Genomic DNA, 115343 nt, shown 5'->3' on the forward strand with positions numbered 1-115343 from the left:
CTTCTGAGTCTGCAAAGAGTCGGAAACTTTCCTGTTTCCAGATATTCTTTGAAGCCTTTTATGCATATCGGAGTTATTTGCGGACAGTATGTGAGAAAGTTCATGAAATCGACGACCCTGTCGGCGATGCTCTCCTCGAGGTTGAAAAAGATCTCCCAGGCACCTTTTTCTGCCTCTTCTTCGTTGAGGAAGAGGATCTTCTTCAGAAATTCTTTCAGGTTGTTGAATCGCTCCATTTCTTTTTGAGCGAGCTCCATTCCCTTTTTCGTCAAAGAGATAGGGCCTCTTCTCACGTAATTTATGAACTTTTTGGTTGCGAGGTCCTCCAGAATCTGCTTTGCGGAGGGCATTTTCACTTTCAGGAAGTCCGATACTTTCTTCAGTCTCGTGCTTCCCTCTTCAGTTGTTAAAAGAACAGCGAGGAGATACCTTTTTTCGGTTGGTGACAACATATTTCTACCTCCCTTTAAGGTTATTCTAACACAGATTTTAAAGTGGTAGAATATTCTCGAGTTCGGATGAGGGAGGGATAGACTTGAGATTCTTCGGAATGGTTCTGATACTTCTCGGTGTGCTCATCCTTCTTTCCGTCTTCAACGTGTTCGATGTCTCGTTCGGAAAGTTTCTTGGAATCGCCTTCGCTGCTCTCTTCGGGTACGCGGGGGTCAATGCGCTCGTGAAAAAAGGCTTTCCAAACGGCCTCGTCTCCTGTGCCATAGCTACCGTTCTGTTTCTTCACGTCTTCAACGTGCACAGGTTCACCTTCTGGGAAGGTTTCGTCGTTTTCTTCTCCGTTCTTCTCATAGAGTGGGGCTTTTTCGCTATCCTGTCTCACAGGGATTGAATCTTCATTCCGAGGGCTCTCATGTACCCCATCGAGGTGGCGTACTGGATCGATCTGGTCCATCCGGAACAGTCTCCCACCACGTGTAGTCCTTCCACGATGTCGTTCAGGAACTTGTTCGTGTAGAACTTCACCTCGACGGCGTAGAGCAGGTTGTCGAAGTAGGAAGCCCCCGGTATGACCTTCTCTAAGTTCTCAATGAAATCCACAAGGGATTCTCTGATCTTCGATGGAAAGACGAGGTTCGCGTCTCCCAAAATGTAACTTTCGGGATCCAGAGTGGGATGAACCCTTCCGAGCCTCTTCGTCCTTCTGAACTCTTTGAAATCCCCGTACGTCTGCAGAATCACCTTCTCTCTGTCGCCGGCTAAGATGTTCGCGAGTTTTGCGAGGTTAACACCGTATCCCGTGGGATCCCTGAACGGCTCTGTGAAACGTGTCGTGACGAGAATGGCGAAGTTCGTGTTCTCCGTTTTGTGAAGGCTGTCAGAATAGCCGTTCACCGTGGTGAAGTCTTCGTACTTCTCCAAGGTCACCTTCCCCGCTGGATTCTGGCAGAAGATCCTGCAGATGTAACCTGTTTTGGTCCTGTATCTAACCTTCACTTCGTACATATCGGAGAACGGATCCATCACGTGGTTTGGAAGCTCGTATCTGATCCCAATGTCGACGAACTGGTTCGGTCTGACAAGCTGTGGATACTTCTCTTTAAGGCACTCCATGAGTCTGTGTCCACTTCTTCCAACGGCGATCACGATCTCGTCGAACTTGAATTCTCCGCTGTTTGCCCGTACCCGGTGGGGAGGGCCGAACTCCACATCCTCCACGGTAGTTCCGAAGAGAAACTCTATGTTCTCGAAGGAAGAGAAGTACTCGTATATGTTTTTGTTGGTCTCCTTCAGGATGTCCGTTCCCAGATGGAAGAAATAAGACTTCACCGGCTCGAAACCGTGGTGATAGAAGAGCTTGTAGGTCTCCTCGTTCGAGAAGGACTCTCCGAACTCTATCTTTCTGCCGTCCCTTTCGAAAGATTTCAGGTAGTTCACGATGCCCCCTCTTTTATCGGCAGTGGGAGTGTAGCCGGAGAACTTCAGGTAGAACTCCACCGTCTTCGCCTGTATCTCAAGGGGAATGTAGATCTCTCCTCCCATGCCGTGGGAGATGAAGATCTTCCCGTCCATTCTCACACCGGAGATGGTGTTGTGGGAGTAGTCTTTTCCCCTTTCCAGAACGATGATCTTGTAGTCTTTCACCCTTCCACTCTCTATGAGTCCGTTGATGAACCCGATGGCACTCGCTCCAAAGCCGACTATTCCAAGCCTCTTCAACATCCATCACTCCTCGAGCAGTTTCCTTCTCAATTCTTCGAGTGTGACAACCTCCCCTTTTATCTTCTCCAGATAGATCTTCCTGTACTCCTCGTCACCACCCGGGACGATGTATATCTTGCCCTTGAAATTCTCAATGGCCTCGATCTCTTTGTCCGAAAGCTTCTTTGCAAAGCTCAATCCACCTTCTTTGGGAGTTGAGACGATGAGGATGTCCACACCCTCCAGGTCTTTCAGCATCACTTTCGGGTACTTCACGTTGTATCCTCTCTTTTCCAGTTCTCCCGCGAGCGCTTTGAGTTCCTCCAGATAGTCGTTCTCGTGAAGGGTGTCGATCATGATCACACCCTTCAGCTTTTCTTTCACGAAGAAAACGCTCGACTGAACGAGTTTCCCGTCCACAAGGAAAGAAACACGATGGTAGCCTTTCTCCAGCGATCCTGTGGGAACGACGAATCTCTTCACCTGGTACGGTGAGAACTTCAGCTCTACCTCTCTCAACGAATTCCCATCGAGAAGAACGGAAAGCTTCACATTCTGGTCTTCACCGGTCACGTTGTAGATCTCGAAGTAGACCTTCGCCGATTCACCGTCGTGTATCTCTTCTGGAGAGATCCTCACACTGTTCACGTAGACAGAAGAAGGAATCTGAAACCAGATCGGTGAGGTGACTATCTCGTCACCGTCGAACTGTTTCATGTAAACGAAGTACCACTCGTATCCATCGGGAGGTATGACTGAGAGAGTCAGATTCAATCTCTCTGTGTTCGGTCTGAGTTCCAAAACGGTCCCGCTCTGAGAGATGACGGCAAGGTAGAGGAGTTTTTCTGTGTCTTCGTACTCGAGGTTGATCTTCTGGGGAGAGAGATCTTCCACAAAAACGATGTCTCCCATCAGATGGGTATCGCTCTTCAAAAGAACTTTGACGTTCTTGTCTTCGCTTCCGAAGGTGTGCCTCTTCCAGAGGGCGTCCATTATGTCGTCGTAGGTCAGAGCGTCCGCCACGATGCCGGTTCTTCCCTCGTTCGCGCTTCCCCAGTTGGGCTTGTGGTTGTCCTGTCCCACGGTGGCACCGAGGTGCCATCCTTTGTTCAGCGCGAGGATGTAGTTTCCGAACATCTCCTCGTTTATCACGTCTCCTGAGGCCCAGTTCCCGTTTCCTACCTCGATCAGGTTCACGTACTGGTCCGCTTCCGGGAAGTACCGGAACGAATCGAAGGTCCCAAAGGTGCTTATGGGATGGTTGAACTGGGCGAGCTTTTTGTGTTCGGCGAGCCACCTGTAGAAACCTTCGAGGGAACTTTCCTGGTTTCTGTCGATCCACTCGAGAGACTCGTACACGTTTATGTGTCCCACTCCCGCGGTCCACTCGAAACCCTGAAGTGCGACGAACTCACCGTCTTTTGTGTGCCTCTCCGCGGCAAGCTTCGTCAGATAAGGCTTCGTATTTCCATCGATCTTCTGGGTGAAGTAGTAGGCGTGGTCCGTTATTGCGAGAACGTCGAGATAACTCTTCGCATACTCGTAGGCCTGGTCTGGTGTTCCAGAACCATCTGAATAGGAGGTGTGTGAGTGAAGGTTTCCATAGTATATCCCTCCAAAGACCACACAGGAGAGAACGAGCAACAAGAGAACGAGCTTTTTCATGCTATCACCTCTTTCATTTCAATCCGGTCCTCGCGATTCCCTGGATGAAGTACTTCTGGGTGAAGATGAAGAGTATCACCACGGGAAGAATCGAGAACGTAGCGGCCGCCATGAGCAGGTTGTACTGTGTTCCAACATCGGAACTGAACGCCTGAAGTCCCACGGGCAGTGTTCTGTACTTTTCGCTGTTTGTGACGATGAGGACCCACAGGAACGCGTTCCAGCTTCCGACGAATTTGAGAAGTGCAGAGGTGATGACGGCAGGCCTGCTGAGAGGCACCACCATCTGCCAGAGAAACCTCCAGTGAGAACATCCGTCTATCTTTGCAGCATCGAAGAGTTCCCTTGGTATGGTCAGAAAGTGCTGCCTCAGAAGGAATATCGCGAAGACACTGACGATCCAAGGAATTATGAGGGCGTAGTAGGTGTCAATCCAGCCGAGTTTCGAGATCGTGATGAAGTTGGGAACGAGGAGCACCTCTCCCGGGATCATCATGGTCGCAAGGAAGAGACCGAAGATGAAGTCTCTTCCGGGAAAGACCATCCAGGAGAAGGCGTACGCGGCGAGAGATGCGGTAACCACCTCGAGCAGAGTGGTTATCGTCGCCACAAAAAACGTGTTGAAGTAGTACCTTGGGAAGGGTGCTGCGTTCCAGGCATCGACGTAATTCTGGAAGATGTTAGCCAGCACTTCGGAGAACGAAAATCTGAGTTTCACAGAGTCGATGGGTTCATCACTCAGGAAAACGGAAGGGACACCCTCCAGAAGGATTTCTATCACTTCGCCACCCTTCACACGGACTTCCTTCACAAAATCAGGAGCGTCCACAATCTTCCAGGAGCTCATCGCGTCTTCGTAGGCTTTTCTGAGGATCGCAACGCTTTTGAGATAACTGGCCACTTCGTTGAGAAGGTTTTCATCCAGATCGAGTTGAGAGAGTTTCGACTTCAACACTCTGTAGGTGCTGCTTTCAGCGAGTTTGATGTCCATCTCAGCGACCATTTGAGAGAAATTTTCTGTTTCGATCCCGTTTTCCTGTGCGAGAGAGATCAGAGAAGAGACAACCGGCTTCGTCGAAGCGATGGTGAGGAGATCCACTTGGTACTTCTCCGAGAGCTCTTTCTCCTTCAAAGAGACATAGCTTTCAACGGGATTTTTTGACTCTCTCAGTAGTCTTTTTACAAGCTCTCTGTCAGGGAAGTCTTCGATCTTTTTCAAAAAGAGCGCTTCTCTTTCATCCTTTTTCATCGAGCGGGCGACGATGTCTTTTTCCACGGTGAGGTTCTGAACACTCTGGAAGAAGTCGCTGACCTCGAGATAGTAAGAAACGTTTCTCTTCACCTCTTCGAAAGGAGAGACTACGTTCTTTCTGTAGACAGGAACGAGCGGATTGTCTCCAGAGTATTCGAGCCGTAAACCATCGAGAAGCTCATAGAGTTTCTCCACTTCTTCGTCGGAGAGAACGAGAGTGGTACCCGATTTCATGCTGAGCACTTCATTCTGGAAAGAAGAAAGATCTCCACTCACGGTCTCGAGAAACGAGAGATATCTTTTCCTTTCTTCCTCATCTTTTATCCTGACGTCCGCAAATCGATTCATCTGAGAGATGGTCCGCAGAGCACCCTCTACTGAACTCAGAATTTCGTTCACCAGTTTTGCACGTTGAAGGTACGGATCCGCACCGCTCTTGTAGTAGATGAAGAACTGTTCGAAAAACTCTTCCGGTGTTTTCCAGGAGAATTCCACCGGGGATTTCGAGGAGAGTTCTTTGACTTTTTCAACATCTACCCCCGTTGTGTATCTTGCCCCTTTGAGAGGGATCACCATCGTTCCTCTTTGGAACGGGTCGTCGTTCACCGTGATGGTGAGCAGATTTTTTTCGGCCGTTTTCAAAGCGTACGCTTCTCTCAGGCTGACTCCCTTTGCGACCCTCTGAACACCAGGTTTCAGGATCGTTTTCACGTCGCGCGAAAAAGCGAAGTTCTTCGTGTAGAAGCTCGGGGGCCACTGCTGAACCTCCGAAGGTGCTTTAAAGGAGGTGAGCAGCATCCAGATGAAAGGTCCCAGCATGACAACGGCACCGAATACGAGGAGAATGTATATGACCAGCTTCTTCACACTATCACCTCACGAAACATATTCGACCGCTCTTTTTCCAACCCTGTACTGGATGAAGGTGAAGATCAGAATGATCGCAAAAAGAATATAGGCTGCCGCCGAAGCAATTCCCATTCTCTGTTGTCTGTAGAACAGATCGAACACGTAGTAAACGAGCGTCATTCCGCTGTTGTTGTACGGTCCCGGAAGCCCATCGTAGAGAACGTAGACTTCCGCGAAGACCTTGAAGGCTCCTATCAATGAGACGATGAGCAGAAAGAAGGTCGTCGGTGACAAAAGCGGCCAGGTGATGTAGAAGAACTTCTGCAGGGAATTTGCACCATCCACCTCAGCCGCTTCGTAGTAAGACCTGTCTATGTTCTGGAGCCCCGCGAGGAAGATCACCGCATCGTACCCTACGGTCTTCCAGACGGAGACGATGGCTATCGTGGGAATAGTCCATCTTTCGTCTTTCAACCAGGAGATGGGCTCCATGTTGAACAGAGAGAGGATGTAGTTCAAGAGACCGAATTCGTCGTTGAAGATCCACTTCCAGACAAGAGAGATTGCAACAACTGATGTGACGAAGGGTATGAAGTAGGCGGTCCTGAAGAACACCCTGAACTTCACGTTGCTGTTCAGAAGAAGGGCGATCACGAGAGAAAGGAAAATCTGCGAAGGAACGCTCAGTATCACGTAGTACAGTGTGTTGGTGAGCGACTTCAGGAAGAGATTCTTGTCCTTCGCGTCGAGCAGGAAGTTCACCAGCCCAGGAAGAGACGAGCTCAGCTCCACGAAAACGAAGACCGCAAGAAACAGAATGAACCAAAGCCAGGTGTTCTTGAGTTCCACCCGTTTGAAGTCGTACAACAGCCAGCTCCAGGAGATAGCCGCAGCCAGAAAAGAGAGGATGGGATTTTCCGCGTTGAAGAGGTTCAAAACGATGTAAATCAATACAATGAGAGTGTTGGAAACGATGCCTGAGAGGGTTCTTTTCCTGATCAGATGGACGATCAGCATCACAATCGCACCGGCAACCGCGAGATGAAAGAAGGTGTTCAGAACGGTGAAAACGAAAGAGTACTTCGGTGGATAGTCGAACTTGAAGATCTCGATGTAGTTATCAAGTCCCGTGAAGTATGGATTCTTCATGTTTCTGAAATCCCACTTGAAGAAACTCAGAACAAAAGAGAATCCAACTGGCCAGAAAACGAACATCCCAAGAACCACAAGGGACGGAAGAAGAAAGAGGTACGCAAGAACTGCTTCTCTCAGCTTCTTCGATGGTTTCATACTCAGACCTCTCTTTCCTTGAGTTTCTTCACATTCAAATTATAACCTATGCGGTATAATTCAAGGGGAAATCATTGAGAAAGGAGGGATTCCTGTGAAGAAATTTCTCGTTGCTCTCATGGTGGTTCTCAGTGTTTTTGCCCTCGCGAAGGTGAAAGTCACGTTCTGGCACGCCATGGGCGGGGGACACGGCAAAACTCTCCAAGAGATAGTGAACACCTTCAACGAACTTCACCCGGATATCGAGGTCGAAGCGGTCTACGTTGGAAACTACGGTGCACTCTCTCAGAAGCTCCTCGCAGCAGCGCAGGCAGGAGAACTTCCCACGATCGCACAGTCTTATTCCAACTGGACGGCAAAACTCATCCAGAGCGGTGTCGTGCAGCCTCTGAACGAGTTCGTGAACGATCCGAAGATAGGCCTCACGAAGGAAGAGTGGGAAGACATCTTCAAGCCTTTGAGAGACAACTGTATGTGGGGAGACACCGTCTACGCGGTCCCGTTCAACAAGAGTCTCTACATACTCTACTACAACGCGGACGCCTTTGCAATGTACGGTGTGGATGTGCCCAAAACGATCGATGAACTCTACGAGGCGGCTCGAATCATGACTGAAGACCTCGACGGAGATGGGAAGATCGACCAGTACGGTTTTGGCTTCAGGACGACCGTTGACTTCTTCCAGATACTCCTCACCCTCCGCGGTGGTTCCATCCTGAAACAGGTCGACGGAAAGTGGGTCTCAAACATCGACAGCCAGGAAACAAGAGAGGTCCTTGCCTTCGTGAAGAAGATGGTGGACGATGGTATCGCGTACTTCCAAGGTGGATACCTCAACGATATCTTCGGTCAGCAGAAGATCATGATGTACATCGACACAATAGCGGGAAGGCCCTACGTGGAAAGCTCCACAAAGGGTAAGTTCACCTGGAGCTGGGCGCCCGTTCCCACCTGGGTGACGAACAAGGTGCCGTTCGCCGGAACGGACATCATCATGTTCAACACGGCGAGTGAAGAGGAGAAGAAAGCAGCCTGGGAGTTCATGAAGTACCTCATCTCTCCTGAGGTGACCGCCTACTGGGCGATCAACACAGGGTACATACCTGTGAGAAGAAGCGCCCTCGAAACGTCGATCTGGAAGGAAGCGGCAAAATCCGATCCTCTGATCGAAATACCGTTGAAACAGATAGACAACGCCGTGTTCGATCCGCAGATCGGTGTATGGTACGAGATCAGAACGGTGGTTGGAAACATGTTCTCTGATTTCATCAACGGAAAGGTGGATATGGAAACGGCGATAAAGACGGCGGATCAGAAGATAAGGGAGTATCTAATGGAAGAGTACGGCGAATGAGCGGGAGGCTGTTCCTCCCGCTTTTCTTTTGTTTAAAACTCCTTTAAAGAAAACATGAGAAAATCAAAACAAAGTACGGGATCCAACGATCCCCTTAAATTTTTTATATCGGAGGTGAGCTGTGTGTTCCGTCTCAAAGAGAACGGGACGAACGTGAAAACGGAGATTTTCGCGGGTATCGCAACTTTCCTCACCATGGCCTACATAGTTTTTGTGAATCCTTCCATCCTCGTTCAGGCGGTCGGTGTGGACGCGAGCAGTCCCCTGTACCAACAGTTCTTCGGCGCCTTCATGGTCGCGACGATACTGGGATCCGCCACAGCCACTCTCGTCATGGCCTTCTTTGCGAACTATCCTTTCGCACTCGCACCCGGCATGGGATTGAACGCGTACTTCACCTACACCGTGTGTCTCGGCATGGGAATAGATTGGAAAGTAGCCCTCGCTGCCGTGTTCGTTGAAGGTCTGATCTTCATAGGACTGACACTCGTTGGATTCAGAAAGTTCGTCGCCGGGATCATACCCGAGTCCATAAAAGTGGCCATCTCTGCGGGTATTGGTTTCTTCATCGCGTTCATAGGGCTGAGGAGCGCGGGAATCGTCGTGTCCAATCCCGCCACTTCCGTTGCCCTCGGCGATCTCACGAATCCCGGTGTGCTCGTGACGGTCGTGGGGCTCCTCGTGATCGTGGCGTTCTACCACAGGAAGATCCCGGGAGCGGTGATGATAGGGATTCTCGTGGCCACACTCGTGGGTGCCATCCCCGGCATAGGAGTCACGAAGTACCAGGGAATCGTCGGTCCCGTTCCGGATATATCTCCGACGTTCATGAAGCTCGACTTTTCTGGATTTTTGAACCTTGACTTCTGGATCGTTGTTCTTACCTTCTTCTTCGTTGACTTCTTCGACACACTCGGTACCATCACAGGACTCGCTCAAAGTGCTGGTTTTGCGAAGAACGGAGAGCTTCCGAGGGCAAACAGGGCGTTCCTCGCAGATGCGATAGGAACCTCTGTAGGAGCGCTCTTCGGAACTTCGACGGTGACCACGTACATTGAAAGCGGTGCTGGAATTGCGGAAGGAGGAAGAACTGGACTCACGGCCCTCGTCGTTGCCCTCTGTATGCTCGCCATGCTCTTCTTCGCCCCTCTTGCCCAGACGGTTCCTGGATACGCGACCGCTCCCGCTCTGATCTTCGTTGGAGCGCTCATGATCGGAAACCTTGGAAGAGTGAAATGGGACGACATCACAGAAGCGCTCCCTGCGTTCATCACCGTCATAACTATGCCACTCACATACTCCATAGCCAACGGAATAGCACTCGGTATCATTTCCTATGCACTGGTGAAGTTCTTCTCTGGAAAATCAAAAGAAGTACACTGGTTCACCTGGATCCTTGCTCTTGCTTTCGCCCTGTGGCTGCTCTTCATAAAGCATTGATATGCAGAACTGTGTTATAATAAATCGGAGGTGATAATATGAAAAAATTACTCGTGGTTTCGATTCTTCTGGTTTCGATCGTGATCTTTTCTGGAGTCATCGACGAGATCAAGAGCAGAGGATATCTGCTCGTTGGACTCTCCGCGGATTTTCCTCCGTTCGAATTCGTTGATGAAAGCGGCAACATCGCGGGTTTCGACGTCGATCTTGCAAAGGAAATCGCGAGAAGACTCGGCGTCGAACTGAAGATCGTCGATATGACCTTCGACGGACTCATTCCGAGCCTGCTCACAAAGAAGATCGACGTGATCATCTCCGGTATGACGATCACAGAGGAGAGAAAGAAGGTCGTGGCCTTCTCCGATCCGTACTTCGACGCGGGACAAGTCATCGTGGTGAGAAAGGACAGCGACTTCCGACCGAAGACCTACGAAGACCTCATAGGGAAAACCGTGGCCGTTCAGATCGGTACCACCGGAGACATAGAGGTTTCAAAGTACGAAGGCATCAAGGTCGTCAGGTTCGATAAATTCACGGACGCGTTCCTCGAACTGAAGAGAAACCGAGCAGACGCGGTGGTGCTGGACTCTGCCACGGCAAGGGCCTTTGTGGCGAAGAATCCGGATCTTGTTATCTCGAGTGGGGTGCTCTCCAGCGAGCAGTACGGCATCGCCGTGAGGAAAGAGGACACGGATCTTCTCGAGTTCATCAACGGCGTGTTGAGAGAACTCAAAAAGAGCCCGTACGACGTGCTCATAGAAAAATGGTTCTCAGAGTGATGGAGGAATGAAGGATGCCAGAATGGTTGAGAGTGATTGTGGATAATCTGCCGCTCCTTCTGAAGGGTGCCCTGCGCACCCTTCAGCTCACTTCTCTGGCCGTCCTCATGGGACTAGCCATAGGGATCTTCGTCGGCATGGGAAGACTCTCGAAGTACCGGATCATTAGGTATCCGTCTTCTGTCTACGTGGAGTTTCTCAGGGGAACACCCCTGATGGTCCAGCTGTTTCTCGTGTACTTTGGACTTCCCGAGCTGGGACTCGAGTTCGACAGGTTCACAGCCGCTGTCGTTGCGCTCGGAATAAACAGCGGTGCGTACGTCGCCGAGATCGTGAGGGCGGGGATACAATCCGTTCCAAAAGGACAGTACGAGGCGGCGAGATCTCTCGGTATGTCACACGCACAGGCGATGATCTATGTGATCCTTCCCCAGGCCTTCAGGCACATACTTCCGGCCCTCGGAAACGAGTTCATCGCCCTCGCAAAGGACAGTTCCCTCGCCATGGTGATAGGAACCGTGGAACTCATGAGAAGCGCTCAATACATCGTGAGCAGAACCTTTATGAGCTTTCCCATATACGGCGGTGTGGCGCTGATCTACTTCGCCATCACCTTCTCCGTTTCCAGACTGGTGAAGTTCGTGGAAGGAAGGTTGAAAGTATGACCGTTTTAAAAGTCGAAGGTCTTCACAAGTACTTCGGAAAACTCTACGTGCTCAAGGGAATAGATCTCGAGGTGAAAAAGGGTGAAGTGATCTCCATCATCGGCCCGAGCGGCAGCGGAAAGAGCACCCTTCTTCGCTGTATAAACCTGCTCGAGGAGTATCAACAGGGGAAGATCTATTTCAAAGGTGAACTCATCACCCACAGGAACATAAACAGGATAAGGAGTTCCATAGGTATGGTCTTTCAGCAGTTCAACCTGTTTCCGCACCTTTCCGTCCTGAACAACCTCATACTCGCTCCGATGAAGGTGAAGAACATGCCGAAAGATGAAGCTGTAGAAAAAGCGAGAAAGCTCCTGGAAAGGGTGGGTCTCATCGAAAAGATAAACGAAAAGCCCGGAAACCTCTCCGGTGGACAGCAACAGAGGGTGGCCATAGCGAGGGCCCTCATGATGGACCCGGAGCTCATGCTCTTCGACGAACCCACCTCCGCTCTCGATCCTGAGCTCGTGAAAGAGGTGCTCGACGTCATAAAGGACCTGGCCCAATCGGGTATGACCATGCTGATCGTGACACACGAAATGAGGTTCGCCCATGACGTCTCCGACAGGGTGGTTTTCATGGACAATGGAAAAATCGTTGAGATGGGGCCTCCCGAGAAGATTTTCTCTAATCCCGAGAACGAGAGGACGCGGGAGTTTCTTGAGCACTTTCTTTCAGTTTGAAGTATTCTTCCAGAACCTCTCTTGCTATCTGGGCCGCTACACCGGAACCGTATCCCCCGTGCTCTACCATAGTCACGATCGCAACTTCCGGATTTTCCGCGGGAGCAAAACCTATGAACCACGAGTGAGGAGCACCACTCCCGGTCTCTGCGGTACCCGTTTTCCCAGCCACTCTGTACGGAAAGTCTCCGAACACGTGGTACGCAGTTCCGGGGTCTTCCTTTTCGTTTCCTTTGAAGGACGTCACGTCGACCATGGCATCCTTGATAAAGGTCCATATCTTCTCATCGATCTGAACTTGCGTTTCTATCTCCGGTTTCACCGCTTTCGATCCGATTTTTTTCACCACGTGTGGTCTGTAGAATATTCCTTCGTTCGCCACAAGTGAAACAAGCTTCAAAAGCTCCATAGGAGTCGCTGTGAGATACCCTTGTCCAATGGACATCAGGATGGTATCACCAGGATACCAGGGTTCTCCTATCTTGGACATCTTCCACTCGGGGGTTGGAAGTGTGCCGTTCTTCTCGCCTGGAAGGTCTATTCCTGTCTTTTCGAAGATACCTAGCTTCTTCGCAACTTCGACCATTTTGTCCACACCGATCTTCAGTCCCAGCTGATAGAAGTAGACGTTGCAGGAGACCCTGATCGCCTTTCTAAGATCGGTGAGGCCGTGACCTTCCTCTTTCCAGTCCTTGTATCTTGCCACCACTTCTCCCTTGCTGTTTCTGTAATCGAACACTCCACGGCAGTTGATCTTCTCTTCTGGATCGACTCCGTTCAGCAAAGCAGCTATGGCCCAAAGGACCTTTATGGAAGATCCCGGGCTGTACGCGGACGATATCGCTCTGTTGACCAGAGGAGAAGGTGAATTTCTGGCGAGCCTTTCCCACTCTCTTTTTGTGAAGCCCTCGTAAAAATCCTGGGGATTGTATCCTGGAAACGATGCGAGAACGAGGATTTCTCCTGTTCTGACATCAGAGAGGATCACAGAGCCCGGATTTCCAGTTTTTTCAAGAGATTCTTCGGCGACTTTCTGTATCCTGGAATCGATCGTGAGTGTTACGTCTTCGCCGGGTTTCGGAGGACTTCGAAGGACTTCGGAAGATATCGCGCCAGACGGCTCCACGAAGACCATCTTCATGCCGTCCGTTCCCGTCAGCAATTCGTCGTACACACTCTCCACACCGTACACTCCCGTCCTGTCGGCGTTCACGTAGCCAACCACATGTGGTGCGAGTGGTTCGTACTTTCTCCTGTAATCCATGACAACTCGCACCCCAGCCTTCGAAAGCACATCCGCTCTCGCTTTGTCGATGACTATGGATTCGCCTTTGACGAGTGAAAGAATCTCCTCGGAAGTGAAGAGCTCTGTCTTTTTCAATTCATCTATGCTGTTCAGCCACGGATCGAGAACGTACACCACTTCATCCTTCGCAAGTACTTTTCCATCACTGGAGATGATCCTTCCCCGTGGAGCTGGGATCTTCACGAGCCTTGTCTGGAGAAGGTCTATGTATTTTTTGTGTTTCTCGTGTTCGAGGATCTGCACCTGAAAGGCTTTCATGATGATCAAAACAAACGATAGGGCCATCAGGATCAGAATCAACCTGTTCTTCACCGCTTAGATCCTCCCAGAATGAACACAATGCCAGCAGTGGTGGAGAGCAAAATCGGCAGTATCTGGATCTCACCGACAAGACAGCCGACGGCCACGAGAACAACAGCGGGGAGCATCACCGAAGAGAAATGTTCTCTCAGGGCGTCAAAGATCAAAAATACGATCAAAACAAAGATATACCAGTATCCTGGAAGCGCAAAGAGCCTGATCAAAAGCACAAGAAACAAAAGGGGAATGTTTCTCCTGTAGAAGGCAAGCCCCAGAAAGGCGGGAAAGAAACTCAAAACGTCCTGAAAGACGTAGTCCCAGAAGACGCTGAGAAAGGCAAGAGCGTAAATCATTCTACCACCCCGATGACGATCACCCTGTCCGGAATGTCCCGTGTCACGTTCAACAGAAAGTACTCCTCACCCCGTCCCGCCACGGTTCCTATGAACAGGTACTCTTTGAAGGCCACGTTCCATTTTTCGCTTTCGAAGTACACCTTCCAGCCCGTCACATCAATATCTTCAATGATGGAAAGTCTGGGAACGTGTCCCCCCTTGACAACCCCCACAACAGACTCGCGATCGTTTACCACCCTCACCTTCTCCACGAATTCGTCAGAAAACACCCTCATAACCTTTGAAATAGGGCCTTTTTCCACAACTATCCCAAGGAACCTCTTCTCCAGCGGGTCAAGAACAATGGCACCTTCTTTCGCTTCACCCAGAATGTAGAAATAATCCTCTCCTTCTCCGGTCACGAAGAAGAGGTTTCCCACAGTACTGTATCCCAGATAAACATCACCCGGATAAACTCTGTTTTGAAGCCTCAAAATCACCTCCTGAGCTGTGGCTCTCAGCTTCAGGAAGGGAAAAGTTATTCTGTAAAAAAGGGGCTGTAATTTTTCAGACACGTTGAAAGTCTCGTTCAGAAAGAAAACGGTGAGGAAGAGAAGAAAAAGAATCAGTCTTTTCATCACCCAGCACCCTGAAGTTTTTTTAGAATATTCACTTTATCCAGAACCATTCCTGCCCCTTTGGCTACAGCGGTGAGTGGTTCTTCGGCCCTGATGACACTGATTCCCGTTTCCTTCTGAAGCAGAGTGTCGAGTCCCCTCAGGAGAGATCCTCCACCGGTGAGAAAGATTCCGCGCTCTATGATGTCGGAAACGAGCTCTGGAGGAGTTTTTTCCAGAGTGGTTCTCACACTCTCCACTATAGCCACCACCACACTTCTGAGAGCTTCCCTCACCTCTCCTCCTTTCAGAGTAAGTTTCCTGGGCAGTCCGGTGGAAAGGTCTATCCCGGAAACCGTTGTTTCGAGCTCGTCGTTTTCTTTGGAAGGAAAGACGTTTCCTATCTCTATTTTCACCCGTTCGGCCGTTCTCTCACCGATCGCCACCCGGTAGGTCTCTCTCACGTACTGAACTATGGCTTCGTCCATCTCGTCTCCCGCGATACGTATCGATTCCCATGTGACAATACTTCCAAGTGAGATGACAGCGACCTCCGTTGTTCCTCCACCGATGTCCACCACCATGTTCCCGGAAGGTTCTTCAACGTTGAGATTTGAACCTATCGCAGCCGCCATGGGCTCTTCTATGAGAAAGACCTTACTGGCACCCGCCTCGAGACCTGCGTCGAGAATGGCCCTTCTCTCAACATCCGTTATTCCTATGGGAACTCCTATAACCACACGGGGTTTGAACAGGTTCACGCCGCCCTTGGCTTTGTTTATGAAATATCTGAGCATGACAAGAGCCACGGTGTAATCTGCTATTACACCATCCTTCATGGGTCTTATGGCCTTGATCGTGGCGGGGGTTTTTCCTATCATGTTCTTCGCCTCGAGACCGACTTTCAGTATCTCACCTGTGCTCGAATCTATCGCTATCACAGAAGGCTCGTTCACCACGATGCCTTTCCCTCTGAGAAAAACGAGCGTGTTCGCCGTACCGAGATCTATTCCTATGTCTTTTCTCAACACCGTATTCCTCCTCCCATGGTCACGTTCTCGATAAGGATTATATCATCTGATAGAATCTTTTTAGTAGTGGAGGTGAAAGCATTGGAAAGAGTGTACGTGATAGGCCACAAAAACCCGGATACCGATAGCGTGTGCTCTGCAATAGGGTACGCACACTTCAAAAACAATGTGGAAAAGGGAAAAACATTCATTCCAGCTCGGAGCGGCGATCTCACGAACGAGTCCCTCTTCGTGCTCAAATATTTCGGAATGAATCCACCCCTCCTCATTGAAACGCTCGAACCTACCGTTGAAGATCTCGAGCTGAAAAATCCCATTTTCGTCCCTCCGGACACTTCCGTCTACGACGTGGCCATGCTCATGGAAAGCAAAGGAATAAAGAACGTCCCGGTGGTTTCAGAAGAGAAAATGATAGGGGTGGTCACCGAGAGTAACCTCGCCAGGGTTTATGTGAGGAGGTTGAAAATCGAACCACTGGTTATTCATCCTGTTCCATTCGATCAGCTCGTCAGGGTGTTGAAAGCAGAGGTCGTGTGTGACCACATGAAAGAAAAAATCGTGGCTGGAAAGGTTCACATAGCGGTGGATGCTCTCCACGTGCTCCTGGGAAAGATAGAGATAGGTGACGTGGTGATCGTGGGAGACAACGAACCGGCCCAGATCGCTCTTCTGGAAAAAGGAGCGAAGCTCATGATAGTTGTGAACAACGCTCCAGTATCAAACAGGGTGCTTGAAATAGCAAAGGAAAAGAACGCTGCCATTGTGAGAGTAAAATTCGACGCGTTCGGCGCCGCAAAGCTCATAAACCTCTCACTCCCCGTGACCCTCGTGATGAGCAAGAAATTCCCCACGGTGACGAAGAAGGACACACTCGAAGAAGTAAAAGAGATCGTCTTCACCTCGAAGATAAGAGCAGCGTTCGTAGAAGACGAGAAAGGGCGGCTTTGTGGTGTTATAACTAGGACGGACCTGCTCAAAGATGTGAGGAAAAAGGTGATCCTTGTGGATCACAACGAGATCACCCAGGCACCGGAAGGAGTCGAGAAAGCGGAAATCCTCGAGATCATAGACCATCACAGGCTCGGTGGACTGAGCACTCTGAATCCCGTTTTCTTCTACAACGAACCTGTCGGAAGCACCTCAACAATCGTGGCAGAGTTCTTCTTGAAAAACGGTGTGAAGATGGAAAGGGAGATAGCCGGAATTCTGCTTTCAGGCATAGTCTCCGATACGCTCTTCTTCAAACTTTCCACGACTACAGAGAAAGACAAGAAGATGGCGAATTTCTTAGCTGACGTTGCCAAGCTCGATCTGGAAAAATTCGCGAAGAAATTACTGAAAGAAGGGATGAAAATACCGGAAGACGTCGACCCTGTTGAACTCTTGAAACGCGATGTGAAAGTTTACGAGATAGGCGAAGAATCCTTCGCCGTTTCTCAGATAATGACGTCGGACTTTTCAACACTTTTGAAAGAAAAGGAACGTTTCATGAACACACTGAAGACCCTCAAGGGAGAATTCGGTGTTAATCACTTCTTTGTGCTCTTCACGAATCCAGTGGAAGAAACAAGCCTTGTTATGGTGGAGGGAGATCAAAAACTCGTGGAAAAAGCCTTCAACGTGGAAAGAAAAGACGACCTCTTTCTTTTGAAGGGGGTTATGTCCAGAAAGAAGGACTTCGTTCCCAAGATCGGTGAGGTGCTGAGAAGGGAGAGATGATTTTGGAAAGGTTCTTCGCGTGGCTCGTGGTGGTGTTCTGGGGGATCTCTTTTCTTGCCACCAAAGTGGTAGTTCAGGTTCTGGATCCGTTCTTTGCGGGTTTTCTGAGATTCATCTTCGCTTTCTTTTTTCTTTTTTTCGTATCCGGTGGAAGACCAAAGCTTTTCAATAGAAATATCGTAATGGCTGGCTTTTGGGGAGTGTTCAGCTACTTCGCGTTCGAGAATTCCGCCCTCATGTTCACAGAGCCCACCAACGCAGCGATCATAGTGTCTTCAGCTCCTGTATTCTTTCTCCTTTTCTCGCATCTCGTTCAGAAAAAGAAAACCACTCCGAAGATGTACCTGGGTGTGATCCTGTCCTTTCTCGGGGTGGCCCTCGTCGTTTTGAACGGCAGGTTCGTTCTGAAACTGAATCCCCTCGGAGACCTTCTCGCCTTCGGCGCGGCTCTGTCGTGGGTCTTTTACACTCACCACATAGAAAGTCTCGGGAGTCTCTCCTTCAGGGAAAACGCGGGGATCATGTTCTGGGGCGTTGTGTTCTTCCTTCCTTTCTCAGCCGGAAAGTTCCAGCAGATAAGCGAGATGAGCCCTCTTGTCGTGATTTCGCTTCTCTATCTGGGACTCGTCTGCTCGGGTCTTGCCTACTTTCTCTGGAACAGAGCCATAGAGAGACTGGGAAGCAGAACGACAACGAACATGATATACTACATACCAGTTGTAACGGCTGTGGCGGAACACCTGCTGAAACTGAAACTTCCCTCCGTTCTTCTTGTGGGAGGAGTTGTGCTTGTGGTGATTGGTCTTTTGATCTTCGAAAGGGAGGTTCATTATGAAACTGAGGATAGCACTCGTGGGATGCGGAAGGATCGGGCAGAGGAAACACGTTCCAGCGCTGATTGAAACACGTGATTTGTTCGAAACGGTGGCGGTGTGTGATCTCGTGGAAGAAAGGGCAAACCGCGCCGCCGAACAGTTCGAAAAGTCGGGCTTGAGAAGACCCGAGACAATGACGAACTACAAAGAGCTCCTCAAAAGAGAAGACGTAGACGTGATCTCCATAGCCACCGAGAGCGGAAAACACTACCAGATCACCATGGAGGCGCTCGAAACCGGAAAACACGTCCTTGTGGAAAAACCCATGGCACTTTCGACGAAGCACATGAACGAGATGATAGAACTCTCGAAACGAAAGAATCTAAAACTCGGTGTTTTCTTCCAGAACAGATTCAATCCACCTGTTCAGGAAGTGAGGAAAAAACTCGATTCGGGGGCGTTTGGAAAGATCTTCTACGCGTCTGTCGCCGTGAGGTGGAACAGAAACGAGGATTACTACAAACAGGCGAGCTGGAGAGGTACCTGGGAGATGGACGGCGGGGTCCTGATGAACCAGTCCACGCACGCCATAGATCTTCTTCAGTGGTTCCTCGGAGGAGAGATAGAGGAGATCTACGGGCACATAGCGAACACGAATCACCCGTACATAGAGGCGGAAGATGAAGGCTTCGCCATTGTGAAGTTCAAAGGCGGGAAGACGGGCCTGATAGAAGCAACGAGCAACGTGTTTCCGAGAAACCTAGAAGAGACACTCGCTATCTTCGGTGAGAAAGGAACGGTGGTCATCGGTGGACTCGCCGTCAACAGGATCCTCACCTGGAGGTTCGAGGGGGAAGAGGGTCATCCGTTCATGAATCTACCGGATCCGGACACGGTGTACGGAGACAGTCACAAGTACGTGTACAGAGATTTTTACGAGGCCGTGACGAACGACAGGAAGCCTTACATCTCCGGAGAAGATGGCAAAAAGGCAGTGGAGATAGTCCTTGGAATATACAGGTCTTTCCTGGAAGGAAAACCGGTGAAGTATCCCTTCGACTTCTCCACAGAAGAGATGAAAGGAGTAAAGCTTTGATGAGAAAAAAAGCTGTTTATTTCATTCTACTCTTCAACGCGTTCGTATTCGTGATGATGACTTTCTCTGGTGTTTTCTCAAACAGGGATCCTATCCTTCAGATGCTTCTTCTGTTGAGATACGGGGCCCAGTACGGTCCCAGAGTCGATGCGGGAGACTGGTTCAGGTTGATCACCGCCCTGTTCGTTCACGGGGGAATACTCCACATACTGTTCAATTCCTACGCACTTTACTACTTTGGCCTGATCGTGGAGGATATATACGGAACGGAGAAGTTCCTGATCGGCTACTTTTTCACCGGAATCGTGGGTAATCTGGCGACGCACGTGTTCTACCACGACACGATCTCCGTTGGGGCGAGTGGTGCGATCTTTGGCCTCATCGGAATACTCTTCGCGGCGGGTTTTCGAAAAGACACTCCCTTCTTCATGAAACCGGTGACCGGCGTGTCGCTTCTTCCCATCATTCTGATCAACGTCGTGTACGGATTCCTCCCGGGCACGAACATCAACAACGCGGCTCACCTTGGCGGTTTCCTGTCTGGAATGCTTCTTGGATACACAATGAAACCCTTCTCGTGGAAAAGGAGGACCCTCTGGAGGGTCCTCACGATAATCGTCGTTTCGCTCGTCGTTCTCTCTTACGTCTTCCTGATAAGACAGATCCCGGAGATCGACGAAGCGATCAGAAGGTTCAAAGCAGGATGATCTTGTCTCTGTTTTCCTTCACGTCTTTTGTGATGTTCTTGGTGTCGAATACCACGGGCGCGTTCTTCACCACGAAGTCGTAATCCACTCCGTTCTTGTGGGCGGTCGTGATCACCACGATGTCCACGCCCTTCAGGTATTCTTCCGTGAGCTCGACCCGTTTGTGAATTCTGTCTCCTCTCTTCACTTCCGGAACGTAAGGATCGAAGAATTCGACTATCGCTTTCTTCTTTTCGAGACGGTCCCAGACCTTCAGTGCGGGTGACTCCCTTGTGTCGTCTATGTCACCCTTGTACGCAACTCCAAGAAGGAGCACGCGCGAGCCGTTCAACGGCTTCTTTCTCTCGTTCAGAATATCCTGAACCCTCATCACCACGTACTCAGGCATGAAGTCGTTTATCTCACCGGCCATCTCCACAAGATCGAGCCTCACGTCGTACTCTTTGGCTTTGTAAGCGAGGTAGAAGGGATCTATTGGAATGCAGTGTCCCCCCGCACCGGGCCCGGGGTAGAAAGGCATGAATCCAAATGGTTTTGTAGCGGCTGCGTCTATCACTTCCCAGATGTTGATTCCCATTCTTCGCGCGACGATGGCCACTTCGTTTATGAGGGAGATGTTGACCAGCCTGAAGGTGTTCTCGAGCACCTTCGCCATTTCCGCTGCTCTCGGTGAAGAGACGGTGTGAACGGGTGCCTCGAGTACGTTTTCATAGAGGATCTTCGCGAGCTCCGTGCATTTTTCCGTTACACCACCGACCACCTTCGGTGTGTTCTTCGTTTTGTAAATTTTGTTTCCGGGATCCACCCTTTCAGGACTGAAGGCGAGATAGAAATCTTTCCCGACTTTCAGCCCGGTGGATTCCAGTATGGGCAAGACGACTTCTTCGGTGGTTCCCGGGTAGGTGGTGCTCTCCAGAACGACCAGCATTTCTCTGTGGAGGTACCTTGCGATCTCTTTTGTGGTGTTTATGACGTAGGTGAGGTCGGGCTCCTTGTACTTCCCGAGGGGCGTTGGAACACATATCGTGACAACATCGCAGTTCTTCATCTCGGAAAAATCCGTGGTGGCTCTGATCATGCCCTTTTCCACGAGTTCTTTGAGGTCCTCATCGACCACGTCTCCTATGTAGTTCTCCCCACGGTTCACCATGTCGACCCTCTTCTTCTGTATGTCGAATCCAAGCACTCTGTACCCCGCTTTTGCCTTTTCAACGGCGAGCGGGAGACCCACGTACCCAAGCCCGATCACACCGAGAAGAGCCGTTTTGTTCAGAAGCTTCTCCTTCAACACAGTCTTTTCCTCCCTTCTTCGTAAATCAACTTACCAAGTGACTTTTTATCTGATTTTTCAAAGAATCTCAGCCAGCTTTCTATCTCTTCCTTTCTGGCGTGTGCGATCGTGTACTGAATCACAGATTCTCTGATGCTCTCAAAGTCGACTCTGAAGTTCTTGAGCAGGTTCTTCAGAATTTTTTCTTTTTCTCTCAGAACATCGACCGGTTCCATTTTTCTTTTTTCGAATTCCGTTCCCGGCTTTGGAATGAGTGGATTGAAACTCATGTGGACCTCTCTGTACCCGAGCCGAACCGCGAGATCTCCGAGTTTCTTGAAGGCTTCAAGATCGTCCTCCGTCTCTTCTTCGAGTCCGTAGATGAAGTACATCTTCACCCTGTCGAACCCCAGTTCCTTTGCCAGTTTCAGGGCGTCCTCTATCTGTCCATCGGTGATGTCCTTTTGCAGAATATCCCTGATTCGCTGCGATCCCGCCTCTGGAGCGATCGTGAAAGATCTCTGACCGGAGTCTTTGAGAACCCTGAGCAATCTTCCCGAAAGACGGTCGAGTCTCAGGGAAGAAACCGAGATCTTCAGTTGATATTTCTCCACTGTATCGAGGAGATCCTCGAGCCAGGGGTAATCGGTTATGGTGGCGCTTATGAGACCGTACTCACTGTACGGGGTGTTTTTCACCAGCTCTTCGAATCTTTCAGGTTTCACGAACCTTGCTGGCTTCAGATTCTTTCCAAATATGCAGAAAGCACAGCGCCTTATACATCCCCTTCCCACCTCGACCAGAAGTTTTCCAGGGAAAACTCCCCGCGATGGAACAACGCTGGAGTGAGGCAAAAAATCGTTCAGATCAACTCCTGTTGCTATTTCGCTGTGTTCTTTCAGAGAGGGAACCTCCACAGCGGGAATCCTGGAAAGAGAACTCAAGATTTCCTGCTTCGTTTCTCCTGTGAGGGCTTCCGTGAACAGATCCAGGTATTTTTCCAGCTCACCGTAGTAGACGGCATCCGCCACCGGAATGAGGAATTCCTCGTTCAAATAGGTGACCGCCCCGCCAATTATTATGAGAGGGTGATAATCTTCTCTTTCTTTCCAGGAAAGAGGAACGTCTTTTTTCTTCAGAATATCGAGGAGGTTTGAAAAGTCGTTTTCGAAGCTCACGGAGAAAAGCCATATGTAGAACTCATCTATCGGAGTTTGCGTTTCGAGAGAGTAGAACTTCTTGAAAGCCTCGTCGTAGAAGAATCTCTCACACCTGATCCTTGGATGGGAGTTGAGGAGTTTCTGGATGTAGTGGAAAGCGAGTCCAGAGGTCGCTACTTCGTAGCTGGAGGGAACAACAAGGGCGACTCGAATGTCGCCCTTTGTCTCTGTTTCCTCAATTTGTCTCTCACTTTCTCTGAATTTCAACACTTTCTCATATTCCAAAAAATCTTGTGGTCTTCTCGGTCTTCTCAAGGACTAACCTCCTGAGCTTTTCCCTGGGAATTATCGCTCTGACGAATTCGGCCTCCAGTATCTTTTCGTCACCGCTCATCACAATTCCTCTGAATTTCACCCTGTTTCCGACAACTCCTATCACCCTTACACCGACAGCGACTCTCGTTCCCGTTGGAACGGCCTTCACATGTCTTGCCAGACTCTCCACAACAACCGCCGTGTAATCGTCGGGAAGATACCTGCTCAACAGCTCGTACGACACCTTGTGAACCACACCTATCAGGGCTGAAGTTGCAACAAGGTGGAGATCGAGCATCTCGACATCTTCGTTCCACACCATAGTTTCGTCGAGAGCCACGTCTTCTGTGATCCTTTTCCCCTCAAGGAAATCAAAATCCATCATTCCACCACCTTTTCAAACTCTTCCGACAGAATGCTCCTCAACTCGTCTCCCTCTATCGTTTCTTTCTCCAGTAGTATTTCTACGATGCTGTCCAGTTGCTTTCTGTATTTCCTTATTATCTCTTTCGCCCTTTCGTAGCAATTCGTCACTATTTTTTTCACTTCTTCGTCGATTTTGTTTGCCACCTCTTCGCTGTAATTTCTGAGTCGGGTGATCTCTTTTCCAAGGAAGACTTCCTGCTCTTCCTTTCCCCAGGCGAGAGGTCCAAGCTCCTCGCTCATTCCCAGCTGACACACCATGTTCCTCGCGATTTCCGTGGCCCTCTCTATGTCGTTGGCTGCTCCACTCGTCACATCGCCAAAGACCACCTCTTCCGCTGCCCTGCCTCCAAGCAACGCCGTGAGTTTGTCGAGAAGTTCACTCTTCGTGACAAGGTACTTATCCTCCTCAGGGAGATGAAGTGTGTATCCGAGTGCTCTGTATCCCCTGGGGATTATGGAAATTCTGTGGACTGGCTCTCCGTTTGGAACCACGGTGGATACCACGGCGTGTCCCGCTTCGTGATACGCTATGATACGCTTTTCCTTCGGGCTGATCAGCTTCGACTTTCTTGCAGGACCGGCTATCACCCTGTCTATGGCTTCCTCGAAATCCTTCATTGTTATCTTGTCTCTACCCTCTCTCGCTGCGAGAAGGGCCGCTTCGTTGACGAGATTCTCCAGATCCGCTCCGACGAAACCAGGCGTTCTCTTTGCTATGATCTCCAGGTTCACATCTTCCGCGAGTGGCTTGTTTCTTGTGTGGATCTCAAGGATCTTCTTTCTTCCGAGCATGTCCGGTGGATCGACCACGATCTTCTTGTCGAACCTTCCGGGTCTCAAAAGAGCTGGGTCCAGTATATCGGGTCTGTTCGTGGCAGCCATGACTATGATACCCTCTTTTGAATCGAATCCATCCATCTCCACGAGGAGCTGGTTCAGGGTCTGTTCCCTCTCATCGTGTCCTCCTCCGAGCCCCGCTCCTCTGTGTCTTCCCACAGCATCGATCTCATCGATGAAGACGATACAGGGAGCGTGAGCCTTCGCTTGGGCGAAGAGATCCCTCACCCTCGCGGCACCGACTCCCACGAAGAGTTCCACAAAGTCAGAACCGCTGATGTGGAAGAATGGAACGTTCGCTTCACCCGCGACTGCCCTCGCAAGGAGCGTTTTACCGGTACCCGGAGGCCCTACAAGGAGAATACCCTTGGGCATTCTTGCACCGATTCGGTTGAATTTGGAAGGATCTTTCAGAAACTCAACTACCTCTCTGAGTTCCTCTATAGCTTCTTCCGCTCCTCCAACGTCCCTGAAAGTGATTCTCTTGTTCCCAGAGGGTTTGTACATCGTTGCCCTGCTCTTTGTGAACGTGAACGCCTGGTTGTTCCTTCCGGAGAGGCTCCTCATGATGAAGAGCCACACGACTATGAAGAGTATCGTCGGTATGAGGGTGCCGAGGACGTTTATCCAGAAAGAACTGCTTCCGCTTCTCTCTCCCGAGACTTTTATTCCCTTCGAGACCAGTTTTTCTATGAGTTGCGAATCGTTCACGACCCACGGGGCGTCCACTTCGTAAACTCTGCCGTCTTTGGTGTAAACTCTCAGCACCCCGTCGTCTCTGATCACAACTTCTGAAACCACGCTTTTTTCGTCCTCGACCATTTGAGCAAAACTCGTGTAACTCAGTTTGGACACAGGTGAGCTTTCGACGTAGAAAAATCTGGCGAGCCAGAAGAGTGTTACTATTATGAGAATCGTGAACAGTAGATTCCAGATGTTAGACCTGTTCAAAATACGTACCTCCTTTCACATAACCGACAGGGTATTCCAGGAGTTCCACAACCACATCTTCTGGCAAAAAGTCTGATCGGGCGATTCCCGGGACCCAGAGAATCCGATCTCTTTCATCGACGAGGAGAGGAACCCTGTCTCTGTAGAAAGTTGGGACTTTCTTCTCGATGAAAACATCTTTCAATTTTCTCTCTCTGCCGTTGACTATTATTCTATCACCTTCTTTTCTGTTTCTGACCCAAAATTTCATAGTGTCTCTGTTCTTCACCACTCTTATTTTAAACCCTTCTATCTCCAGCGATTCATCTTTCACCTCAACCCGGTATTTTTTCCTGAAAACGGTCTTCCCTACGGCCGTATAACCGAAAGATCGCTCGACGAAAGTCCCGCTCCAGAGATCCACTCTCTTCGATTTCAAAGTTTCGATCAGCTTTTCATATTCCGGAATTCTTCCGTACATCTCTTTCAACACCCATCTTGTGACTTCGAGGAAGAGAAAAGGATCTTCCGGTTCATTGAATACAGCGTAATCTTCGTAGAAACAGACATTTTTTTCGACAAAATCCTGCACGGTTCTTTCAACGAAATTTCTCAGCAAATGGGTGACAGAAACCAGTCTATAGACAGCATCCTCCACGGTGGGGTTCAATTCTTTCATGAGGGGAATTATTCTGTGCCTGATGAAGTTTCTCGTGTATTTGACATCGTAGTTGGTTTCGTCAACGACGTATGGAACACCGTTCTTCCTGGCGTACTCTTCTATTTCAGACCTCTTGAAGACAAGAAGAGGTCTGATGAACTCTTCTCTTTTTGGAGAAATGCAGGCAAGACCGAGAGGGCCTGTTCCTCTTACCAGCCTGTGGACGACCGTTTCCAGAAGATCGTTCTTGTGATGTGCGAGGGCGATCTTCGTGGCACCGACTTTCTCTGCTGTTTTCTTCAGAAAATCATATCTTATCTCTCTTGCGATCTCTTCCAGTGTCTTACCCGAATCTCTCCAGAGGGAAGGAACATCCACCTCTGCTATTTCTACAGGAACGTTCCACTGGCGACAGATCTTTTCCACAAACTCCCTGTCCCTTTTGGAAGACTCTCTTATCCTGTGATCGAGGTGAGCCGCTGTGACCGTTATTTTCAAAGGGAGGGAGAATTTTTTCAGAACGTACAGGAGGGTCATCGAATCTATTCCGCCGGAGACTGCTACCAACACGTGTTCTCCTTCTTCAAGCAGCTTTTCTTCCTTCAAAAAATTCAGAAATCTTTCTTCAAATTCGTCGGAAATGTTTCACACCCCTCCATTAAAAAGAAATGGAGCCAGCGGTGGGACTCGAACCCACAACCTGCGCATTACGAATGCGCCGCTCTGCCGGTTGAGCTACGCTGGCCTCCCTCCGGTTTCTATTTTACCAGCTACACGGGAATTTTCAAGACCTCTTCAGGTTGTATAATATCCAAAAAGACCGGGAGGGAAGATCATGACGATCGGTATCGTCGGTGTTGGAAACATGGGTTCAATCTTCGCAGAGAAATTCTCGAAAGAGGCCGAAAGGATTCTCCTTGTCGAAAAAGACAGAGAAAAACTCTCCCGATTCAATGCGTTTCCATACGAAGTTGCCGATCTGGAAAAAGTTCGTGAGGCAGATCTGATAGTTCTCGCGGTCAAACCTCAGGATTCCCACATTGCGCTCAGTACACTGAAGGGTTTCGACGGAATTTTTCTTTCGATAGTTGCCGGCCTGAGAATCGAAGAGATAAGAAAGTACGATATTCAAAAGGTGGCAAGGGTTATGCCGAACGTCGCTGTGAGAGTGGGAGAAGGTGTGCTCGCCGCAGCCTTCAGCACCGACATGAGCCTTGAAGAAAGAAATCTCGTCAAATCACTCCTTGAAAAACTCGGTTTCGTCGTTGAAATAGAGGAGAAACTTTTCTCAGCCATCACCGCTCTAACCGGAAGTGGCCCGGCCTTCATCTTCGTCATGGTGGAGGCATTCCTCGATGCTGCACTGAAGATGGGGATCCCATTTGATACGGCAAAAAAACTCGTTTACAGGCTCTTCAGAGGTTCCGCGGAGCTTTTAATAGAGACGGACGAACATCCGGCTCTGTGGAAACACAGGGTGAGCTCTCCGGCCGGAACAACCATAGAAGGACTCATCACAATGGAGAGGTTCGCCGTGAGAAGTGGTGTTATAGAGTCTCTGGTGTCTTCTTACAAAAGGGCACTCGAACTGGAGGAAAAGTGAATGTTTCCAAGAAAGGAATTCCTGAAAAACGGTTCTCTGCTCCTGATAAGAGAAGCCAGCATCTGGGACGCAAAAAGAATTGTGGAGTACATGAAAGAAGTAACATCAGAAACGGATTTTCTGATCACCCGACCGGATGAGGTTTACGATGTTTCCACGGAAAGGAACTACATAAGAATGTACAGAAGCAACCCTGGAAAGCTCATGATAGTGGGCGAGATCAACAGAGAAATCGTTTCTCTGCTGACCTTCACGGGGTTCGGAAGAAAGAGGACGAAGCACGTGGGAGAAATAGGTATAAGCGTGAAGAAGAGATACTGGGGCATTGGAATCGGAACCAGAATGATCACAAGCGCCATAGAATGGGCACGCAGGAATGGTTTCATAAGGATCCAGCTCGAAGTTCTGAAGTCGAACGAAAGGGCTATAAGCCTTTACAGAAAACTCGGCTTCGAACTCGAGGGAGTAAAGAGAAAGGCCGTCAGAAGGGACGACGGCTCTTTTGAAGATGTGCTTGTCATGGCGCTTCTTCTGGATTAGAAAAGTGTGAACTGTTCCGTTTCTGGAAGGTCTCTGAGAACCCCCAAACTCTTCATCAGCTCTATGTGATTTTTGTTGACTTTGGTTCTCTTCATGAGGTCTTCCACCGAAGTGAACGGTTTTTCTTCCCTGGCTCTGACGATCGATTCGGCCACACTGTCACCCAGTCCTGGAAGTTTGTTGAAGGGAATCCTCAACGAGTTTCCTTCTATCAGAAATTTTTTCGCGTCGGATTTGAAGATGTCGGGTGGCAGGAAGGAAAAACCTCTCAGTATCATTTCCAGAGCAACTTCCAGAACGCTCTCTTCGTTCTTCTTCTGAGCGTCTTTACCGGGCATCGCTTTGAGTTCTCTCAAGCGCCTCTTTATGGCGTCCTTTCCTTTAAGGACGAGAACCGGATCGAACTGATCACCCTTTATCGTGAAGTAAGCCGCGTAAAACTGAAGAGGGTAGTGAACCTTGAAGTAAGCGATCCTGAAGGCCATGCTCACATAAGCCACAGCGTGAGCCTTCGGGAAGAGATATTTGATCCTCTTACATGATTCGATGAACCAATCTGGAACCTTCAGCCTTCTCATTTCACTCTCCATTTCTTCCGTGATACCCTTTCCCTTTCTGACGTTTTCCATGATCTTGAAGGCGAGGGACGGTTCCATTCCCTTGTGTATGAGGAAGTTCATGATGTCGTCTCTACACGAGATAACCTCGGAGAGCTTGGCGTAGCCGAGGTTTATCCAGTCACGCGCGTTGTTCAACCAGACGTCTGTACCGTGTGACAGTCCTGAGATCCTCACAAGTTCTGCAAAGCTCTTTGGCCTCGTTTCAACGAGCATGCCCCTCACAAATTCGGTTCCAAACTCTGGAATACCGTACGTTCCCACATCGCTTTCCAGCTCAACTGGATCCACACCGAGGGGCTTCACAGAACTGAATATGGCGAGCGTGTCGGGGTCATCCATGGGAATCGTCATAGGGTCAATTCCGGTGAGGTCTTTTAGCATCTTGATGAAAGTAGGATCATCGTGACCGAGTGCATCTATCTTCACCAGATCGTCGTGGATCGTTTCGTACGCGAAGTGCGTGGTGAACACTCCCGCGTTTCTATCGTTGGCTGGATACTGTATCGGAGTGAAATCGTAGACTTCTTTGTCCTTAGGTATGATCATGAGACCGCCCGGATGTTGGCCCGTCGTTCTCTTCACACCAGTGATCATGGAAGCGAGCCTTTCCATCTCTGCTTTTCTGAGCTTCTTTCCAGTTTTTTCTTCGTAGCTTCTCACGTAACCCACCGCACTTCTTTCCGCGATGGTGTTTATGGTTCCTGCCCTGTAGACGTGGTCTTTCCCGAAGAGTTCTTCCACGAAACGATGAGCTCGTTCCTGATACTCTCCCGAGAAGTTGAGATCGATGTCGGGAACCTTGTCACCCTCGAACCCCATGAACGTTTCAAACGGTATGTCGTGACCGTCTTTTTTGAGAGGAACACCGCACACTGGACAGTTTTTGTCGGGAAGGTCGTAACCCGCTCCGTACCTGTCGTCTTCGACAACCTCGAAGTATTTGCACTCCGGACACCGGTAGTGTGGTGGTAGAGGATTCACCTCGGTTATTCCGAGGAGATTGGCCACGAGTGAAGATCCAACGGATCCTCTGGATCCAACCACGTAACCATCGCTCAGAGATTTCTGAACAAGCTCTTGAGCGATGAGATAGAGAACGGCGTACCCGTGATCTATGATGGCACTCAGTTCTCTTTCCACACGCTTTTGAACGATTTCGGGAAGTGGATCACCGTAGATCTCGTACGCCCTCTTCATGGTGAGGTTCCTCACTATTTCGTCGGCGTTCTCTATGATTGGCGGATGGAGCTTCTTCTCAAGAGGTTGCACTTCTTCGATCGTATCGGCTATTCTGTTGGGATTCTCTATTACCACTTCCCTTGCGATCTCTTCATCTTCGAATATCTCCATCGCTTTCTCGAGCATCTCTTCGGTCGTTCTGAGGTAGAGTGCGGGCTGGTTTTCAAAGTTCCTGTTCCCCTGAGGTGCCAGAAGCGCTGCTCTGCCTTTGGCGTCTTCTGGATCTAAGAAGTGAACATCACCGGTCATGACGACGAACTTGTTCAGCTTTTTCGCTATTCTATAGAGCCTTCGGTACACTTCTTTGAGTCTTTCTCTGTCCAGGTCCTCCTCGTCCTCTGCTACAACGTCGAGTGGCATGACTTCTATGTAATCGTAGAACTTTGCGATCTCCTCGAGTTCTGAATCGCTCGCTCCTTCGAGGGCGGCACGTCCGAGTTCACCGGAAATACACGCACTTCCCACAAGCAGCCCCTCTCTGTTTTCGATGAGATCACTCTTGAGGATCCTCGGAACACCGTAGAAGTACTTTATATAGGAGTCAGAAACCAGCTTGTAGAGGTTTTTCAATCCCTTTTTGTTCTGAACAAGGATCGTGCAGTGGAAAGGTTTCAACGCGGTGTAATCTATCGTATCTTTCAACTTTTCCATTTCTGAAAGCTTCGTGATTCCGATCTTCTTCATCATCTCAACGAACCTGAGGAAAACCTGAGCGGTGACCCTCGCGTCATCCAGGGCCCTGTGGTGCCGGAAAGGACCCAGTCCGAGCTTTTCCACAACGGAATCCAGAGAGTAGCTTCTCAGTTTTAGAAGGGATTTCGCGAGGGCGAGCGTATCTATGTAGGGTCTTTCCCAGTCTATTCCCATCACTTTTTTGATCCACAGCCTCAGGAATCTGTAGTCGAAGTTGGCGTTGTGGGCAACGATGATGGAATTTTCCAGAAAACCAAGGAATTCCGGCAGAACTTCCTCGATGCTTCTTTTGTTTTCCAGCATCTCTTGAGTGATTCCGGTGATCTCCGAGCTCCTTCTCGAGATCTCCCTGGAAGGCTTTATGAGGGTGTGGTACTCATCCACTATCTGTCCACCCTGTATCTTCACCGCTCCTATCTCGATGATCTCATCCACTTGCGGATCGAGGCCCGTCGTTTCGAAGTCGAGAACAACGAACGTGGCATTTTCGAACGATGAATCGTCGGAAAGATTCCGTATGACGGGTTCTACATCACTCACCAGATACGCTTCGATACCGAAGATGGGTTTTATTCCAGCTTCTTTCGCCGCGTCGTAGAAATAAGGTATCGCCTGAACGTTCCCATGATCCGTGAGGGCTACTGCGGGGAATCCCCATTCCTTGGCTCGTTTCACATATTCGTTCACATCCGTTATCGCGTCCTGATCGCTGAACTTGGTGTGGGCATGGAGCTCTACCCTCTTGACTGGAGAGTTGTCTGCCCTTTTAGCTTCGGGAAGTTTTGTGATTCCTTTAACATAAAGGGCGGGCTCCCCGTTTTCGAGAAGGAGGTCTCCTGTAGCAACGATGACGTCCCCAACCGATACCTTCCCCTCGACCCTTTCAACGTCGTTGAAAACTTTGCAGATCAGAGAATCCTCTCCGTCCGTCAGATAAATCAGAAGGACCGCCTTTTTACCCTCAACTTTTTCTATTTTGAAGACCTTGCCCTTCACCGATGTCTTTTTGTTGTACTCGAAAACTTTCGAGGGAGTGAAGACGATCTTTCTGGGCTTCTGTCCAAAGATGTGGTTTTCGTCCTCGATCTTCACTTCTTCACCCTTTGGTTCTTCTCCCTTTTCTGGTTGTGGTAATTCTTTTTTCAAGAGATCTTCTGGAAGTTCCACGACTTCAAGCATGATCTCCGTTCCGGGAGGCAGCAATTCATCGAGCTGTTTTTTCGTACTCCTGAGTTTGGAGGCGATCCTGTCCCGTGCGAAATCTCCTAGTACCTTCAGAATCAATCTGTTTCCCTCGAAAACAACATCCTTTATGTAAGGGACGTTACCGTTGAGGAGGGAGAGTATCTTCTCTTTTAGATTCCCGTTGTTTTTTTGTACACCGTTCACGATGACTCGAAACCGCGTTTCCTTCTCAAGTAAACGAACAAGATTCTCCACTTCGGTGGAAAATTTTCCTACAGAAACGAGAACCACACCAGCGTCGGGATCTATCTCTATACTCTCGAGTGTTACATCTTTCCATTTCAGATTTTCAATTTTCTCCATGTGTTACCCTCCTTGTTCTGCTCTGAAGGGCGTGACACCAAGCTATGGCGAGTGCGTCCGCCGCATCGTCGGGTCTGGGAATTTCCGAAAGGTTCAGAAAACGCTTTATATTTTCCTGAATCTGCTTCTTACTTGCCCTTCCATATCCCGACAGCGAAACCTTCACTTCGTTCGGTGCGTATTCAAAGACAGGTATGTTTTTTTCCGCGAGAGCGAGAAGAAGTACACCACGTGCCTCCCCCACACCTATGGCAGTGGTAACGTTCTTCACAAAGAACAGCTTTTCCATGGCGCATTCGTCTGGAGAGAAGCGCTCAAGAACTTTCAAAAATTCTTCGTATATTCGCTTCAGTCTCTTTTCTCCTGGGAAATCTTTGGGAGTCTCTATCGTTCCGTGGAAAACGTGAGAGATCCTGTTTCCAGACACTTCAATGATGCCTATTCCCACAATTCCATAGCCGGGATCTACCCCAAGGATCCTCAAGGAACCCAACCTCCATTATACTGTTCACATATTTTCGTTTTCTATACCTTGTGTTTAAGAGAAGGGTGTTTTTTCCAAATCGTTACAGAATCAGCATCGCATCGCCGAAAGAGAAAAATCTGTATCTTCTTTTCACGGCTTCCCTGTAGGCTTCCATGACGAACTCCTTCCCCGCGAACGCTGCAACCAACATGAGAAGGGTGGAACGAGGAAGATGGAAGTTTGTAACCAGGGCGTCGACGAGTTTGAACTCGAAGGGTGGATATATGAAGAGATCGGTTTTTCCCACGTATTCTTCCTGCTCGGGAAGTCTGGCGATTGTCTCCAAGGTTCTCACCGTTGTTGTTCCAACCGCTACAATTCTGTTTCCCCTTTCTCTCGTCTCCCTGAGTTTTTTGACCGTCTCTTTTGGAACCTGGTAGAATTCCTCGTGCATCTTGTGTTTCTCCACTTCCTCAACCTTCACGGGCCTGAAAGTCCCTATTCCCACGTGCAAAACGACTTCAGCGAATTGAACTCCCTTTTCCCTCAACTTCTCTATGAGCTCAGGTGTGAAATGAAGCCCTGCGGTTGGCGCTGCGACGGAACCTTCTTCTTTCGCGTACACGGTTTGATACCTCTCGAGGGGAACCTCGTTTTTTATGTACGGCGGGAGAGGTGTCCTGCCCTTCTCGAAGATCAATCTGTCGTCCTGCGGCTGAAACTTCAGAATCCTCGTTCCATCTTCACCACGGCCGAGGCAGACAACGGACAGTTCGTCATCGATCACGAGTTCCGTTCCCTTTTTCACCTTCTGACCCGGTCTCACAAGGCACTTCCAGATACCTTCCTCTAAGCGTTCTATCAAAAGAATTTCAATGCTGGCACCCGTTTTCTTCTTCGCGTGAAGACGGGCGGGTATCACCTTCGACACGTTCAGAACGAGCAGATCACCGGGTTCAAGGTACTCTATTATCTCCCGGAATATGCGGTGTTCTATTTGTCGCGTTTTTCTGTGGAGCACCATGAGACGGGAAGCATCCCGTGGTTCCACAGGCTCCTGCGCTATGAGTTCTGGTGGAAGTTCATAATCGAATTCCGATACCTTCATTCCTTTCACCTCGCAGTCTGGAAATGAAAACACTGACTCCCGCCAGAATCACAGAGAAGTAAAAGAACCAGTCTCCGTATCTGACGTAGAATGTTTCACCTTTTCTTGCTTTGATGTGGAACTCTCCTGCCAATCTCACCTGCGGAGGAATAGCATCTACTATTCTACCGTACTCGTCAACGAGACCCGTGATCCCGGTGTTCGCCACCTGAAGGAACTGTCTTCTCGTTTCAACGGCCCTGAACACCCCCTGGACGAAGTGATTCAACAACGCCGTTCGATAATGAAACCATCCATCGTTCGTCACAACGATGAGGATTTCGCTTCCGTTTTTCACAAAAGCACGTGATACCTCCGGAAAGTAACTTTCAAAACATATCTGAACAGAGAGCGAAGGGCTTTCTCCAACGTTGAAGACAGAAAAACTCCGCCCAGGTTCATAGTAGGACAATCCTTTCAAGAAACTGAAAACTCCGAAGATCTTTGGGTACGGCAGTTTCTCCACAAAGGGAAAGAGTTTCACCTTGGAATAGACCTTTCTGAATCTTCCATCCTCCAGAACGAATACGCTGTTCTGGTTGTCCGCGGGAAATCCTATCACGAAGGTGTTCTCCTTCGAGAGCTCTCTCAGCTTCTGAGAGTATCGCACGTCCTCCAGAAAGAACGCCTCAGGAGTGATCACGATACTTCCGTGAAAATCCTTCGTCATCGACTCAAGAAGCTCAAGCAGCTCTCCACTCGACATAGAATATTTCAGCGAAGTGGGAACATTTGGTTGGAGCGTAACCACCTCGAAAGAACCGCGTTCAGGAACGGGAAGAAGATGCACAACAGAAGAGTTCAGCAGATAGACGAAGAAAATCACAGGAAAGATGAGAAAGCCCTTTCTTTTCTTCAAGAACTCATAGAAGAGGACGTTCAGAGAAACTATCAAAAAAACGAGGCCCAGTGTTCCCGTGATGGAAGCGATCTGTATCAGCCCGGTGTGGTTGTAAAGCGCTTCTGAGATTCTTCCTCCGGTGAATCCGAGTTCTCCCACACCGCGGAGATACTCGAAGATAGTATAGACGGAGGCAAGGTAGAGAGTTTTCAGAACGATCGATCGCGGTGCAAAGTACGAGATAAATCCAAAACCAAGAAAGGGAACGGCTTCGATGACTCCCATCAGCACAAATACCACGATTCCAAGCCAGGAAGGGTATCTTCCAAAGACGAGGGGCACGTTCTCCGTCAGGGTTGGAAGCACCCAGAAAAAGGTCACCAGTATGTGGATGAAAAAGTAAACGAAAGAAAGAAGCGCCCTTTTCCACACACCCCTGCCTTCCATCGCGTACAGGAGTGGAATCAAAGAGAACCAGATCAAAGCTCCGGAGAGGAATCCCGGCATTGAAAGAGCGGTAAGAAGGCCGGAGAGAACGCTGAGAAGAAGGCTAACCAACCTTCTCCACCGCCTCTCTGAGGATCTCAACTACCGTCTTCTGTTCACTTTCTGTGATGCTCGTGAAGAACGGAATGGCGAGTGTCTTCTCAGATTCCCTCTCTGTCACGGGAAGCAATCCTCTCATGGTGCCGAAGAGTTTTTCGTAGAAGGGCTGAAAGTGGACGGGATAAAAGTAGTTTCTAACCTGGACTCCCTTTTCTTCCATGTACCTCATCACACGGTTTCTATCTGGACCTTCCAGTCTCACGACGTAGACGAACCAGCTCATCTTAGTGACGTAATCTTCCACAACGGGCACCTTCACCCAAGAAAATTCTTTCAACATCTTTGAATATCTCTCCGCCACTTCTGTGCGTTTCTCTACGATCTCCTCGATTCTTTCCATCTGAGAACATCCAAGTACGGCCGACATCTCATCGATTCTGTAGTTGTAACCAAAACGTACATGGTAGAGCCATTCGTCTCCCTCACCTCTTCCCTGGTTGCTCATACTCTTCACGACGGTGTGTATCTTTTCGTCGTTTGTCACAACAACGCCGCCTTCTCCCGTTGTGATCTGCTTGTTCGGATAAAAAGCAAAGGCACCGGCTATCCCAAAAGTACCCACCTTTTTTCCTCTGTACTCGGATCCGAGAGCCTCACAGGAGTCCTCCACCACCGTGATGCCGTACCTCTGACAGACGTCGAAAATCCCATCCCAGTCGAGAGGATGTCCAAAGACATCGACGGCCATGAAAAGACGGGGCTTTCCTCTTATCTCAACGTTTCCCTGTTTGAATCCTTTGAGGCACCTTTTCACTGTCTCCTCCAGTGTTTCTGGAGAAACGTTCAGAGTTCTCTCGTCCACATCCACGAAAACGGGAACTGCCTTTTTCATGAGGATCACGTTGACAGAAGCGATGAAGGTGAAGGAAGGCACAAGGATCAGATCTCCCTCGTCAATATCGAGACTCTCCAGGATGAGGTGGAGCGCAGCCGTTCCACTGCTCACCGCCCAGCCGAATTTGGCACCCGTGTATTCGGCCACCATCTCTCCAAAACGCTTCGTGTACTCGCCGAGACTGAGTCTTCCGCTTTTTAAAACTTCCACTACTCTTTCGATGTCCTGCTCGTTTATATCCGGTCTTGATAACGGAATCATCGATATCACCTCGTCTCAATGATATCAAAAAATCCCCCTCCGTCGGAGGGGGAAAGATCACCAAAGGGGGCTGTATTAACATTGAGGGGAGGTTCTCTATCTCTGGTATATGAAACTCACGAAGACTTTCGCTCCATTCCTATAAATGTAAAGGGCGATGTAGTCACCTTTCTCAGCAGAGGCTATAACTTTCTTAAAATCCTCTACAGAATTTATATCATACCTTTTGCCGTTCACGTACACAGTGGTGATGACATCCCCATTCTGGAGACCGAACTTCCCGCTGCTCTCCTTTACTATGACTCCGTTTATCTCTTCTGGGATCGAATAAGTTTCTCTGTCGGCCGGCGTGATGTTTGACACTGTGATGCCAAGAATATCGATTTTTTCTTCACCGGTCGTTGTTTTCTCTTCTTCAGATGAGGAACCGAACGTCACTTGAACCTTCATGATCTTTCCTTTTCTCTCTATGGTGAGAACGGCTGTGTCGCCCGGTTTGTAAGTGTGAATGATGGAGATCAGTTCTTCGTGACTTCTCACGTCCTGATCGTCAACTTTGAGGATCACGTCCCCTTCCTTGAGTCCGGCTTTTTCAGCGGGAGATCCTTTCTGAACGCTCGTTATCAGAGCACCGCTTGTAGATTCAAGCCCCAGAGCTTTTGCTGTTTCTTCGGTGAGGGTCATGACCGTCACACCGAGATAGGCTTTCTCAATTTTCTTCTGGGTGAGTATGGTGTCGAGGAATTTTTTCACTGTGTTGATCGGGATGGCAAAACCAAGGTTCACGGCTTCTTGAGGATTGACGATGGCGGTGTTTATACCTATCACTTCACCGTGTATGTTCAAAAGGGGTCCGCCACTGTTCCCCGGGTTGATCGCCGCGTCGGTCTGAATGAGCCCCACGTAGTAGCCATTCCCGTCCGGTTTTGGAATTCTCCTGCTGGTGGCACTGACCACCCCTACTGTCACCGTGTGTTGGAAACCGAGGGGATTTCCTATGGCTATCGCCCATTCACCGATCTTCACCTTGTCAGAGTCTCCGAATTCCAAATAGGGGAATTTCTTATCACTGGCTCTGATCTTTATGACCGCGATATCGAGTTCTTCATCTCCTCCTATGTATTCCGCATCGTATTTGCTTCCATCGAGCATGGTCACGGTGATGTTGTCCGCCCCACCGACCACGTGGTAGTTGGTGAGAACATAGCCCTCGGGGTCGAAGATGAAGCCCGATCCGAGGCTGGCAACCTGCCTTTCGAAACCGGGAGGAAGTTCACCGAACCACTTTTTGAAGAACTCCTCAAAATAGGGATCGAAGAAGGAAGTCTTTACCGTTTTCACAACGTCTATCTTCACAACGGCCGGTGCACACGCTTCAACCACGTTAACGATGGGACTCTCATAGTCGGGGTTGACGTATGGGAAAACACTGGTAAGTATCAGTGCTACAGCGATGGTCAGAAAGAGTTTCTTCATCTCCTACCCCTCCCTTCGAAAGGTTTCCGGTTTCTTAGACATACACCCTGAAAGACTGGTTCAAAAACGTGTGGTATGCTTAATATTAGTCGGGAAATCGGGAGGTAAAAAGGATGGGACTCTTTGACTTTCTGAAAAAGGGACTTCAAAAGACGAAAGAAACGTTTTTCGGGCGAGTGGTGAAGCTCCTCAAGGGAAGAAAGCTGGACGATGAAACCCGCGAGGAACTGGAAGAGCTTCTCATTCAGGCGGATGTGGGAGTCGAGACAACGGAGTACATCCTGGAGAGACTGGAAGAGAAAAACGGGGACGCTCTCGAGTCCCTCAAAGAAATCATTCTGGAAATTTTGAATTTTGACACGAAACTGAACGTTCCTACCAAGCCACCGTTCGTGATCATGGTCGTCGGTGTTAACGGAACGGGAAAGACCACCTCCTGTGGAAAGCTCGCGAAGGTGTTTGCTGATGAAGGAAAGAGTGTGGTACTCGCCGCAGCGGATACTTTCAGAGCGGCCGCCATAGAACAGCTGAAGATATGGGGAGAACGTGTCGGTGCCACGGTGATAGCCCACTCGGAAGGGGCTGATCCGGCCGCCGTTGCTTTTGACGCGGTGGCTCACGCTCTCGCCAGAAACAAAGATGTGGTCATAATAGACACCGCAGGGAGACTTCACACGAAAAAGAATCTCATGGAGGAACTGCGAAAGGTTCACAGGGTTGTCAAAAAGAAGATCCCCGATGCCCCACACGAAATACTTCTCGTGATAGACGCCACCACTGGTCAAAACGGACTCGTTCAAGCAAAGATCTTCAAAGAAGCGGTGGATGTCACCGGTATAATTCTCACAAAGCTCGACGGAACCGCAAAGGGTGGAATAACCCTGGCCATCGCTCGAGAATTGGGGATTCCCATAAAGTTCATTGGTGTCGGTGAAAAAGCGGAAGACCTGAGACCTTTCGATCCTGAAACCTTCGTGGAGGTATTGCTTTCAGAATGAGCAAGTTCTGGGAAAAAGAATTCACCTGTCCTTTCTGTGGAACGAAGTTCAAAAAGAAGATGGTCTTCTTCGACTCCATAAAGATCAAAGCCAGGGATATCGACTTAAAACCTGTTTTTGAGGATGTCAACCCGATGTTTTACGAAGTGGTGACCTGTCCGAACTGTTATTTTTCCGCGTTCGATAAAGATTTCGAGACCATTACCATAAAAGGAGAAGAGACGGAAAGAAAGTTGAAAGAACTGCTCGAAGAAGCCCAGAGAAAAGTAGAGTTGAAAAACATGGAGAACCACACAGAAGCGATCAAGCGCTATGCTTTGAGTGGAATAGTGTATTCCGTTTTGAACCAGAGAAAAAAGGTTGCGATCTCTTATCTCAAGATCGCCTGGCTGTTCAGAGAATTGGGAAAAGCAGAAGAGGAAAAGCGCTATCTCGAAAGAGCTTTGAAGGAATTCGAAAGCCACTACAAGTACGACTATTACGAAGAATCGGACGAACCCATGATACTTTTCTATCTGGGTGTTTTGAACCAAATCTTGGGCAAAAGGAAAGAAGCCGCAAGGTGGTACGAACTCCTCCTGAGAAAGTACGACAGCAAATCCCTTTACGCGAAGGTGGGGAGAGAAAGATGGCTGGAATTAAGAAGATCCTAATGTTTTCTCTGATGCTGGTATTTCTTGCAGCCTGCGTTTCTCCTGAACTGAAGGAAAAATTGGACAATTTAGAAAACCAGATAAAACAGCTGAACGCTCAGATAGACTCCATTGAAAAGAAGATGCTGGACTTGGAAAATAAGGTGAAGGCACAGGAAAGTTCTCAGGAAGAACTGGAAGCGCTGAAAAGAGATGTGACATATCTCAAAGAGGATCTATCTTCCCTGCAAGAAGAGTTTTCCAGCAAAATAAGCGATCTCGAGAACAATTACTACTCCATCTCCATGAAACTTCCCGCTGTGGAAAAAGCCGTTTCCATCTTCTCCGAGATAGAAAACATAAAATCGAAGATCTCAGAATTAGAAAGAAAAGTGAGTATTGTTTCACTCGGAAGTTCTCCGGAAGTCTCAGAAGATCTGAAACACATCCTTCTTGATCTCGAAGAAAGGGTTTCCAATTTGGAAAAGAACGTTTCGGTGGTGGATCGAATAGAAGAGAGGCTGGAAAGTACTGAGAAACTTCTCTCCAAAGTGGCCTTGCGCGTTCTTTCACAGGGCGAAACGGAAGCGAAAGTGGTGAACGTTTCAAACGATGAGCTGGAAAGTAGAATTTCTGATATCGAGAAAAAGCTCTCCTATCTCGAAACAAATCAGAAAAATCTGGAACAGATCGTTCAAAACCTGAAAGAGCAGCAACCTTTCGGTTATGCAAACATAGATGTTGAAAGTTACTCACAGCAGTTGAAGAAATACCTCGACGAATTCAGAAGACTCGTGAGGAGCTATGAAGTCGCGAGGATCCTTGGAATCGAGGAAGGATACGTGTTTGTAAGAGTGGAGCGGGGTGACACCCTCGCAAAGATCAGCGAGGCTTTCAACCTGGGTCCCGAAGGTGTGGAAAGAATCATGAAACTGAACGGTATAGACGATCCGAGGAAACTCGTAGCGGGGAGAATCATAAAGGTTCCCGTTACGAATCTTTCGACGAGTTTTCCCGTTGGAGAAAAGCCCGATCCAAAGGTGATCGTCTCCGGCTTTGGCCTGAAAACCGACGGAACTTTCTCCACGGGAGTTGAGGTGGAAAGCGATGGGCAGAAGGTAAAAGCCGCACTTCCAGGGCGAGTGAAGAGTGTGAGCAGTCAAACCGTCGTCATATATCATGGAAACGATGTAGAAACGGTGTACAGGAATCTCGTCGTAGTTTCGGTGAACACCGGTGATTGGGTGAAAGCGGGCGACACCATAGGATACGGTGGAAAGAACGTTGTCTTCGAACTGTATGTGGAAGGAGAACCTAAGGACCCCATGCTCCTTTTCTTTTCCAATATGGGAGAGTTCGAAATCAGTTTCTACACGGAGTGGGAAGATGGAAAATTACCGGAACACCCCGCCTTCAGACTCACAAAATCCGGCAAAATTCCTGAAGATTGGAAAACAGCGGCCGCGGATACCACCATCTTTCCCCTTGGTTCCGTTCTCTACATACCCGAACTCAGAGACACGCCCAGTGGTGGGGTTTTCGTTGTGGAAGACATCGGCGGGGTGATCAAAGGAAGAAAGATCGATATATACCTGGACAGCATAAGAGAGGCGCTCCAAAACAGAAAGATCGTATCCAGAGTCTTCGTGTGGAGGGATTGAAATGTTCACGATGCGAAGTGAGTACGCGCTCAGGCTCATGATCGTGATGGCAAAGGAGTACGGACACTACCTTTCGATGACAGAAATACTGGAGAAAGCGAAACAATCAGTCCCGAGAGAATTCGCAGAAAAGATCTTGTACACGCTGAAAAAAGCTGGACTGGTGAAGACAAGAAGAGGAAAGAGTGGTGGATACATGTTGGCACGTCCGCCAAAAGAAATAAGGGTTTCCGAGGTTGTTTTTCTTCTGGATAGAAAATCGAAGGTCTTCTTCGACATGCCCGGCTGTCCGGACGAGCTGGATTGCGTTATCAGGTCCCTTTGGAAAAGAGTAGAAAACGAGATAGAGAAGATTCTCAACGGTGTAACTCTCGAAGATTTGATAAAGGAACAGGAGGAGAAAATGAAACAATGAAGCCCGCTTCTGGCGGGCTCATTTTACTTTCAGACTGAGTTTTTCTTCAAAAAAGACCTTCTTTCCATCCACCTCGAACTCTTTTATCCCCGTTCTCTGACTGTACTCCCTCAAAACTTCCTCGATCTCTTTCTTCTCTGCCCTGAGTTCTTTCATGAGATCTTTGATCTCCACATACCTTCTCACCAACTGCTCAATGGTTGGGTTCTCCATGCGCTACACCTCCTCACAGATCGACAGCTTCTCTGTTGAATATAGATACTCTCCATCGTATTTTACCCTGAACACGCCGATCTCAACACCACTGTTCAAAGCGTGCCAGAAAATCTCTGAAAAAGCCGGATCAACGTTTCTGTTCGGAAGAAAACAGTTGCTCTCGAGAAAAACCAGAATCAGCAGAAGAGCCTTGAAACCACTTTCCACAGACTTGATCAACTCCCCGATGTGTCTTCTTCCACGGCCTGTGGGTGCGTCTGGAAACATCGCGACGCCATCTTCTTCGTACGTGCATCCTTTCACTTCCACAAAGATCTTTTCGTCGATAAGGAAATCGAACCTGCTGTTTCCAAAGCGTTTCTCATTTTCTATCATGGAACCAGTGAACAGTTCTTCCAGAATTTTCCTGGCCACGATACTGTGGTAGCCTGAATGGACGAAGACGAATTCCCCTCTGTGTTCAACTGCCAGAAGGTCCCAGTTGGTCTTTCTCCGACCGGATTCTGCACGCTTCAGGAGAACTCTTTTTCCTTTTTCAAGAAGTGGGAGGCGCCCTGTGTTGTGGATGTGTATCAGGGTCTTTTTTCTTTTGACAAGAGCAACCCCCGTGAATCTGCTCTTTCTTTCCAGAAAGATCCCTTCCGCATCAAATGGAAGTTTCAGTCTCATCTTTGAAGTACCTTTTCGATCCTTCCAAAAAACAAGGTGTGAAATCCATGGTCCTTGTAGAACTTATCGATGATTTCCACGGGAAGAATGAAAGGTTCCACGTTGTTTGCGAAGGTCACAGAACATTCGATCAACGTGTGGGCCTCTTTAATGGGAGCGGTGAATCCCTCTACCTCGTCTAAGTGGAGAAGTCCTTTCTTGAACTTGTCTTCTTGGTATCCACTCACCCGTCCAAAGTAATTCAGCGCCTCTCTGTATTCTTCGCTTAGAAAATTCAGGGTGAATCTTCTGCTCTCTTTGACAAGGCGCCAGGTGAATCTCTGAGGTCTGATAACCGTCACGAAATAATCCTCTGCCCACATCACACCGAAAAAGCCCCATCCGATGGTCATGCCGTTAACTCTGTTTCCCGCCTTGCTCGCCAGTATTACTCTTCCTTCTCTTAGATCTTTCAGCAATTCTTCGTACACGTTCATTCCCCCTTTTCAAAAGAAGATACACATCGAGCATTCTGTCTACGGGGCGTCTCAGAGTGACGGAAAGAGTACTCAACACAAAGACCCTGAATGGGATGTATTGTTTCACCTTGACTTTTCTCAACAAGAACACTGAGGAGAATCTGAAGATTCCTGCCATCAAAAAGAGTAACTGAAGGCCGAAGATTTCGAAACCGTTGAGATTTACGTAAATATCCGAAAGAAATTTCGCTGCGATTCCTCCTACAAATGAGCCTATGAGACTTCCCACACTGGCAAAAGACGCGTTCAGACCGAAGAAAATGGGATCAGACTCGAAAGCAACCTCCATAGGAAGAATGGCGAGCGATAGGTTTATAGCGGACCACGCAATGGAAGAAAGTAAAGCGTCCGCTATCATGAGAGTTCTGTAAGTAGTGGTGTTCATGAAGAACCACATACCGGAGACGAAAGAAGCAAGGATGATACCGAACTCGGCTATCGTTTTGTGTCCCATCCTATCAGATACTTTTCCAAGGATCCTGTAAGCCAACATCGCCACAAAGTTATTAACAATCATCATGTAAGCGATATACGTGTAATTTACCCCCAGGTTCTTCAAAAGATGGTAGTGATAGAAGGCAGAAGAGAACGTGACCGCCATGTTCCAGTAAAAAGTGAAGAAGACAAACTTCATAAAGTTTTCGTCCTTGAACACCACTTTGAGAGGTATTCCCGTACCTGTTTCCTTAACTGGAACGTCCGGTATTTTGTTCATGGCGAAGATAGAAAGAACGGTTCCCGCTGTGGATATGAGAAGCACAAGAACGAATCCCGAAGAAAAATGATCGACTATAGAAGAATAGAGGTATATTATGAGGGCGTTCCCTATGGAGAGAAACATGTTTCTGTTTCCAAACACCCTTCCTCTTTCCTCTGGAGGAACAAGATCTCTCATCCAGGAGTTCCATGTACTGCTGGAAAGAGCCGCGAAGACCTGAGAGATCATAAGCGCAACGATGAAAATCAACGGTTCTGTTTTCCCAAGCAGTAGAAAAACGATGAGAAAAGCGAAACTGAATCTGCTGAAAGCGTTGAACACGTTGACCAGAAAACGCCTCTTTCTGTATTTCTGAACAAAGAAAGAGGCAAACAGCTGAAAAAACTGCATCATGGGAGGGATTGCAGCGGCGACACTCAGGAGAAACTCGTCCAGATTGAAAAGCATCGCAAGACCTGTGAACACAGGTCCCTGTATTAGAAGCGCGTAGAACAGAGAGAAGACACCTTCGAGTGTGAGAAAGAGATAGGCCTTCTTCATGAACGAGGTCTCCAGAAGAATCGTCCAGTCTTTTTCCTGTACACAATCTTTGCCATCGTGTAGCATCCTAGAAGATCAAAAATGAGATCCAGCATGGTGTCGTCCAGCCCTTTTTGTGTGTTGTAGTCTGGCAGTATCTTATCCGTCGTGAATTCGGCTATTTCCCAAAGGACCCCGGAAAAGACCCCAAGAAGGAACGCCATCAAAACGGCACCCGGCACCTCGTCCCAGAATCTCGATTTTTTCGTCAGAATCTGGTAAAAAAAGTACGTTATGACAAAAGATCCGTAGAAGTGAAGTATCTTGTCCCAGAAAAATATCTTCTCGTAGAAGTTCAAAAACTGTCCCATCACAGAGTGGAGAAATACCGATGAAGAGAGCATCAATTTCGTTCTCTCAGGTATCTCCTGATGGGTTATCTTCTCATAAACGTATGGTGAAAAACCACCGAGCCAGAATATGAAATATCCTATCGTTTCAACGATTTTGGCTCGAATGATGGAAAAAACAACTGGAATTCCCAGGAGAGCCACTAAAACCCTGTTCAATTTTTCTTTCCGCTTTTTCACCAGTACTTCGTTTATTTTCTCATCACCTCCTTGCGCTATTATATTTCACGGGAGGGATGAAAAGATTGAAATATCTGTTACTCTTCTTTGCGACTTTTCTTTTCGACAACTCGGGCACTCCCATCCCAATTTTAACAACAACAGCACTGATCTCCGTTGGAAAGCTGAAGATTTTTCCATCCTTCTTTACGATCTACCTGGGGCTTTTGAGCTGGGATACTCTGACGTTTTTTGCTGGAAAAAAGCTCAAATCGGTGTCTTTCAATCTCAAGTGGAAATTCGTACGAAAGATTCTCATAGAGTTCTTAAACGTTTATATTTCTTCGGAAAAGATACTGCTCCCACTTTGCAAATTCGTTCCCTGGGTGGGAAAGGCCACACCGTTTCTTGCAGGATACATGGAAAGACCCTTCAGAACACTTCTTGTGATATGGGCCGGAGATCTAATATACGAAAGCGTGTTCTTCTTCACCACACTGACGGCTGGCAGGGTCTTTCTAGAGTTTTCAAAAATTCTGGGGATCGTTCTTTTTGCAGTTGTGATACTTGTTTATCTTCTCTGGAAGAGCAGAATCTCGAAATCCATTGTAAAGCATCCAAGATAGATCATCTGATGTTCAGCCTCTCTTCAGCCGCTTTGAGAATCGCCCCCAGCATTTCTGCGTAAGACATCCCCGCGATCTTTGCCATTTTTGCAAGATGCCCATCCCAGCACCATCCGGGATTTGGATTCACCTCGAGAAGTTTCGGATTTCCTTCAGCGTCGAGCCGCCAGTCGAATCTGCAGTAATCTCTGCACTCCAGCCTTTCGAACAGTTTCAAACAACATTCGATTATGAACTTTTCCGTTTCCTCTGGAAGTTGTGCGGGGACAGACTTTATGTTCCAGTATGGAGAATCGGGCAACCATTTCGCTTCATACCCACATATTCTTGGGAGTTCTGGAGGAAGTGCAGAATAGTCCTCTTCTATTATGGGAAGTACGACGTAAGATTCTGGTGGGTTTCCTATGATACCCACACTCAGATCCTTCCCCGTCAGAAATTCCTCTACCAGGATTGGTTTGTCATAACCAAACCTGTCTCTTATCTCTGAAACGGCGTTTATCAGCTCTTCAGGAGAGTAAACAACACTTCTTTGAGTGATACCGAAACTGGAATCTCCGAAGTTGGGTTTCACGATGGCAGGGAAGGGAAATGGTATTTCAAAGGTGGTATCTTCCGGCTTTATAAAAACGGCCCTTGGAACAGGTATACCCATTTCCCGTGCGATTCCCCTGATGAGAGACTTGTCGTAGCACAGAACGAGCGTCTGAGGTCCTGATCCCGTGTAAGGAATTCCCAGCATCTCTAGCAATGCAGGAACGTGTGCCTCTTTCCTGGGGTCGTTGTTGAATCCTTCATCACACAGGTTGAAGACGTAGTCTATTTTTCCCCTGAGTTTCATGAGATCGGTGATCAGTGTATCATGGTTGTCCAGATAGGAGAAATGGTAACCTTTCAGACTCTTCAAGGCCGCCTTCATCTGATCGATGGTGTAGATATCGTCTTCATCGAAAACCGAATTCGGCTTCAGAGGATCTGGTTTCCTCGGATCTCCCAGAACGACCACCACGTTTTTCACGGCTTTTTCTGGTCTCTTTTTGATCGGAGTCCATTCCTTCTTTGCCACAGCAGTCACTATAATCCTTCTTTCCATCATTCCAAGATCCTGGTTTCTCTGGGATGATGGAGACAACTCACCATGGAACTTCACATTACTGAATCCCGCCGTTTTCAGAAGATGCTCCAGTTCCTCAGGTGTGTAGAGCCGCTCCGCATAGAATTGATCCGCTATGACACCCTTTTCAGCGTTTACAACCACTTCGCGTGAGATGAGTCTTTTTCCATCAACCGAGAGAGAACGCTCTCTACAGACAAAGTGTTTTTTGTCGATCCATTCCCAGGACCTTGGCTGGAAGTTGTTTTTCAGGTACTCTCCGTTTGCTACATCGATGAGAATCCTTCCCCACGGTTTCAGAACTCTGAAGACCTCCCTGAGAATCCTCAGGTCATCTTCTACACTCTCAAAGTAACCAAAACTGTTTCCAAGAATGAGCACCACATCGAAAGTGTCTGGAGGATAGGGCAGTTTTCTCGCATCTCCCTCCCTGAATTTGACGTTCAGCCCTTCCTTCTTTGCCTGAGCCTTCGCTTTCTGGATCAGATAATGAGATCGATCGAGCCCCTCGACCTTCTGAAAACCCCGCCTTGCAAGTTCCAGGGAGTGTCTCCCATGACCACAACAGAGATCGAGGATGTGATCCTCAGGGGAGAGTTTCAGGATGTGTGAGAACAGATCCACTTCCTCTCTAGTGATGTTGATATCGTCCACAACATCTGCGTCCGTTTTCAGATAGAGCGAGTTGAAGATACGACTCCACCAGTCAGGTTCCACATGCTCTTCCAGGTTGGTGACGGGTCCAAGGAATTTTCTGAGTCTCTTCTGGTTCCTTCTCTGGGAAGATCCGCTACTCTTCATCTTCCAACCCCTCCACCTAAGCGATTTTCTTTACCGAAAAACTACTCCCATCATCATTACAACTCAACTGCCAGATTCATTAATTAATCATTAAGGAAAAGTCAAAATTCTCATCTCATAACCACTTCTTTTTCCTGAAATAGACCACCATCAGAAACGCTATCACACCCATCACAATGAGAACCACTGGATAACCCCATTTCCAACTGAGTTCTGGCATGTACTCGAAGTTCATACCGTAGATACCCGCTATGAAGGTGAGGGGCATGAAGATCGTTGCTATTATGGTGAGAACCTTCATCACCTCGTTCGTTCTGTTACTCATGTTCGAAAGGTACACGTCCAGAAGGCCACTCGCGATGTCCCTGAATGTTTCCACGGTGTCTGCAATCCGGATGGTGTGATCGTAAACGTCTTTGAAGTAAGGAAGAGTTTCTTCTTTGATGAGTGAAGATTCACCTCTAGAGATTTCGTTCAGAACCTCCCTCAGAGGCCAGATCGTCTTTCGCAGTTCTATGAGGTTTCTCTTCAACACGTATATCTTCTGGACTGTGTCTTCTGCGGACATTTCCAGAACTTCTTCTTCCAGTATCTCGGTCTCGTCGTCGATCTTCTCCAGCAGGACGAAATAGTTGTCCACCAGAGCGTCCACCAGCGCATAAAGAAGATAGTCTGCTCCCCTCTTTCTTATGACCCCTCTGTTGTGTCTTATCCTTTCTCTCACAGGATCAAAGACATCTCCCCTCTTTTCTTGAAACGTGAGAACACAGTTTCCTCTGAGAATCAAACTGATTTGCTCTGAGGTAAGTTCAGAGGAATTCTCATCGTAGGTGATCATTTTCAGTACGAGAAATACGTACTCATCGAAGAATTCGATCTTCGGTCTCTGATTGATATTTAGGATGTCCTCCAGAACAAGGAGGTGTATCCCGAAATGTTCTCCTATTCTTTCTACAACGTCTGTTCTGTGGACACCAACGATGTTTATCCACGTGGTCATTGAAGAATCTCTGAGGGAAAGAACATCCTCAACATTTGTTGTCCTGAACTCTCTGAATTCCTCAGGTGAGTAACTCATCACTTCAATCTCAAAGTCCTCTCTGTACTTTCCTGTATAAACGAGCGTTCCCGGAGGAAGACCCTTTTTGATGGACAGAACACGATCTTCCATCACAATCCCTCCCTTTTCTTTGTTCATCCTATTTTAAAACAAAAGGCGCACCCTCGGGTGCGCCCTTTTTGATCACGGAAGCCTTCACTTGAGGAACTTCGAGACGAACGGTGAGGTTTCCCCGCGTCTCATGAAATGCCCGGAAGGACCTTCTCCTAAAAATTCGGAAAACCAGGACTCGTGCTCGATCTCTTCGTTTAAAATTGCAAGAGAAAGTTCGTATGTTCTGTGGTCCTTTCCTGCCGTCATGTTGCAAATTTCCGTGTAGCCTCTCACTGCACACCTTTCAGCGGCAACGAGCACCTTCAATATCTCCTGAACGGTTGGAGTGTCAGGAAGTCTTGCAGGAGGACACGCAGAAAGGTCGTGGAACTCTTTCATGCAATCTGGAAGCTTTCCTCCGAGTTCGTAGATTCTGGGAACGAGCGCTTCAAAGTGATTTCTGTCTTCAATTCTGGCCACTTCTGTGATTTCTTTGAGAGTCTCTCCTTCAAGTCCGATGAGATTTGCTCTTAAGATGGTGTAGTAGTAATAAGTTGTGAGTTCTGCCGCTGCGTTTTTTATCAGGAGTTCCAGTAAACGATCAACATCCACCCCTGCCTTTTCAACCATTTCTCTTGCTACTCTCGCCATGTTAACGCCCCCTTCGATCTTCCTGAAAATCGTTTAGCACTTCCGTGAAAGAACCAAACTGTTTCAATCGAAAGTGTTGGTTTATGATACCATTTTCCCAGAGGAAAAGTCAAGTTTTTTCTCTCATCAGATAGATCGCCACATCCGTGTTCTTCCTTATCGCTTCTTTGATCGCCTCTACGTTCCTCTCCGATCTGATCAGTGTTTTCCAGGAATACACATGCCACACCTCATGGAAATCGGAGTTTGCCACGTACCGGTATTTCTTCACACCGATCGAGTTGAAAAGATCATCTCGATTCGCCACTTCCCAGGCATCGAACATGTCTTTGAAACGCTCCATGTTCACCCAGAGAAACCAGGAAAGATGTTCCTCGTCCTGTTTTTTTCTATCTGGATGTGCTGCTATAACCAGTGCATTCTGTTCTTTCAACCTTTTCACGATCTCCTCCACCGGGAGAGAAGGGTCCACGTACCCCTTTACATCTATGGCAAGAATGTGATAGAGAAAGGTGTCCATCGCTCATGTTTGTGTGCACATGAAAATCGCACAGAAGTCATTCCACAGAATCCTTCATAGATTCCCACCTCCGTTCACATGATAGGAAGAATCCTTTAAATCTGTGTTCAGTTCTGTGAAGATAATGTATTCCAGAATCCTTTCCTTTCGGTTTTCAATGTCTGTCAGGAAAATAGCCTTCATCATTTTTGCATATAAATGTTCAAGTAGTAAATGTTTATTCCAAATTAATACCCTGTGACTTTCCTTTAATTCAAAGTAAAGAAAACTGACTAGCCCTTTACCTGTGGTTATAATCTCTGAGAAAGGGAAGGAGGTGCAACATGAAAGCGCTTCTTGCTCTGGAAGACGGATCGTTTTTTTTTGGGCAGAGTCTGGGTGCAGAGGGTGAAACCTTCGGCGAACTGGTCTTCAACACAGGAATGACCGGCTATCAGGAAGTTCTCACAGATCCCTCCTACACGGGTCAGATCGTTGTGATGACCTACCCTGAGATAGGAATCTACGGAGTAAACGAAGAGGATGTGGAGTCGGATGGGATAAAGGTTGCGGGATTCGTTGTCTACAGAAGTGTGTCCGTTCCTTCCAACTGGAGAGCCACCATCTCCTTTCCGGATTATCTGAAAAAACACAACATAGTCGCCATCGAAGGTGTGGACACGAGAGCCCTCACAAGGAAGATCCGTGTGAAAGGTGCCATGAAAGGTGCCATATCCACCGTGGATCTGAATCCAGAATCCCTGGTCAGACGCGTAAAGGAGAGTCCCAGCATAGTGGGAAGAGATCTGGCTGGTCTTGTTTCTCCGAAAGAGGTCATCGTGGAAAACGAAGAGGGAGATTTTTCTGTCGTCGTTCTGGACTCCGGGGTGAAATGGGGTATCCTCAGAGACCTGAAGAGAGTGGGAGCACGGGTGATAAGGGTCCCCTACGGTGTGGACATAGATGACATCAAAAAGCTCAACCCGGACGGTGTTCTCATCTCCAATGGTCCCGGAGACCCGGCCGCCCTGCTGAAAACTATCCGTCTGATAAGAGACCTTCTGAAGGAGGAAATACCCCTTGCGGGAATCTGCCTTGGGCATCAACTCCTCGGCCTTGCGATAGGTGCCAGAACTTACAAGATGAAGTTCGGACACAGGGGAATAAATCACCCTGTGAAGGATTTGAGAAGTGGACGTGTTCTGATCACCACCCACAACCACGGCTTTGCGGTGGATCCAAAGAGTTTCGGCCTTCCAGAACTTGGAAGCGAAGATCAGGATGCGAACGTTCTCACCAGCAACCTTCAGAAGATATCCGTCCTTGAGGGAACCAGCCCGCAGGGAATAAAAGTTGAGATCACCCACATTTCTCTCAACGATGGGACGATGGAAGGAATGAGGCTGGTTGATTATCCAGCCTTTTCTGTTCAGTACCACCCTGAAGCCTCTCCCGGACCTCACGATGCGAAGTATTTCTTTGAAGAATTCAAACGCCTCGTAAAGGAGGTAAGGTAATGCCCAGAAGAGAGGATATAAAGAGGATCCTCGTCATAGGATCCGGTCCGATCACGATCGGTCAGGCCGCCGAGTTCGACTACTCGGGCACTCAGGCGCTCAAAGCCCTCAAAAGTGCGGGATACGAGGTGATCATAGTCAACTCAAACTCCGCAACCATAATGACGGATCCGGAGTTCTCAGACGCCGTTTACATAGAGCCCCTGACGGTCGAGTTTCTGGAAGAGATCATAAAGAAGGAAAGGCCGGACGCCCTTCTTCCCACCCTCGGAGGACAGACCGCTCTGAACCTCGCCGTAGAACTCGCCGAAAGTGGTATTCTTGACAGGTACGGAGTTCAGTTGATCGGCGCCAAACTTGAGTCGATCAAGAAGGCTGAAGACAGAGAACTCTTCAAAAAGACCATGGAGGAAGCTGGCCTTGAAGTTCTGAGAAGCAGACTGGTGAACAACCTCACGGATGCACTGGAGACGGCAAGAGAATTCGGCTATCCCGTCATCATAAGACCCAGTTTCACACTGGGAGGAACGGGCGGAGGAGTTGCGTTCAACGAAGAGGAGTTGAGGGAGATCGTTACAAAAGGACTCATAGAAAGTCCCGTACACACCGTTCTCATAGAAGAGTCCGTCATCGGTTGGAAAGAGTACGAACTCGAAGTGGTGAGGGATGGAGCAGGAAACTTCATCGTGGTGTGTTCCATAGAGAATCTCGATCCGATGGGAATACACACCGGAGATTCTATCACGGTGGCACCCGCACAGACGCTCACAGACGTTGAGTATCAGCGAATGAGAGACGCGGCTTACAAAGTGATCGACGCGATCGGCATAGAAACGGGTGGATCGAACATTCAGTTTGCCGTGGATCCAGAGACCGGTAGAATGGTCGTTATAGAGATGAATCCAAGGGTCTCCAGGTCGTCCGCACTGGCATCGAAGGCGACGGGCTATCCCATCGCGAAAGTTGCAGCACTCCTCGCCGTTGGTTTCACTCTCGATGAGATTCCAAACTACATCACTGGCAAAACGATGGCTGCTTTCGAACCTTCCATAGACTACGTCGTGGTGAAGATACCGAGATTCCAGCTTGAGAAGTTTCCCGGGGCCGACCCAAGACTGAACACCCAGATGAAGTCCGTTGGAGAAGTGATGGCGATAGGTAGAACCTTCAAAGAAGCTCTGGGAAAGGCTCTCAGATCCCTTGAACTCGATGCCACTCCAAAACTGGATCTCGAACATATAAGAGAATACCTCGCAAATCCAACGCCGGAGAGGATATCATACATCTTCGCCGCGTTCAGAAACGGAATGGATGTGGAAGAAGTGCACGAACTCACGAAGATCGATAGATGGTTTCTCAGAGAAATGAAAGCTTGTATAGAACTAGAAAAAGATCTGAAATCGAAGAAATTCGATGTGGAGATCCTGAAGAAAGCGAAACAGTGGGGATACTCAGACAGAGAAATCGCGGAGATATGGGGTGTTTCGGACAAAGAAATCCGAAAGATGAGGGAAAACAACCGGATTTTCCCTGTTTACAAGATGGTGGACACCTGTGCCGCTGAATTCGAGGCACAGACCCCGTACTATTACTCCACTTACAACGGTGTGGAGAACGAAGCGATACCTTCAGACAGAGAGAAGATCATGATTCTGGGATCCGGTCCCAACAGGATAGGTCAGGGAATAGAATTCGACTACACAAACGTCCACGGGGTGTGGGCTTTCCAAGAGGAAGGATACGAAGTCATAATGGTCAATTCCAATCCCGAAACCGTCTCGACTGACTACGACACTTCAGACAGGCTCTACTTCGAGCCGCTCACCGTTGAAGACATTCTGGAGATCGTGAGGAACGAAAAGCCGAAAGGAGTAGTGGTGGCGTTCGGTGGTCAGACACCACTGAAGATAGCAAGACACCTCGTAGAAGAGAACGTGAACATCATAGGAACGAGCTTCGAATCGATCGAGATTGCCGAGGACAGAGAAAAATTCGCTAAACTTCTGAAACAAATCGGATTGAAGTGCCCTCCATTTGGAACGGCATCATCCGTGGAAGAAGCGTTGAAGGTAGCGGAGAATCTCGGATATCCTGTTCTTGTGAGGCCGAGCTACGTGCTCGGAGGAAGGGCCATGGCCATCGTGGACACTCCTCAGGAACTCGAAATGTACGTCAAAGAGGCAGCTGTTGTCTCACCGGGATACCCCGTTCTGATAGACAAATTCCTTGAAGACGCGATAGAACTCGATGTGGACGTTGTGTCGGATGGAAAGTACGTGTGGATAGCTGGGTTGATGGAGCAGATAGAAGAAGCCGGAATCCATTCGGGAGATTCCGCGTGTGTTCTGCCCCCGGTGAGTCTTTCTGAGAAACTCGTGGAAGAGATAGAAAAGACCGTCTACAAGCTGGTAAAAGCGCTGAAGGTTGTGGGAGTTGCCAACATACAGCTTGCGGTGAAAGACGATGAGATCTATATCATAGAGGCGAATCCCAGGGCATCGAGAACGGTTCCCTTCGTGAGCAAAGCGATCGGTATTCCCGTGGCAAGAATCGCCGCCAAAATCATGGTGGGAAGAAATCTGCCAGAGCTCCTCTCAGAGTACTTCCCCTATCCCACAAGACCAGGGATAAAAGTCGATAAACTGGGAGAGAGCGAGATCCTCCCGACTCCCTGGCCGAAGATGTTCTCCGTGAAAGAGGTGGTGATACCGTTCCACAAATTCCCGGGAACGGACGTGCTTCTCGGACCGGAGATGCGTTCCACAGGAGAAGTCATGGGAATCGGTGAAGATTTCGCAGAGGCATTCGCGAAGGCTCAGATAGCCGCCGGGAACCCTCTGCCACCAACGGGAGCCATCCTCGCAACCGTCGCGGACAAAGACAAGAGGGAAGCCGTTCCTCTCTTGGCTCACCTCGCGGATATGGGCTTTGAGATATACGCAACCAGAGGAACGGCAAAGGCTCTGCAGTCACACGGTGTGGAAGTGAAGGTTGTTCCAAAGGTGGGAGAAGGAAGACCGGACGTGATAGATCTTCTGGAGCAGGGAAAGATCTCCCTCGTCGTGATCACCCAATCCAGTGATGAGCCTGCGCTTGTCGCCGTCTCTCACGGAAAAGAACCTTTCAAAGTTGAGGGAAGAAGAACGGTGGGATACATGATAAGAACCACGGCGTTGAAGAGGAAAATCCCATATCTGACCACAATCGAGTCACTCAGAGCGGCGGTGGCAGCGATCAGAAAGATGAGGAAAGACTCCATCGTGAAGGTAAGAAGACTCACGGATACATGGAAAATGTGAAGGGCCCTGAAGGGCCCTTCACCATATTTCTTCGAGTTTTTTACATACGAGGTCTCCCATCTGAGAGGTCGAAACTGCCTTTTCTGGATCCTCTGCGATGTCTCTGGTTCTGTATCCCTCTTCTATAACCAGCTCAACCGCCCTTTCTATCTTTCTTGCCTCTTCTACCATTCCAAAGGAGTGTTCAAGCATCATAGCGAGAGAAAGGATCTGTGCGATCGGGTTGGCGATGTTCTTTCCGGCTATGTCGGGAGCAGACCCCCCTGCTGGTTCGTAGAGGTTTTTGTCACCGAAAGATGCGGACGGCAGAAGACCAAGAGAACCAGGAAGCGCCGCGCTCTCGTCCGAGAGAATATCTCCGAACATGTTCGTTGTGAGAATCACGTCGAACTGCGATGGTTTCAGGATGAGCTGCATGGCAGCGTTGTCCACGTACATGTGTGTCAGCTCCACGTCGGGGTATTCTTTCGCTACTTCGTTCACGACCTTTCTCCACAGCATGGAACTGTAGAGGACGTTCGCTTTGTCGACGGAAGTGACCTTTTTTCTTCTGTTTCTTGCGATTTCGAAGGCAGTTCTCGCAATCCGTTCCACGGTCTTTCTGTCGTAGATCATGGTGTCGAATCCTTTTTCCTCATCCAATCCCCTTGGTTGACCGTAGTAAATCCCGTAGGAGAGTTCTCTGACGGTCACAAGATCGATCCCGGATCCGATCACCTTTTCTTTCAGGGGAGAGACATGAACAAGGGATCTGTAGACCTTTATCGGTCTGATGTTCGCATAGAGATTGAGCATCTTCCTCAGGGCGAGGAGACCCCCTATTTCCGGTCTCTTCTCTGGAGGAAGATCGTCCCATTTGGGTCCTCCAACACTTCCAAGAAAGATCGCGTCGGCTTCTAAACATATCTTTTTTGTCTCTTCAGGAAGAGGCTCACCGAATCTGTCTATGGCATCTCCTCCGATGTGTCCAAAGACTTTCTCAAAGGTTTTCCCTGTTTTCTTTTCTACCACCTCGAGCACTTTCAGGGCTTCTCTTACAACCTCGGGACCTATGCCGTCTCCAGGCAAAACCGCTATCTTCATCCGTCACTCCCCCACTTCTTTGAGACAGTATTCGAGCCATCCACCCGCTTCCATGATCTTCATGAGAAACTCGGGATAAGGTCTTATTCTGTACTCTTTGCCCTTGGTGAGATTCCTCACCACTCCGTTTTCCAGATCCACCTCTGCCATGTCGCCCTCTTCGAATTCGTCAGCTTCTTTCAGTTCGACGATGGGAAGACCGATGTTTATGGCGTTTCTGAAGAAAATCCTTGCAAAAGACTTGGCTATAACACAGGAGATTCCAGCCGCCTTTATGGCAACGGGAGCGTGTTCTCTCGAAGAACCACATCCGAAGTTCTCCCCTGCCACGATGATCGAGCCTTTTATATCGTCCCGTCTTCCAAAGCCGGGCCTTGCGTCCTCCATACAGTATTTCGCGAGTTCCTGAGGGTCCGAAGTGTTGAGGTACCTGGCCGGTATGATCTCGTCCGTGTTCACGTTGTCCCCAAAGACGAAAACCTTTCCTTTTATCTTCACCACCATCACCTCACAACTTTCTCGGATCTGCGATGTATCCCTTTATTGCGCTGGCCGCGGCAACGGCAGGAGATGCCAAGAAGACCTTGCTGTTCGGATGTCCCATCCTTCCGACGAAGTTCCTGTTCGTCGTGGATATTGCAACTTCTCCTTCCGCGAGCACTCCCATGTGTCCACCAAGACAGGGACCGCACGTGGGTGTGGAAACAGCACAGCCCGCGTCGATGAAGATATCGATGAGTCCTTCCTTTAGAGCCTGTTTGTAAACCTTCTGCGATCCCGGAATTATGATGCATCGAACGTCCGGTGATACTGTTCTTCCCCTCAGAATCTGTGCAGCGAGTCTGAGGTCTTCTATCCTTCCGTTGGTACAGCTTCCTATCACTACCTGATCTATCTTTATCCTCTCTTTCTCCGCTTCAGAAACATCCTTCGCGTTGGATGGGAGGAATGGATAGGCAACCTGAGGTTCGAGTTTAGAAAGGTCCATCTCCACTTCTCTCACGTACTTCGCATCTTCGTCAGGGTACATCTCTTCCACTTCTATGCCTCTTTCTTTCTCGTAGGCAATGGTGATTTCGTCTACCGGAAACAGTCCCGTCTTTCCTCCCGCCTCGATCGCCATGTTCGAAACGGTGAAACGGCCGTCCATACTGATCTCTTTCACACCGGGTCCGGAGAATTCTATCGCCTTGTAGTTGGCCCCATCTACTCCCAGTATGGAGATGAGCTTCAACACGAGGTCCTTGGCAGTCACCAGATCCCCGAACTTCCCACGAAGAGTCACCTTTATGCTCTCAGGGACACGAAACCACACCTTGCCTATGAGGTAGAAGCCCGCTATGTCGGTGGACCCCACCCCGGTCGCGAACGCTCCAAGGGCTCCGTAGGTACAGGTGTGCGAATCTGCGCCTACCACGAGATCTCCAGATTTTACGATTCCTTCTTCTGGAAGCAGCACGTGTTCAATTCCCATCCTGCCTATTTCAAAGAACTTTTCGATCCCCTGCTCTCTTGCGAATTCTCTCATCATCTTTACCTGCATAGCAGACTTTATGTCCTTGTTGGGGGTGAAGTGATCCGGAACGAGCACCACTCTGTCCGGATACTTCACTTTCTTTCCACCGTACTCCTTGAACTTCTTTATCGCAAGCGGAGCCGTTATGTCGTTTGCAAGGGCGACGTCTGGCTCCAGAAGGAGAAATTCTCCCGGTTCCACCTTTCTTCCCGCTTTTTGGGAGAGTATCTTTTCTGCAAGTGTCATATCACTCAGCACCTCCGTTTTTTCTGAGAAAACCTTTGGCGATGAGGTACTTGTTTATCGCGTTTATGTAAGCTATCGCGGAAGCCTCCACTATGTCCGTGGAGACACCCCTTCCACTGTAGAGTTCACCGTTTATTCTCAACGTGAGTTTGACCTCTCCCTGTGCGTTCTTTCCAGTTCCAACCGCCTGAATTATGTACTCCTCGAGCTTCGGTTGAATACCGAGCGCTTTGTCTATAGCCTTGAAGATAGCATCCACTGGACCGTTTCCTGCCTCTGCTGCTTCTTTCTTTTCATCTCCAACCTGAAGCACGACCGCCGCGGTTGGAAGCAGCGTGTTTCCGGTGTGTACATGGAAGTGAACGAGCTTGTAACCGTTGATGGGCTCCCTCAAAACTTCCGAGACGATCGAGAAAAGATCATCGTCGTAAACCTCTTTCTTTCTGTCGGCGAGTTCTGTGAACTTCTCGAACACTTTCTGGAAGGTCTCTTCGTCGAGTTTGATGCCGTAGCTCTCCAGCTTCTTTCTGAGGGCGTGCTTTCCGGAGTGTCTTCCAAGCACGAGCGTCTCGGAAGACCTGCCGATATCGGATGGTTTCATGATCTCGTAGGTCTCCCTGTGTTTCAGCACACCATCCTGGTGTATACCCGACTCGTGAAGGAACACGTTCTCTCCCACTATGGGTTTGTTTCTGGACGGGATGAGCCCCGTTATATGTGTGAGGAGCCTGGAAGCGGGGTATATGAGCTCTGTCTTTATACCCGTCTCGTAGGGAAGTTTGTCTTTCCTCACCTTGAGGATCATCACGAACTCTTCCAGGGCACAGTTTCCTGCCCTCTCTCCGATACCGTTCAGAGTCACTTCGACCTGGGTGGCTCCGTTCTGAACGGCAGCGAGGGAGTTCGCCACAGCGAGTCCAAGATCGTTGTGACAGTGCACAGAAAGATCGACATTCTCTATACCGGGCACACCCTCTCTCAAGGTCTTTATGAGTTCTCCAAACTCATCGGGAAGGGCGTACCCCACCGTGTCCGGAACATTGATCGTAGTAGCTCCGGCTTCGATCGCCGTCTTGTAGGCTTCTATCAAAAAGGGAACCTCCGTTCTCGAAGCGTCTTCCGCCGAGAACTCCACAAGGTCGAAGAACTGTTTTGCGTAGCCGACGTATCTTCTGATCCTCTCGAGGATTTCCTCTTTCTCCATTCTCAGTTTGTATTTTCTGTGAATCGGAGAGGTCGCTATGAAAACGTGTATCATACGTTTGTCTTTTGGTCGATCCTTGAGAGCCTCGTACACCGCGTCTATGTCCTTTTCAACACACCTTGCGAGTCCCACCACTATGGGTTTCTGAACGGCGCTCGCAACTCTTTTTACAGCTTCAAACTGCACGGGAGATGAAACGGGAAACCCAGCCTCGATGAGATCGACACCGAGATCCTCTAACATGAGTGCCATTTCTACTTTTTCCTCAACCGACATCGAAGCCCCTGGGGATTGCTCTCCATCCCTCAACGTTGTATCGAAGATCTTAATTCTCCTCATCGTTTCTCATCTCCTCTTCATCCCTGTGAAGCTTGTACTCTAAGGATTCGAGAAGAGCGGTCCAGGAAGCCTCTATGATGTTTGGTGAGACACCAACAGTTCCCCACCTTCTCTTTCCATCGCTGGACTCTATGAGAACCCGTGTTGTCGCTCTGGTACCCGCCTGCTCGTTCAGGATTCTCACCTTGTAGTCTGTGAGTTTCGTGTCTTTCAGAGACGGATAGAATTTTTCGAGGGCCTTTCTCACCGCTCTGTCGAGCGCTTCTACCGGTCCTTCTCCTTCTGCCGCGGTGTGTTCAAAGGGTTCGTCGTGTCCCAGTTTTTTTGCAACTTCGTCCGGGACTCTGACCTTCACGGTTGCTTCGGAGAAACTCTCCTCATCCCTGTTCTTTATGGTCATCACGGTGAAGCCGAGAAACTCAAAGTACTTCTTTCTTTTCCCAAGCATATCCCTGACAAGGAGTTCAAAAGATGCTTCCGCTCCTTCGAAATGGTATCCCTGCGCTTCCAATTCCTTGATCTTTTCGAGAATCTCCCTGACCTTGGGCGATGATTCATCTACTTCGAATCCCATTTCTCTTATCTTCTCCAGCACGTTGCTCTTACCGGAAAGCTCTGAGATGGATATGATCCTTCTGTTTCCCACAAGCTCTGGGTTGATGTGCTCGTAAGTCCTTGGATCGCGTTTTATAGCGGAAACATGAACTCCTCCCTTGTGTGCGAAGGCGTAATCACCCACGTAAGGCATGTTCTCGATGTGAGGTCTTCCGGAGAGTTCCGCCACGAGGTGTGCCACATCGAAGAGTTTCTTCAAGTTCTCTCTTGGTATAACCTCGAGCCCCATCTTGAGGACGAGATTTGGGATCACCGAGCAAAGATTCGCGTTTCCACATCTCTCCCCAAGTCCGTTTATGGTTCCCTGAACGTGCACAGCTCCTTTTCTCACGGCCACAAGTGTGTTCGCCACCGCCACATCCGAATCGTTGTGAGCGTGTATACCGAGCGGAGCTTTCACGTGTTTTTTCACATCTTCGATGATCTCCTCGATCTCGTGGGGAAGCGTTCCCCCGTTCGTATCGGCAAGAACAAGACAATCAGCACCCGCTTCCTCTGCCACCTTCAGGGTCTTGAGGGCGTATTCTCTGTTCGCCTTGTACCCATCGAAGAAGTGTTCCGCGTCGTATATCACTTCATCGGCGAATCTTTTGAGATATGAAACTGTGTCGTATATCATCTTCAGATTCTCCTCGAGCGTTGTTCGCAGAGCTTTCTCCACGTGAAGATCCCAGCTTTTCCCAAAGATCGTGTAAACAGGTGTTTCTGCTTTTATGAGGGTCTGTATGTTCGTGTCTTCTTCTACTTTCACGCCGGGTCTTCTTGTGGAACTGAAAGCCGCCACTTTCAGGTTTTTGAAGTTCATACCTTTTACAGCTTTAAAGAACGCTATATCTTTTGGGTTGGAGCCAGGCCAGCCCCCCTCCAGATAGTGAACACCGAGACTATCGAGGGCCTCGGCGATTCTGATCTTATCCTCGAGTGAGAAAGAAACCCCAAAAGCCTGTGCGCCGTCCCTGAGTGTTGTATCGTAGACCTTTATACTCAAAAGACCACCCCCTCAGGGCTTCCTGAAGGTCGCCCCTTTGCTTGCTGACTGAACGAAGAACGCGTACCTTCTCAGGTAATCGCTGTCCACTTCTTTAACCAGAGGTGTGAATTCTTTCATTCTCCTTTCGAACTCTTCGTCTGAGATCAAGAGGTTCAGGGTTCTCTTTTCAAAATCTATCTCGATGAGGTCCCCGTCTTTCACGATACCTATAGGACCACCTTCTGCCGCTTCCGGAGAAACGTGCCCTATCACAGCACCGTGTGATCCTCCCGAAAACCTACCGTCCGTGATGAGAGCCACGTCCTCCGCAAGGCCCATTCCCACAATGGCAGAGGTGGGTGAGAGCATCTCTCTCATACCAGGACCACCTTTTGGTCCTTCGTAGCGGATCACGACCACGTCTCCTTTTTTGATCTTTCCTGAGAGAATGGCTTTTGTTGCCTCTTCCCCATCTTCAAAGACAACGGCTGGACCAACGTGGTGCATCATCTTCTCAGGAACACCAGAGAGTTTGGCAACCGCCCCTTCTGGAGCGAGGTTTCCAAAGAGAATTCCGAGCCCACCCTCTTTGTGGTATGGATTATCGAAGGGTCTGATCACGTCTTCGTTCAGGATCTTAGCTTCCCTGACGAGATCACCCATTTTTTTCAGATAGATGGTCATGACGTCTTCTCTCAAAAGACCATTTTCCTGGAGACGTTTCATCACAGCGTAAATGCCACCGGCGTCGTCGAGATCTTGTATGTGGTACGGACCAACGGGAGAGATGTTGCAGATGTGAGGGATCTTCCTGCTGAGTTCATCAAAGACCCTTATATCGAAATCGATTCCAAAACTCTCGGCTATCGCTTTCAAATGCAGAACCGTGTTGGTGGAGCCTCCTGTTGCGAGGTCCACCATAACAGCGTTCATGAAAGAGTCCAGAGTGACGATATCCCTAGGCTTTATATTTCTTTTTACAAGTTCCACAACGAGCATTCCCGCTTCTTTCGCTATTCTCAACCTCTTCGCATGAACGGCCGGGACGGTCCCATTCCCCTTCGGTGCAATTCCGAGAGCTTCCGCCAGGGAGTTCATCGTGTTTGCGGTGAACAATCCGGCACACGAACCGGCTCCGGGGCACGCGAGGTCTTCTATCGCTTTGAGCGTTTCTTCATCGACTTTTCCCACTCTGTGTCCACCAACCGCTTCGAAGACGGTGATGAGATCGATGTCCCTGCCGTTGTAACGACCTGCAAGCATGGGACCTCCGGATATCAGAACGGACGGGATGTTCAATCTTCCCATGGCCATCATCATGCCGGGTGTGATCTTGTCGCAGTTGGGAACGAAGACCAAACCATCGAATGGAAAACCGCTGGCAACGATCTCTATGGAGTCTGCTATGAGCTCTCTCGAGGGCAACGAAAATTTCATTCCCCTGTGGTCCATGGCTATTCCGTCACAGATCCCGATCGTTGGGAAGACAAAAGGAACTCCCCCGGCCATCCTCACACCGGCTTTCACCGCCTCGACGACCTTGTCAAGGTGGACATGGCCGGGAATGATCTCGTTCCACGAAGACACTATACCGATGAACGGTCTTTGCATTTCGTCGTCCGTTATTCCGAGCGCTTTCAAAAGTGATCTATGGGGAGCCCTTTCGAGACCTTTCTTTATCACATCACTCCTCATCCACGTTCCTCTCCTTGAGCCAAGACATCATTTTTCTGAGTTCTTTTCCTACTTTTTCTATGAGATGCTCTGATTCTTTCTTTCTCATGGTGTAGAAGTAGGGTCTTCCCGCCTGATTTTCGAGTATCCAGTCCTTGGCGAACTTTCCCGTCTGAATGTCCTTGAGCATCTGCTTCATGTTCTCTCTCACTTCTTTTGTAACGATCTTTTCCTGACTGATGTAGTCACCGTACTCCGCGGTGTTGCTGACGGAGTATCTCATGAAAGAGAGACCACCCTCGTAGATGAGGTCAACGATGAGCTTGAGCTCATTGAGACACTCAAAGTAAGCTATTTCCGGTTGATAACCCGCCTCCACAAGAGTTTCGAAACCAGCTTTTATGAGAGCCGTTACTCCACCACAGAGGACCGCCTGCTCTCCAAACAAATCCGTTTCCGTCTCTTCCTTGAAGGTCGTCTCTATCACACCCGCCCTTGTCACACCGATACCTTTGGCATAAGCGAGCGCTATATCTTTGGCTTTACCGGTGTAGTCCTGATAGACCGCTACGAGAGCCGGCACACCCCTTCCCTCAACGTATTCTCTTCTCACGATGTGACCAGGGCTCTTCGGAGCGATCATCGTCACATCCACGTTCTTCGGAGGTATGATCTGGTGATAGTGGATGTTGAACCCGTGGGCGAACATCAGCATCTTACCCTCGGTGAGGTGTTTTTCTATGTATTTTTTGTAGATCTCCGGCTGGTTCTCATCTGGGATGAGCATCATGATGATGTCGGCCTCTTTTGCCGCCTCTTCTATGGTTTTCACGGTTAAACCCTGTTCTTCCGCTTTTTTCCAGCTCTTGCTTCCCTCCCTCAATCCAACCACGACGTTGAGACCGCTGTCTTTCAGATTCAACGCGTGCGCATGCCCCTGACTTCCGTACCCTATGATCGCGATCTTTTTGTCCCTGATCAGTTCGAGATCCGCGTCTTTGTCATAATAAATCACTGCCATCAGAATCCCTCCCCTTCTTTTACATTCCATCTGTTCATGGCCACGATACCTGTTCTCGCTATTTCTTCCACCTGCTTCTGAGGAAGTAGATTTATGAAGGCCTCTACTTTGCTCCTTGCGCCAGTGATCTCTATGATCGCACCTTCTCTGGAAACATCGATGATCTTACCCCTGAATATCTCGACGAGCTGGAAGATCTCCTGTTTGTCCTCATCGAACCTCACCTTGATCAGAGCCATTTCTCTCTCCACACGGTTCTCTGGAAGGGGATCGATGGGAGTTACCTTCACAACCTCCACGAGTTTGTAGGCCTGTTTTTCTATCTGCTCGATCGTTTTGTCATCGCCCTTTACCATGATGACGAGCCTTGAAAGACCCGGAGTTTCTGATTCTCCAACGGTGATACTGCTGATGTTGAATCCCCTTCTGGCGAACAGATTCGCCACTTTCCTCATCACACCAGGTTTATTGTGGACGAGCATGGATACAAGATGTTCCCGAATCTGGTTCGTCATCTTTCATCACCTCTCCTGCCCTCTTCGATGACCTTCAGAACTCTTTCCACGAAAGTTTCATCGTATGGGGCTTCAAGAAGTGGTGTCCCCACGTCTCCTCCCGGTGGCACCATCGGAAGAACGTTCTCAGCGGGATCAACGACGGCGTGGATGAGCATCGGTTCTCTGGACATTGCGAGCTTTTCGATCGCTTCATCGACTTGATCGGGTTTCTCTATTCTCATCGCTTTTATACCAATGGCTTCCGCTATCTTCGCGAAATCCGGGTTGTCAGACAGAATAGTGGCAGAGTATCTGCAATTGAAGAAGAGTTGCTGCCACTGTCTCACCATTCCCAACGCTTTGTTGTCCATCACGATGATCTTCAGAGGGAGGTTGTATCTCTTTATCGTCATGAGCTCCTGTATGTTCATCTGGAAACCACCGTCTCCGGCGAAGACTACAACTTCTCTGTCAGGAACTCCTATTTTGGCTCCTATCCCGGCAGGAAGGGCATATCCCATCGTTCCAAGTCCTCCGGAACACAGGAAAGACCTCTGATGTTTGAATTTGTAGAACTGTGCAACCCACATCTGGTTCTGTCCCACATCCGCAACGACCACCGTGTCATCTGGAAAGACTTCGTTCACCTTTTCCACAACGTACTGAGGTTTTATGAGCTTCCCATCCCTCTTGTAGGTGAGCGGGTGCTTTCTCTTTATCTCCTGAAGCTCTTCGACCCAGTCTGAGAAGTCCGTCTCGATTTCGTATTTCAAGAATTCCTGTAGGACACTCTTCAGATCACCGACTATGGGCACGTCTACCCTTACGTTCTTCCCGATCTCGGCGGGATCTATGTCAACGTGGACTATCTTGGCGTTCTTTGCGAATGTCCTGGGATTTCCGAGGATCCTGTCGCTGAATCTCACACCGAGGGCGATGACAAGATCCGCGTTGGCCACAGCGTAGTTTCCATAGTAAGTACCGTGCATTCCTATTCCGTCATAGTAAAGTCTCTCATCGGAAGGGTTAACCCCACGTCCCATGAGGGTACTGACAGCGGGAACCCTGAATTTGTCGATGAACTGGTTTACGAGATCCATTGCACCGGAAAGATTCGCTCCACCACCTACAATGACAACAGGGCGTTTCGACTCTTTCAAGAGTTCAACCGCTTTCTTTATCTGTTTGGGATGACCTTTCACCGTGGGTTTGTACCCCAATATTTCTACCGTATCGGGATAATTGAATTCTCCTTCGGCCGTTTGTATATCTTTTGGAAAATCCAGGACAACGGGTCCTGGTCTCCCCGTTGTGGCAACGTAGAACATTTCTTTTATCGCGTAAGGAAGTTCTTCTATACTTGTGACGAGATGGTTGTGCTTGGTAATGGGCATGGTGATTCCTGTGACATCCACTTCCTGGAAGGCATCGGTTCCTATTAAAGAAGTTGGAACCTGACCGGTGATCACTACGATCGGAATCGAATCCATGTAGGCTGTGGCTATGCCCGTGACCGTGTTCGTGGCACCCGGTCCGGAAGTGACGATGACCACTCCGGGTTTTCCCGTGACCCTCGCGTAACCATCTGCCGCGTGTGTGGCTCCCTGCTCGTGTCTGAAGAGATAGAATTTTATCTTATCTTCGTAATTGCAGAGTTCGTCGTATACGTTGATGATTGCACCACCAGGGATACCGAAAATCGTATCTACTCCTTCCCTCAGAAGGGCTTCAAATAACATCTTTGAACCTTTCATCTTCACGTGAACCACTCCTCTCGGAGGTTGAATGATTATACCAGATCTGGAATAATAAATAAATCAAGAGGGGTTTTTAGGAATGGTATATCACTCGCTTTAAAATGTCAAGTTGTTGAATCGAATTTTTTGTTAGAAGTAGCATTTTTATCATGAAAATGTAAAATTTAGGATAAGATGCGAACATATCGATCCTTTAAAATGTTCACAAACTCTTCCCAGGGAGTGAGAAAAGTGCGGGTAGGAATCGCGGGGCTTGGAACTGTGGGCGGCAGTATATATCGCATACTGAAAGAAAGAGGAAATGAAATAGAAAAAAGAGTCGGTGAAAAGTTCATCATTTCAAAGGTGATAAATCGCTCTCCTAAAAAATACGAACTACTCGGTGTGTCGAAAGAGGAGATAGCTTTCGATTTCGATGATCTCATCTTGAACAGCGACGTGGTTGTGGAAGCAATAGGTGGGACAGACGTGGCGGTCGATCTCGTGCGACGTGCTTTGGAGCTGGGGAGAATCGTGGTAACCCCAAACAAGAATCTCATCTCCGAGTACGGCAATGAATTCTTAGAGTACATAAAGAAACGAAAGCTTTTCTTCGAGGCATCTGTGGGTGGGGGTATTCCCATAATATCTCTCCTTCAGGATTATCTGATCTTTCAGAAAGTCACAAGGATACGTGGAATAATGAACGGAACAACGAATTACATCCTCACGGAGATGAGCAAGGGAAGATCTTTCGAAGAAGTTTTGAAAGAGGCTCAGGATCTTGGCTACGCTGAGGCTGACCCTACAAACGACATCGAAGGTTACGACGTGGCGTACAAGGTTTCCGTTCTGGCCGGTGTGGTAACGGGAAGGTTCCCGGGCATAGACAGCGTGCAGTTTGAAGGCATAACCAGAATAGATCCGGAGTATCTCAAGGAGATCGTTCGCTCTGGAAGAAAGCTGAAGCTGATCGGAGAACTCGACTTTGCGACAAACAGATACGAGGTGCGTTTGAGAGAAGTAACACCGGAGGATCCGTTCTTCAACGTGGACGGTGTGGACAACGCGATAGAAGTTTCAACCGATCTCGCTGGAGATTTCCTTTTGAAGGGAAGGGGAGCGGGTGGATATCCCACCGCCAGCGCCGTGATAGCGGATCTCTTCAGAGTGGCGAAGTACAAAGTTCTCGGTGGTGCCGAGAAGTTCTCAGTTGTGGTGATGAAGTTCGGTGGAGCCGCCATCTCCGATGTGGAAAAACTCGAGAAGGTGGCCGAGAAGATCATAAAGAGGAAGAAGAGCGGTGTGAAACCCGTTGTCGTACTTTCCGCTATGGGAGACACCACAGATCACCTGATAGAACTCGCAAAGACAATCGACGAAAACCCTGATCCGAGAGAACTCGACCTCCTTCTTTCGACAGGAGAGATACAGAGCGTGGCTCTCATGAGTATCGCACTCAGAAAGAGAGGTTACAAATCGATTTCCTTCACTGGAAATCAACTGAGGATCATAACCGACAAACGTTACGGATCGGCAAGGATCATCGATATCAACACGGATATCATTTCGAGGTATTTGAAACAAGATTTCATACCTGTCGTCGCCGGGTTTCAGGGTATAACCGAGACGGGGGACATCACCACCCTCGGGAGGGGTGGATCGGATCTCACAGCGATCGCTCTCGCTTACTCACTGGGAGCGGATCTGTGTGAACTCTACAAAGACGTGGACGGGGTGTACACGGCGGATCCCAGGATCGTAAAGAACGCGCGGGTGATAAAAGAGCTCTCCTGGGAAGAGATGATCGAGCTTTCAAGACACGGTGCCCAGGTGCTGCAGGCAAGAGCGGCAGAATTCGCGAGAAAGTACGGTGTCAAGGTTCTCATAAAGAACGCACACAAGGAGACTCGTGGAACTCTCATATGGGAGGGGACAAAAGTGGAGAATCCAATCGTCAGGGCGGTTACCTTTGAAGATGGTATGGCGAAAGTCGTTTTGAAGGACGTGCCAGATAAACCAGGTGTTGCAGCACGGATTATGAGAACTCTCTCACAGATGGGAGTGAACATCGACATGATCATACAGGGAATGAAAAATGGAGAGTACAACACTGTAGCATTCATCGTTCCAGAATCCCAGCTTGGAAAACTCGACATCGACCTTTTGAAAACAAGAAGCGACGCAAAAGAAATCATCATTGAAAAAGGACTCGCAAAGGTCTCCATCGTAGGGGTGAACCTCACCTCAACACCTGAAATCTCCGCCACTCTCTTTGAAACACTGGCGAACGAGGGGATCAACATCGATATGATCAGTGCATCGAACAGCAGGATCTCTGTGATCATAGACGGGAAATACGTGGAGGATGCCGTGAAGGCGATCCACAGCAGATTCGAACTGGACAGGGAGTGATGAAATTGGGAATACTCGAAAAGTACAGAGAATTTCTTCCCGTAACAGACAAAACCCCCATGCTCTCTTTGAATGAAGGGAACACTCCTCTCATACCCCTCGTGAACATGAGTAGGGAACTCGGAATAAACATCTACGTAAAATACGAAGGGGCCAATCCGACGGGGTCCTTCAAAGACAGAGGAATGGTCGTTGCCGTCGCAAAAGCACTGGAAGAAGGCTCGAAAGCCATCATGTGCGCTTCGACGGGAAACACCTCCGCGTCCGCTGCCGCGTACGCAGCAAGGGCGGGAATAAAGGCGATCGTTCTGATACCGGAAGGGAAGATCGCGCTCGGAAAATTGGCTCAGGCGATGATATACGGCGCTGTGGTGCTTCAGGTGAGAGGAAATTTCGACAAGTGTCTGGAATTGGTCAAGGAAATCACATCTAAATATCCCATCACACTCGTGAACAGCATCAATCCCTACAGACTCGAAGGGCAGAAAACGGCCGCTTTTGAGATAGTCGACGAGCTCGGCGATGCACCGGATTACCATTTCATACCCGTGGGAAACGCGGGCAACATCTCCGCTTACTGGATGGGGTACAAAGAGTACTACCAGCATGGGTTCTCTACCAAACTGCCGAAGATGATGGGATTCCAGGCGGAAGGAGCTGCCCCCATAGTTCGCGGCCATCCCATAGAAAACCCGGAGACGATCGCCACTGCCATAAGGATTGGTAACCCCGCAAACTGGGAAAAAGCGGTGCGGGCACGCGACGAATCTGGCGGAGACATCGACATGGTGAGCGACGAAGAAATACTACGTGCCCAAAGGCTCTTAGCCCAGAAAGAGGGAATCTTCTGCGAACCCGCGTCCGCTGCTTCAATAGCGGGTCTTTTGAAGAAGCACAAGCAGGGAATCTTCAAAGGTGGAGAAACCGTCGTGTGTACCCTCACCGGGAACGGTTTGAAGGATCCAAACATCGTCATCTCACAGCTTGAGCCCCCAAGGACCATAGAAGGAAGAGTAGAAGAGATTCTGGAGGTACTCGACATATGAAGATCCTGGTGCCGGCCACAACAACCAATCTCGGAGCGGGATTCGATGTCTTTGGACTCGCGCTGGATCTTTTCAACGAGGTAGAGTTTTCCTTCGATACGAAAGAGACAACCATAGAAAGTGTTGGAAAATACGCACCGGATTTGAAAGATCATAATCTGTTTTTCAAAGTCTTCGAGTTCTTCGAAAGAAGAACCGGGTACAGGGTACCACCTGTCTGGATCAAGCAGACGTGCAACATTCCTGTGTCGAGTGGCCTTGGATCGAGCGCAGCCGTGATCGTTGCGGCACTCCACATTGCGAACGAAGGAACAGGTAGGAACCTTTCACGGGAAGATCTCATGAAACTCGCTGCGGAGCTGGAAGGCCATCCCGACAACGTTGTTCCCGCCTTCACAGGAGGTCTCGTTGTTTGTTATCAAAACGGAAGTCACTTTGATTTTGAAAAGTTCGAAATCGACCTTTCTCTCACCTTTCTCGTTCCGAACTTTTCAATGTGCACGAATGAAATGAGAAAGATCCTTCCGGAGAAGGTTCCTTTTGAAGACGCTGTTTTCAACATAAAGAATTCGTGCCAGTTCCTTGCAAAGATCGCAGCCGGAAAGATCACAGAGGCCCTGAAATACGTAGGAGATCGTCTTCACCAGAACTACAGAATAAACGGCAACAGGAAGATGAAAGAGTTTGTGGAAGCCATTTTGTCAAAAAATCCCGAATACTGGTTTGTGAGTGGATCCGGTCCTTCTGTTTGTTCCAGCATAAACAACTTCGACGGAATTCCTTATCTCAAAGACGTTCTGAAGCTGAGAGTGAACAACAGGGGGATGATAATCTCAGAATAGGGGGTGTATCGATGGAGGCAGTGATTGTAAAGGATCTGAAAAGAAGCATTGGAAAGAAAGAGATCCTGAAAGGAATTTCTTTTGAGATCCAAGAAGGAGAGATCTTTGGTCTCATAGGACCAAACGGTGCGGGGAAGACCACCACACTCAGGATCATCTCAACGCTGATCAAACCTTCTTCCGGAACTGTCACCGTATTCGGAAAGAACGTTGTCGAAGAGCCACACGAAGTGAGGAAGTTGATCAGCTACCTTCCCGAAGAAGCGGGTGCCTACAGGAACATGAGGGGAATCGAGTATCTGAGATTCGTTGCGGGTTTTTACGCTTCCAGTTCAAGTGAGATGGAAGAGATGATCGAACGGGCAATGGAGATCGCCGATCTCGGTGAAAAGATAAAAGAAAGAATCTCAACCTACAGCAAAGGTATGGTGAGAAAACTCCTCATAGCGAGGTCTTTGATGGTGAATCCTCGTCTCGCCATCCTCGACGAACCCACCTCCGGTCTCGATGTCCTCAACGCAAGAGCGGTGAGAAAGATATTGAAACGGGCATCTCAGGAAGGTCTCACCATACTGCTCTCCTCTCACAACATGCTCGAAGTAGAGCTCCTCTGTGATCGAATAGCGCTGATCCACAACGGAATGATCGTGGAAACGGGAACCGCCGAAGAACTCAAAGAAAAGTACAGAGCACAGAACATCGAAGAGGTCTTCGAGGAGGTGGTGAAATGTTCGGAAGACTTCTGAAGAAAGAGATAAAAGAGCTTCTCAATCTGGGGACGATCGTCTCTGTCGTTGTGATGGCTGTTCTGTACGCTTCACTGGGTAACGTGTTCAAAAGCGCCGTAGAGAAATCCAACGTTGGTCAAAAGGTGGCGATTGTGAGAGAGGACACTGGAACGATCGCCGAATTCGCAGAGAAAGCTCTCAGCAATATAGTGGACATCGTATACGCAGGAAGTGATCTGAAAGAAGCGGAAGAAGCTGTGAAAAAGGAAAGGGCTTCTGCGATCATTGTGATACCCGAGGGTTTTTCTCAAAGCTTGGAATCAGGTGAAAAAGCGCGGTTGGAAATTGTGTGGTACTTGAGAGGAACCGGCCTGTCAGAAGCGGTCTCCACAGGTATGATCTCATCTCTGATCGAATCCCTCAAAGTGCAACTCGCTTCATTTGTACTGAATGATCCGAAAAAAGCCCAGCTTCTGTTCAATCCATTCGAAGTCGTTCAACATACCTATTTGAAGGGCAAACTCTTTGAAAATCACTCACCAAAAGAGATAATGAACGTCTTCTACTCTCAAAACATAACGATTCCCATTCTGATCATGATGCTGATTGTCATGTCAGGATCTTCCCTCATCACCTCACTCGCACTTGAGAAGGAGAACAAAACTCTCGAGACACTCCTCACGATGCCTGTGAAAAGGGAACACATCGCACTCGCAAAGATCGTGGGAAGTGCGATCGGTGGTTTGATCTTTGCGGGAATATACATGGCAGGCTTCTACAGCTACCTGAATTCTCTAACGCAGGATGTTCAGGGAATGGGATTGAACTTTAAAACCGTAGATTTTCTACTGATGGGATTGAGTCTCTTTCTTTCCATCTTGGCTGGCCTTTCTCTCTGTATGCTACTCGGTATGATGGCAAAAAACGAGAGCAGCGCTCAGCTTCTCACGTTTCCCATTTCGATACTCGCACTGGTTCCGATGATAGCGAACATGATCATGGATTTTTCGAACCTTCCAGGAATTCTCAAGGTAATTGTTTTCCTGATTCCTTTCTCTCATCCCATAATGTCTCCGAAGCTGACTTTTTATGGGGAATATGGTCTCATTCTCTCGGGAATTCTGTACCTTCTCATCTTTTCCGTCGTCACCACGATCTTTGTATTCAGAATTTTCAACTCAGATTACATCGTTCTTGGATGGCAGGGGGAGAAAAGTTTGAAGTTTTTCTCACGTTGAATCTCTGACAGCGGTATAAACGTTCAGATGAACCTTCATATCGAAGGCTTCTGGAACGATGCGTTCTGGTTCTGGTTTGCATGAACGAGCGATGGCTTCCACGGCGGAGAGAAGCATATTCTTTGTGATCTTAGATCTTTTCTCCACAGCTCCTTTCATAATACCGGGAAAAGCGAGGAGGTTGTTCACCTGGTTTGGATGATCTGACCTTCCCGTCGCCACGATGAAGGCACCCGCTTCCCTCGCGAGTTTTGGATCTATCTCAGGTACTGGATTTGCGAGGGCGAATATCACAGGTTTTCTGTTCATTTTCTCTATCCACGCTGGTTTCAGAATGTTTCCCCTCGAAACACCTATGAAGAAATCAGCGCCTTCTAGGGCTGTTTCAAGATCACCTGACAATCCTTCTGAATTGGTGATGCGTGCGATTTCGAGGTGATACTCGTTCAAACAGGTCTCTGGGTTTCTTTCGTTGAGGATGCCGTTTTTATCGACAGCCACAACGTTTTTCACACCAAGATCGAGCAAAAACTTCACGATGTTGTAGCCGGCGGCTCCTATACCGTTCACAACCACCTTTACTTCTTCGATCTTCTTCCCCGTGAGTTTCAACGCGTTGAGAAAAGCTGCAGAAACCACCACTGCAGTTCCCTGCTGGTCATCGTGGAAGACGGGTATGTTCATCTCTTCCGAAAGACGCTGAAGGATTCTGAAACACTTCGGCGCTCCTATGTCTTCAAGATTTATTCCACCAAAGCTCGGCTCAAGACTCCTAACGATAGAGATTATTTTTTCCTCGTCAGATTCGGAAAGACAGATGGGAAAGGCGTCGAGATCGGCGAAGGCTTTGAAAAGAAAGGCTTTTCCTTCCATCACTGGAAGGGCACCGTAAGGTCCAATATCACCGAGTCCCAGAACGGCGCTTCCATCCGAAACAACGGCAACCATGTTCCATCTCGAGGTGTAAATGTAGGTCTTTTCTGGGTTCTCAGCGCAGATTTTGGCAACGTCCGCGACACCGGGTGTGTAGAGCAGAGATAGCATCTCCCTGTCAACCTTTTCGACAGGAAGGATAGTTCTTATCTTTCCCTTCAGAAATCTGTGTATCTCGAGCGCATCCATATCTCTCACTCCCTGAAAATCGTGTTCCCGCTGCTGTCGATCGCCACAATAAGGGGAAAGTCCTCCACTTCTATTTCATAGACCGCTTCGGGCCCGAGGTCTTCAAAGGCCAAAACTCTCGACTTTTTCACCCTCTTCGAGAGGGCAGCGGCTGTGCCGCTTGGTGTAACAAAATAAACCCTCTTCCATTTTCTGCAGGCCTCTATCGCCTTTTTTGAACGCTTTCCCTTCCCTATCGTTGCGGTGACCCCAAGATCGAAGAGCATCTCCAGGTAATCATCCATTCGAGCACTCGTGGTGGGTCCTATGGCACCCACAGGCTTTCCGGATGGTGTTTTGGCAGGGCCCGCGTAAAAGACAATTTGCCCCCTGAGATCCACCGGTGGTTCTTCTCCTCTATCGACGATCTCTTTCAAACGTCTTTGAGCTTGATCTCTCATCACGATGAGCTTACCGGAGTAACGAATTTCCTGACCGGCTTTCAGATCTTCAATCCTCAAAAGTCACTTTCCCCCTTCTGCAGAGGTAACAATCCACCGAAACGGCAACCGGCAGGGTGGCGATGTGGGTCGGAAAATGTTCTATGTGAACGGAGTAAACGGTGATACCCTTTCCGAGACCTTGAAAGCCTATTCCGAGAAAGTTGAGTTCCTCTTCGAGTTCCTTCTCGAGTTCTGCGTATTTTGGATCTTTGTTCCTCTCCTCGAAGCTCTTCGTAAGCGCCAGCTTCGACAGGAGAAGGGCCTTGTCGGCTGTTCCTCCGATTCCGATACCCACGTGGAGCGGCGGGCAGGCCTTTGCTCCGTGTTCTTTGATATGCTCGACAACGAATTCTTTGACTTTCTCCACATCCGAGGTGGGAGTCATCATACGAAGAACCGTGAGATTTTCACTGCCTCCACCTTTCACCAGAAATCTGATCTCAAGGGATTTTCCCTTCACCTGGAAGATGTGGACGATTGCGGGAGTGTTCGTTCCAGTGTTGATTCTTTCAAAGAGTGGATCGGTGACGATCGAATAACGAAAAGGATACTCGCTGTACACCTCTCCAACGGCTCTGTTCAGAGTTTCCTCAATGGGTTCTTCCAGTTTTACCTCGTGACCGATGAAGACGAAGAATTCCACTATCCCTGTGTCCTGACAGAGTGGAAGTTTTTCCTCTTTGGAAACGCGGTAGTTTTCCTTTATTATATCTGAAAAGGGACCTTCGTACCGCTCGATGATTTCTTCTACCTCTGGATTGATCTTTATGTTGGCATCAATGATAGCCTTCTTGATCTTTTCGGAAATAACATGTTTGTTTATCAAAGCTCTTCACCTCAAGGAAGATTATATCACTGAAGGAGGGGGAATATGAGAATTGTTGTGAATTTGAAACCTGAGGAAATCCCAAAGCACTGGTACAACGTACTCGCAGATCTTCCGTTCAAACTCGATCCGCCGCTGGACCCCGAAACGAAACAACCCATTTCACCCGAGAAGCTCTCTGTTATCTTCCCCATGAGTTTGATCGAACAGGAGGTCTCAGAAGAGCGTTTCATCGAAATACCCGAGCCCGTTCTGAAAGAATACGCCGTTTACAGACCCACTCCCCTCATCAGAGCCACTTTCTTAGAAGAGTACCTTCAGACCCCTGCGAGGATCTACTACAAGTACGAAGGAGTGAGCCCCACTGGAAGCCACAAGCCGAACACGGCCATCGCCCAGGCCTACTACAACAGGATAGAAGGAGTCAAAAGACTCGTCACAGAAACAGGAGCGGGACAATGGGGTAGTGCCCTCTCATACGCCGGTGCCAAGTTCGGACTGGAAGTGAAGGTGTTCATGGTGAAGGTCAGCTACCAGCAAAAGCCGATGAGAAAATACATGATGAACCTCTTCGGAGGAAAGGTAACTCCAAGTCCCAGTGAAGAAACGAGCTTCGGAAGAAAGATCCTGAGCGAAGATCCGGACAATCCAGGTAGCCTTGGTATCGCCATCAGTGAAGCACTGGAAGTGGCTGTGTCTGATCCGAACACGAAGTACTCCCTTGGAAGCGTGTTGAATCATGTTCTGCTTCACCAGACAGTTATAGGCCTCGAGATCAAGAAACAGCTCGAACTCATAGGTGAAAAACCAGATGTTGTACTGGGATGTCATGGAGGAGGATCGAATTTTGGAGGAACAATTCTTCCCTTCGTTCCAGATAAACTCTCCGGAAGAGATATCAGGTTCGTCGCCTGCGAGCCCGCCGCGTGTCCATCCCTGACGAAAGGGAATTACGATTACGACTTCGGTGATACAGCGGGGCTTACACCCCTGTTGAAAATGTACACCCTTGGAAAGGACTTCATTCCTCCAAAGATACACGCGGGAGGTCTCAGATACCACGGCTCCGCTCCGATAATCGCAAGACTCGTGAAAGAAGGGCTCGTGGAGGCACAGGCTTTCGATCAGGACGAAACGTTCGAGGCAGCGAAGACATTCGCAAAGCTTGAAGGGATAATTCCCGCTCCGGAATCCGCCCACGCCATTGCAGGAGCTATAAGAGAAGCAAAGAAAGCGAAAGAAGAAGGAAAAGAACGTGTGATAGTATTCACTCTGAGCGGCCACGGTCTGCTCGATCTCACAGCTTACGTGTGAGGAGGCAAAACACGTGAAGAAGAAACTGCTGTTCTCTATATGGCTGAACGCCATCATAACGCTCTCTGAAGTGGTCGGTGGCTTGATATCCGGGAGTCTCGCCCTTCTGGGCGACTCCCTTCATAACTTTTCCGATACCATGAGTCTTATTGGAAGTTTCATCGCGATGAAGATCAGCGAGAAACCGAAAAACAAAAAGTACACCTTCGGTTACAGAAGAAGCGAAATCATTGTGGCTTTCTTGAACTCCGTATCCATCTTCGTTGTTTCAACACTCGTTGTCATCGAAGCGGTGAAAAGATTGGGGAACCCCGCCACCGTTCACACGTCGGTGCTTCTCCTCGTCTCCTCGATAGGTCTCGCTGCCAACTTCTTTTCCGTCATCCTTCTTCACACCCACAGCAAAGAAAGTATGAACGTTCGATCCGCGTACCTGCATCTCATCGCGGACACCCTGTCCTCGATCCTTGTGGTTCTTGGGGCTGTTTTCATGAGGGTCTGGAAAATATACTGGCTCGACCCTGTTCTCGCCTTCGTTATAGCCTTATACATGTTCAAAGAGGCTTATGAAATAGTGAAAGAGTCCTTTGAGATCCTCATGGAAGCTTCACCGAACCTGGACTTTGAGAAAATAAAGGAGGAAATTGAAAAAATAGAAGGTGTGAGGAACGCCCACCATTTTCACGCCTGGAGAGTGGGAGAGAAAGAAATCCACTTCGAGTGTCACGTTGAAGTGGACAACATGGAACTGAAAGACGCCCAGAAGATCATAGATGAAATAGAGAAAAGATTGAAAAAATACGGGATCACCCACACCACCGTTCAGCTAGAATGTGAAAGGTGCAGCAGAGAGATGATCTGTAACTAAAGTTTCAAAACAGGTTTTTCTTTCAAAAGCCTCCTGTCGCTGGTGAATAGTACAACCTGTCTGGTCTTGGACACCTCTTTCAGTTCCTGCCAGAGTAGGTCTATCTTCTCATCGTCCAAATCGACAAAAGTGTTGTCTACAACAAGGGGGCTTTCAACTTCCAGAACACGACTTATGAACCTCTTCATCTGAAAACTCAGAAGTTTCAAGGCGGAGGTGTTCAACACATCGACGACCTTTCTTTCTTCGGGGACATTGATTGTCACCATCAGATCCGGAGAAACCTTGAAAACCTGATTTTCTTTGAAAAACCTTCTGTAAACATCCGTCAATTCTGCTGCCAGATCCCTTGTGTAACCCCTCAACAGTTCTTCGTGTTCTTTCCTGATTCGCTCCTTGAACTCGGGAATGTAACCAATGATCCTCTCAAGAATCTTGAGTTCAACTTTTTTTCTGAAAAGTGCTTCCAGAACATCAAAAGGTTCTTTGAGAGGTGAAACCACGAGTTTTTCCAATTCACTTTCTATCTGTTCCACTTTTCTTTTGAGTTCTTCTATTTTCGTGTTCGATCTGGTTGATTCTATCTCTTCTTTTTCTTTCATGAGGTTAGCGATTTCTTTTTCCAGAGAATCTTTAGCTTTCCTCAAATTCGCACGTCTTTCCAGAAGATCTCTCAACACTATCAATTCATCTTCGTTGTCGACTTCTATTTCCTTCAGCGTGTTTTTCAGTACTTCTCCCTGCTCTTTAGAGTACTCCTGCAGTTCCTCCAGGTTCTTCTTCTTGTCGGACAGAGAAGTCTCAACGGAGCTTTTCAAAATCAGGAGTTCTCTCATCTGTTCTTCCACGTTTTCAATCGCTTTCCTTGGTTCACTCCCGTACTTTGAAAGAACTGGCATTCTTTCGAAAACCTTCTTCACAATCTGATCTCTTAGAAATTTTTCGAGTTCTTCGATGTTATCAACACCTGCGGTTTCCTTCAGTTTGCTTACGATCTGGTTCTTTTTCTCGATCAACGACCTCTTTTGTGTCGAAAGATTCATGAACTCACTTTCAAGTTCAAACAATTTTCTTCTCAACCTGTAATAGTTCCACATGGAAACCACAGAAGCACCTGTTCCAGCCAGTGCCAGATAAAAGAACAGATATCCCGGTTTGAGAAAGGCAAAGATGATGGAAACCAGAGCAAAGGCCAGAAAAATGGCAACAAAAATCCTGAAAATAGAAAGCGTTTTGTCAACGCGCTTCATGTCATCCCCTGCATCTTCGATTTTTGCCTGGGTTTCTTCGAGTTTTTCATCGATTTCCCTGAGAGGCTCTCTGAGATGACCTATTATCTCGTTCAGCTTTGTTCTCTGTTCGTTTTCCACCAGTTCTATCTGTAACTTCATGTTCTCCAACTTGAGCTTCAGTTCCTCGAGACTGTTGACGGAGAAATCTTTCATGATCGTTTTCAGTCTTTCTTCCGTATCTCTCAATTTTTCCTTGAGTGATTCTATCTCCTTTTCCAGTTCCTTACCGCGTTCCCTCAAATAATCCAGTTTCTGGGCAAGCTCGATCGCTTCACGAACTCTTTCTTCGGGAACCGCTGTTTTCCTTTCGATTTCCTCGAGTTCCTTTTCAACACGGAGAAGTTCTGCTTTCATCTCGTTGATTCTGGCTTCCACAAAAGATAATCTTTCAGACTTTTCACTCTCGAATCTATCGATCTCTTCTTCCAGAAGTCTTCTTTTCTCCTGAAGATCCCGCGAAAGTTCTTTCTTTCTCTTCAAAACCAGAAGGAGTGATCGCCTTTTTTCCTTCCAGGCCTCAACTTTCTCCTCCAGATTTGAAATCTCAGTTTCCAGTTCTTTTGTCTTCTTCATCAAACCAGAGAAATCTTCGTTCAATATCTTTTCAAGTTCCACCGCCTCGGGTGCGTTTCTGTAGCTTTCCATAAGGAAAGAAGCAACCTTTTTCGAACCGTTGAGAGTGCTATCCACTCCCTCCGACATGAAGGAAGTGAAGGAAAACAGTTCGGAATCCAGTCTTCCCTGGCCAAATTCCACTCTTCCTTCACTCGTTTCAAGGTATCCTCCAAACCTGTTCGAAAACCAGGGTTTGTAGTTTTCAAGTTCAAGAAGCTCTCCCGTGAGGCAGTATCTTATAAAATTAGCTAAGGTGGTTTTGCCGGCTGCGTTCCCCCCGAAGATGATGTTCAACCCGCTTTTCAGGGGGAAAGAAAAATTCTCGAATTTTCCAAACCCTTCAACGTGTACACGCTCTATTTTCATGTTTCATCCCCCGTTTCGATTTCTTCCAGTAGCAATGCATCAAGCTTTGGTCGATTTTTCTTTTTCAAGATTTTACCAACGAACTTTACTTTTCTTCTGTTCTTTATTCTCTCGACTTCTTGATCCCAGAGGATTCCTTTCAAAAGGGTAAAAGACTCCTCGGAAACTTCCATCAATTCGTCGAAAACACTTTTTTCTTCGAATTTCACTCTGAAACTCGAAAGATCTATTCTTTCGAATTTTTCACCATCGTACACGAGGCATTCGCATCTCTCAGAAAGAGGGGAAGACGTGAATTCAGGGTAAGAAAAATCCAGTCTTCGTTCAACAGAGACATCGAGATAATCCACAATTTCATCCAGAACGATTGAATTTTGAGGAATGTAGTCTTTTATGAATTCCTCAGCGGCAAGAGGGTCCACCTCTTCCGAAAAGAGGTTTATAAATACAAACACCCCCTCAAATGTCCTCAAGATGTGATTCAAAAGTTCAAGTTTTGCGTTGTCCAGTTCTCTCCGAAAAAACAACCAGCCTCTCGGGTAGTCGAAAAACCTCAAATCCTTGATCAGAATATGTTTCATTTCACCCCTCCTTTTTTTCAAGGGTTTTTCAAGAAAATTTAAGGCGTTCTTTTTTATCGTTTCAAGAGGATGTTACTGAGATCAGTTAAATTCTAACTTGCATGTCCCTCATCCCCCGATCCCCCCTGACCCGATGAAGACAAGACACAAAGTATGGGAGGGACGAAAGTCCCTCCTTGTGCTTTTATTTAGGTATGTAAAGCTTCAAATCACGTTCGATGTTGTCTATCCGGGTCTGCTGCACCTGAACGATCTTTGTGGGATGGTAGGTTGTACCAACCCCGAAAACGAGTAGGAACACTCTGTTTGGAATCCCTACTATTAAAGTGGCGTCTCGTGGTATTACAATATCGTATTCTGTAGAGATCTTCGGTTTTTTGTAGTAGAAAAACTTGTAAGGTGAAAGACCCGGCTTCACGTCCCTTGAAAAGAGCACTTCATTTCCGCCCTTGACGGTGATCCACACGGGGTCGTTCCCTATGACGAAGATCCTAATGTATCCAGTTGTGGGATCGTCTTCGATCTCAGAAAATATCCTTTCGAAATCCACGCTGGCTTTTTCAAAGTATTCGTACGCAGTTATATAGCGACTGATAATGGAATTGGGGGTCAGAAGTTCTTCTACCACCTTCAGTCGTTCCTCATAACTCTTCAGTGTAGATTGAAACTGTTTTTCCATTTCGTCCATCCTGGCTTCAAGTTTCTTCAAAAAATAGAAATTGAAAACGGACAGCACGAAGAAGAGTAAAATAGCGATGACTATCAAAGAAGCAAAAAACGTTACGAGACTCTCTTTTCTCATCTTCTATCACCCTAATCCAGAAATCATTCTCTTCACCTTCTGAACCGTGTTGTCAACTTTCTTCGTGTTCACACCAAATTCTTTCGCTATCTCGCCGTACGAGTATCCATCCAGCCATCTGAGAAAGATCTCTTTTTCTTTTTCATTCAATAGTTCAAGAACCATCTCTAAAATTATGCCAGAAAACGCGCTTCTGGCAACGTCGGTTTCGCTATCGGGCACCTCAAAAGGCGCGTCATCTTCCTCCTTTTCCATGCCATCCACGTTCACAGCGTCTGAGAGCATCCTGTTTTTCTTTCTGTTCAGATAAGTGAGAAATGACTTTATCTCTGAATCAACACTCCTCCACGCAAAAGACGTGAAAGAGCTTTTGGTTCTATCGTAGTAGAAAATCGCCTTTATCAACCCTACAAGGCCGTTTTGAACTATATCTTCATGTTCGGCCCAGCTTGCAAAATACTGAGAAGCGATCTTAACAACCATAGGGTAATACTTCTCAACAATGAGGTCGATGGCTTCCTTGAATCCAGCCTGTGCATACTCAACGAGTTCTTCGACTCTCTTACTCCTCAGTCTGTACTTCAGCATTCTATCCGAGAGACCTCGGATCCAGAGCGTCTCTCAACGCGTCACCAACGAAGTTGAAAGAAAGCACGGTGATGAAGATGAAGATACCTGGTATGAGAAGCCAAGGATACTTCGTCATGTAAGTGACGTTCTGTGCCTGTGCGAGCATGAGTCCCCAGCTGGCACTCGGTTCTCTGATACCCAGTCCGAGAAAACTCAAGCTCGCTTCACCGAGGATGTAACCGGGTATCGCAAGGGTCGCGGCGACGATGAGGTAACTCGCCGTATTGGGCAGAACGTGCCTGAAAAGAATTTTCGTGTCAGGAAAACCAAGTGCCCTCGCTGCTTCTACGAATTCACGCTGCTTTATTGAAAGAACCATTCCCCTTATAACTCTGGCTCTTCCTGCCCAGCCGATGAAAGAAAGGATGAATACAAGGAGCACGTACACCTGTGTGGATGGTATATCGAGTGGTAGAAGCGATCTCAAAAGGATGAGCAAGTAGAAACCCGGCAATGACATGATGATCTCGGAGAACCTCATCATGAATTCGTCCACGATACCTCCATAGTAGCCGGAAATACCGCCGAAGACAAGAGAAAGAGTAAACGTGATGAACATTCCGATGAAACCTATGGAAAGTGAGATCCTGGAAGCGAACACTATTCTGCTCCACACATCCCTTCCGTACTGGTCAGCTCCCATGATGTAAAGTCTCACGTATTCGTTGTTATCGTAGTTGTCCACTCCAAAGAGATGATAGTGGAACGGAAAGATCCAGAAGAGGTACCCTATACGGTTCTTCGAGTCTCCTCCCCAGGATTTGACGAACCATTTCACCGGATAAGTCTTGTGGTCATAGTCGATCACCTTTCCTGTGATCATCTCGATATCCTCACCTTTTTTCACTAGGATCATGTTGAGTTTCTCCTTTATGACGATCTTCTCGATCTCGTCGGGGGAATTCAGTCCAAGCCTGAAACCGTATTTTCCAAAGTACGTGTCTTTCGCGGCTTCAGAAGAGGTTTCTATATCTGCCTCCCCTTCCGTTAGAACCTTATCGTCGTATCCGAACAGAAGATAATCAACCACCTTTGTCGTTGAACCGGCGTATTTCATGGTGCCGTCTTTTGGAACGATATAATACTCTTCGTCCAGCATGAAAGAGAATCCTGTCACACCGTCTTTTCCGATTTCGTACTCAACCTGTGTTCCGAAGACATCGAGAACGAGTCTTTTCGGGAAAAGCATTTCGTAGAATTTTCTCTCGAAAGTTGCCTTGTCCACATAACTTATCGTGGGAAGCACGTAAGCTCCCACTCGTTCTCCCTTGTACTCTCTGTGTATCTTTGTGGGAGGTGCGAAGGAATGCTTGAGGGACTGTTCATAGGGATGGTGCGGGGAAAGGAAATCCGCAAACAACGCCATGAGATAGAGGACAATCAGAACGTACAGTCCGAACATTCCGAGTTTGTTTCTTTTGAAAGCTCTCCAGACAAGTTCCCTTCTGGAAAGGACCCTTTCCTTAAACTCTATTTCTCCGTTCTCTATCATCGTCTTTTCCTCAGCCATTGCGATTCCTCCCTCACTCGAATCTGACCCTTGGATCTACAGCGGCGAGAAGCACATCTGCCACAAGGTTACCAATCACGAGCATTATCGCACTGATCACAGCGGACGCCATAACGATGTAAATGTCCTGCTGAAGGAGTGCCTGGTAGATGAGTCTCCCCATACCGGGCCAGGCGAAGATGTTCTCTATGATGACCGCTCCTCCGAGGACGTTGGAAATACTGAAACCAAGGAAAGTGATCATGGGATTGATGGCGTTTCTCAGGGCATGCTTGTATATCACCACACGTTCCGGCATTCCTTTCGCACGGGCAAATTCCACGTAGTCTTCGTTCAACACATCGAGAAGACTACCTCTCATGTATCTCATGAGGGAAGCAAAGCCGCCAAAACCAAGCGCAATGGTTGGGAGAACAAGATGAGATGCGATATCCTTAAACTTCTCCCAAGTTGTCATCTGGTTGTGATTCACCGAGACCATACCGGCAATTGGAAACCAGCCGGTCTTCGCTGCCATGTAGAGGAGCAGAATGGCCAGGAAAAACCCTGGAAGGGCGATTCCACTGAAAGCGACAACCGTGAGAATCTTATCCCAGATGCTGTACTTCTTCAAAGCCGAGAAAACACCGACGATTATGCCAAGCAACCATTCGAACGCGAGGGAAGAGACGGAGAGTATCACCGTAGCAAAAACCCTCTCCCAGATGAGTGTGGAAACGGGTCTTCTGTAGTAGAATGAATAGCCAAAATCTCCCTTCAGAACGTTTTTCAGCCAGATGCCGTACTGAACGATCCAAGGCTTGTCTAGGCCAAGCTCCTTTTCCATCTTCTCAAGGAATTGCTGAGAAACGGAAGGATCAAGACGGTACATGTCCAGGAAGTCTCCTGGAGCCGCCTCCATGATGATGAAAACTATGAAAGAGATGATTATGAGCTCGGGAATCATGATAATCAATCTACGTGCGATGTACTTGAGCAAGCAAGATCACCTCTTTGAACAGAATTTTAAGGGGAGGGGAAGATCCCCTCCCGATGGATCATTGCTCTTTCCAGACACAATCCTGGTTCCAGCCCCACACACCACCGAAAGCAGTGGGTTCCACGTTGTGGAGTTTGTTGCTGTAGGCGTAGAGATAGAGCTGCTGGGTGGTGTAGATGAGCGGTATGTGTTCGGACACGAGCCTCTGGAATTCTCTGAACATATCGACAACTTTCTGCTGGTCGAGTATCTTCACGTTCTCCTCGAAGATTCTGTCGATCTCTTTTTCCCAATCTGGCAGGTAGTAATTGTTGGGATCAACGAAGTCTTTAACTTCCGGATGATAGTTCCAGAAGTGGAGGGATCCTTTGATTCTCCAAACGTTAGCTCCGCCCTGAGGTTCATCGGATCCGGTGAGTCCTATAATGACAGATTCCCAGTCACCGTTCACAACGAGCTTCTGAACGAGTGTGTTGAAATCGATGGGAGCGAAGGTGACATCCATTCCGAGTTTTTTGAGCGCTTCCGTTATGATGTTACCCATTCCTTCACGGATCTGGTTTCCAGCGTTGGTCATGATGATGAACTTCACCGGGTTTCCTTCGCTGTCGAGGAGCTGGCCGTTTTCATCCCATTTGAAACCACCGAGCTTGAGCATCGTTCTGGCAAGATCGAGGTTGTACGGGTATTTTCTGAGAACGGATTCATCGTAATAAACGGTCGCAGCCTGACTGATGGGGCCCCACTGTTCAACCGCGAGGCCGTTGTAGAGTGTATCGATCATCGACTGCTTGTCGATGGCGTACGCCACTGCCCTTCTGAAGAAATCGTTCCTGAACCACTTTCTCTTCACAGGGTCGGGAGCGTTCCAGTTGAAACTGATGAAAGTGGTTCCAAAGTTCGGACCTCCGATACCAACAATCCAGCCCTTTTCTCTTGCCATGGCCTTGAGTTCCGCGTACTCTGTTCCGCGAGGTCCGTACACATCAACTTCTCTGTTTTCAAACGCAAGCCTCTGCGCATCCTGTGTCGGGATGATCTTGAAGATGATGCCGTCGAGATAAGGAAGCTGCTTTCCTTCTTTGTCGTACTTCCAGTAGTAAGGGTTCTTCACGAATCTCACGTACTGATCGGGCACGTACTCAACGGGAATGAACGGACCAAGACCCACGATTTCTCCCTTGTTGATGGCATCAACCGTCCAGAATTCCTTGAATTTTCCTTCCTTCACGTACGGTTCCGCGAGGTGTTTGGGGAAGATGGGAATACCTCCGATGTACCTTACCGCAAGCCTGTACGCTTCTTTGAGGGTTGTCTTCACCGTGTAATCGTCGATCTTTTCGGCCACCGGCCAGTTGTCTGCAAAGAGGTCCTGCATATCGTTCGGTATGTCAGGGTTGAAATAGATATCGTTGATCGTGAAGACTACATCGTCCGCTGTAAACGGTGTTCCGTCACTCCATTTGACACCCTTCCTCAGGTGCCAGACTATCTCCATGCTTCCGTCCTCGTTTTGCTTGAGTTCCCAACTTTCCGCAAGAGCGGGATGGATCCTTGCGTAATTGTCAAGCTCGATCATGGAAGCCATAAACCTCACTATAACGTCTGTGGAACTCGTCTCCTGTGCTACAACATCGTTACACGTTCTGGGACCGGAAAGCACCGGTACTACGAGCACTCCCCCGTACTGTCCTGTGAATTCTGCTCCGATATACGTTTCGAACTGAGCGAACGGTGAAAGTTCCGCGAAAAGTGCAACAACTGCAATCATGAGGAAAATTCCAAGAAACCTACGCATAACATCACACCTCCTCTATGACGAATGTAAATGACACGCCACCCAGTGACCTGGGGAAATTTCCTTCATCGCCGGATACTCTTTCTCACACACGGGCATCTTGTAAGGACACCTCGGATGGAAGAAACAACCAGCCGGTCTGTTGATGGGGCTTGGAACCCCGCCCCTGAGGATGATGCGTTTTCTCGTGCGCTCAACTTTCGGATCTGGAACGGGAACGGCAGAGAGTAACGCCTGAGTGTATGGATGAAGGGGATTATCGAATATCTCGTCGGTGTTCCCCATTTCCACGATCCTGCCAAGGTACATGATACCGACTTCGTGGCTTATGAATCTCACAAGTCCAAGGTCGTGTGAGATGAAGAGATACGTGAAACCCTTTTCTTCCTGAAGCTTGAGAAACAGGTTTATAACCTGTGCCTGAACGGAAACATCCAGCGAGGCTGTGGGTTCATCGAGTATCACTATCTCAGGATTTATGGAGATCGCCCTCGCGATAGCGATCCTCTGTCTCTGACCTCCACTGAATTGATGTGGATATCTTTCGAGGTGATATTCCTTGAGCCCCACGCTTTTGAGAAGATCTTTCACCATATCTACAGCTTCTTCTCGTGTTTTCGCCAGTCCGTGGAACAGAATAGGCTCAGTCAGAATGTCGCCAACTGTCATTCTCGGATTCAAGGAACTCATGGGATCCTGAAAGACAATCTGTATCTTCCTTCTGAATCTCATCCTCTTTTCACCGATGTCATCGAGCAGAATCTGATAAAATTTCTCTTCGCTTTCTTTCGCTTCTTTAAAGAAGATTTCCGCGTACTTCTTATCCACATCCTCAAGCACGTCCACAATCTGATCTGGTGATAATTTTTTCCCAATTTCGCGGAATATATCCACGTAGGTTGTCTTCAGATATTTCTCCGCGTCTTTTCTCTTCATGAAGTAGTACGTGGTGTCGTCACCGTCGATCACAACACGGCCCGCGGTGGGATTCGTGAGACGCAGTATCGTCTTTGCGGTAGTTGTCTTCCCACATCCTGACTCGCCAACGAGGGCGAACGTTTTTCCCTTTTCCACAGAAAAAGAGATATCATCAACCGCTTTCACATAACCAACGATCTTTTTCATAAGGAATCCTTTTCTGATCGGGAAATACTTTCTCAAACTCAGCACTTCGATACTCTTCATCCTGAACAGCTCCCTTTCATACGATGAGTGTGTATCCCAAACTGTCCACAATGGTTTTTATTTGTTCTTTGGAGATTATTTGATCATCGTAATCCACACCAACAACCTCAGCCGTTATCTCATAATCCACATCGAAAACGCCCTCGAGCTTCCCAATGACTTTTATCACTTTCCTGTAATCTTTCTCCGTTTTTGCACCCTTGAGCATAAAATAGTTCAATCTTCTCAACTCTCATACCTCCTTTCGAATCGCATGCCTTCGATTATCGATCTTCCATTTTTTGCTTCCCAGAAGGTCATCTTCTTCTTTCCGGGGAATTGAATGTATCTTACTTTCACTTTTCCGTTGCCGGTACCTATCCATGCACCTTCCTTATCAATATAGTTTATCAAACCTGGTTCATCTCCCGAACTATCTATCGCCGTTACTCCAAACAATTTCACTTCATCGTTCCCTAAGAAAGCTCTGGCACCGGGTCTGGAATCGTAAGCCCTGATTTTGTTCTTCACCGATTCAGCGTCCTTTGAGAAATCCACAATCAGGTCCTCTTTTTTTATCATTGGAGCATAGGTTGCCAGGGAATGATCCTGATCTTTCAGTTCTATGTCCCCCGCCTTCAGTTTTTTCAGGAACTCGATCAACATCTCTTTCGAAAGTTCTATCAAACGTTTTTCTACCTGATCGAAAGTTTCGAATGGATTCACAAAAATTTCCCTCTGGAGTGCAATAGGACCAGCGTCGAGCTCTTTCACCATCTTGTATATGGTGACACCTGTTCTTTCTTCGCCGTTCTCAAGCACTCTCTGTATAGGAGAAGCACCCCTGTATTTTGGAAGAAGAGAGGGATGAATGTTGTAACAACCAAGTTCTGGAAGAGAAAGTACCTTCTCACCCAAAATCCTTCCGTAGGATGCGACTATTATAACATCTGGCCTCACAGACCGGAGAAATTCTAAAGCTTCTTTCTTGTTTATCGATTCGGGTTGAATGAAAGGAACTCCGTGTTTTTCAGCCACTGCCTTCACCGGAGTTGGTGCGACTTTCCTTCCCCGCCCCCTTGGTTTGTCCGGTTGGGTGACTACACCCACCACGTTGAACCTGTTTTTGATCAAATGTTCCAGTATTTCCGCTGCGAATTCCGGTGTTCCCACAAAGACAATTCTCAAATTGCCACCTTCCTTTTTAGGATCTCAAGAGTTTCCCGATCAGCCTTCAACGTGATCAGAGCGTGCCCTTCCCCGTAGTTTTCGTTCAGTATTACCAGTCGATCTTTCAAAGCGTAGATCTGTCCTATCTTTTCCAAGGGAACTTTCAAAGTTTCCTGAATATCCTTTTGCCCCATGATTTCTTCCAGTTTGTTCAGAAGCTGATCCAGTCCTAGCCTTTTTTCCGATGAGATGAACAAGGCCTCCGGATACTTCCACTTCAGCGTTTCTATTCTCTCTTTGGGGCAAACATCGATCTTGTTGAAAACCAGCATCCTCGGAATCTTATCGGCACCGATTTCCTCCAGAACTTTCTCAGAAGCTTTCATTTTTTCTTCAAGATACGGATCAAAAGCGTCAACAAGATGTATAAGCACATCCGAATACTTTATCTCTTCAAGCGTCGCTTTAAACGCACTCACAATGGTGTGAGGTAGCTTTCTGATGAATCCGACTGTGTCACTCACAAGAATGACTCTTCCGCTCTTTAGCTTCAACCGTCTCGTGACAGGCTCGAGAGTGGCAAAGAGTTTGTCAGCGACGTACACATCACTGTAGGTTAAAGCCCTGAGGAGAGTGGATTTCCCGGCGTTTGTGTATCCAACTATAGAAACATGTGGGATCTTCTTTTCCAGCCTTTGTTTTCTCTGAGTGTTCCTTTCTTGCTCTATTTCTTTCAGTCTTTTTCGGAGCTGTGCGATGCGGTTTTTTATGTGCCTTCTCAAAACCTCTAGCAAGGGTTCACCTGGCCCTCTGGTGCCAATACCTCCACCGAGTCTAGAAAGTTCCTCGCCCTTTCCAACGAGCCTTGGAAGCTCGTAAAGCAAACTCGCCATCTCCACCTGGAGCTTTCCTTCTTCGCTCGTTGCATGACGGGCAAAGATTTCAAGGATCACCTGCGTCCTATCAAGAACATCTACGTTCAGCTCTTCTTGCATGTTTTTGTATTGCACCGGCGTGATTTCATCGTCAACGACCACGAGATCCGCTTCACAGAATTCTATTATTTCCCTGAGCTTCTGCAATTTCCCCCCTCCAAGGTAGGTGGCTGGATCCGGCTTTGTTCTCTTTTGCCAGAGCCATTCAACGACTCCAACACCAAGGGTTTTACACAAACCCTTCATTTCTTCAAGAGACTCTTTTATTTTCTCCTCATCTTTACCAGCAGCAACGACCACCGCTTTTTTCCCTTCAAGATTCCTCGTTCTCAGAGATCTCATCCTCCCGCTCTGTTTCCTGTTTCTTTGGCATCAGCATCACATAAGAGGAAGGAATAATCGTGCTGATCGCGTGTTTGTAAATGAGACTTTGCTGGTTTCCGCTCTCCAGCAGGACCGTATAGCTGTCGAAAGATCTGATGAATCCCTTTGTCTGAAAACCGTTCACTAGATACACCTTTACTTCGATTCTGTTAACCCTGAGATGGTTCAGAAACCTGTCCTGAAGGTTGAACTTTTCCGCCAAGGCAAACTCCCCCCTCGATGTGATTCAAAATAGAATTATACTGAAAAATTTTCAACTATCAGCTTCTTGAGTTCCTCCTTTACTTTTCTTTCACTTTCGAACGTTAAATTGTACCACACGGCTTCCTTGTACCTTTTGAACCATATGATCTGTCTTCTGGCAAAGTGTCTGGTGTTTCGTTTTATGAGATGAATCATCCTGTCAAAATCGTACTTTCCTTCCAGATAGTCGATGACTTCTCTGTATCCTATCGTCTTCATCGAGTTGAGATCTTTAGAATATCCCATCTCCAAGAGTTTTTTCACTTCGTCCACGAGTCCTATCTCTATCATCTTATCAACTCTTTTGTTTATTCTCTCGTAAAGTTCGTGCCTTTCCCGGGTCAGAACGATTATGAAAAACCTGTCGTCACCCTTTGCTTCTTTTTGAAGCTCCGAGATCCTTCTTCCCGTTTTCATGTAAACTTCAAGGGCTCTGATCGTTCTCTTGAGATCGTTTGGATGAATGCGTGTTGCCGCTTCAGGGTCGAATTCTTCGAGCATTTTTCTCAAAATCCCGGGTTCTCTTTTCTCTAATTCTCTGAGCTCCTTTCTTATGTTCTCGTCGGCGGGCACTCCTTCGAATATACCCCGAACCAGGGCGTCCGTGTACAGTCCCGTTCCTCCAACGTAAACAGGGATCTTCCCGCGTTTGAGGACATCTTCCACTACTTTCAGAGAATCCTTCCTGTACATGAAGGCGTTGTAATACTCATCAGGATCGATGATATCTATCATGTGATGAGGAACCCTCTTTCTCTGCTCCGGTGTTGGCTTGGCCGTTCCTATGTCCATGTGGCGATAGATCTGCCTCGAGTCCATCGATACGATCTCTGCACCTATTTCTTCACACACTTCAATCATGACATCTGTCTTCCCGACAGCAGTGGGCCCACCGACTATGGCTATCTTCATCGCTTGTATATCACCCCGTACAGAACACCGCTCTTTCTGGAACCTTTCAGTTCGTCAACCTTGATTTTCTTGAAGAGAGAATCCTTCACGTGGCTTTTTAAAATAACCTTCTTCTTCGCGATTCTCAACATTTCCTCAATGTCTTCTTCGCTCACCATGCCGTACACGGCAAAGGGCCTTAGAGGATTCATGGCAGAAGACTCGTACACAGGATTCTCAAACATGGGATCGCAGTAAACCACGTCGAACGAATTATCAGGCTGACTTCTGATGTATTCTTTGAAATTCGCGTAATGAATTTCTATTCTTTTTAAAGCGTCTTTCAACCACTGAATGTCAGTCTCAAAATTTTCCATCCCGTATTTCACGACGGTGTATATGTGAATGGATCCTTCAAGGCCGATTACCTTACCTTCAGGAAGAAAAGCGGCCACGAGGATAGCCTCACTTCCAAGACCAAAGGTTGTATCCAGCACGACTTCGTTCCCTTCCGGTTGAAGGGACTCTATCAGGTAGTCTTTCTGACCGCTTCTTATGTTCCTCATCCGGAGGATAGCTGAAGAAGGATGAAAAAAGAACTCCCCTCCGGGCCATTTTATTGAGATTCTGTTCTTCTCCACCACGTAGTAGAAGTCCACGTTGAACTCTTTCAATCTCCTTCTTGAAACGTAGATGGTGCCAAGTTTTTCAGCGAGTTCTTTCGCCTTCACCACCTGCTTTCTGTCCGGTTTGTGTGAGGTTGTGACCACGAAGTTTTTCATTCTCTATCACCTCTAAAAGCTTCTGGTTCAGCACTTTTTGTTCCTCAATATTCGTCTTCAATTCCTGGTATTTCGACATCAACTGATTGTGCTTCTCCAGTGCCACCTGATAGTTGTGATAGCTCACGAGAAAAACAAAGATCATGAGGAAGAGAAAAGTCAAGAGTCCCAGATTCACTTTGAAATGTTTCCGCCTTCTTGGCCTCAGTTTAGAACGTGATCTCATATTCATCCCTCCCCTCCTGTATGGTGAGGGATATTGATTCATTATCAAAAAACACATACACATCGTAGCTTCCATCAGTCTCTGGCAGATATAACAGAAATCCTTCATTATAAACGGGAACTTTCATTTCGTATTCCCCGAAACTCAGTGTCACCACACTTCCCTCGTTGGTGAGTTCACCATACACCTTCACAGGATCTTCCACTGCAAAAATTCTCTCGTTTTCAAGGTCGAAGAGCAGGTACGCGTTGCTCCTCAACACCGTGTCGGTGCTGAACTTTCCTGCGGAGTGGTAAAGCACCACTGGCGCTGTTTTAAAAGACACTTCTTTTGGTTGTTCATCGAACACGATTGTAGCCACTGTGGTGAGCTCAAAATCTGACAGATCAAACGGTATATCCACCGTGGTCAGAAGCACTCCTTCATTGGCCAATACATCCTTAAGCGTGTACTCTTTTCCGTTCACCGATAAATAACTGCTTTCCAGATCCACAGTAACGCTTTCGTCTGTTCCTACGTTGAACAAATAGACGTACAAATCCGCCTTTCCGGGGCTCATCAGAGTACAGCCAACGGCGAACAGCAGGAGAAAAGCAGCGAAAAGAACCCTCACAGGAAACACCTCACAGTATGTACGCGCTCAGATCCTCGTCCTGAACGATCCTTTCGAGTCTTCTTCTCACGTATTCGGCATCCACAACGACCCTCTTTTCCGGAATATCCGGTGCTTCGAAAGAGATCTCCTCGAGGACCTTTTCAGCAACCGTGTAGAGCCTTCTGGCTCCGATGTTTTCGAGTCTTTGATTCAACTGATATGCTATTCGAGCCATTTCTCTGATTCCATCCTCGGAGAAGACGAGTTCCACGCCTTCCGTTGAAAGGAGTGCTTGGTACTGTTTTATGATGGCGTTCTCTGGTTCCTTCAGTATCCTCACGAAATCCTCTTCGGAGAGGGGTGACAGTTCCACACGTATCGGGAAACGTCCCTGAAGTTCCGGGATGAGATCTGATGGTCGTGAAACATGGAATGCTCCGGCCGCTATGAAGAGAATGTAATCCGTTCTTACCGGTCCGTACTTGGTCATGATCGTGGTGCCTTCAACGATGGGAAGAAGGTCCCTCTGAACACCCTGTCTGGACACATCTGGTCCCACAGCACTTTCTTTTCCAGCGATCTTGTCTATTTCATCTATGAAGATGATTCCCCTGTTCTGAGCTCTGTCAAGTGCTTCCTGCACCACCTTGTCCATGTCTATGAGTTTTTCCGCTTCTAAAGGCAGCAGGACCTTCCTCGCTTCAGAGACCTTCATCTTTCTCTTTTTCTTCTGCTTTGGAAGCATTCCACTGAACATATTAGTGATCTCTATCCCGAGGTCTTCCATGCCCGGCCCGAAGATTCCCATGAACGGAGAGACCGTTTCTTCGAGTTCTATTTCAATCTCTTCGTTTTCCAGCTCCCCTTTTCTCAGTTTCTCCCTCATTTCTTCTCTTTTCGCTCTGAATCTTTTCCTATCTTCCGGTGTGTACTGATGTTGCTGTCCACCGGTTATGAGGTTTATGAAGGGATTCGTGGCAACTGGCATGGCTTTTGATTCGGGAACGAGAGAATCGAGAATTCGCTCTTCAACCAGTTCTTCCGCCTGTTTTTCCACTTCTTTTATCTTTTCCTGTTTCACCATGTTGACACTGATCTCAACCAGATCTCTTATCATCGAGTCCACGTTCTTTCCCACGTATCCCACTTCCGTGAACCTTGTCGCTTCGACTTTCAAGAACGGTGATCCGGAAAGCTGAGCCAATCTCCGGGCGATCTCTGTCTTTCCTACACCCGTGGGTCCGATCATCAGGATGTTCTTGGGGAGTACTTCTTTTCTCCATTCTTCTGGAAGCTTCTGTCTTCTGATTCTGTTTCGGACCGCTATCGCCACAGCTTTCTTTGCTTCGTACTGACCGACTATGTATTTATCGAGCTCCTGAACGATTTCCTTCGGAGTCATTTCATCGAAACTCTTCATAAGAACACCCCCCTAAACTTCTTCGATCACTATGTTCTGGTTCGTGTAGATGCAGATCTCACCGGCTATCATCATTGCTTTCTCCACGATTTCCCGCGCGGAGAGATCGGTGTTTCTGAGAAGGGCCTTGGCAGCTGCGAGTGCGTAAGGTCCTCCAGAACCGATGGCGGCCGCGTCGTCGTCGGGCTGGATAACCTCACCGTTTCCCGATATGATGAAGATGTTCTCTTTATCTGCCACAAGAAGCAGGGCTTCCAATCTTCTCAGAACTCTGTCCGTTCTCCAATCCTTTGCGAGTTCAACGGCAGCCTTTGTGAGGTTACCTCCCCACTCTCTCAGTTTCGCTTCGAATCTATCGAAGAGCGTCATGGCGTCCGCCACAGATCCCGCAAAACCAGCGAGCACTTTTCCTTCCCCAAGCTTTCTAACCTTTCTCGCATTTCCCTTCAAAACGGTCGAACCGAAGGTGACCTGACCGTCTCCTCCCATCACCGTTTGACCGTTTTTTCTCACAACCAGTATCGTCGTTCCGTGAAATTTCATGGTTCAACACCTCCTCAAGTTATTTTAACTCAATTTCTCAAATAAAGGAAATGGTATCATCTTAAATGAGGAGGTGCGAACTTGAAAGTAGGGGTGGCTCTCAGCGGAGGAGTGGACAGTGCGGTAGCTCTCTATCTGTTGCTGAAAGAAGGGCACGAGGTAAAGGCCTTCCACATGAAGACGAAGGAAGATGAATTCTTCATCAGAAAAGAGATAAAGAAGAAGGTCTGCTGCAGTCCATCGGATACGGCTGACGCAATGAGAATAGCACACTTTCTCGGAGTGGAGATAGAGATCGTCGATGTGAAGGAGACCTTCAGAGAGAAAGTCATCGAACCGTTCAAGAGTGATCTTCTCAAAGGTCTCACTCCGAATCCCTGCGCACACTGCAATCGTTTCGTGAAATTTGGATACCTCATGGATTACGTTCTCAAACAGGGGTTCGATGCGTTCGCGAGTGGACACTACGCAAGAATAGAGTTCAGCGAAAAGTATGGAAAAAAGGTGATAAAAAAGGGTGTGGATCTGAAGAAAGATCAGTCGTATTTCCTTGCCAGGATCGAACCCTGGAGGATAGAAAGACTCATCTTCCCGAACGGCATCTACACGAAAGAAGAGATCAGAAGAATCGCCGAGGAAGCAGGAATACACGTTGCAAAGAAACAGGAAAGTCAGGATGTGTGTTTCATACCAGACGGCAGCATCGAAAACTTTTTGAAAGACGAGGGTATAACGCTCAAAGATGGAGATATCATCACACCTGAGGGAGAGGTCGTTGGTCGGCATTTTGGGTATCCGCTCTACACAATCGGTCAGAGGAAGGGCTTCAAAATAGAAAAATTTGGAAAGAGATACTACGTGAAGGGCAAAATTCCGGAGAAGAACGTTGTTGTCGTATCAGATCTGGAAGATGTTTTCTTCTCCGGTTTGATCGCAGAAGATCCTGTCTGGCATGTTGAAGTGCCGGAAGAGTTCAGATGCGTCTGCAGGGTGAGGAAAAAATCGGAAGAAGCCCCCGCAGTTGTCAGGGTAAGAGATAACGAAGTGGAGGTCAGGTTCGAGAAGAAGGTCTTTGCCGTCACACCGGGCCAGATCGCCGCCTTTTACGATGAAGACACACTCCTTGGAGGAGCGATTATAAAGGAGGGAATTCGATGAGAAGCATCGTTCAGAACAAGGTGGAAGAGTGTCTCGAGATATTGAAGTGGGACAAAACGAAATGGATCGACTTCTGGAGAGAGTTGAGAAGAAAGTTCGGCCCGATAGTCCCAAACTACGAGAGAAAACTCGAATTGAACGATGAAAAGATCGAGAAGATCCTTCGGGAAATAGAACGAAGAGAGCTCGACAGATTCAAGTGGGACTGGCTGGACGTCTCGAGGAACAAAAAAATAGAGTGCGCAGAATCGCTCTCAGAGAGAGAAGATTTCCTCGATTTGAAAAGAGAAGACTTCTCCGTGTTCCTCATGTCGCTTTTGGGTCTTTCAGACTGGGTTGTTGTGGATGGAGAGAAAGAGAAGATCGTGGTGATGGATGTGTTCTCTCTCTGGAGAAAGGGACTTCTAAGAGAGCTTTCACTCGCCACGCTCCACGCGGTGATAGAGTTCAGAAAAGGAAAAGAAATCGGGAACTACGGAGGAAAAAAAGAGTACTTCGATTCTCTGCTGAAGGAAATCGAGAAGATTTTAAAAAGAGGAAAAGAAGCTCTCGGTGATCTGTGCGAATTTTTGAGAAACCACGTTTCGTACTACGACTGGGTGGGATTTTACTTCGTGGAGGATGGAAAGCTGAAACTCGGTCCGTTCGTGGGAGAGCCAACAGAACACGTGGAGATACCGTTCGGAGTTGGAATCTGTGGTCAGGCAGCGGAGAGAGAGGAGACCTTCGTTGTTCAGGATGTGAGCAAAGAAACAAACTATCTCTCCTGCAGTCCAAAGACGAAAGCGGAAATCGTGGTTCCCATTTTCAAAGATGGAAAAATCATAGGAGAACTGGACATAGATTCGTACAGTTCTTCTCCTTTCTCCGAAGAAGACAGAGATTTTCTCGAAAAGGTGTGCGAACTCGTATCAAAGGTGGTGTGAGGGAGAACCTCACACCACTCTTTTGAAGTGCTCGATGGATCTGTCCCAGGTTTTCTCCGCGTCGTTCGGGAAATAACACGCGGGAAGTTCTCCGTGCTGTCTGTGGTAGTGCATACATTCACAGCAGATGCCTTTTCTCGGACATCCAGGATAAGAACAGTTGCAGTAAGAGAGGTTCCTCTCTTTGTTCGGGCAGGCCTTCACGATTTCACCTCCAGATTTCTCATGATTCGATCGTCCATATCGAGAAATTCGTTTATTTCTTGAGAGAGCCTGACAACCAGATACAACCAGTACACACCGAGAGTGAGCAGAGTGAGGAGAAAAACCGATAACACGTTCCTTTCCTTTATGACCGGTTTGTAGTCGATGTTGAAAAGGGTTCTGTAGAGGTATATTTTTATCTCTTGGAGTTTCCTTATAGTTTCAAACAGGTAGTGAAGAAAGATCACAAAAAAGATCAACTGAAGCAGGGAGAAAATCCATATTCCCGCAAAGAGAAACTCGAGAAACCAGAAGGCTATAAAGGCAATGTACGGCCAGTTTGGAACAAACGGTCTCTCATTCAAGTTCACAGAATGTTGTTCCGATAGTTTCAGCGTTTCCAGAACGTTGATGTTCAGAAGCACACTCCACTGTCTGTAAACGATCAAAAGAGAAATCGTGGAAATCAGAGAAAGAAAAAGGGTCATAGACCCAAGGGTGTAACTGGGAGATCCTGCCAGAATCTCCCTGTAATATTCTAACAGCAGAATCGAGCTCATCGCAGAAAAGACAACACCCATCCAGGCCAGGTTCATGTTCACCCTCTTCAATTTCTATCCCTCCAGTGTTCGATGAGATCGTCTCAGGAGCTCTCCGAGGTGAAGTCGTTTAAAGCAACGAAATCGTCCCAGTATTCCGGATTTTTCACTTTCTGAGGCAAGTAGATCTTGACCTCCTCCCAATCCCCTGAAGGGGATGGGACTTTTGGTGGCTCTCAGGCCACCTTCCATGGAGCCAAAGACGCTCCATGGCCACAGAGGTGCGGATGGAACCTCACACCTCTGACGGGGGCCAAACCCGCTACTACCTGGCCTGTGCCAGGATACCTTTTCCAGATGTTGATTGCTCCAACTCCGTCCCTGTGATACTCAAAACCACAGGTTTTGCAGTGGTATCTTCTTCCGTTCGGCTTGTTCTTTGCACCACAGACAGGACACGTCTTGCTCGTGTTCGCTTCTGAGATGAGCTTTACTTTGATTCCGAACTGCTCTGCTTTGTACCTTATCATCTCGATGAGTTTTCTGAACTGCCACTGGTGGATCTTCTGGTTCGCATTGTCGCTATAGTCCGCTCTTTCTCTGATCCCTGTGACGTCTCCTATCACGATGGTTCCGATTTGTTTTCTGAGGCACAGTCCGATGAAACTGCTTGTGATCTTGTGCATGATGTCGTTGATCTGGTTTCTGAGCCGTCTCAGGACTCTTTTCTTTGCACGAACAAGCTTGTTGTACCTTCTTGATCCCTTCTTGCACTCTGCTATGGCAGACTGAAGGCTTGCGAGGCGTTTGTTTCGGTAGCGAAGGATGCTGCTAAGAACCCCTCCGTGGTAGCTGATGACTTCTTTTCCATCAAAGCACGTGATGGGACGGAGCACTCCAGGGTCGACTGCCATAACACCAGAATTAGCACTCTTTTCTTCAATCTCCACCTCTATCGCAAGGTGGAGATAGTATCCATCTTCAAAGACAAGTCTTGCCTGTTTGATGCGAAGGGGAGGTTTGAGAGGTGTTTGTACAACAAATGGTTCTCGTTCTCTGCCAAAAGACAGTCTCAGGGTGCCGTCTGGCAGAAGCTTCACAGCGCTTTCTTTCCATATGAACGGCAGATAGCGTTTTTTCTTGTGGGGAGGTTTTGCATCTTGATTCTTTTTGGCTGCTTTGAAGTACCCTTTGAGGGCTTGAAAGTAGAGCTGAACAAATGTCTGCTTTGAGTGGACGTGGATTTTGATGTTTTCTGCCCAGCGGAGGATGTATTTGTCTGCGGCAGGCCAGGACAGCCAGAAGCCTTTCTTTCGGTGTATCTTTCGCACAAGAGACATCGTTTTGTTGTAGATTCTTGCTGCGGTGCGGTTGAGTTCTTCGCATGTTTGATTCAAATGTCCCGGTACAGCGAGTTTGTAGGTTCGTATCACACGTCTGGGCATTTTTCCACTCCCTGTGCCAATTGTAACACAGTCGAGCTACAACAACCACTTACTATCCCTCTGAAAGAGGATAGCTTGCGTGGTTGGGGTTCTGTCAACCAGAGCGAAGACATCTATCCAAGATGGATTTCCCATCATCTCCTTCAGATCCTGAGAGATGAACTGCTCCAGATCGTTGTCCCCTGCTATCCAGACGAGGAACGAAAGCGTGTGGTTGTAAACAGGAATGCACCCGAAAATCAAGAGAAAAAGACTACCTGTTAAGATAATCAAACTTCTTGCCCTGATACGTATCTCTCCTCTCGAGTTCTTCTTCTATCATGTTGATGATTTCTATCTTGCTCTTTCCCCAGTTACCGAAGATCGTTCCCTTTCTCGGAGGATCTGCAACCAGCCTGTGAATAACCACGTTCGGAGAGAGATACTCGAGAAATGTGATCGCTCTGTCGATGTACTCCTCGAGTGAACAGATTTTTATTTCTCCCTTTTTGTACATCTCCGCGAGTTTTGTTCCTTCCACCACGTAAAGCGAGTGGAGTTTCACACCGTCCACATCGAGAGCGGAAAGGATCTTGGCCGTCTCTACCACATCCTCCATATCGTCCCAGGGCAGATTCAAAATCACATGCACCACGAGTTCGATGCCTCTCTTTTTCACTCTCACAGCGGCATCCACGAACTCCGCGAGGGTGTGGCCTCTGTTGATCTTCTTGAGTGTTCGATAGTTTGCTGTCTGAAGACCGAGCTCAACGGAAACATCGACACGCTTTTTGAATTCTTCGAACAGATCCAAAACTCGTTCGGACACGAGATCGGGCCTCGTGGAGACAGAGAGCTGGATTATACTGTCGTCCACGAGAGCTTCCTCGTAGCGTTCTCTGAGCACCTCAACAGGAGCGTACGTGTTGCTGAACGACTGAAAATACGCGATGAATTTCTTGATCCCCCGCTTTTCGTATTTTTTCTTTATTTCCATGACCTGCTCTCTTATCGGGAGCCTCATCAGAGTGGTAAAACCGCTTCCCGTGGCATCACAGTAGATACAGCCACCCCTACTTTTCGTACCGTCCCTGTTCGGACAGGAGAATCCCCCGTGTATCACTATTCTCTGAACCCTTTCACCGTATCTTTCCTTCAGATAATCGCTGAGCTTTCTGTATCGCACGGCCCATCCTCCTTTTCCTATCTATGATACAATAGTTTCAAAAGAACTCGAAATCGAGGAGGAGATCGGCCTTGCGGATGAAAGACCTCTACGCTCCTACTCTCAAAGAAACCCCTTCCGATGTTGAGACAGTGAGCCACGAGTATCTTCTTCGAGGAGGCTTCATCAGAAAAACAGCTGCCGGTATATACACCTACCTCCCACTGGGAAGAAGAGTGCTTCTCAAAATAGAGAACATAGTTCGGGAAGAGATGAACAGGATAGGGGCACAGGAAATTCTGATGCCCATCCTTCAACCTGCGGAACTCTGGAAACAGTCAGGAAGGTGGGACGATTACGGTCCCGAAATGATGAAACTCAAAGACAGGCACGAAAGAGACTTCACACTCGGTCCCACGCACGAGGAGATCGTCACGGACCTTGTGAAGAACGAGCTCCGTTCGTACAAACAGCTTCCTCTCACTCTGTATCAGATAGCGAACAAGTACAGAGACGAAATCAGACCCCGTTTTGGCCTTCTCAGGGCAAGAGAATTCATCATGAAGGACGCTTACAGCTTTCACGCAAGCTGGGAATCTCTGGACGAGACGTACGAAGAGTTCAAAAAAGCGTACTCCCGAATTATGGAAAGGCTCGGCGTGAGGTACATGATCATAGAGGCAGAAACGGGTGCCATCGGAGGGAACGCTTCCCACGAGTTCGTCGTTCCTGCAAAAATAGGAGAGACGAACGTACTCTTCTGTGAAAAGTGCGGCTACCAGGCAAGCGACGAAAAAGCCGAATACAAAGGTGAATATACTCAGGAACAGGAAGAAGAGAAACCCTTCAAGAAGGTTCCCACACCCGGGGTGAAGACGATCGAGGAAGTTTCAGAGTTTCTCGGTGTTCCTCCGTCGAAGATCGTGAAGTCTCTTCTTTACAAAGGAAGAGAAGGATACGTCATGGTACTCATAAGAGGAGACCTGGAGCTCAATGAAGCGAAACTCAAAGCACATTTGAAAGATCAGTCGCTGAGAATGGCAACTCCAGAAGAAATTCTGAAGGACTTCGGTGTTCCTGTCGGATTCATTGGACCCATCGGTGTGGATGTGAAGAAAGTGGCCGATCACAGCGTCAGGGGGCTGAAAAACTTCGTCGTTGGGGGTATGGAAGAGGACACGCACTACGTAAACGCAAACCATCCCAGAGATTTCAAGGTGGACGAGTGGTACGATCTGAGAACGATGGTGGAGGGCGATCCCTGTCCCGTCTGTGGTGAGCCTCTCAAGGCAACAAAAGGGATAGAGCTTGGTCACATATTCAAACTCGGTACAAAATACTCCGAAGCCATGAAGGCCTACTTTATGGATGAAAACGGTGAGATGAAGCCTTTCATCATGGGCTGTTATGGCTGGGGAGTTTCCAGAACGATGGCGGCTGTTGTGGAGCATTTCCACGATGAGAACGGTATGATCTGGCCCCTTTCGATCGCCCCTTACACCGTTGTGGTGGACATTCTGAACATGAACGACGCTGAACAGAAGCAGGTGGGAGAAAAGATTTACCAGGTTCTCTCAGAAAAAGGAGAAGAGGTTGTTCTGGATGACAGAGAAGTCTCGCCTGGTTTCAAATTCAAAGACGCCGATCTCATAGGCTTTCCCATAAGAATAAACGTGGGAAGATCCCTCAAGGAAGGTGTTGTTGAACTGAAGAAACGCTATTCGAAAGAACTCGTCAAGGTGAACATCAAAAACGGTTTCGGCACGCTTCTGGAAACACTGGAAAAGATGAAGCGGGAGTACGATCCCAAGGAGGCTGCCAGGTGAACTACAGCAAACTCTCCTCCGCCACGATACAGGGAATAGAAGCAATGAAAATAGATGTGGAAGTGGATTTCGACAACAGGAGCGTTTTCAACGATATAGACGTGGTCGGTCTCGGTGACACCGCTGTGAAAGAGAGCAGAAAAAGGGTGAAAAGTGCTATTCTGAACAGCGGATTTTCTCTTCCACACGGTAAATACGTGGTGAACCTCGCTCCTGGAGACGTGAGAAAAGAAGGTTCCATGCTCGACCTGCCAATCGCACTGTGCATACTCGCTTCAACAGGAATAGTTCAGGTGAGCGAAAACATCCTCGCTATAGGAGAACTCTCGCTGAATGGAGAAGTGAAGAGGGTGAACGGGGTTCTTCCCGTTCTCCTTTCTCTTTCAGAAAGGTTCAATGGTACGGTGCTCATCCCAAAAGAGAACGAAGAAGAAGCAAAGTGTGTGAAAGGGCTGGATATATATGCAGTGGAATCTCTCAGAGAATGCGTTGAGTTTTTGAGGGGAGATAGAGCGCTGAAACAGATCGAGTATTCGGGTATAGGAAACACGAACGTTGAATACGAGATTGATTTTTCCGACGTTAGAGACCACGAGATGGTGAAAAGAGCGGTGGAGATAGCCGTCGCAGGTTTTCACAACATCCTCATGATAGGAAATCCCGGTTCCGGAAAGACCATGATAGCGAAGAGAATTCCCACGATCTTTCCTCCCATGTCCGAAGAGGAAATCCTCGAGACGAGTAAGGTGTACAGCGCATCTGGTTATCCCGGGATCGTGAAACTCCGTCCCTTCAGATCTCCCCATCACACAGCGTCGACCGTCTCCATCATCGGTGGCGGCACCAACCCAAGACCCGGTGAGATTTCCCTCGCACACAACGGTGTTCTGTTCCTCGATGAACTGCCGGAATTCAAAAGAGACGTGCTGGAAGCGTTGAGACAGCCTCTCGAAGAAGGCATCGTCACGGTTGCCAGAGCGAAGTTCACCGTCACCTACCCCGCTCGCTTCATGCTGGTCGGTGCCATGAATCCCTGTCCCTGTGGAAATCTTGGAGACCCGAAACAACCCTGTGTCTGCTCTCCCAGAGACATCATGAGGTACAGAAAGAAAATCTCAGGTCCTCTTCTGGACAGGATGGATCTGGTGATCAACGTTCCGAAGCTCTCCTTCGAGGAAATGATGAAAAAACCCGAAGGAGAGAAAAGCTCTTCAATCAGAGAGCGGGTGATTAAGGCGAGGGAGATACAGAAAAGACGTTTCAGGGATACTCATATTTCCTGCAATTCACAGATGTCTCACAGAATGCTGAGGAGGTTTGTCCAGCTGGACGAGAAGAGTGAGGACCTCCTGAAGAGATACGTGGAAAGATACGGACTGTCGGGTAGAAAGATCGATAAAGTTCTGAAGATCTCACGAACAATAGCGGATCTGGAAGGTTCGAGCAGTGTAGAAATGAGTCACCTCGCAGAAGCGCTTCAGTACAGGTTCAGAGAGAGTTAGCTTTCCCACCAGAATTTCCTCTCCGCTATTTCATCCATGGTCTTCCTTTCTTTGAGGTTTTCCTCACGAAAGTACTCTCGCATCTTTCTTTCTTTTAATTTTTCAAGAATCTTTCTCTCCTTCATTTTTTCAAAAAGTTTACTTCTCGTTTTTTCCTGTTCCTTCATCAGTTCAGAAAGTTCACTTTGCTTTTTTTTGATCTCTTCTTCATAAAACATCATCTGCATCTCCATATTCAGGAGATCTTCCTTTCTGAGAACCTTTTTGTGAAGAAAATTACTTTCTATTCGCTTCTTTTCAGCGGAAAGTTGTTGTATAATTCTCTGGGTATTTTCCACTTTTTCATTGATTTTTGAGAGATCGTTTTTCAAAGTTTCTTCTTCCTTTCTTCGAACATCGTATATTCTCTGAAGTCTAAATCTAAAAGGCACGAATCATCACCCCAATAAGATTTTTGGAAAAATTTATAGTGGATGATAAAATTAAGTAAGGTTCTGATAATTTCCAGAAATATTTTACCAGAATCCGGGGGAGAAAGGCTTGTATACAAGGGAAGAACTCATGGAGATAGTGTCAGAGAGAGTGAAAAAGTGTACGGCTTGCCCACTTCATCTGAATAGGACAAACGTTGTCGTAGGAGAAGGAAATCTGGATACGAGGATCGTTTTTGTGGGAGAAGGACCGGGAGAGGAAGAAGACAAGACGGGAAGACCTTTCGTCGGAAGAGCGGGAATGCTTCTGACGGAGCTACTCAGAGAATCAGGTATCAGAAGAGAAGATGTTTACATATGCAACGTTGTGAAATGCAGGCCTCCCAACAACAGAACACCCACTCCTGAAGAACAGGCGGCATGTGGACATTTTTTACTCGCTCAGATCGAAATCATCAACCCAGATGTGATAGTTGCTCTCGGAGCCACGGCATTGTCTTTCCTCATGGATGGGAAAAAGGTATCCATAACCAAAATCAGAGGAAATCCCATCGACTGGCTCGCAGGAAAAAAGGTCATTCCAACATTCCATCCGAGTTATCTTCTGAGAAATAGAAGTAATGAACTCAGAAAGATCGTTCTTGAGGATATTGAGAAAGCAAAAAGTTTCATAAAGAAGGAGGGTCGATAGCATGCCAAGAGGAAGAAAGAAAACCCTGACACCTGCGCTCGAAGATTACCTTGCGGTGATTCAGGAGATACTTCAGAAACAACCCGCGGCGAGGGTGAGCACCATCGCGAGAAAGATGGGTGTGAGCCTTCCAAGTGTGACAAACGCCATGAAAAGACTGGCAGAACTCGAATACGTCGAATACGAGAAGTACGGATACATAACCCTTACCGAGAAGGGAAAAAGAAGAGCAAGATCGTTGAGAGGTTCTCAGAACAGACTCAGAAACTTTTTCTTCTACGTGATGGGAATACCTTCGCCCACCGCGGAAAAACTCGCGCGTCATTTCTCACACTTCCTGGATACAAAAACGAGAGAAAGATTCAAGAGATTTTACGACATAATGGTGAATTTCGATGAGAGCAAGGTGCAGGAACTGAAGGAATTCCTCGAAGAGAGCAGAAGACTTGTGAACGTTCAGGAAATCCCTGAAGAAGCCAGAATTATGGAAGAAGATGAAGAAGAGGAGGCTCAACCATGAACGTTCTGGTAACAGGCGGAGCGGGCTTCATAGGATCCCACGTGGTGGACAAACTGATAGAAAACGGATACGGCGTCATTGTGGTGGACAATCTATCCTCTGGAAAGGTCGAAAACCTCAACAGAAACGCGCTGTTTTATGAACAGAGTATAGAGGACGAAGAAATGATGGAGCGGATCTTCTCTCTGCACAGACCCGAGTATGTCTTTCACCTCGCCGCTCAGGCTAGTGTCGCCATCTCCGTTAGGGAACCTGTCAGAGACGCGGAAACGAACATCATTGGATCTCTTGTGCTTCTTGAAAAATCCATCAAGCACGGTGTTAAAAAATTCATTTTTTCATCCACCGGTGGGGCTATATACGGAGAGAATGTGAAGGTCTTTCCAACACCAGAGACGGAGACACCTCATCCGATATCACCTTACGGTATTGCGAAGTACAGCATCGAGATGTACCTGGAATTCTTCGCAAGAGAGTACGGGCTGAAGTACACAGTCCTCAGATACGCCAACGTTTACGGGCCAAGACAGGATCCGTACGGTGAAGCGGGCGTGGTGGCCATCTTCACTGAAAGGATGCTCAGGGGAGAGGAAGTTCACATATTCGGTGATGGAGAGTACGTCAGAGACTACGTTTACGTTGATGACGTAGTCAGAGCGAATCTTCTCGCCATGGAGAAAGGCGACAACGAAGTCTTCAACATAGGAACGGGAAGGGGCACGACCGTGAACCAGCTCTTCAAACTGCTGAAAGAGATCACTGGCTACGATAAAGAGCCCGTCTATAAACCACCGCGTAAGGGCGACGTGAGAAAGAGCATTCTCGATTACACGAAGGCGAAGGAAAAACTCGGCTGGGAACCCAAAGTTTCCCTTGAGGAGGGATTGAAGCTCACCGTTGAGTATTTCAGAAAAACCCTTGAATGAACTGCTCAGGCCGAAAGATTTCGAGGATTTCGTCGGTCAGGATCATATATTCGGCGATAAAGGGATTCTCCGGCGAACTTTAAAAACAGGCAACATGTTCTCCTCCATCCTTTATGGACCACCGGGGTCTGGTAAGACCTCGGTTTTTTCACTGCTGAAAAGGTATTTCAACGGCGAGGTAGTTTATCTGAGCTCCACCGTTCACGGGGTTTCTGAAATAAAGAACGTTCTCAAAAGAGGAGAACAGCTGAGAAAATACGGAAAAAAACTGCTTCTTTTTCTCGATGAAATACACCGCCTGAACAAAAACCAGCAGATGGTCTTGGTTTCCCATGTTGAACGAGGAGACATCGTACTGGTTGCGACAACAACTGAAAACCCAAGTTTTGCCATCGTACCCGCACTTCTCTCAAGATGCAGGATTCTTTACTTCAAAAAACTCTCTGACGAGGACCTGATGAAGATCTTGAAAAAAGCAACAGAGGTTCTCAACATCGATCTGGAAGAAACGGTAGAGAAAGCCATAGTAAGGTATTCCGAAGGAGACGCCAGGAAACTCTTGAACACCCTGGAGATCGTCCACCAGGCGTTCAAAAACAAGAGGGCAACTCTTGAAGATCTGGAAACTCTGCTGGGAAATGTGAGCGGGTACACGAAGGAATCACACTACGATTTCGCTTCAGCCTTTATAAAGAGTATGAGGGGTAGCGATCCAAACGCCGCCGTTTACTACCTCGTCAAGATGATAGAGATGGGAGAAGACCCGCGATTCATAGCACGAAGAATGATCATATTCGCCAGCGAAGACGTTGGACTCGCCGACCCAAACGCTCTACATATCGCCGTTTCGACCTCCATCGCTGTCGAACACGTGGGACTTCCCGAATGCTTGATGAACCTTGTAGAGTGTGCCATCTACCTTTCCCTCGCTCCCAAGAGCAATTCTGTTTATCTTGCAATGAAAAAGGCCCAGGAACTTCTTGTGGAGGACGTACCGCTTTTTTTGAGAAATCCCGTCACCGAAGAAATGAAAAAGCGTGGATACGGAGAAAGGTATCTTTATCCCCATGATTTCGGTGGTTTCGTGAAAACGAACTATCTTCCAGAAAAGTTGAAAGGTGAGGTCATCTTCCAGCCAAAAAGAGTAGGTTTTGAGGAAGAACTCTTTGAAAGGCTCAAACGTCTTTGGCCCGAGAAGTACGGGGGTGAAAGTATGGCCGAAGTGAGAAAAGAACTGGAATACAAAGGGAAAAAGATCAGAATCGTAAAGGGAGACATCACAAGAGAAGAAGCGGACGCCATAGTGAACGCGGCGAACGAATATCTGAAACACGGAGGAGGAGTAGCGGGAGCGATCGTGAGAGCAGGTGGAAGCGTTATTCAGGAGGAAAGCGACAGGATCGTTCAGGAGCGTGGAAGAATTCCGACAGGCGAAGCGGTGGTAACCGGCGCTGGAAAGCTGAAGGCAAAATACGTGATTCACGCTGTGGGACCCGTTTGGAGAGGAGGCAGTCATGGAGAGGACGAACTCCTCTACAAAGCAGTTTACAACGCACTCCTTCGAGCTCACGAACTGAAATTGAAAAGCATCTCAATGCCTGCCATCAGCACAGGAATCTTCGGATTTCCGAAAGAAAGAGCGGTGGGAATCTTTTCAAAGGCAATAAAAGATTTCATCGATCAACATCCGGATACCGCTCTGGAAGAAATCCGCATATGCAATATAGACGAGGAAACAACGAAAATTTTCGAAGAAAAGTTCAGCGTTTGATGAAACCAAAAGAAGGGGCAAACGCCCCTTCTTTTTTTAAGACCTCTGAGGAAGTATTGAATCAACTCAAACGAGTTCTTGGATCTATTCCGCAACAGATTTCCATACCTGAAAGGAACTATTGATATTTTCATCATACCACAGAAAGTAAAAAAAGTAAAGGGGGCCTTTGGCCCCCTTGTTATCATTTAGAATTCTTCAGGAATACTCGGTGTTTCTTTTTTCTCCTCGGGTTTTTCAACGATGAGCACTTCCGTTGTCAGGAGCATTCCAGCGATGGACGCGGCGTTCTGCAGGGCGCTCCTTGTAACCTTTGCTGGGTCAATGATTCCTCTTTCAAACATGTTGCAGTATTCTCCCCTGAGTGCGTCGAATCCATAGGCTGGATCGTCATTCGAGAGTATCTTCTCTATGATCACCGCTCCGTCGTATCCTGCGTTTTCAGCAATCTGCTTAATGGGGGCTGAGAGTGCCTTGTAAACGATCTGAGCTCCTATTTTCTCGTCGCCTTCGAGCTCTTCTATGACCTTTTCAACGGCCTTTCTTGCTCTCAGGAGTGTTACTCCTCCACCGGGAACGATACCTTCTTCAACGGCTGCTCTTGTAGCGCTCAGTGCGTCTTCAATTCTGTGTTTCTTTTCCTTGAGCTCTGTTTCGGTGGCCGCTCCAACCTTTATGACGGCTACTCCTCCTGCGAGTTTTGCCATCCTTTCCTGGAGAGTTTCTTTTTCGTACTCAGATGTGGTTTCCTCTATCTGGGCTTTGATTTGAGCGATTCTCTTCTTGATAGCCTCTGGATCACCTTTTCCTCCAATTATGATGGTTTCATCTTTCTTGACCCTCACAAGATCGGCTCTTCCGAGATCTTCAAGGGTGAGATCTTCGAGATTGATTCCGAGCTCTTCACTTGCCACCTGACCTCCGGTGAGAATTGCTATGTCCTGAAGCATGGCTTTTCTTCTTTCACCGAATCCAGGAGCCTTCACGGCACAGGACTGGAGAGTACCCTTGAGTTTGTTGAGAACAAGTGTTGTCAGAACTTCTCCTTCAACGTCTTCCGCTATAACGAGAAGTGGTCTTCCGGTCTGAGCGACCTTTTCAAGGATCGGAATGAGAGGTTTCACAGCGCTGAGTTTCCTGTCAGTGATGAGTATGAAGGGTTCCTTCAGAACGACCTCCATCTTCTCGGCATCCGTGACGAAGTATGGTGAGATGTAACCTCTGTCAAACTGCATACCTTCGGTGAATTCAACGTAGGTTTCGAGTGTTTTGGAATCTTCCACAGTGATGACCCCGTCTTCTCCTACCTTGTCCATAGCTTCTGCGATGAGCTCTCCTATTTCGGCGCTGTTCGCAGATATAGCGGCAACGTGGGCAATGTCCTCCCTACCGGAAAGTTTCTTGGAGACCTTCTTGATCTCTTCAACGGCTTTCTCAACGGCTTTGTCTATACCCCTCTTGAGGAGAATTGGATTGGCGCCCGCTGCAACGTTCTTGAGACCTTCTTTGATCATAGCCTGTGCGAGAACCGTAGCAGTTGTTGTACCATCACCGGCAACGTCGTTTGTTTTGGAAGCAACTTCTTTCACGAGCTGAGCCCCGAGGTTTTCGAATTTGTCCTCGAGCTCAATCTCCTTGGCTATGGAAACACCGTCGTTGGTTATTGTTGGAGAACCCCACGATTTTTCGATAACAACGTTCCTTCCCTTCGGTCCGAGAGTCACCTTTACCGCGTTAGCAACCTTGTCCACACCTCTTTCGAGTGCCCTTCTCGCTTCTTCATTGAACTTCAGAATCTTCGGCATATCTCACACCTCCTTCACTCTTCGATTTTCGCGAGTATGTCATTCACATCGATGATGATGTAATCCTCATCATCAATCTTTATTTCTGTACCCGCATATTTGGAGTAAATAACCTTGTCTCCAACTTTGATGTCAAATTTTTCCTCGTCATCGATCTTTCCCACGGCTACGACCTCTGCCTTCATCGGTTTCTCCTTTGCGGAATCTGGAAGAACGATTCCTCCCTCAGTCTTCTTTTCCTCTTTGATGGGCTTGATGAGAAGCCTTTCACCGAGAGGTATCACTTTCATCATCCATCCCTCCTTCGTAGATTTTTAGCACTCTCATCGTTCGACTGCTAATATAAATATACTACTTTTTACGAGCCTCTTCAAGGGATATTGATTAAGAAAAACGAACACAAACTCAACATTATCGTTAATAATGGGTAAACAATGAGTCAAAGAGGTTGAAGAAAAGTAAAAAGGCGCTTGAAGCGCCCTTTTTCTGGTGGAGGCGGGGGGATTCGAACCCCCGTCCGAAGATGGAGGCCCCTGGGCTTCTCCGAGCGCAGCCCGTGTTTTCGATTTCAGGGGGGACCCCCCACGGGCAGGGTGTCCTCTCCCACAGCCTTCCTGAAATTTCCCGATTCAGGCCGGAAGGCGAAGCCCGAATCGGTAGGCTGGATCTCTCACGCCCTCTTCCGAAGCCCAGCCAACTTCGGAGAGGACGGCCGCTTATCTATTAAGCGGCAACAGCAACAGGTTCGTTGGCACTTATTCTTTGTCCCACCTTTTTTACGAGGAGGTGGGGACCTCGGCTCGCTTCCCAGGGGACTCCATCCCCGTCGAACCCGTTCGCCCCCTGGTTTATCAATCCATCTTTATTATACCACCTTTATTATACCACTGTTCAGACTCTTCCAAATGTCGGAAGGTTCAGGGTATGTTGTATAATCATATGAAGATACATACCCAATTTACGACCAGGAGGTGTACCAGGTGACCGCATACATCATACGAAGACTTCTGCTCTTGCCCCTGATTCTCTTAGGAGTAACTTTCATCGTCTTCTCGATGATCCAGTCCCTCGGGCCGGATAAATTGCTCGCAGCGTACGTCAACCCGAATATGCTGGACAAATTAACGACTGAGCAAATGGATGCCCTGAAGGAAAAGTACGGTTTGAACGACTTTTTCGTTGTGAGATACGTCAAATGGCTCTCAAACACTCTGAGAGGTGATCTCGGGTGGTCCCTTGTTGGGAAAGAACCGGTGAAAGATGCTCTTTTGAGAAGACTCCCATACACCGTTGAACTTGCGCTTTACGCCATCTTCCCTGTTGTATTTGTTGGAATATGGCTCGGTGTGAAGGCTGCGGTTCACAGAGGAAAATTCCTCGATCATTTCATAAGAATCTTCGCCGTGGTTGGCTGGTCTTTTCCTGATTTCGTCTTTGGATTGCTCGTTCTGATGATCTTCTACAGCATACTGAACTGGCTTCCTCCTGGGAATCTGAGTATGTGGGCTGAAGAAGTGATCAAATCTCCGGAGTTTCATCGCTACACAAAGCTCGTTACAATAGACGCACTTTTGAACGGCAGACTGGACATCTTCTGGGATGGGCTAAAGCACCTCATAGGTCCCATCATAACTCTTTCGTGGCTCTGGTGGGCGTATCTTCTGAGAATCACCAGGTCGAGCATGCTGGAAGTCCTGAACAAAGAATACGTGAGAACCGCCAGGGCAAAGGGTCTTCCCGAAGATGTGGTTATAAACAAACACGCCAGAAGAAACGCCTTGATTCCTGTTACCACGGTTGCCGGTGGTATGGTCATCGGTCTCTTCTCCGGTACCGTGATCGTGGAAACGGTCTTCAACAGAACGGGTGTGGGAAGTTTCACCGCGCAGGCAGCTCTGCAGCTCGATTACGCTTCGGTGATGGCTTCTGCGTTGTTTTTCTCAACAATTCTTGTTGTTGGAAATCTCATAATAGATATTCTGTACGCCCTTATAGACCCCAGAATAAGACTTGGATGAGAGGTGAAACGACGTGAACCAGGAATTCAAAAGAATAATGAAGAGATTTTTTAGAGATCCATCCGCCATCATAGGGTTCTCTCTGGTGCTCTTCTTTGTGGTGATAGCCATTCTCGCGCCTGTTATAGCTCCTCCCATTCACCCGCTCACCAGAGCCAAGCTACCCGATCCTTACTTGATGCCCGTGGTGAGCTGGAATCAGAGCCCACAACCCCCTACCACGAAAGAGGATGCCCTGGCGAAGAATCCCAACAGAGAACCTATACGCTGTGTTGATTATCATCCATTCGGTGTCATTGGTGGCCGTGATATTCTATACGGAATCGTCTGGGGCACAAGAACGGCTTTCAAGATAGGTCTCATAGTCACACTCGCAAGACTCCTGATAGGAGTGTTCATAGGTTCAATCTCAGGTTACTTTGGAGGATGGATAGATGAGGTTCTCATGAGGATCACCGATATCTTTCTCTCTATTCCTTTCCTCATAGCGGCTGTTGTGCTGACAACCGTTCTCGGGACAGGTCTCGACAAGGTTATGATAGCGATGATCGTGTTTGGATGGATGGGAGCGGCAAGGCTCATCAGAGGAAACATTCTTCAGGTGAGGGAAGAACAATTCGTTCTGGCAGCGAAAGCAATAGGTGTGCCCGATTTTCTCATCATACTGAAACACGTTCTTCCGAATACCATTTTCCCCGTCCTGATATGGGCTTCCATGAACATGGGATCTCTCGTGATAACGGCCGCTGTGCTCAGTTTCTTGGGACTCGGTGCCCCCCAGGGATACGCCGACTGGGGATCCATCCTCAGTTACTCGAGAGACTGGATGATGGAGATAGGAAAGCACTGGTACGCCCTCGTTTATCCCGGTACCGCTATGGTTCTCTTCGTTCTGGGATGGAATCTGCTGGGCGATGCGCTCAGAGACGCTTTCGATCCAAGGCTAAAATTCTAAGGAGGGATCGAATTGACAGAGCCTCTGCTTAGGGTGGAAAATCTGAAAACCTATTTCTATACAGAAGACGGTGTGGTGAAGGCGGTCGATGGTGTTTCTTTTGAGGTCAGAGAGGGAGAAACCCTGGGCATCGTTGGGGAATCCGGAAGTGGAAAAAGTGTGACATCGCTCTCAATAATGAGACTCCTGGATCAGAACGGAAAGATAGTTGATGGAAAGATCATCTTCAAAGGAAGGAATCTTCTCGAACTTTCAGAGAGCGAAATGAGGAAGATCAGAGGAAAAGAGATCGCCATGATATTTCAAGAACCCATGGTGGCTTTGAACCCTGTTTTCACGATAGGGGATCAGATAATGGAGGCAATAATTCTTCACCAGAACGTCTCTGAAAAAGAAGCGAGAAAAATGGCTATAGATCTTCTCAGAAAAGTGGGAATTCCCGAACCTGAAAAGAGAGTGGATGAGTACCCCCACCAGCTCTCCGGTGGGATGAGACAGAGGGCTATGATAGCCATGGCACTCTCCTGCAGACCGAGTCTTCTCATAGCGGACGAACCCACCACCGCTCTCGACGTGACCATACAGGCTCAGATCCTGGAGCTCATGAAGGAACTCCAGAAAGAATACGGAATGGCAATCATTCTGATCACCCACGATATGGGCGTCGTTGCGGAAATGTCCGATAAAGTTGCTGTCATGTACGCGGGAAAGGTGGTCGAGTACGGAGACGTGAAAACCATCTTCACCGAACCCAAGCACCCCTACACCTATGCTCTTCTCGAATCCATTCCCAGAATAGACGTAGAACAGGAGAGACTGAAGAGCATTCCGGGAAACGTACCCGACCCGCTCAACTTCCCTCCGGGATGTAAATTCCATCCCAGATGTGAATTCTTCGAAAAAGGAAAATGCGACGTTGAAGAACCTGAACTGGAAGACCTGGATGGCAATCACAAGGTGAGGTGTTTCTTCTGGCAAAAACTCGATGAAATGAGACATGCAAAAAGCGAGGTGTGAAACGTGAGCAGGGAAATCCTTAGAGTTGAAAATCTGGTGAAACATTTTCCCATAAGGGCTGGTGTTTTTAAGAGAATTGTTGGATGGGTGAAGGCCGTCGATGGTGTCAGCTTCAGCATAAACGAGGGAGAAACCTTCGGCCTCGTTGGAGAGTCGGGTTGTGGAAAAACCACGATTGGAATGACCCTGCTCAGACTGTACGAGCCAACATCGGGACGCATCATCGTGGACAACGAAGACACGACCTACTACTTCATGCCGCGTTCCAAGGCAAAAAAATACATAAAGCGCACCTATCTGAGCAGGTTCGTCAACATGAAGGAGTCAGATGTGGAAAAACTGGAAGGTGTCGACAGAGAGTACGCCCGTATTTTCTTTGAGGAGGCAAAGGGTTCTCCAAAGAAGTTCATGTCCATTCTTCTCGATGATCTACCGGAGAAAAGGAAAAAATTTCGAAGAGAGATGCAGATAGTGTTCCAGGATCCATACAGTTCCCTGAACCCGAGGTTGAGAGTGAAGAGCATAGTGGGTGAAGGCATCGTCACACACAGGATCGCAAGGGGGGAAGAAGTAGAGAAACGAATCAAAGAAATCTTGGAGGATGTGGGTATTCCTTCGGCTTACGTGTACAGGTTTCCACATGAATTCTCCGGTGGTCAGCGCCAGAGAATCGGAATCGCACGTGCCCTGGCTTTGGAACCCAAACTCGTCGTGGCGGACGAGGCCGTCGCTGCTCTGGACGTCTCGATAAGAAGTCAGATCATAAACCTCATGGAAGATCTTCAGAGGGAACACAAACTCACGTACATTTTCATTTCGCACGATCTGGCTGTTGTAAAGCACATAAGCGATAGAATAGGTGTGATGTATCTTGGAAAGATGGTGGAACTTGCTCCTAAAAAAGACTTGTTCGAAAAACCGCTCCACCCTTACACTGTAGCTCTCATGTCTGCGATACCGGTACCTGATCCAACAAAGAAGAGGGAAAGAATCATTCTCAAAGGAGATGTTCCGAGCCCTATAAATCCGCCGTCTGGCTGTAGATTCCACACAAGATGTCCCATAGCGAAAGAGATTTGCTCCAAGGAAGAACCGGCTTTTCGAGAGGTTGAAGAGGGACACTTCGTCGCCTGTCACTTCCCGGGTGAGCTGAGGTGAGAAGGTACTGGCTGGTAATTTTGTTGATCGCCATCGTCATTCTGTTTTTTAGAGTGAAGTGGGAAGTGAAGAGAATACACGTTGAAGATCCAGAGATCAAAAAAATGGTTGAGGAAATTCTTCGGGAAAAACGTTACAGATACAAGTTCACCGACACCAGAGAGAGAGCTCTGATAATAGAAAAGGACAGAGCTATCGTACCGCCAAACGAAGTAGTTCTCCACCTGGACTGGCCGGAGAAAGTGAAAGAGAAGGTGAAAGAACTGGTTGAACCGTTCTTTCAAAAGATAGAGCTTTCCGCCACAGAATCACAGATGGCTACAGCAGAGGTGTTTTTGGAAGCTGTGATCGAAAGTTTCTTTGAAGGAAATCAGTCTCTGTTTGAGAATTCTTACTACTGCGGGGAGATCTACGTGTTTTCAAACGGAAAATGTGTGGCGGAGTACGATCCGTCAACTGGAGAACTCGTTTTTCTCGATAAATAGGAGGTGAACGGTTTGGCAACGCTTCTGGAAGTGAAAAACCTCAGCACGTGGTTTTACATGGAAGAAGGTGTAGTCAAAGCCGTGAACGATGTGAACTTCTCGCTGAATTCCAACGAAGTTCTCGGAATTGTCGGTGAGACTGGTTCCGGCAAGAGTGTGACAGTGAAATCCATAATGCGCCTCATAAAGCCTCCCGGAAAAATAGTGAGCGGTGAGATCATATACAAAGGTCAGGATATACTGAAGATACCCGAAAAAGAAATGCACAGGATTCGAGGAAAAGAGATCGCAATGATCTTTCAGGATCCGATGATGTCTCTTAATCCGCTTTACACGATAGGAGACCAGCTCATGGAAACGATCAGGTATCATCTTGGCTACGACAAGAGAAGAGCCTATCTGAGAGCGGTGGAAATGCTGGAACTCGTTGGAATACCGGAACCCGAAAAAAGAATGAACAACTATCCATTCGAATTCTCAGGTGGAATGAGGCAGAGGGTGGTTATAGCCATCGCCCTGTCCTGCAATCCCAGTGTGCTCATAGCGGATGAGCCCACCACCGCCCTCGATGTGACCATACAGGCACAGATCCTGGAACTCATGAAAGAACTTCAAAAAGAGTTCAAAACGGGACTCATCTTCATAACACACGATCTTGGTGTGATCGCTTCCATGGCAGACAGGATTATGGTGATGTACGGAGGAAGACAGGTCGAGATAGGAACATCCGATCAGATCTTCTACTCACCCAGACACCCTTACACGAAGATGCTCCTGAGAAGCGTGCCGAGAGTGGATAAAAGACTTGAAAAGCTCGAGTCCATACCGGGGCAACCCCCAAGGATGGTCGACATACCACCGGTGTGTCCCTTCTTGCCTCGCTGTCCAAGAAGAGTGGAGAGGTGCTTGAAAGAATTACCAGAGCTTTCCGAGATAGAAGAAAACCACTACGTCAGATGTTTCAATCCGGTTGAGGAGGAAGTGAGTCTTGAAAGAAATTCTTGATTTTCAGAAAAACGAGATCACTGAATACCACGTGTATCGAAAGCTATCGAAGAGAACGAACAAGAAAAACGCTGAGATCCTTCTTGCGATAGCGGAAGATGAGAAAAGCCACTACGAAAAACTGAAAAACATCACCGGGAAGGATGTTAAGCCTTCCTATATCAGGATGTTCTGGTACTCACTGCTTTCCGTTCTTTTTGGTTTGACTTTCACTCTCAAACTCATGGAAAACAACGAGAAAAAAGCGGAAAGAGCCTATGAAAGACTGGAGAAAGAGTATCCAGAAGTAGTCCATATTCTCAAAGACGAAGAAAAGCATGAAGAAGAGCTTCTGAACATGCTCGACGAAGAGCGTCTCAATTACGTGAGTTCTATGGTTCTCGGGTTGAACGATGCTCTCGTGGAACTGACGGGGGCACTCGCTGGTCTCACGTTCGCCTTTCAAAACACCAAGATAGTCGGATTGTCCGGCTTGATAACCGGTATCGCTGCAGCCTTCTCCATGGCAGCTTCCGAGTATCTTTCGCAGAGATCGGAAGAAGGATCAGGTGAATCCAAACCCTTAAAAGCCGCCATCTACACAGGCATCGCTTACATCGTAACGGTCGCCGTGCTGGTGGCTCCATACCTCATACTCAAAAACCCATTCTTATCACTTGTCCTTACTTTGACGGGAGCCGTTCTCATAGTTCTTCTTTTCACCTTTTTTGTCTCGGTGGTTAAAGAGAAGGATTTCGCGAAATACTTTCTTGAGATGTTCCTTTTGAGTTTCGGTGTGGCAGGATTTTCTTTCCTCGTCGGTATACTCGCGAGGAAGATCTTTGGAATCGAAATCTGAGGAGTGCTCGCCATGATATGGAACGACACCGTTTTTTGCGTCGTAGACACAGAAACCACGGGAACCGATCCCTTTGCCGGAGACCGGATAGTTGAAATAGCCGCTGTTCCTGTCTTCAAGGGG

At 48.1% G+C, this 115343-nt stretch carries 109 protein-coding genes, 1 tRNA gene and 1 other RNA gene (2 of these 111 running past the window's edge); 42 read left to right on the forward strand and 69 right to left on the reverse strand.

All coding sequences use genetic code 11. The features are described from left to right. On the reverse strand, positions 1–452 hold the 5' portion of the coding sequence (locus AS158_RS05535) for a metal-dependent transcriptional regulator (RefSeq protein WP_038054500.1). It extends 4 nt beyond the left edge of the window; only the first 452 of its 456 coding nucleotides appear in the window; its start codon is at positions 450–452; the stop codon falls past the left edge of the window. 83 nt (positions 453–535) lie between these two features. Between AS158_RS05535 and AS158_RS05540 the strand changes: the two genes are divergently transcribed. Further along, on the forward strand, positions 536–844 hold the full coding sequence (locus tag AS158_RS05540) for a hypothetical protein (protein WP_038054503.1): 309 nt from the start codon (positions 536–538) through the stop codon (positions 842–844). Here the strand turns inward: AS158_RS05540 and AS158_RS05545 are convergent. Genes AS158_RS05545 through AS158_RS05560 form a run of 4 tightly spaced genes read right to left on the reverse strand, consistent with a single transcriptional unit; the run spans position 832 to position 7210 of the window. Beyond that, positions 832–2175 (reverse strand): FAD-dependent protein, encoded by a 1344-nt coding sequence (locus AS158_RS05545; RefSeq protein WP_165304665.1) that lies wholly within the window; start codon positions 2173–2175, stop codon positions 832–834. The genes AS158_RS05540 and AS158_RS05545 overlap by 13 nt on opposite strands. A 3-nt stretch (positions 2176–2178) precedes the next feature. Then, positions 2179–3819: a CehA/McbA family metallohydrolase gene (locus AS158_RS05550; RefSeq protein WP_165304666.1), complete on the reverse strand. Its 1641-nt coding sequence runs from the start codon at positions 3817–3819 to the stop codon at positions 2179–2181. 13 nt (positions 3820–3832) lie between these two features. Beyond that, a complete protein-coding gene (locus AS158_RS05555; protein ID WP_165304667.1) occupies positions 3833–5938 on the reverse strand; it encodes a carbohydrate ABC transporter permease in 2106 nt (701 codons plus the stop codon). 9 nt (positions 5939–5947) lie between these two features. Next, positions 5948–7210 (reverse strand): sugar ABC transporter permease, encoded by a 1263-nt coding sequence (locus tag AS158_RS05560; protein ID WP_165304668.1) that lies wholly within the window; start codon positions 7208–7210, stop codon positions 5948–5950. A 94-nt stretch (positions 7211–7304) separates the two neighbouring features. Between AS158_RS05560 and AS158_RS05565 the strand changes: the two genes are divergently transcribed. The 5 genes from AS158_RS05565 to AS158_RS05585 all read left to right on the forward strand — a co-directional run bounded on the left by AS158_RS05565 (position 7305) and on the right by AS158_RS05585 (position 12173). After that, a complete protein-coding gene (locus tag AS158_RS05565) occupies positions 7305–8564 on the forward strand; it encodes an ABC transporter substrate-binding protein (protein ID WP_165304669.1) in 1260 nt (419 codons plus the stop codon). Positions 8565–8687: 123 nt separating this feature from the next. Then, positions 8688–10004, forward strand: a complete 1317-nt coding sequence (locus tag AS158_RS05570) for an NCS2 family permease (protein WP_038054521.1) — start codon at positions 8688–8690, stop codon at positions 10002–10004. A gap of 38 nt (positions 10005–10042) precedes the next feature. Next, positions 10043–10783: a basic amino acid ABC transporter substrate-binding protein gene (locus AS158_RS05575; protein WP_038054524.1), complete on the forward strand. Its 741-nt coding sequence runs from the start codon at positions 10043–10045 to the stop codon at positions 10781–10783. A gap of 14 nt (positions 10784–10797) precedes the next feature. Further along, positions 10798–11448: an amino acid ABC transporter permease gene (locus tag AS158_RS05580; protein ID WP_038054528.1), complete on the forward strand. Its 651-nt coding sequence runs from the start codon at positions 10798–10800 to the stop codon at positions 11446–11448. Beyond that, positions 11445–12173, forward strand: a complete 729-nt coding sequence (locus AS158_RS05585) for an amino acid ABC transporter ATP-binding protein (RefSeq protein WP_165304670.1) — start codon at positions 11445–11447, stop codon at positions 12171–12173. The genes AS158_RS05580 and AS158_RS05585 overlap by 4 nt, the downstream gene beginning before the upstream one ends. Here the strand turns inward: AS158_RS05585 and AS158_RS05590 are convergent. Genes AS158_RS05590 through AS158_RS05605 form a run of 4 tightly spaced genes read right to left on the reverse strand, consistent with a single transcriptional unit; the run spans position 12118 to position 15762 of the window. After that, positions 12118–13791 carry a penicillin-binding transpeptidase domain-containing protein gene (locus AS158_RS05590; protein ID WP_165304671.1) on the reverse strand — a complete coding sequence of 558 codons (1674 nt, stop codon included), beginning with the start codon at positions 13789–13791 and terminating at the stop codon, positions 12118–12120. The genes AS158_RS05585 and AS158_RS05590 overlap by 56 nt on opposite strands. Then, on the reverse strand, positions 13788–14132 hold the full coding sequence (locus AS158_RS05595) for a hypothetical protein (RefSeq protein WP_038054537.1): 345 nt from the start codon (positions 14130–14132) through the stop codon (positions 13788–13790). The genes AS158_RS05590 and AS158_RS05595 overlap by 4 nt, the downstream gene beginning before the upstream one ends. Beyond that, on the reverse strand, positions 14129–14752 hold the full coding sequence (locus AS158_RS05600) for a hypothetical protein (protein WP_165304672.1): 624 nt from the start codon (positions 14750–14752) through the stop codon (positions 14129–14131). Before AS158_RS05600 ends, AS158_RS05595 begins: the two co-directional genes overlap by 4 nt. Next, positions 14752–15762 carry a rod shape-determining protein gene (locus tag AS158_RS05605; protein WP_038054543.1) on the reverse strand — a complete coding sequence of 337 codons (1011 nt, stop codon included), beginning with the start codon at positions 15760–15762 and terminating at the stop codon, positions 14752–14754. The genes AS158_RS05600 and AS158_RS05605 overlap by 1 nt, the downstream gene beginning before the upstream one ends. Before the next feature lie 81 nt (positions 15763–15843). On the opposite strand from AS158_RS05605, the gene AS158_RS05610 reads away from it, so the two are divergent. The 4 genes from AS158_RS05610 to AS158_RS05625 are packed head-to-tail and all read left to right on the forward strand — an operon-like array spanning position 15844 to position 20099. Beyond that, on the forward strand, positions 15844–17481 hold the full coding sequence (locus tag AS158_RS05610; protein WP_165304673.1) for a putative manganese-dependent inorganic diphosphatase: 1638 nt from the start codon (positions 15844–15846) through the stop codon (positions 17479–17481). After that, positions 17478–18383, forward strand: a complete 906-nt coding sequence (locus AS158_RS05615; protein ID WP_165304674.1) for a DMT family transporter — start codon at positions 17478–17480, stop codon at positions 18381–18383. Before AS158_RS05610 ends, AS158_RS05615 begins: the two co-directional genes overlap by 4 nt. Further along, the gene (locus AS158_RS05620; protein ID WP_165304675.1) at positions 18313–19392 is read left to right on the forward strand and encodes a Gfo/Idh/MocA family oxidoreductase; all 1080 of its coding nucleotides are present in this window, start codon (positions 18313–18315) and stop codon (positions 19390–19392) included. The genes AS158_RS05615 and AS158_RS05620 overlap by 71 nt, the downstream gene beginning before the upstream one ends. Further along, positions 19392–20099, forward strand: a complete 708-nt coding sequence (locus AS158_RS05625) for a rhomboid family intramembrane serine protease (protein WP_165304676.1) — start codon at positions 19392–19394, stop codon at positions 20097–20099. The genes AS158_RS05620 and AS158_RS05625 overlap by 1 nt, the downstream gene beginning before the upstream one ends. On the opposite strand, the gene AS158_RS05630 is transcribed toward AS158_RS05625, so the two are convergent. The 6 genes from AS158_RS05630 to AS158_RS05655 all read right to left on the reverse strand — a co-directional run bounded on the left by AS158_RS05630 (position 20086) and on the right by AS158_RS05655 (position 26443). Next, positions 20086–21390, reverse strand: a complete 1305-nt coding sequence (locus tag AS158_RS05630) for a nucleotide sugar dehydrogenase (protein WP_165304677.1) — start codon at positions 21388–21390, stop codon at positions 20086–20088. The genes AS158_RS05625 and AS158_RS05630 overlap by 14 nt on opposite strands. Continuing rightward, complete coding sequence (locus AS158_RS05635; protein ID WP_165304678.1) at positions 21384–22844, reverse strand: radical SAM protein; 1461 nt, start codon at positions 22842–22844, stop codon at positions 21384–21386. The genes AS158_RS05630 and AS158_RS05635 overlap by 7 nt, the downstream gene beginning before the upstream one ends. Beyond that, complete coding sequence (locus AS158_RS05640; RefSeq protein WP_165304679.1) at positions 22804–23229, reverse strand: thioesterase family protein; 426 nt, start codon at positions 23227–23229, stop codon at positions 22804–22806. The genes AS158_RS05635 and AS158_RS05640 overlap by 41 nt, the downstream gene beginning before the upstream one ends. Next, entirely contained in the window at positions 23226–25058 is a 1833-nt protein-coding gene (ftsH, locus tag AS158_RS05645) for an ATP-dependent zinc metalloprotease FtsH (protein ID WP_165304680.1), read from the reverse strand. The genes AS158_RS05640 and ftsH overlap by 4 nt, the downstream gene beginning before the upstream one ends. Further along, on the reverse strand, positions 25045–26268 hold the full coding sequence (gene tilS / locus AS158_RS05650) for a tRNA lysidine(34) synthetase TilS (RefSeq protein WP_241241260.1): 1224 nt from the start codon (positions 26266–26268) through the stop codon (positions 25045–25047). Before tilS ends, ftsH begins: the two co-directional genes overlap by 14 nt. 99 nt (positions 26269–26367) lie before the next feature. Next, positions 26368–26443: transfer RNA gene (locus tag AS158_RS05655), tRNA-Thr, on the reverse strand. 90 nt (positions 26444–26533) lie between these two features. Between AS158_RS05655 and proC the strand changes: the two genes are divergently transcribed. Further along, positions 26534–27301, forward strand: coding sequence for a pyrroline-5-carboxylate reductase (proC, locus tag AS158_RS05660; RefSeq protein WP_165304681.1), 768 nt, complete (start codon positions 26534–26536; stop codon positions 27299–27301). Beyond that, positions 27302–27841, forward strand: coding sequence for a GNAT family N-acetyltransferase (locus AS158_RS05665; protein WP_165304682.1), 540 nt, complete (start codon positions 27302–27304; stop codon positions 27839–27841). It abuts the gene before it with no gap. Here the strand turns inward: AS158_RS05665 and polC are convergent. From polC to AS158_RS05695, 6 genes are all read right to left on the reverse strand, one after another. Beyond that, positions 27838–31941: a DNA polymerase III subunit alpha gene (gene polC, locus AS158_RS05670; protein WP_165304683.1), complete on the reverse strand. Its 4104-nt coding sequence runs from the start codon at positions 31939–31941 to the stop codon at positions 27838–27840. The two genes, AS158_RS05665 and polC, sit on opposite strands and share 4 nt — an antisense overlap. Continuing rightward, a complete protein-coding gene (gene ruvC, locus AS158_RS05675) occupies positions 31928–32425 on the reverse strand; it encodes a crossover junction endodeoxyribonuclease RuvC (RefSeq protein WP_038054572.1) in 498 nt (165 codons plus the stop codon). The genes polC and ruvC overlap by 14 nt, the downstream gene beginning before the upstream one ends. An 82-nt stretch (positions 32426–32507) precedes the next feature. Then, a complete protein-coding gene (gene queA / locus AS158_RS05680; RefSeq protein WP_165304684.1) occupies positions 32508–33515 on the reverse strand; it encodes a tRNA preQ1(34) S-adenosylmethionine ribosyltransferase-isomerase QueA in 1008 nt (335 codons plus the stop codon). Further along, positions 33490–34953: an apolipoprotein N-acyltransferase gene (lnt, locus tag AS158_RS05685; protein ID WP_165304685.1), complete on the reverse strand. Its 1464-nt coding sequence runs from the start codon at positions 34951–34953 to the stop codon at positions 33490–33492. Before lnt ends, queA begins: the two co-directional genes overlap by 26 nt. Beyond that, the gene (locus AS158_RS05690; protein WP_165304686.1) at positions 34946–36097 is read right to left on the reverse strand and encodes a DegT/DnrJ/EryC1/StrS aminotransferase family protein; all 1152 of its coding nucleotides are present in this window, start codon (positions 36095–36097) and stop codon (positions 34946–34948) included. Before AS158_RS05690 ends, lnt begins: the two co-directional genes overlap by 8 nt. A gap of 96 nt (positions 36098–36193) precedes the next feature. Then, positions 36194–37573, reverse strand: coding sequence for a DegQ family serine endoprotease (locus AS158_RS05695; protein ID WP_165304687.1), 1380 nt, complete (start codon positions 37571–37573; stop codon positions 36194–36196). 113 nt (positions 37574–37686) lie between these two features. On the opposite strand from AS158_RS05695, the gene ftsY reads away from it, so the two are divergent. The 4 genes from ftsY to AS158_RS05715 are packed head-to-tail and all read left to right on the forward strand — an operon-like array spanning position 37687 to position 41279. Beyond that, positions 37687–38571 (forward strand): signal recognition particle-docking protein FtsY, encoded by an 885-nt coding sequence (gene ftsY / locus AS158_RS05700; protein ID WP_165304688.1) that lies wholly within the window; start codon positions 37687–37689, stop codon positions 38569–38571. Then, positions 38568–39224 (forward strand): DUF2225 domain-containing protein, encoded by a 657-nt coding sequence (locus tag AS158_RS05705; RefSeq protein ID WP_038054592.1) that lies wholly within the window; start codon positions 38568–38570, stop codon positions 39222–39224. Before ftsY ends, AS158_RS05705 begins: the two co-directional genes overlap by 4 nt. Next, complete coding sequence (locus tag AS158_RS05710; protein ID WP_038054594.1) at positions 39200–40864, forward strand: peptidoglycan DD-metalloendopeptidase family protein; 1665 nt, start codon at positions 39200–39202, stop codon at positions 40862–40864. The genes AS158_RS05705 and AS158_RS05710 overlap by 25 nt, the downstream gene beginning before the upstream one ends. Position 40865: 1 nt before the next feature. Then, positions 40866–41279: an RrF2 family transcriptional regulator gene (locus AS158_RS05715; RefSeq protein ID WP_038054596.1), complete on the forward strand. Its 414-nt coding sequence runs from the start codon at positions 40866–40868 to the stop codon at positions 41277–41279. Positions 41280–41297: 18 nt separating this feature from the next. On the opposite strand, the gene AS158_RS05720 is transcribed toward AS158_RS05715, so the two are convergent. From AS158_RS05720 to AS158_RS05740, 5 genes are read right to left on the reverse strand one after another with little or no spacing between them, the layout of a single operon-like run. Further along, entirely contained in the window at positions 41298–41492 is a 195-nt protein-coding gene (locus AS158_RS05720) for a hypothetical protein (RefSeq protein ID WP_038054598.1), read from the reverse strand. Between the two features lie 3 nt (positions 41493–41495). Then, the gene (sfsA, locus tag AS158_RS05725) at positions 41496–42164 is read right to left on the reverse strand and encodes a DNA/RNA nuclease SfsA (RefSeq protein ID WP_165304689.1); all 669 of its coding nucleotides are present in this window, start codon (positions 42162–42164) and stop codon (positions 41496–41498) included. Then, entirely contained in the window at positions 42161–42640 is a 480-nt protein-coding gene (locus AS158_RS05730) for a flavin reductase family protein (protein ID WP_081953076.1), read from the reverse strand. The genes sfsA and AS158_RS05730 overlap by 4 nt, the downstream gene beginning before the upstream one ends. Continuing rightward, entirely contained in the window at positions 42561–43940 is a 1380-nt protein-coding gene (locus AS158_RS05735; RefSeq protein WP_165304690.1) for an MFS transporter, read from the reverse strand. The genes AS158_RS05730 and AS158_RS05735 overlap by 80 nt, the downstream gene beginning before the upstream one ends. After that, entirely contained in the window at positions 43937–44509 is a 573-nt protein-coding gene (locus AS158_RS05740) for a hypothetical protein (RefSeq protein WP_241241261.1), read from the reverse strand. The genes AS158_RS05735 and AS158_RS05740 overlap by 4 nt, the downstream gene beginning before the upstream one ends. Before the next feature lie 65 nt (positions 44510–44574). Between AS158_RS05740 and AS158_RS05745 the strand changes: the two genes are divergently transcribed. Beyond that, on the forward strand, positions 44575–45114 hold the full coding sequence (locus tag AS158_RS05745) for a hypothetical protein (RefSeq protein WP_165304752.1): 540 nt from the start codon (positions 44575–44577) through the stop codon (positions 45112–45114). 1 nt (position 45115) lies between these two features. Here the strand turns inward: AS158_RS05745 and AS158_RS05750 are convergent, their stop codons facing one another. The 4 genes from AS158_RS05750 to AS158_RS05765 form a co-directional block, all read right to left on the reverse strand. Next, positions 45116–47029, reverse strand: a complete 1914-nt coding sequence (locus tag AS158_RS05750; RefSeq protein WP_165304691.1) for a methyltransferase domain-containing protein — start codon at positions 47027–47029, stop codon at positions 45116–45118. Positions 47030–47144: 115 nt separating this feature from the next. Beyond that, entirely contained in the window at positions 47145–48200 is a 1056-nt protein-coding gene (gene corA / locus AS158_RS05755) for a magnesium/cobalt transporter CorA (RefSeq protein WP_038066295.1), read from the reverse strand. Between the two features lie 84 nt (positions 48201–48284). Then, positions 48285–48833, reverse strand: coding sequence for a DNA protection during starvation protein (gene dps, locus AS158_RS05760; RefSeq protein WP_012644993.1), 549 nt, complete (start codon positions 48831–48833; stop codon positions 48285–48287). A 109-nt stretch (positions 48834–48942) separates the two neighbouring features. After that, a complete protein-coding gene (locus AS158_RS05765) occupies positions 48943–49353 on the reverse strand; it encodes a PHP domain protein (protein WP_012644994.1) in 411 nt (136 codons plus the stop codon). Positions 49354–49676: 323 nt separating this feature from the next. Between AS158_RS05765 and carA the strand changes: the two genes are divergently transcribed. Both carA and carB read left to right on the forward strand, forming a co-directional pair. Further along, positions 49677–50849, forward strand: coding sequence for a glutamine-hydrolyzing carbamoyl-phosphate synthase small subunit (carA, locus tag AS158_RS05770; RefSeq protein ID WP_165304692.1), 1173 nt, complete (start codon positions 49677–49679; stop codon positions 50847–50849). Then, the gene (gene carB, locus AS158_RS05775) at positions 50849–54148 is read left to right on the forward strand and encodes a carbamoyl-phosphate synthase large subunit (protein ID WP_165304693.1); all 3300 of its coding nucleotides are present in this window, start codon (positions 50849–50851) and stop codon (positions 54146–54148) included. The genes carA and carB overlap by 1 nt, the downstream gene beginning before the upstream one ends. A gap of 18 nt (positions 54149–54166) precedes the next feature. On the opposite strand, the gene leuB is transcribed toward carB, so the two are convergent. The 9 genes from leuB to ilvB are packed head-to-tail and all read right to left on the reverse strand — an operon-like array spanning position 54167 to position 65073. Then, positions 54167–55231 (reverse strand): 3-isopropylmalate dehydrogenase, encoded by a 1065-nt coding sequence (leuB, locus tag AS158_RS05780; RefSeq protein ID WP_038054614.1) that lies wholly within the window; start codon positions 55229–55231, stop codon positions 54167–54169. Positions 55232–55234: 3 nt separating this feature from the next. Then, positions 55235–55735, reverse strand: coding sequence for a 3-isopropylmalate dehydratase small subunit (gene leuD, locus AS158_RS05785; RefSeq protein ID WP_038054782.1), 501 nt, complete (start codon positions 55733–55735; stop codon positions 55235–55237). A gap of 4 nt (positions 55736–55739) precedes the next feature. Beyond that, entirely contained in the window at positions 55740–56993 is a 1254-nt protein-coding gene (leuC, locus tag AS158_RS05790; RefSeq protein WP_038054621.1) for a 3-isopropylmalate dehydratase large subunit, read from the reverse strand. Between the two features lies 1 nt (position 56994). Beyond that, positions 56995–58536, reverse strand: coding sequence for a 2-isopropylmalate synthase (gene leuA, locus AS158_RS05795; protein WP_038054623.1), 1542 nt, complete (start codon positions 58534–58536; stop codon positions 56995–56997). Further along, complete coding sequence (cimA, locus tag AS158_RS05800; RefSeq protein ID WP_038054625.1) at positions 58523–60139, reverse strand: citramalate synthase; 1617 nt, start codon at positions 60137–60139, stop codon at positions 58523–58525. The genes leuA and cimA overlap by 14 nt, the downstream gene beginning before the upstream one ends. A gap of 12 nt (positions 60140–60151) precedes the next feature. Beyond that, the gene (gene ilvD / locus AS158_RS05805; RefSeq protein ID WP_038054627.1) at positions 60152–61816 is read right to left on the reverse strand and encodes a dihydroxy-acid dehydratase; all 1665 of its coding nucleotides are present in this window, start codon (positions 61814–61816) and stop codon (positions 60152–60154) included. Then, positions 61806–62816, reverse strand: coding sequence for a ketol-acid reductoisomerase (gene ilvC, locus AS158_RS05810; protein WP_165304694.1), 1011 nt, complete (start codon positions 62814–62816; stop codon positions 61806–61808). The genes ilvD and ilvC overlap by 11 nt, the downstream gene beginning before the upstream one ends. Further along, entirely contained in the window at positions 62816–63331 is a 516-nt protein-coding gene (ilvN, locus tag AS158_RS05815; protein ID WP_038054630.1) for an acetolactate synthase small subunit, read from the reverse strand. Before ilvN ends, ilvC begins: the two co-directional genes overlap by 1 nt. Further along, positions 63328–65073 (reverse strand): biosynthetic-type acetolactate synthase large subunit, encoded by a 1746-nt coding sequence (ilvB, locus tag AS158_RS05820; protein WP_038054632.1) that lies wholly within the window; start codon positions 65071–65073, stop codon positions 63328–63330. The genes ilvN and ilvB overlap by 4 nt, the downstream gene beginning before the upstream one ends. 228 nt (positions 65074–65301) lie before the next feature. Between ilvB and AS158_RS05825 the strand changes: the two genes are divergently transcribed. From AS158_RS05825 to AS158_RS05845, 5 genes are read left to right on the forward strand one after another with little or no spacing between them, the layout of a single operon-like run. After that, entirely contained in the window at positions 65302–67464 is a 2163-nt protein-coding gene (locus AS158_RS05825; protein WP_038054634.1) for an aspartate kinase, read from the forward strand. Next, complete coding sequence (gene thrC / locus AS158_RS05830; RefSeq protein WP_038054636.1) at positions 67464–68510, forward strand: threonine synthase; 1047 nt, start codon at positions 67464–67466, stop codon at positions 68508–68510. The genes AS158_RS05825 and thrC overlap by 1 nt, the downstream gene beginning before the upstream one ends. Then, a complete protein-coding gene (gene thrB / locus AS158_RS05835) occupies positions 68507–69352 on the forward strand; it encodes a homoserine kinase (RefSeq protein ID WP_038054638.1) in 846 nt (281 codons plus the stop codon). Before thrC ends, thrB begins: the two co-directional genes overlap by 4 nt. 11 nt (positions 69353–69363) lie before the next feature. Further along, entirely contained in the window at positions 69364–70098 is a 735-nt protein-coding gene (locus tag AS158_RS05840; protein WP_038054640.1) for an ABC transporter ATP-binding protein, read from the forward strand. Then, positions 70080–71318, forward strand: a complete 1239-nt coding sequence (locus AS158_RS05845) for an ABC transporter permease (RefSeq protein WP_165304695.1) — start codon at positions 70080–70082, stop codon at positions 71316–71318. The genes AS158_RS05840 and AS158_RS05845 overlap by 19 nt, the downstream gene beginning before the upstream one ends. Here the strand turns inward: AS158_RS05845 and AS158_RS05850 are convergent. Genes AS158_RS05850 through AS158_RS05860 form a run of 3 tightly spaced genes read right to left on the reverse strand, consistent with a single transcriptional unit; the run spans position 71310 to position 73748 of the window. Continuing rightward, positions 71310–72440 (reverse strand): NADP-dependent malic enzyme, encoded by a 1131-nt coding sequence (locus tag AS158_RS05850; RefSeq protein WP_165304696.1) that lies wholly within the window; start codon positions 72438–72440, stop codon positions 71310–71312. The two genes, AS158_RS05845 and AS158_RS05850, sit on opposite strands and share 9 nt — an antisense overlap. A gap of 5 nt (positions 72441–72445) precedes the next feature. Continuing rightward, positions 72446–72940 carry a FumA C-terminus/TtdB family hydratase beta subunit gene (locus tag AS158_RS05855; protein ID WP_038054646.1) on the reverse strand — a complete coding sequence of 165 codons (495 nt, stop codon included), beginning with the start codon at positions 72938–72940 and terminating at the stop codon, positions 72446–72448. Continuing rightward, a complete protein-coding gene (locus AS158_RS05860) occupies positions 72930–73748 on the reverse strand; it encodes a fumarate hydratase (protein ID WP_029683199.1) in 819 nt (272 codons plus the stop codon). Before AS158_RS05860 ends, AS158_RS05855 begins: the two co-directional genes overlap by 11 nt. A 45-nt stretch (positions 73749–73793) precedes the next feature. Between AS158_RS05860 and AS158_RS05865 the strand changes: the two genes are divergently transcribed. Both AS158_RS05865 and AS158_RS05870 read left to right on the forward strand, forming a co-directional pair. Further along, complete coding sequence (locus tag AS158_RS05865) at positions 73794–75062, forward strand: TrpB-like pyridoxal phosphate-dependent enzyme (protein ID WP_165304697.1); 1269 nt, start codon at positions 73794–73796, stop codon at positions 75060–75062. Positions 75063–75075: 13 nt separating this feature from the next. Further along, positions 75076–75930 (forward strand): cation diffusion facilitator family transporter, encoded by an 855-nt coding sequence (locus tag AS158_RS05870; RefSeq protein ID WP_165304698.1) that lies wholly within the window; start codon positions 75076–75078, stop codon positions 75928–75930. Here AS158_RS05870 and AS158_RS05875 read toward each other — a convergent pair. The 18 genes from AS158_RS05875 to hslV all read right to left on the reverse strand — a co-directional run bounded on the left by AS158_RS05875 (position 75927) and on the right by hslV (position 92856). Continuing rightward, positions 75927–78203: an AAA family ATPase gene (locus tag AS158_RS05875; RefSeq protein ID WP_165304699.1), complete on the reverse strand. Its 2277-nt coding sequence runs from the start codon at positions 78201–78203 to the stop codon at positions 75927–75929. The genes AS158_RS05870 and AS158_RS05875 overlap by 4 nt on opposite strands. Further along, entirely contained in the window at positions 78200–78784 is a 585-nt protein-coding gene (locus AS158_RS05880; protein WP_165304700.1) for a hypothetical protein, read from the reverse strand. The genes AS158_RS05875 and AS158_RS05880 overlap by 4 nt, the downstream gene beginning before the upstream one ends. 184 nt (positions 78785–78968) lie before the next feature. Beyond that, positions 78969–79586 (reverse strand): hypothetical protein, encoded by a 618-nt coding sequence (locus AS158_RS05885; RefSeq protein WP_165304701.1) that lies wholly within the window; start codon positions 79584–79586, stop codon positions 78969–78971. Positions 79587–79592: 6 nt separating this feature from the next. Next, positions 79593–80174 (reverse strand): sigma-70 family RNA polymerase sigma factor, encoded by a 582-nt coding sequence (locus AS158_RS05890; protein ID WP_165304702.1) that lies wholly within the window; start codon positions 80172–80174, stop codon positions 79593–79595. A gap of 1 nt (position 80175) precedes the next feature. After that, on the reverse strand, positions 80176–81726 hold the full coding sequence (locus AS158_RS05895; RefSeq protein WP_165304703.1) for an ABC transporter permease: 1551 nt from the start codon (positions 81724–81726) through the stop codon (positions 80176–80178). A gap of 13 nt (positions 81727–81739) precedes the next feature. Then, the gene (locus AS158_RS05900) at positions 81740–82705 is read right to left on the reverse strand and encodes an ABC transporter permease (protein WP_004081376.1); all 966 of its coding nucleotides are present in this window, start codon (positions 82703–82705) and stop codon (positions 81740–81742) included. A 58-nt stretch (positions 82706–82763) separates the two neighbouring features. After that, on the reverse strand, positions 82764–84503 hold the full coding sequence (locus AS158_RS05905; RefSeq protein ID WP_165304704.1) for an ABC transporter substrate-binding protein: 1740 nt from the start codon (positions 84501–84503) through the stop codon (positions 82764–82766). Between the two features lie 15 nt (positions 84504–84518). Beyond that, on the reverse strand, positions 84519–85688 hold the full coding sequence (locus AS158_RS05910) for an oligopeptide/dipeptide ABC transporter ATP-binding protein (protein WP_165304705.1): 1170 nt from the start codon (positions 85686–85688) through the stop codon (positions 84519–84521). A 16-nt stretch (positions 85689–85704) separates the two neighbouring features. Beyond that, positions 85705–85917: a heavy-metal-associated domain-containing protein gene (locus tag AS158_RS05915; RefSeq protein WP_165304706.1), complete on the reverse strand. Its 213-nt coding sequence runs from the start codon at positions 85915–85917 to the stop codon at positions 85705–85707. Further along, positions 85914–86855, reverse strand: coding sequence for a methionyl-tRNA formyltransferase (gene fmt / locus AS158_RS05920; RefSeq protein WP_165304707.1), 942 nt, complete (start codon positions 86853–86855; stop codon positions 85914–85916). The genes AS158_RS05915 and fmt overlap by 4 nt, the downstream gene beginning before the upstream one ends. Then, positions 86852–88114, reverse strand: coding sequence for a GTPase HflX (gene hflX, locus AS158_RS05925; protein ID WP_165304708.1), 1263 nt, complete (start codon positions 88112–88114; stop codon positions 86852–86854). Before hflX ends, fmt begins: the two co-directional genes overlap by 4 nt. Further along, positions 88086–88358, reverse strand: a complete 273-nt coding sequence (hfq, locus tag AS158_RS05930; RefSeq protein ID WP_165304709.1) for an RNA chaperone Hfq — start codon at positions 88356–88358, stop codon at positions 88086–88088. The genes hflX and hfq overlap by 29 nt, the downstream gene beginning before the upstream one ends. Positions 88359–88393: 35 nt before the next feature. Continuing rightward, positions 88394–89311 (reverse strand): tRNA (adenosine(37)-N6)-dimethylallyltransferase MiaA, encoded by a 918-nt coding sequence (gene miaA, locus AS158_RS05935; protein ID WP_038054667.1) that lies wholly within the window; start codon positions 89309–89311, stop codon positions 88394–88396. Next, positions 89308–90072, reverse strand: a complete 765-nt coding sequence (locus AS158_RS05940; protein WP_165304710.1) for a class I SAM-dependent methyltransferase — start codon at positions 90070–90072, stop codon at positions 89308–89310. Before AS158_RS05940 ends, miaA begins: the two co-directional genes overlap by 4 nt. After that, complete coding sequence (locus tag AS158_RS05945; RefSeq protein ID WP_235280362.1) at positions 89999–90298, reverse strand: heat-shock protein Hsp70; 300 nt, start codon at positions 90296–90298, stop codon at positions 89999–90001. The genes AS158_RS05940 and AS158_RS05945 overlap by 74 nt, the downstream gene beginning before the upstream one ends. Further along, the gene (locus AS158_RS05950; protein WP_165304711.1) at positions 90282–90911 is read right to left on the reverse strand and encodes a hypothetical protein; all 630 of its coding nucleotides are present in this window, start codon (positions 90909–90911) and stop codon (positions 90282–90284) included. Before AS158_RS05950 ends, AS158_RS05945 begins: the two co-directional genes overlap by 17 nt. A 10-nt stretch (positions 90912–90921) precedes the next feature. Beyond that, positions 90922–92313, reverse strand: a complete 1392-nt coding sequence (gene hslU, locus AS158_RS05955; protein WP_165304712.1) for an ATP-dependent protease ATPase subunit HslU — start codon at positions 92311–92313, stop codon at positions 90922–90924. 12 nt (positions 92314–92325) lie between these two features. Further along, positions 92326–92856, reverse strand: a complete 531-nt coding sequence (gene hslV / locus AS158_RS05960; RefSeq protein ID WP_038054673.1) for an ATP-dependent protease subunit HslV — start codon at positions 92854–92856, stop codon at positions 92326–92328. Positions 92857–92937: 81 nt separating this feature from the next. Here hslV and mnmA point away from each other — a divergent pair, with 81 nt between their 5' ends. Together mnmA and AS158_RS05970 are read left to right on the forward strand one after the other, a co-directional pair. Next, on the forward strand, positions 92938–94014 hold the full coding sequence (gene mnmA, locus AS158_RS05965) for a tRNA 2-thiouridine(34) synthase MnmA (RefSeq protein ID WP_165304713.1): 1077 nt from the start codon (positions 92938–92940) through the stop codon (positions 94012–94014). After that, a complete protein-coding gene (locus tag AS158_RS05970) occupies positions 94011–94940 on the forward strand; it encodes a GAF domain-containing protein (RefSeq protein ID WP_165304714.1) in 930 nt (309 codons plus the stop codon). The genes mnmA and AS158_RS05970 overlap by 4 nt, the downstream gene beginning before the upstream one ends. 9 nt (positions 94941–94949) lie before the next feature. Here AS158_RS05970 and AS158_RS05975 read toward each other — a convergent pair whose 3' ends face one another. The 5 genes from AS158_RS05975 to AS158_RS06000 form a co-directional block, all read right to left on the reverse strand. Further along, on the reverse strand, positions 94950–95144 hold the full coding sequence (locus AS158_RS05975; protein WP_004081411.1) for a DUF6485 family protein: 195 nt from the start codon (positions 95142–95144) through the stop codon (positions 94950–94952). Continuing rightward, positions 95141–95746 (reverse strand): hypothetical protein, encoded by a 606-nt coding sequence (locus tag AS158_RS05980; RefSeq protein WP_241241267.1) that lies wholly within the window; start codon positions 95744–95746, stop codon positions 95141–95143. Before AS158_RS05980 ends, AS158_RS05975 begins: the two co-directional genes overlap by 4 nt. 173 nt (positions 95747–95919) lie before the next feature. Continuing rightward, positions 95920–97128, reverse strand: coding sequence for an RNA-guided endonuclease TnpB family protein (locus AS158_RS05990; RefSeq protein WP_165304716.1), 1209 nt, complete (start codon positions 97126–97128; stop codon positions 95920–95922). Between the two features lie 36 nt (positions 97129–97164). Beyond that, positions 97165–97371: a clostripain-related cysteine peptidase gene (locus AS158_RS05995; protein ID WP_008192208.1), complete on the reverse strand. Its 207-nt coding sequence runs from the start codon at positions 97369–97371 to the stop codon at positions 97165–97167. Positions 97372–97381: 10 nt separating this feature from the next. Further along, a complete protein-coding gene (locus AS158_RS06000) occupies positions 97382–98293 on the reverse strand; it encodes a TIGR01212 family radical SAM protein (RefSeq protein ID WP_038054690.1) in 912 nt (303 codons plus the stop codon). Between the two features lie 71 nt (positions 98294–98364). Here AS158_RS06000 and AS158_RS06005 point away from each other — a divergent pair, with 71 nt between their 5' ends. Continuing rightward, entirely contained in the window at positions 98365–100098 is a 1734-nt protein-coding gene (locus AS158_RS06005; RefSeq protein WP_038054693.1) for a proline--tRNA ligase, read from the forward strand. After that, positions 100095–101600 carry a YifB family Mg chelatase-like AAA ATPase gene (locus AS158_RS06010; RefSeq protein WP_012310539.1) on the forward strand — a complete coding sequence of 502 codons (1506 nt, stop codon included), beginning with the start codon at positions 100095–100097 and terminating at the stop codon, positions 101598–101600. Before AS158_RS06005 ends, AS158_RS06010 begins: the two co-directional genes overlap by 4 nt. On the opposite strand, the gene fliJ is transcribed toward AS158_RS06010, so the two are convergent. Next, positions 101597–102031 (reverse strand): flagellar export protein FliJ, encoded by a 435-nt coding sequence (gene fliJ / locus AS158_RS06015; protein WP_012310540.1) that lies wholly within the window; start codon positions 102029–102031, stop codon positions 101597–101599. The two genes, AS158_RS06010 and fliJ, sit on opposite strands and share 4 nt — an antisense overlap. 109 nt (positions 102032–102140) lie before the next feature. Between fliJ and tmung the strand changes: the two genes are divergently transcribed. The 4 genes from tmung to AS158_RS06035 are packed head-to-tail and all read left to right on the forward strand — an operon-like array spanning position 102141 to position 105939. Beyond that, positions 102141–102722 carry a type-4 uracil-DNA glycosylase gene (gene tmung, locus AS158_RS06020; RefSeq protein WP_011943060.1) on the forward strand — a complete coding sequence of 194 codons (582 nt, stop codon included), beginning with the start codon at positions 102141–102143 and terminating at the stop codon, positions 102720–102722. Between the two features lies 1 nt (position 102723). Continuing rightward, the gene (locus AS158_RS06025) at positions 102724–103242 is read left to right on the forward strand and encodes a metal-dependent transcriptional regulator (RefSeq protein ID WP_012310541.1); all 519 of its coding nucleotides are present in this window, start codon (positions 102724–102726) and stop codon (positions 103240–103242) included. After that, a complete protein-coding gene (locus AS158_RS06030) occupies positions 103239–104168 on the forward strand; it encodes an SDR family oxidoreductase (RefSeq protein WP_012310542.1) in 930 nt (309 codons plus the stop codon). The genes AS158_RS06025 and AS158_RS06030 overlap by 4 nt, the downstream gene beginning before the upstream one ends. After that, positions 104140–105939: an AAA family ATPase gene (locus AS158_RS06035; protein WP_038054696.1), complete on the forward strand. Its 1800-nt coding sequence runs from the start codon at positions 104140–104142 to the stop codon at positions 105937–105939. The genes AS158_RS06030 and AS158_RS06035 overlap by 29 nt, the downstream gene beginning before the upstream one ends. A 188-nt stretch (positions 105940–106127) precedes the next feature. On the opposite strand, the gene groL is transcribed toward AS158_RS06035, so the two are convergent. From groL to ssrA, 3 genes are all read right to left on the reverse strand, one after another. After that, on the reverse strand, positions 106128–107744 hold the full coding sequence (groL, locus tag AS158_RS06045; protein WP_008192177.1) for a chaperonin GroEL: 1617 nt from the start codon (positions 107742–107744) through the stop codon (positions 106128–106130). A gap of 14 nt (positions 107745–107758) precedes the next feature. After that, entirely contained in the window at positions 107759–108034 is a 276-nt protein-coding gene (gene groES / locus AS158_RS06050; protein WP_008192171.1) for a co-chaperone GroES, read from the reverse strand. 197 nt (positions 108035–108231) lie between these two features. Then, positions 108232–108588: a transfer-messenger RNA gene (gene ssrA / locus AS158_RS06055) on the reverse strand. A 136-nt stretch (positions 108589–108724) separates the two neighbouring features. On the opposite strand from ssrA, the gene AS158_RS06060 reads away from it, so the two are divergent. The 8 genes in view from AS158_RS06060 to AS158_RS06095 are tightly spaced (at most 13 nt apart) and all read left to right on the forward strand, a layout consistent with a single transcriptional unit that may run on beyond the window. Next, positions 108725–109762 (forward strand): ABC transporter permease, encoded by a 1038-nt coding sequence (locus AS158_RS06060; protein ID WP_011943065.1) that lies wholly within the window; start codon positions 108725–108727, stop codon positions 109760–109762. A gap of 13 nt (positions 109763–109775) precedes the next feature. Beyond that, entirely contained in the window at positions 109776–110717 is a 942-nt protein-coding gene (locus AS158_RS06065; RefSeq protein WP_004081440.1) for an ABC transporter permease, read from the forward strand. A 12-nt stretch (positions 110718–110729) separates the two neighbouring features. After that, entirely contained in the window at positions 110730–111734 is a 1005-nt protein-coding gene (locus tag AS158_RS06070; RefSeq protein ID WP_008192165.1) for an ABC transporter ATP-binding protein, read from the forward strand. A 3-nt stretch (positions 111735–111737) separates the two neighbouring features. Beyond that, positions 111738–112892, forward strand: a complete 1155-nt coding sequence (locus AS158_RS06075; protein ID WP_008192163.1) for an ABC transporter ATP-binding protein — start codon at positions 111738–111740, stop codon at positions 112890–112892. After that, positions 112889–113377, forward strand: a complete 489-nt coding sequence (locus tag AS158_RS06080; protein WP_008192162.1) for a hypothetical protein — start codon at positions 112889–112891, stop codon at positions 113375–113377. Before AS158_RS06075 ends, AS158_RS06080 begins: the two co-directional genes overlap by 4 nt. Before the next feature lie 12 nt (positions 113378–113389). After that, positions 113390–114382, forward strand: a complete 993-nt coding sequence (locus AS158_RS06085; protein WP_008192160.1) for an ABC transporter ATP-binding protein — start codon at positions 113390–113392, stop codon at positions 114380–114382. Next, positions 114366–115220, forward strand: coding sequence for a VIT1/CCC1 transporter family protein (locus AS158_RS06090; RefSeq protein WP_165304717.1), 855 nt, complete (start codon positions 114366–114368; stop codon positions 115218–115220). Before AS158_RS06085 ends, AS158_RS06090 begins: the two co-directional genes overlap by 17 nt. A gap of 12 nt (positions 115221–115232) precedes the next feature. Continuing rightward, positions 115233–115343, forward strand: the 5' portion of a protein-coding gene (locus AS158_RS06095; protein ID WP_012310544.1) for a 3'-5' exonuclease. The gene runs 450 nt beyond the window's last position; 111 of the gene's 561 nt are visible here — the first part of the coding sequence; the start codon lies at positions 115233–115235; its stop codon lies off the right edge, out of view.

The organism is Thermotoga sp. 38H-to, from assembly GCF_011057665.1.
Lineage (GTDB): Bacteria > Thermotogota > Thermotogae > Thermotogales > Thermotogaceae > Thermotoga.

Bases quoted from the DNA above. Each gene is read 5' to 3' on its own strand.
- AS158_RS05905 (WP_165304704.1), bottom strand. From the start codon at position 84,503: ATGCGTAGGTTTCTTGGAATTTTCCTCATGATTGCAGTTGTTGCACTT.
- AS158_RS05765 (WP_012644994.1), bottom strand. From the start codon at position 49,353: ATGGACACCTTTCTCTATCACATTCTTGCCATAGATGTAAAGGGGTAC.
- AS158_RS05585 (WP_165304670.1), top strand. From the start codon at position 11,445: ATGACCGTTTTAAAAGTCGAAGGTCTTCACAAGTACTTCGGAAAACTC.
- AS158_RS05625 (WP_165304676.1), top strand. From the start codon at position 19,392: ATGAGAAAAAAAGCTGTTTATTTCATTCTACTCTTCAACGCGTTCGTA.
- AS158_RS05865 (WP_165304697.1), top strand. From the start codon at position 73,794: ATGAGAATTGTTGTGAATTTGAAACCTGAGGAAATCCCAAAGCACTGG.
- dps (WP_012644993.1), bottom strand. From the start codon at position 48,833: ATGGCGAGAGTAGCAAGAGAAATGGTTGAAAAGGCAGGGGTGGATGTT.
- thrC (WP_038054636.1), top strand. From the start codon at position 67,464: ATGAAATTGGGAATACTCGAAAAGTACAGAGAATTTCTTCCCGTAACA.
- corA (WP_038066295.1), bottom strand. From the start codon at position 48,200: ATGGAAGATCGTGTTCTGTCCATCAAAAAGGGTCTTCCTCCGGGAACG.
- AS158_RS05615 (WP_165304674.1), top strand. From the start codon at position 17,478: ATGATTTTGGAAAGGTTCTTCGCGTGGCTCGTGGTGGTGTTCTGGGGG.
- AS158_RS05845 (WP_165304695.1), top strand. From the start codon at position 70,080: ATGTTCGGAAGACTTCTGAAGAAAGAGATAAAAGAGCTTCTCAATCTG.
- AS158_RS05690 (WP_165304686.1), bottom strand. From the start codon at position 36,097: ATGATTCCGTTATCAAGACCGGATATAAACGAGCAGGACATCGAAAGA.
- AS158_RS05730 (WP_081953076.1), bottom strand. From the start codon at position 42,640: ATGAACGTGTACGAAGAATTGCTGAAAGATCTAAGAGAAGGAAGAGTA.
- AS158_RS05620 (WP_165304675.1), top strand. From the start codon at position 18,313: ATGAAACTGAGGATAGCACTCGTGGGATGCGGAAGGATCGGGCAGAGG.
- AS158_RS05895 (WP_165304703.1), bottom strand. From the start codon at position 81,726: ATGGCTGAGGAAAAGACGATGATAGAGAACGGAGAAATAGAGTTTAAG.
- AS158_RS05715 (WP_038054596.1), top strand. From the start codon at position 40,866: ATGTTCACGATGCGAAGTGAGTACGCGCTCAGGCTCATGATCGTGATG.
- AS158_RS05885 (WP_165304701.1), bottom strand. From the start codon at position 79,586: ATGAGAAAAGAGAGTCTCGTAACGTTTTTTGCTTCTTTGATAGTCATC.
- leuC (WP_038054621.1), bottom strand. From the start codon at position 56,993: ATGACACTTGCAGAAAAGATACTCTCCCAAAAAGCGGGAAGAAAGGTG.
- AS158_RS05875 (WP_165304699.1), bottom strand. From the start codon at position 78,203: ATGAAAATAGAGCGTGTACACGTTGAAGGGTTTGGAAAATTCGAGAAT.
- AS158_RS05970 (WP_165304714.1), top strand. From the start codon at position 94,011: ATGAGAAGCATCGTTCAGAACAAGGTGGAAGAGTGTCTCGAGATATTG.
- AS158_RS05710 (WP_038054594.1), top strand. From the start codon at position 39,200: ATGGCTGGAATTAAGAAGATCCTAATGTTTTCTCTGATGCTGGTATTT.
- AS158_RS05735 (WP_165304690.1), bottom strand. From the start codon at position 43,940: ATGAAGAAGGCCTATCTCTTTCTCACACTCGAAGGTGTCTTCTCTCTG.
- ilvN (WP_038054630.1), bottom strand. From the start codon at position 63,331: ATGACGAACCAGATTCGGGAACATCTTGTATCCATGCTCGTCCACAAT.
- AS158_RS05945 (WP_235280362.1), bottom strand. From the start codon at position 90,298: ATGAGATCACGTTCTAAACTGAGGCCAAGAAGGCGGAAACATTTCAAA.
- AS158_RS05940 (WP_165304710.1), bottom strand. From the start codon at position 90,072: ATGAAAAACTTCGTGGTCACAACCTCACACAAACCGGACAGAAAGCAG.
- ilvD (WP_038054627.1), bottom strand. From the start codon at position 61,816: ATGAGGAGTGATGTGATAAAGAAAGGTCTCGAAAGGGCTCCCCATAGA.
- AS158_RS05695 (WP_165304687.1), bottom strand. From the start codon at position 37,573: ATGAAGAAACTCTTTCTGACCATCGCTGTAGCACTGATACTTACCAGT.
- AS158_RS05560 (WP_165304668.1), bottom strand. From the start codon at position 7,210: ATGAAACCATCGAAGAAGCTGAGAGAAGCAGTTCTTGCGTACCTCTTT.
- AS158_RS05750 (WP_165304691.1), bottom strand. From the start codon at position 47,029: ATGAAGAGTAGCGGATCTTCCCAGAGAAGGAACCAGAAGAGACTCAGA.
- groL (WP_008192177.1), bottom strand. From the start codon at position 107,744: ATGCCGAAGATTCTGAAGTTCAATGAAGAAGCGAGAAGGGCACTCGAA.
- leuB (WP_038054614.1), bottom strand. From the start codon at position 55,231: ATGAAGATAGCGGTTTTGCCTGGAGACGGCATAGGTCCCGAGGTTGTA.
- AS158_RS06030 (WP_012310542.1), top strand. From the start codon at position 103,239: ATGAACGTTCTGGTAACAGGCGGAGCGGGCTTCATAGGATCCCACGTG.
- AS158_RS06025 (WP_012310541.1), top strand. From the start codon at position 102,724: ATGCCAAGAGGAAGAAAGAAAACCCTGACACCTGCGCTCGAAGATTAC.
- carA (WP_165304692.1), top strand. From the start codon at position 49,677: ATGAAAGCGCTTCTTGCTCTGGAAGACGGATCGTTTTTTTTTGGGCAG.
- leuA (WP_038054623.1), bottom strand. From the start codon at position 58,536: ATGAGGAGAATTAAGATCTTCGATACAACGTTGAGGGATGGAGAGCAA.
- hflX (WP_165304708.1), bottom strand. From the start codon at position 88,114: ATGAGATCTCTGAGAACGAGGAATCTTGAAGGGAAAAAAGCGGTGGTC.
- AS158_RS05705 (WP_038054592.1), top strand. From the start codon at position 38,568: ATGAGCAAGTTCTGGGAAAAAGAATTCACCTGTCCTTTCTGTGGAACG.
- leuD (WP_038054782.1), bottom strand. From the start codon at position 55,735: ATGGTGGTGAAGATAAAAGGAAAGGTTTTCGTCTTTGGGGACAACGTG.
- hslV (WP_038054673.1), bottom strand. From the start codon at position 92,856: ATGAAATTTCACGGAACGACGATACTGGTTGTGAGAAAAAACGGTCAA.
- AS158_RS05575 (WP_038054524.1), top strand. From the start codon at position 10,043: ATGAAAAAATTACTCGTGGTTTCGATTCTTCTGGTTTCGATCGTGATC.
- AS158_RS05665 (WP_165304682.1), top strand. From the start codon at position 27,302: ATGTTTCCAAGAAAGGAATTCCTGAAAAACGGTTCTCTGCTCCTGATA.
- AS158_RS05640 (WP_165304679.1), bottom strand. From the start codon at position 23,229: ATGATGGATTTTGATTTCCTTGAGGGGAAAAGGATCACAGAAGACGTG.
- polC (WP_165304683.1), bottom strand. From the start codon at position 31,941: ATGGAGAAAATTGAAAATCTGAAATGGAAAGATGTAACACTCGAGAGT.
- AS158_RS05550 (WP_165304666.1), bottom strand. From the start codon at position 3,819: ATGAAAAAGCTCGTTCTCTTGTTGCTCGTTCTCTCCTGTGTGGTCTTT.
- AS158_RS05595 (WP_038054537.1), bottom strand. From the start codon at position 14,132: ATGATTTACGCTCTTGCCTTTCTCAGCGTCTTCTGGGACTACGTCTTT.
- AS158_RS05910 (WP_165304705.1), bottom strand. From the start codon at position 85,688: ATGAAGAGTATCGAAGTGCTGAGTTTGAGAAAGTATTTCCCGATCAGA.
- thrB (WP_038054638.1), top strand. From the start codon at position 68,507: ATGAAGATCCTGGTGCCGGCCACAACAACCAATCTCGGAGCGGGATTC.
- AS158_RS05720 (WP_038054598.1), bottom strand. From the start codon at position 41,492: ATGGAGAACCCAACCATTGAGCAGTTGGTGAGAAGGTATGTGGAGATC.
- ftsY (WP_165304688.1), top strand. From the start codon at position 37,687: ATGGGACTCTTTGACTTTCTGAAAAAGGGACTTCAAAAGACGAAAGAA.
- queA (WP_165304684.1), bottom strand. From the start codon at position 33,515: ATGAAGGTATCGGAATTCGATTATGAACTTCCACCAGAACTCATAGCG.
- AS158_RS05890 (WP_165304702.1), bottom strand. From the start codon at position 80,174: ATGCTGAAGTACAGACTGAGGAGTAAGAGAGTCGAAGAACTCGTTGAG.
- groES (WP_008192171.1), bottom strand. From the start codon at position 108,034: ATGAAAGTGATACCTCTCGGTGAAAGGCTTCTCATCAAGCCCATCAAA.
- miaA (WP_038054667.1), bottom strand. From the start codon at position 89,311: ATGAAGATAGCCATAGTCGGTGGGCCCACTGCTGTCGGGAAGACAGAT.
- AS158_RS05600 (WP_165304672.1), bottom strand. From the start codon at position 14,752: ATGAAAAGACTGATTCTTTTTCTTCTCTTCCTCACCGTTTTCTTTCTG.
- proC (WP_165304681.1), top strand. From the start codon at position 26,534: ATGACGATCGGTATCGTCGGTGTTGGAAACATGGGTTCAATCTTCGCA.
- AS158_RS05580 (WP_038054528.1), top strand. From the start codon at position 10,798: ATGCCAGAATGGTTGAGAGTGATTGTGGATAATCTGCCGCTCCTTCTG.
- AS158_RS05850 (WP_165304696.1), bottom strand. From the start codon at position 72,440: ATGGATGCGCTCGAGATACACAGATTTCTGAAGGGAAAGATAAGAACT.
- ilvC (WP_165304694.1), bottom strand. From the start codon at position 62,816: ATGGCAGTGATTTATTATGACAAAGACGCGGATCTCGAACTGATCAGG.
- AS158_RS05880 (WP_165304700.1), bottom strand. From the start codon at position 78,784: ATGAAACATATTCTGATCAAGGATTTGAGGTTTTTCGACTACCCGAGA.
- AS158_RS05990 (WP_165304716.1), bottom strand. From the start codon at position 97,128: ATGCCCAGACGTGTGATACGAACCTACAAACTCGCTGTACCGGGACAT.
- carB (WP_165304693.1), top strand. From the start codon at position 50,849: ATGCCCAGAAGAGAGGATATAAAGAGGATCCTCGTCATAGGATCCGGT.
- sfsA (WP_165304689.1), bottom strand. From the start codon at position 42,164: ATGAGACTGAAACTTCCATTTGATGCGGAAGGGATCTTTCTGGAAAGA.
- AS158_RS05545 (WP_165304665.1), bottom strand. From the start codon at position 2,175: ATGTTGAAGAGGCTTGGAATAGTCGGCTTTGGAGCGAGTGCCATCGGG.
- hslU (WP_165304712.1), bottom strand. From the start codon at position 92,313: ATGAAGAGTTTCGATGAAATGACTCCGAAGGAAATCGTTCAGGAGCTC.
- AS158_RS05840 (WP_038054640.1), top strand. From the start codon at position 69,364: ATGGAGGCAGTGATTGTAAAGGATCTGAAAAGAAGCATTGGAAAGAAA.